The sequence below is a fragment of the Corynebacterium sp. genome, from assembly GCF_022712275.1.
GTDB lineage: Bacteria > Actinomycetota > Actinomycetes > Mycobacteriales > Mycobacteriaceae > Corynebacterium.
The window spans coordinates 1-99,406 of sequence record NZ_JALAGU010000016.1 but is presented as its reverse complement, the minus strand read 5'-3'; the positions used below and the strand labels follow the sequence as shown (position 1 = coordinate 99,406).

The following is a 99,406-nucleotide window of genomic DNA, read 5'->3' as shown; positions in this document are numbered from 1 at the left end:
TCCGTCTATCCTCCAGCACACGCTCGGCCCCCACCCAACCGCCGTAACGCCCTCTCCCAAACCCCGCCCCCCCCCCCCGGGGGGGGGGGGGGGTCGGGTGTTTCTGTGTGGCCTTTCCGACGTTTCTGTCGTGCCCGATCGTGTCATGACTGATAGACTGACGCGGTTCTGTTCCACAAGAAAGAGGAGTGTGACCTTCATGGTCAAGCCGCAGATCGATGCCCAGCAGGGACCTGCACCCGTCGAGCTTGTCATCGAGGACATCACCGTCGGTGACGGTGCAGAGGCTGTTCCCGGCGGCATGGTCGAGGTCCACTACGTGGGCGTCGACTACGAGACCGGTCAGGAGTTCGACTCCTCCTGGGACCGCGGCACCACCATCGAGTTCCCCCTCGCCGGTCTGATCCAGGGCTGGCAGGACGGCATCCCCGGCATGAAGGTCGGCGGACGCCGCAAGCTCACCATCCCGCCGGAGCTTGCCTACGGCCCCGTCGGCAGCGGTAACCCCCTCGCGGGCCGCACCCTGGTCTTCATCATCGACCTCATTGACGCCAAGTAGCGTCAGCGCCGCCATAGTGCGGCACATCCGCCCGGACCGACGCCCCGGGTGACGGCACAGGGCCCCGGGGTGACTCCCGGGGCTCTGCCGTGTTCAGCGTCGGGGGTCTCAGCCCCGCACCACGCTGCGCAGCCGCAGGGTGTTGATCCTCCCCAGTTCACGGACCGTGGTCTCCCATTCGGTGACCGTGGGGTTGTCGAGCCGGCGGCGCAGCAGCCGCAGCACCTCGTGACCTCCGATGCCCTGGGCGCAGACGAGGAACAGGTGGTGGAACCGCTCCTCGTAGCGTCGGCAGAGGTCGGCGACCTCGGTGAGTACCTCAGGTGGGGATTCTAGGATAAACGACTGCTCCTCGCGCGAGTAGATGTCCGTGGTCTGCTCGCCGAGCACGGGGTGGGCCTGGATACTGGCCAGTACCTCGACCCGCGGCATGCGCAGCAGCTCCCGGTGGGCGACGTCCAGCAGGTGCTCCAGGTTGCGGAAGGGGGCGGCGGACGCCACCTCCTCGCCGAGCGTCGGGTTGTACAGCAGGTCACCGATCAGGGCGGAGATCTGCGCCGGGGTCATCCGGTTCAGCTCGGCCAGTGTGGTGTGGAAAGGGGTCGCCGTACGGGTCGGGGCGATGAGGTCGGAGTCGGTGGAGGTCTCGGTGATCGTCTGTGATTCACTCATGATCACAGGTAACTCCCCCATCATTTCGGAGCTGTTACGGCGCAGTGACCCCAGGAGTTAACCTGCCGTCAGCAGGATTAACTGTCAGTGTCCGACTTCCACCGGGGTGACGCGGTCACGCCTGCTTGAGTGCCCGCATCCAGGTGAGACGACGCCCGTTGTTGAGGATCGAGCCGCGGTAGATCCTCGCCACGACCATGAGCACCAGCAGTGTCGCCACCGCCAGGATCAGGAAGGACGCCACCAGGCCGAGGAAGGACAGGTTGCCTGCCGCGTACTGCATCGGAGCCACGCCCATCGAGATCGGCGGCACCCAGGCCAGCACCTCCATCACCGTGGAGTCCATGGCCGACCAGCCGAAGATCGGCGGGTACATCACGGCGAAGAAGAGCAGCATCACCGGCATCTGGGTGCTGCCCAGTTCCTCGGCGCGGCTCACCAGGGAGCCCGCGGCCGCGTACAGCGCACTGAAGAACAGCATGCCCAGGATGTACGAGACCAGGAGAATCCCCAGTGTCGCCGGATCCAGGTCGACATCAGCGAGCATCCCCGTCACCGCCATCGATGCCAGCGCCGTCCCGAGGATCACCGCGGTGCCGACGAAACCGACGATGAGCATCGCGACGACCTTGCCGATGAGCAGGTCCAGCGGACGGATCGTGGCCAGGATGATCTCCACCACCCGCGACGACTTTTCCTCGGTCACCCGGCCACCGACATTGCCGGAGAAGGTCATGATGAACGTGAGGATCACCATCGTGCCCAGCATTGTCGTCACCACCGCCGGCAGCGTGTCATCGGTGGCCTCGTCGGAGACGTCGACCGTCTCCACCGCGGCATCCGGCAGGGAGTCAGCGAATTCGTCAGGGTCCACGCCCACGGCGTCCAGGGCCTCGTTCTGGGCGATGGCGGACGCCGCGACCTGGGACGCGGCTACCAGGGCGTCATCCGGGGTGCCGTCGGCGATGAGGGTGAAACCGTCATCGTCGCGAACCAGGGCAGCGTCCTTCCCGTCGTCTTTGACCGCGCCCACCGCCTCGTCGCGCGACTCGACCGAGGTCACGTCGATGCCGTCGCCGACAACGGCCGTGACAGTGGTCTCCTCGACTCCGGCGACGACGAGCGAGGGGTTGTCCTCGTCACGGCCGTCCAGCCAGCTGAGCAGGAACACACCGCCGACGACCACGACGAGCACGATCGCCGCGGTGATGATCAGCCCCTTACTGCGCATCGCGACCTGGATCTCGCGTCCGGTGACGGTCCGGATCGCGTCGGCACGGGAATACTTCGGTGTCGTACTCATGAGGTCACGACCTCCTTGAAGAGTTCGTTGAGATCGGGGACGCGGCGGGTGAAGCCGTGTACCGGGCCGGCGGACATCGCTGCGACGAGAATGGTCTGGTCGTCGATGTCACCGGCGTCGAGGATCACTGCGTCCTCGGTGGTGTCGGTGACGGTGGTGCCGGCGGGGTACCAGTCGCGGGCGGCGGTGCGGATCTCGTACTGGACCGGGCCGCGGGTGCGGAGTTCGTCGACGGTGCCTTGGGCGCGCATCTCGCCGTGGGTGATGATGCCGACGCGGTGGCAGAGCCGCTGCACGAGATCGAGCTGGTGGGAGGAGAAGAGGACGGGGACACCTTCGGACGCTTTCTGCAGCAGCATCTCGCTCATGACGTTGACGGCGACGGGGTCGAGGCCGCTGAACGGCTCATCGAGGATGAGGATCGCCGGGTCATGGACAAGAGAGGCGGCGAGCTGGACGCGTTGCTGGTTACCCAGCGAGAGCTCCTCGAGTTTGGAGTCGGCGCGGTCGGCCAGACCGAGCTGGTCGAGCAGATCCGTGGTGGTCTGCTGGGCTTTGTGCTTGGTGAGGCCGTGGAGCTTGCCGAAGAAGACGAGCTGGTCGGCGATGCGTTCCTTGTCGTAGAGCCCGCGTTCCTCGGGCATGTAGCCGATGGTGCGGCGGATGTCGTCGTTGATTCTCTCGCCGTCGACGCGTGCCTCGCCGGAGTCCGCGGAGAGGACGCCGAGGGTGATGCGCATCGCGGTGGATTTCCCCGCGCCGTTGGAGCCGACGAAGCCGTAGACCTCGCCGGGGTTGACGGTGAGGGACAGGTCGGTCAGGGCGCGGACGGTGGAGTCGCCGGTGCCGAAGATCTTGGTGAGACGGTCAAGTTCCAGGGTGGACATGGTCGCTCCTCAGGGTCGGTGATTCCGATTATTGCTGTTTGTCGCGGGAACTTCCGGGGGTGCCGGGCCGAAGGTCGTGGCGTAGGCGATGGTCGGCAAGGCGCTGGCGGTGAGCAGGCCGATGAGCGTGAACAGGCCTCCGGTGTAGATCCAGTGGGTGAGGTCTCCGGATCCGACCGAGCCCAGGACGATCATGTAGAACGCGGTTGCCACGGACAGAACCACGAGCCAGCCGTAGGCGATGGCCTGCCAGTTCCGGATGATCTCCTGTTCGTACTCGTCGAGCTCCTCCTCGGGTGCGACGTCCCGGGTGTTTATCACGGTGCGCAGCATCGTCCATGCGACGAGCATGATGACGGTGAAGAGGATCCAGGCGAACAGGGCGGGTCGCCAGAAGATCTGGACGACACCTATGAGTAGGCCGAAAGCCAGCGACCCGAGGTAGATCCTGATGAGCAGCCGGGTGCGCGCCTCGGTGCGCCAGCCGGGCAGGGACGCTGCGACAGCTGCACTGCGCTGACGCCAGCGGTTGGCGCGGCGGGCCAGGTGGCGTTCGGCGCCGTCGTTGAGGCGGGTGAGCGGATTCACGGTGTTCATGACTGGTCCTCTCCGGTGGTGGATGGGGTGTCTGTCGTGGCTGTGGCGGCTGTGGAAGTAATCACGGCTGTCGCGTCCATGGCATCGGTGTCCCGGATGCTCGTTGCGTCCGCGATGCCCTCTGTGCCCTCTGAGCCCTCTGAGCCTTCTGAGATGAGGAGGTCACGGTTCATGCCGCCGGCGATGTCGCTGAGGATCATGAAAGGGCCGAGCAGGATTGCCACGGTGGTCATGACGTAACATGCGTGGAGGGTGGCGATGAGCGTGTCGAAGCTGTCCGGGCGAGTGGTTGTTCGGTCGGTTGGTGGTCCCGGTGGGAGAGGTCACGGGGACTCCTTTCCTGCGGTGGGAGGGGTGTATGTGGTGTCGGTGGTCGGGGTGTCGGAGGTCCGGTAGATCTCGGTGGACAGCGGACCGAACGGGGTGTGGCTGAACACGGCCTCGACCGGGAGGGAGAAGACTTCGCAGATGCGGAAGGCGAGGTCGAGGCTGGGGGAGTGGTCCCCGCGTTCCAGCGCACCGACGGTCTGGGGATTGACGCCGATCAGCTCGGCGAGTTGCGCACGGGACATGTCCCGTTCCGCGCGCAGCACCCGGACCCGGTTGTGGATCACGGCCTTCTTCTTTGGGGACATAACTCAGAGTGTTGTATAAACCCAACTCTTTGTCAACGATTCACATCATCTTGGCGTCCTTCCGGTCTTCCTCGCGGAGTTTGCGCCGACAAACCCGGGATATGCTGCCGATCAAGTGTCGGTATGTCGGCGCAAACTCGGATGGCATGAGCAGGATCCTCGATGGGAGGAGGTCGGAACCAGCGCATGGTCAGGACCTGCGCAGGATCAGAACCGGCCCATCTCCCAGAACTCACCCATGGCGGGGTGCCAGGTCCAGACCTGGGCGTCGGTGGACATGCGTTCCCCGGCTGTGCGCTTCCGGCGCGTCCGCGGATGCCTGAGGTTGTAGGTCACAGTGTCGAGAACCTGCTCCACCATCTCCGTTGTGGCGTATTCCACGCAGCGGCCGGTGTAGCAGAGCAGGGTGTAACCGGACCTGGTCACTGCGTTCCGTTTCCAACAGTCCCTGATCTGGTCATCCTGTGTCGTCGACGCCCCGCCGTGGAAGGCGAAACCGTCGATCTCGATGAGTACGTCGGCGTCCTCGATGACCAGGTCGAAACGGTATCCCTCCACCATGGCGTTGATCTTCACTTCCACTTCGACACCGTCGAGGGCCGCGGTGATGGCGGTCGCCGCCTTCAGCTCGTAGCTGCTGGCGGTTCCGGTGACGAGGTCCTCCAACAGCACACCGGCTCGTCGACGCTTGCGTGGTGGCAGTGCGGCGAGGTCATCCGCCAGAGCGTCATTTCCTTTCACTCCCAGGTACTGCTCGGTCAGGAACGTCCGGAGTACATCGTCGGGGAGGTTCAGCATGACGGTGGTCTCCAGCGGTGATGTGACGGGGATTCCCCGAAGCGTCCGGGTACGGCGGGTCTGCCCCTCGGAGAGACGGAACCGTTCTCCACCGTTGTGGCTGCTCCGACGTGGCACCCGGGCAGGCGCCGGCCAGGTGAACGGAACGATGCCGTAGAGGAAGCCTGCGGCCTGGCCGGTGTAGACCAGTCCGTCGCGGAGGGAGGCGAAGATGCCGAGGAGCTCTTCGTCCGTCGGTTGCCGTGGCGTGTAGATGCCGTGGAAGGGTCGGAACAGTGTCCCTTCCTTTACCGCGCGGGCGATGCTGTCAGCATTCATGCCCTGCTTGAGTAGTGTGCTGGTCCGCCAGAACCATGCGTCCCCCATGATGATCCCCGTTTCGTCTGTACCGCAGGTCCCCGCCTGTGGCGTCGACGCCGAGCATAGCGTCATGGTCGTGATTGGCGGGGAGCATCGGGCGGTCCGGAGTCTGCGCCGACAGATTGGCGGTTCGCTGCCGCAGATTGGCGGATTTGTCGGCGCAAACTCGGCACGGGATGGCGCTGTGGCGCAGCACCGAGGATGCAGGACGCAGCGAGGACGCGCGGAACCGGGGCGCAGCAGACTCTTCGCCGTGAGTCGATCGCTGCATGCACCCGACGAGGACGCGTACAACGGGGGACATGACTGAATCGACAGCACAGAACACCCCGACCGGCAGCACCCCCACCGACACGGTCACCCTCAACGACGGGCACACCATCCCACAGCTCGGCCTCGGCGTCTGGGAACTCACCCCCGAGGAGGCCTACACCTCCACCCGCGCCGCCATCGCCGCCGGCATCCGCCACATCGACACCGCCGCCGGCTACGGCAACGAGGCCAACGTCGGCCGCGCCATCGCCGACGCGATCGAGGCCGGTGAGGTCACCCGCGACGACCTCTTCATCACCACCAAACTGTGGAACGCCGACCAGGGCTTCGACGAGGCGAAGGACGCACTCGACGTCTCCCTGTCCAACCTCGGGCTCGACCGCGTCGACCTGTACCTCATCCACTGGCCCGTCCAGCCCTGGGGTCGCTACGTCGACACCTGGAAGGCCCTCGTCGCCGAGCGCAAGGCAGGCAAGGCCACGTCCATCGGCGTCTCCAACTTCTACCCGGAGGTCCTCGACGAGATCATCGCGGCCACCGGCGTCGTCCCGGCAGTGAACCAGATCGAGATCCACCCCGGCTTCTCCCAGCAGGAGCAGCGCGAGGACAACGCCAAGCGCGGCATAAAGACTGAGGCTTGGTCGCCACTGGGCCGTGGCGTCCTCGATCATCCGGTCATCACCGGCATCGCGGAGGCGTACGGCGTCACCCCGGCCCAGGTGATCATCCGTTGGCACCTCGATCAGGGGCTCATAGTGTTCCCCCGGTCGAAGCGTCCGGAGCGGGTCGCGGAGAATGCCGCGGTCGGCGGCTTCACGCTCACCGACGAGGAGGTCGCCGCGATCACCGCGATCGACGGGGACGCCGACTACGCCGGTCGTGTCGGCGGCGATCCGCACACCGCGGTCTTCGGCACTCCGCTGGCCTGACCCCGGCCTGACCCGGGCCTGACCCGGGCCAGGTTCCGCCCTGCCCGGACGCCGACCACCGAAATGGGGGACAATGGTCGGCATGACAGAGAACGTGGTGTCGCTGGAGATCGACGGGCGGGTGGCGGTGGTCACCCTGACCCGACCGGACCGCAGGAATGCGCTGGATGCGGAGGTGTGCACGCAGCTCACCGCGGCACTGGAGGACGCCACCTCCCGCAGCGGCATCCGGGCCGTCCTGCTGCGGGGTGAGGGCCCGGCCTTCTGCGCCGGGGCGAACCTCAAAGGCGGGGTCTACGCCGACAGCTTCTTCGCCGCACTCGAGCGGATGCTGATCACGGTCACCGACGTCCCGGTGCCGGTCATCGCGGACATCCAGGGCCCCGCGGTCGGCGCGGGCTGCCAGCTTGCCCTTGCCTGTGACCTGCGCATCATGGGGGAGGACGCCGTCACCTGGGTCCCCGCTGTCCAGCACGGTTTCGCCCTGGACCCGTGGACCGTGAACCGTGCAGTGGAACTGCTCGGCGGCGCTCATGCCCGCAACATGCTCGTCGCCGGCGCGAAGGTCGACCGGGACGCCGCGGTGACCTGTGGCTTCGCAATCCAGGCCGGCACCTCCGAGGACGCCCTGGCCTTCGCTCACCGCGTCAGCGAACAGGCCCCGCTGTCGACGGCCTGGTTCAAGAAGGCGCTCAACCATCCCGAAGCCCCGGAACTCGCCGAGGAGGCCCTGGCCTGCTGGGCCAGCCGGGATGTCCGGGAGGCGCGCACCGCCCGGGCGGACCACCGGGCCCCGGTCTTCGAGGGGCGGTAGGGATGGCAGAGTACACCGGCCCGGCCGAATCCACTGAGCCCACTGAGCCCACTGAGCCCACTGGGCCCACCGGGCCTACCGAACTCACCGGGCTCACCCGCGCCGAGGTCGGGCAGCGCGTCGCTGACGGGCGCGCCAATGTCGTCGGCCGAAGCACGGGGCGCAGCGTCCTCCAGATCATCCGGGCGAACGTCTTCACCAGGGTCAACGCGATCCTCGGCGTCCTCGCGGTGATCGTGATCTCGACCGGGTCGTTCATCAATGCGGCCTTCGGGCTGCTGATCATCGCGAACTCGGCGATCGGCATCATCCAGGAGCTGCGGGCGAAGCGGACCCTCGACAACCTGAAGATCGTGGGGGAGACGAAGCCGACCGTCATCCGCGACGGGGAGAAGCTGACCGTCCACCAGAGTGAGGTGGTGGTCGACGACCTCATCGTGCTGCGCTCCGGTGACGAGATCGTCGTCGACGGCCCGGTGGTCGACGGGGCGTTCTCGGTCGACGAGTCCCAGCTCACCGGCGAGGCGGATCCGGTGCACAAGGAGGACGGTGAGGAACTGCGGTCCGGTTCCTTCGTCACCAACGGCCACGGCATCTACCGTGCGGAGAAGGTCGGCGACGAGGCCTATGCCGCCCAGCTGGCCAAGCAGGCCAGTGAATTCTCGCTGACCGATTCGGTGCTGATGAGCGGCATCAACTCCATCCTCAAGGTCATCACCTGGCTGCTGATCCCGACCGGCATCCTCACCATCTGGACGCAGCTGGTCCGCTCCGGCACCGACGTCAGGGAGTCGATCCTCTCGATGGCCGCGGCGATCGTGCCGATGGTCCCGGAGGGGCTGGTGCTGATGACATCCATCGCGTTCGCCGCCGGTGTGATCCGCCTGGGGCAGTACAAGGCGTTGGTCAACGAGCTCGTCGCGATCGAGGGGCTGGCCCGGGTCAACACGGTGTGCACCGACAAGACCGGCACGCTGACCACCAATGAGATGGAGCTCGACGGTGTCCACGCCGCGGACGGGTCGGATGCCCCGGACGAGCTGCGTGAGGCGCTGGGCAGGCTTGTGGCCACCCAGGAGGACCGCAATGACACCTCCGAGGCCATCGGCACGGCGATTCCCGCTGACCCGCTGACCGGCACGGAGATCCCCTTCAACTCCCGGTACAAGTTCTCCGGCGTCCAGACCGGGGACGCCGCCTGGATCCTCGGTGCCCCGGATGTCCTCCTGGCGCCGGACGGAGAGGCGGCGGCGACCGCAAAGGAGCTGGGGGACGCCGGCCTGCGCGTCCTCGCATTCGGGAAGGTGCCCGGCCAGCTCACCGTCCCGGGGGAGGACGCCACCATGGCGGACGCCCCCACCCTCGATGAACCTGCACTGGTGACGCTGCGCCAGCAGCTGCGTCCGGACGCCCGGGAGACCCTCGACTTCTTCGCCGAGCAGGACGTGGACCTGAAGATCATCTCCGGCGACAACCCGGACTCGGTGAAGGCCGTGGCTGCCGGGGCGACTGACCGCGAGCTCGTCGCCGTGGATGCCCGGGAACTCGACGACCTGTCCGAGGCGGACTTCGATGCGGAGATCGCCCGGGCGAATGTCTTCGGCCGGGTCTCCCCGGAGCAGAAGCAGCAGATGGTGGAGTCCCTGCACCGGGCGGACCGGACCGTCGCGATGACCGGTGACGGCGTCAATGATGTGCTCGCACTGAAGAAGGCGGACATCGGTGTCGCCATGGGTTCCGGTTCGGCGGCGACCCGGTCGGTCGCACAGCTGGTGCTGCTGACCAACAGGTTTTCCGCGATGCCGAAGGTCGTCGCCGAGGGCCGTCGGGTCATCGGCAATATCGAGCGGGTGGCGAACCTCTTCCTGACGAAGACCGTCTACTCGGTGGTGCTGGCGCTGGTCGTCGGCATCCTCGGGATCTCCTTCCCCTTCCAGCCGATTCACGTGACCATCACGGGGTGGTTCACCATCGGTATTCCGGCGTTCATCCTGTCACTGGCGCCGAACACGGAGCGTCCCCGTGACGGTTTCGTCAAAAGGGTGCTGTCACTGGCGCTGCCCTCGGGGGTGCTGATCGGCGGTATCGCGGTGGGCATGTGGATCGCGGTCTATCCGGGCGGGGACGCCCCACAGCTCGAGCGTGACCAGGCCGGCACCGCGGTGCTGCTGGCGCTGATCATCATGGGCCTGTGGGTGCTGGGGATCGTGGCGCGTCCGCTGAACTGGTGGAAGGTACTGCTGTTGTGCGGCTGCGTGGTCGGCTACCTGGTGATCTTCACGGTGCCCTTCCTGCGGGAACTGGTGCTGCTGGAGCCTGGGGATGCGTCCCTCATGGTCACCGGTGCAGTGGTCGGCGTGTGTGGTGCGGCGGTCATCGAGGTGGTGCACCGGGTGCTGTCGCGGATGCGGAAGGCGAAAGTGGGCGAAGGGATGGCGTCCACAAAGTAGTTGACATATCAACTAAATAGGAGCATGATCGGAGCCATGGAATTCGGAATCTTCACCATCGGCGACGTCACCACTGACCCCACCACCGGTCGCACCCCGACCGAGCATGAGCGGATCCGCTCCACTGTCCGCTATGCGAGAAAGGCCGAGGAAGTCGGCCTCGACATCTTCGCCACCGGCGAGCACCACAACCCTCCGTTCGCGGCCCCGGCCAACCCGCCGATCCTGCTCTCGCACCTCGCCGCGCAGACCGAACGGCTGCGCTTCTCGACCGCCACCACCCTGATCACCACCAATGACCCGGTGCGCCTGGCCGAGGACTACGCCTACGCCCAGCATCTCACCGAAGGACGCCTCGACCTCATGCTCGGCCGCGGCAACACCGGACCCGTCTACCCGTGGTTCGGTGCAGACATCCGCCAGGGCATTCCGCTGGCCGTGGAGAAGTACCATCTGCTGCGCCGGCTGTGGCGGGAGGAGAACGTCAGCTGGTCCGGTGAGTTCCGCACTTCGCTGCAGAACTTCACGTCCACGCCGCGTCCTCTCGACGGCACCCCGCCGTTCGTCTGGCACGGGTCGATCCGCTCGCCTGAGATCGCCGAGCAGGCCGCGTACTACGGCGACGGCTTCTTCCATAACCACATCTTCTGGAACATCGAGCACACACGGAAGATGGTCCGGCTCTACCGGCAGCGCTACGAGCACTACGGGCACGGTGCGCGTGAGGAGGCGATCGTCGGCCTCGGCGGTCAGGTGTTCATCGGCGAGACCGAGGCTGCGGCGAAGAAGACCTTCCGCCCCTACTTCGACAATGCCCCGGTCTACGGCCACGGCCCGTCGATGGAGGACTTCACGCAGATGACGCCGCTGACCGTCGGCACCGTCGACCAGGTCATCGAGCGTTACCTCGGGTACGCCGACGAGGTCGGTGACTACCAGCGGCAGCTCTTCCTCGTCGACCATGCCGGACTGCCGGAGTCGGCGGTCCTCGAGCAGATCGAGATCCTCGGTACCGAGGTGGTCCCGGTGCTGCGCCGGGAGTTCGAGGCGCGGCGTCCTGCGAATGTACCCTCGGACCCGCCGCGCGGTGGGCTGGCCGCCGTCGAGCCCGCCACGAAGCACAACCACGCTGCAACGGACAAGTAGCGGAGAAGCAGAGGACAAGTGGAGGAGAAGTGATGAAGACTCTCGTCATCGTCAACGCCGGCCTGGGTGATCCTTCGACCACCCGCCAGGTCGCCGAGCAGATCGCGGATGCCACGGTCCGTCAGGTCACCGCCGCCGGAGAAGGGCTGGACGTCCGGGTTGTCGACGTGCGCACCCTGGCCGCAGACCTTGCGACATACATGACCACGTTCATCGCCACGCCGGCCCTGGAGGACGCCCGACGCACCGTCACCGATGCTGATGCTCTCATTGCCGCCACGCCGGTGTTCCAGGGCAGCTACTCCGGGCTGTTCAAGATGTTCTTCGATGCGCTGGACATGAAGTCACTGGCCGGGATCCCGGTGACCATGGTCGCCACCGCCGGGACGGCGCGCCACTCCATGGTCCTGGACTTCGCGGTGCGTCCGCTGCTGTCGTTCCTCCATGCCGTGGTGCTGCCTACGGGTGTCTTCGTGGACACCGCCGAGTTCGGTGCAGATTCTGCCCTGCCCCGACGTGTGGCGACGGCGGCAGGGGAGTTGGCTGAGCAGCTGACCTCTGTTGTGTCCGGGGTCGCGGGATTCACGGGATCCAGAGGGTTCACTGGATCCGCTGAGTCCGCTGGATCCGCTGAGTCCGCTGAGTCCGCTGAGTCCGCTGAGTCCGCCGAAGTGGACGCCGCCCTTGACGCTGGTGTCGATGACTCCACATCGGAGGAAACGGACTTCCGCGTTCCCGCCGGTGGCTTCGCCGCAATGCTGGCCGGTCACTCGGGGGAGTAGCCGGCGGCTCGGGGGTCTCCTTGCGTGGAGCTCGGGAGCGACCCGACTGGTTGGTCCCGGTCCGCTGAACCAACCGGTCGAGTCGTTGTGGGGGACTGCCGTGGCCACGAAATGCCCTCTGACCTGTACCCCGATATTCGATTGAATCAATACTTGTGCCCCAGGGCAGATTCGAACTGCCGACACCCGCTTTAGGAGAGCGGTGCTCTATCCCCTGAGCTACTGGGGCGCACCGCGTCAGTGTACCGCACGCTTCGTCGGTCCCACGGCATCGGCCACCATGGGGAAGACTGCGACAGTCAGGGCTCCGGCAGCGACAAGGAGGGACGCCTCCTCGTCCGCGAGGAGCCCTGAAGAGGTCGCCACCTCGGTGACGGCGACGATGATCGGCAGGCCAGTCGCGGCATAGAGTGAGAGCTGCAGTTTCTCACGCCATCCCTGCAGCGAAGAGCCGGTATGACCACCCAGTTCCCGCACCAGGACCGGCAGTCCGCGGGCCAGGAGGATCACCGGGACCAGTCCGAGGAGGAACCACGGGCGGTCGCCGATGACGCCGGTGTCGATCTCCATGCCCGAGGTGACGAAGAATGCCGGGATGAACAACCCGTAACCGAGCACCTCCAGCTTCTCGGTGAGGTCGGGGAGTGCGCTGCCCGGGACGATCTGCCGCACGATGATGCCGGCGGCGAAGGCCCCGAGGACGACGTCGAGCTCGAAGATCGAGGCCACCGCCATGAGGACGGCCAGCATGACCACGATGGCGCGAACGACGGTCTGGTTGGTGGAGCCGACACCGTCGCGGATGGCCCAGCCGACCCAGGGCACAATTTTCCGGACCGTCCGGGGGAGCAGGGCGATGACCAGCGCTACGGCGAAGAAGATCACGAGAATGACAGCGGTCGCCCACGTGGTACGCGCCGAGAGCAGCAGGGCCATCGCCAGCACCGGGGCGAGTTCGCCGACCGCACCGTGGATCATGACGCTGTTGCCGACGGGTGTTCCGGCCAGCCCCTGCTGCCGGATGACGGGCAGCAGCGTCCCCAGCGCGGTGGAGGTCAGTGCGATGGCGAGGACGGTGGCGGTGCCGGTCTCCCCGCCGGTCAGTGCCATGGTCGCACCGAAGGCGAGGAGTGCGCAGATGATCCAGGTGAGGATGGCGTTGCGCCCCTCCTTCCCCCTGAGGTCGGAGGGTGCGAGCTCCATACCGGCGAGCAGGAAGAGCATACCCAGGCCGAGCTCGCGGACCAGGTCGATGGCTTCGCTGTCGGTGGTGAGTTCCAGCCCGTAGGGCCCGATGAGGACGCCGAGGATGATGAGGAACACCACCGCCGGAACCTTCTTGGAGGTGGCGAAAGACAGGACGGGGGCCAGCAGTCCCGCGGCCGCGATCCACGCGAAGGTGATGAGCGTGTCGGTCATGGTGACCAGCGTAAACGAACGGACCCCCGCACCGGTGAGGTGCGGGGGTCCAGGGGTGGTGCGGTGGTCGGCGGTGGTGTGTCGGAGGAGTCGGATCCTAGTGGTCGACCGGAGCCTCGACGCCCACACCGGTGAGGGAGCGGACCTCCATCTCGGCGGCCAGGGCTTCCTTGTGGTCCGGCTTGCCCAGGTAGGTGCCGAGGATGGCGAAGGCGAAACCGATCGGGATGGAGATGATCGCCGGGTTGGTCAGCGGGATGAAGGACCAGTCGGAGTTCTCGAACATCGCTCCCGTGGCACCGGAGACGGCGTCGGAGAAGATCAGGACGATCAGCGCGGAGATCAGACCACCGTAGGTGGACCATACGGCGCCGGTGGTGTTGAACTTGTTCCAGTAGAGGGAGAAGAGGATGGTCGGCAGGTTCGCGGACGCGGCGACACAGAAGGCCAGGGAGACCAGGAAGGCCACGTTCTGGTCCATCGCCAGGATGCCGAGGACCACGGAGATGACGCCCAGGACGACCACGGTGATCTTGGAGACCCGGACCTGCTCTTCCTCGGTGGACTGACCCTTGCGGATCACCGAGTGGTAGAGGTCGTGGGCCACGGAGGCGGAGGCGGTGATCGCCAGGCCGGCGACCACGGCAAGCACCGTGGCGAAGGCGACCGCGGAGATCAACGCCATGAAGATCGAGCCACCGAGTTCCAGGGCGAGCAGCGGGGCTGCCGAGTTCGCGCCACCGGCGGAGTTACCGATGCGCTCCGGGCCGACCTTCCATGCGGCGGCGTAACCGACGACCAGGGTCATCAGGTAGAAGGCGCCGATGAGGATGATGGCCCAGACCACGGACTTACGGGCTTCCTTGGCCGTCGGGACGGTGTAGAAGCGCATGAGGACGTGGGGCAGACCGGAGACACCGAGGCAGAGTGCCAGGCCCAGGGAGATGAAGTCGATCTTGTGGGCGGTGTCCACGCCGTACTTCATGCCCGGGTCGAGGATGGCAGATGCGTTCTCGGCTCCGTCTGCGGCGTGCTTGTCGACCGCGTTCTGCAGCAGCTCGGAGAAGTTGCCCTTCACCGCGATGGCGACGAGGACGACCATGACGAAGACGCCGGCGATGAGCAGGACAGCCTTGATCATCTGGACGTAGGTGGTGCCCTTCATGCCGCCGATGAGGACGTAGGCGATCATCACGGCGCCGACGATGGCGATGATGAGGGCCTGGACCCCCTTCTCGTGGATGTCCAGCAGGGTGGAGACCAGTGCGCCGGCACCTGCCATCTGCGCGATGAGGTAGAACAGCGTCACGCCGAGCGTCGCGAAGGACGCCGCGAGGCGGACCGGACGCTGCTTGAGGCGGAAGGACAGCACGTCGGCCATCGTGAACTTGCCGGTGTTACGCAGCGGTTCGGCGACGAGCAGCAGTGCGACGACCCAGGCCACGAAGAAGCCGATGGAGTAGAGGAATCCGTCGTAACCGGTCAGGGCGACGGAACCGACGATTCCGAGGAAGGACGCCGCCGACAGGTAGTCACCGGCGATGGCGAGACCGTTCTGGGTGCCGCTGAAGCTGGCACCACCGGTGTAGAAGTCACCGGCCTGGGTGGTCTTCTTGCCGACCCTCGTCACGATGGTCATCGTGATCACGATGAAGGCGACGAAGATGATGATGTTGAGTACGGGGTTACCGGCGTCCGAATCGGAGGCCGCGAGGAAATTGATGTTCATGGCGCTCCCTTACGCAGTCTTCGTGTCGGAGTAGGGGCCGGTGCGCTCAAGGCGGTTCCGGATGTCTTCGGCGCGCGGCTCGAGCTCGCGGTCGGCGTACTTCACGTAGGCGTAGGTGATGACGAACGTCGTGACGAACTGCAGCAGACCCAGGATCAGGCCCAGGTTGATGTTCCCCCACACCTTGTTCGCGTAGAGATCCGGAGCGAACATCGCCAGGATGACGTACGCGACGAACCACACGAGTGCGGCGATCGTGATGGGGAAGGTGAAGGCACGGCGCTTACGGCGGAGTTCCCGGAACTCGGCGCTCTGCTGCGTCGCGATGAACTCCTCGGCTGTCGGTGTATGCCGGGGGTCGGGTGTCGACATGGGCTCCCTTTCGTGTTCGGTGATCCCTCTTGAAAAACGGATATCGAGCATGTCGCGCCCACGGCCGGGCAGACTCATTGAGTGACAGCTGTCACAGCCGTGTTGCGGATGGGGGATAAGTTACAGACTTGTGTGAAGCCATTTCAATGCGGAACGGAAAAGTGCCCCCCTCTCGACGGGTTCCACCCCCGCGAAATTGTGTGACATGCAGTGACGCAAAGCACACAGGGGGTGCCCCCGCTAGCCCCTTCAGTGGTCTGACCTTTATGTTGTGCTCAGACTTACTGTCGAAAATATGCACAAATCCCACCGCAGCAGATGCGGTGGGATGGTGGAGCGACGCCGGGCGAAGCGACGTGGACTATGTTAACCCGGCTACTCCGCCTCGCCGGTCAGCTCGGCGACCCGACGCCTGACCTGGCCTGCCGGCGGGTTGGTGGCGTAGGAGCCGTCGGCGTACATCACGGTCGGGACGACCCGGTTGCCGTTGTTGACGGACTCGACCCAGGCCGCGGCGTCCGCATCCTCCTCGACGTCGATACGGGCGTAGGCGGTGCCGGAACGGTCGAGGTTCTCCACCAGCGAGGAGCAGAACGGGCACCAGGTGGTGGTGTAGAGGGTGACGGCAGGGGAGTCGACGGAGTCGGAGGGGGCGGTCATGATGGTTCCTTTCAGGAGTTGTCGCGGGTGAACTCGCAGATCCGGTAGCGGAGCGGATCCTCCCCGGTCAGTGCGGTACCGCGCCCGGAAGTCAGCCACGGACCGTCGTGGGTGGTGAAGCCCGGCTCCGCCCGCATGTCCGGGGCGTAGACCTGGAAACGGTCGGGGGCACCACAGGCGATCTCGGTGACGACGACCCGGTCGGTCACCGGCACGCACTGACGGTAGACGTGGCCACCACCGAGGATCCACACGGTGGAAGCTCCGGTGCCCACGGCGGAACGCCCGGCGGCGAGGACGGCGTCCGGCAGGGAAGTGTGGACGGTTCCTCCCGGGGCGTCATAGGTGGCGTCCCGTGTGATGACGTGGTTGTCGCGTCCCGGCAGGGGGCGGAATCTCGGGTCGAGGGCCTCCCAGGACACTCTGCCCATCACGACGGGTGTGCCGAGGGTGGACTGCTGGAAGTGCTTGAGGTCCTCGGGCAGGTACCAGGGCATGTCGGCGCCGTCGCCGATGACACCGTCGGTGGTCTGCGCCCAGATCATCCCGATCTCGATGTCGGCGGGGAAACCGGGCAGATCGGCGCGGGTGATCTGCGGCTGCTCGGTGAATACCGCGTCGGTTGCCGTGGTGCCCATCAGACTGCCACCGGAGCCTTGATACCCGGGTGCGGGTCGTAGCCGATGACCTCGATGTCGTCGAAACCGTAGGAGAACAGGTCGGCGGCCCTGTGCAGGTTCAGCGTCGGGTAGGGACGTGCCTCGCGGGAGAGTTGCAGGCTCACCTGGTCGACGTGGTTGTCGTAGATGTGGCAGTCGCCGCCGGTCCACACGAACTCGCCGACCTCCAGGCCCGCCTGCTGGGCGAACATGTGGGTGAGGATGGCGTAGGACGCGATGTTGAACGGCACACCGAGGAACATGTCCGCACTGCGCTGGTAGAGCTGGCAGGAGAGCTTCCCGTCGGCGACGTAGAGTTGGAACAGGAGGTGGCACGGCGGCAGAGCCATGTTCTCCAGTTCGGAGACGTTCCAGGCGGAGACGATGTTGCGGCGCGAATCCGGGTTGTTCTTCAGCGTCTCCAGGGCAGCGGTGATCTGGTCGATATGGCGTCCGTCGGGGGTCGGCCAGCTGCGCCACTGGACGCCGTACACCGGGCCGAGGTCTCCGGACGCGTCAGCCCACTCGTCCCAGATGCTCACCTTGTTCTCGTGGAGCCAGGCGACGTTCGAGTCGCCGCGGAGGAACCACAGCAGTTCGCCGACGATGGAGTGCAGGTGCACCTTCTTCGTGGTGATCAGCGGGAATCCCTCGGCCAGGTCGAAACGCATCTGGCGGGCGAACAGGCTGCGGGTGCCGGTGCCGGTGCGGTCGTCCTTGTGGATGCCGTGTTCCAGGATCTCGCGGAGGAGGTTCTCGTAGGGTGTGTGGACGGGGGAGACCGGTGGTGCGACACTCATGGGTCCCAGAATAGGCGAGTGTCGGTGGGCAGGTCATTGCAGGCGGCCCGGAGTAGCGGTCAGCTGCCGGATCCCGCGCCGACGTTGCGGGAAGGGACAGCGCCCCGGGCCGGGCACCCGGGGCCGGCGACGGCGTATGAACCGGATATATCGTCCCACTGGGAAAGCTGTTGCCGGGGACCACCGGCGCCACTACAGTTTTTCCTGAACTCACAGTCGAACTGTTCCGTCGCACAGAGGAGTGGGGACCATGTTCGAGATCGCCGACGGATCTGCTGTCGTGCAGCATGCTCTCACCGGACCGCTGCCTTCCGAGGGGACAGTCACCCGGCTCGTCGACGCGGCCTACAACCGCTACCGGGACCGCTGTGGTGGTCAGGTAGCCGACTACATTCCCCCGCTCGGCCGCGTAGATCCTGACCTGTTCGGTGTCGCTCTCACGGATGCGGCCGGTGTGACCGATTCCGCGGGGGACACCGACGCCGTCTTCACGATCCAGTCGATCTCCAAGGCCTTCGTCTTCGCTCTCGTCTGCGAGGAGTCGGGGCATGACCAGGTCCACGAGACGGTGGGAGTGAACAACACCGGCCGTTCCTTCAACTCGGTGATGGCGGTGGAACTCTCCGCCGGGTCCCCCGGCAATCCGATGGTCAATGCCGGTGCGATGGCGACGACCGCCCTCGTCCCGGGGGAGACCCCGGATGCGCAGTGGGAGTTCATCCGTGCCGGACTGTCCCGCTTCGCGGGTCGGGAACTGACCGTGGACGAGGAGGTCTTCGCCGAGGAGATGGCAACCAACCAGCGCAACCGGGCGATCGCCCGGTTGCTGGAGAGTTACGGGCGGATCACCCGGGAACCGGGGCCCGTCGTCGAGGTCTACACCCGCCAGTGCTCTCTGTCGGTGACGGTCACGGATCTCTCGGTGATGGGTGCGACTCTAGCGAACGGCGGAGTGAACCCGGTGACCGGTGAGTACGTGGTCTCCCCGGAAGTCTGCCGGGACACGATCGCCGTCCTGGCGTCCTGCGGGATGTACGAGTGTTCCGGGGAGTGGATGTTCGAGATCGGGATGCCGGCGAAGTCAGGTGTCTCCGGCGGCATCGTCGCTGTCGCACCGGGGAAGTGTGCCGTCGCGGCGTACGCGCCGCCGTTGGACCCGGCGGGCACGAGTGTGCGCGGTCAACGGGTGTGCTCGTACCTGTCCCGGTCGTTGGGACTGAACCTGTTCGCCTCGGCGGCCGGCCAGCTCGGCCATCTTCCGGAGCTACCTGACGCGACCTGACATATGCGGGCAGGTGTATCGACCCACAAACTGACACAGAGGAGAAACAACCGATGAGTACGACAACCGGGAAGCAGCAGGAGGAACGGCGGTCCTGGCTACCGATGGTGGGCCTGTTCCTCGCCCAGGTCCTCATGTCCTTCAATGTCGCCGCACTACCGATCTCCCTCGGCGGCATGGTCGAGGACTTCAACGTCTCCCCGACCACGGCCTCCACCACGATCGTGATATACGGCCTCGCTGTCGCCGCCCTGGTGATGACCGGTGCCAAGGTGGGGCAGCGGTTGGGATGGCTCGGAGTGTTCCGTACGGTGGTTGCGGTATTCGCGGTCTCCTCCCTGATGATGATCTTCTCGCCGTCGGTGGGCTGGGCGATCGGTGGACAGTTCCTCGCGGGCGCTTCCGCTGCCCTCATCGTGCCGGCACTGGTCGCCCTGATCGCCCAGAACTACCATGGTGACCAGCAGGCGACCGCGGTTGGTTCACTCGGGTCGGCCCGGGCGTTCTCCGGTATGGCGGCCTTCCTCGTCGGCGGGACGATCGGCACCCTCGTCGGCTGGCGTCCCGTGTTCATCATCACCCTCGGGCTGGCGGTCGCGGTGTTCTTCCTTACCTGGACCCTCGAGAAGGTCCCGGGCGACACGACCGTGAAGATTGATGTCACGGCGTCCGTCATCATCGGAGCTGCGGTGGTGCTGCTGACCCTGGGCTTCAACAACCTCAATGGCTGGGGCATCCTCCGGGCAGAGGAGGACGCACCGTTCGCCATCGGCGAGTTGTCCCCGGCCCTGCTGTTCATTGTGGGCGGTATCATCCTCGGGTCTCTCTTCTTCTGGTGGACCGCACGACGTGGGGACGCCGGCAAGGTCCAGCTCGTCGACCTCTCCGTCCTGCGCAGTCCGAAAGAACGGGCCGCTGTCTACGCGATGTTCATCATCGTGGCAATGGAGGCGGCGGTGAACTTCACCATCCCGACCTACATCCAGGTCGTACAGGGACGCACCGCGTTCTCGACCTCGATGGCGATGCTCCCGTTCAACCTCACTGTTTTCCTCACCGCCTCCGCCGTGGTGTTCCTCTACAGGAAGTTCGCACCCCGGACCATCGCCCTGTTCTCTTTCGTGCTGACCACCGTTGCCCTGGTGTGGCTGGCGTTCGTCGTCACGAACAACTGGGAGACCTTTCCGACGATCCTCGGTCTGATCGTCTTCGGTATCGGTCAGGGTGCCCTGGTCACGCTCGTGTTCAACGTCCTGGTCACGGCATCGCCGAAGGAACTCGCCGGTGATGTGGGGTCGGTGCGGGGGACGACCCAGAACCTCGCTTCCGCGGTCGGCACGGCACTGATGGGCGCGGTGGTCGTCACCCTGCTCAGCAGCGGCATCATCAACGCGATGGACGACCACCCTGAACTGCCGGAGGAGCTGATCGCCCAGGCGGAGTTCGACGAGTCGACGTTCATAAGCAACGACGACCTGCGTGAGGCCTTCGCCGCCACGGGTGCCTCCGACGTGCAGATCGATGCCGCTGTCGAGGTCAACGAAGACGCCCGCCTCGACTCCATGCGTCTCGGTCTGCTGCTGCTCGCCGGCATCAGTGCGGTGGCGGCCATCCCGGCGTCCCGCCTGCCGAACTACCGGCCGCACGAGATCCCGGCGGGCGTCAGTCACGGCGGTGAGTGACCCGCCCCCGCGTCCACCATCTTAATCCTCCTGCCCCCGCCGTCCGGTCTGGCCGACGACCTGGCGGAGGGGAAGACCTGCTCCGCGCAGGTGTGGCCACTCCCGCCGGGTTAGAGGTGCTCAGGGTGGGGTTTTCGCGGGTTGGGAGGGTCAGGCCTGGACGGAGTGCTCCGGCCAGTTGCCGTCCAGGGTGCCCAACTGGTCGAGGAAGAAGTCGATGCACTGCCGCCAGTGACGGTACGAAGCCTCGTACAGCTCGTCGAGGTCGGTGATCTCCACTCCCTCGGCACTGAACGTACGGGGCGGGGCGACAGTACCAGACGGCCGGGTCAGTTCCGCCGTCCGACGCCGAAGGCGGGCCGTGGCGGCGGTGGTGAGGCTTCCGATGTGGACTGCGACGAAGGTGGCCTGGGGCAGGGAGTAGCCCAACGGCCGCAGCCGTTGGTGGAGGTACTCGTTGCCGGGCCACACTTCCCGCAGAAGACCCGGGTATGAGTGGAGGACCAGGTCGAGCCCGGGGTACCGGGTGAGCAGCTGCCAGGTGTGTTCCGCGGTCTCGCTGAGAATCTCGCGCCACGCTGCCTTCTCGGATGCCGGGGGAGTGAGCGGCATCTCCGCGAGAATGTGCCGGAAGCAGGCGTCGACGAGGTCGGCCCGTCCAGGGAAGAGCCGGTAGAGCGCCGGGGTGGTGACGCCGAGGGTCCGCGCGACCTCACCCATCGTGAAGTCTGCGATGCCGACCCGGAGGGCGGCCCGGACGGCATCCTCGGCGGTGAACTTCGGGGGCCTTCCTGTGGCGCGGCGTGGGGACCCCGGATCCGGGGCACCGGTCTGTGAGGAGATCATCGGTGGGTGGGCCCTTCGTGGACCGGGACAGCGAGAGGCCCCTTCATCGCCGGGAAGTGGGGGGGCACTGGCGGCGAGTCCGTCGAGGAGGACATGGACGTGGGTGCGGTACAGGCGGTGCAAGTTCACGGTGAGTGCGTCGGCGTCCGGGCCTGTGCCGACGCGGGTGATCTGACGGTGGAGTTGGGCGGTGGCAGTGGTCGCCAGGTCCGTGAGGTACTGGGTGGCGAAGAGGGTCTGTGGGTAGGTGAAACCCTGCCTGGTCAGATTCCAGACCATCCGGCGGGTGGGTTGCAGTGCGTTGCCGAGGGACCGGGGGAAGGTCGACACCACCTCGCTCAGCCCGGGGTAGTGCAGCAGGGTGGACCACAGCTGGTCTGCGAACACGGAGAGAGACTGGCGCCAGGGAAGGTTGCCCGGTGATTCCGGCTGATCGCGGCCGATCGTTGCGAGGCAGGCTGCGGTGAGATCATCACGTGTCGGGAAAAGCCGGTAGAGGGCGGGGGTCGTCACGCCGAGAGCGCGGGCGACGCGGGACATGGTGAACTCCGAGATACCGAGATCCAGAGCGGCGCGTACAGCATCGTCTTCGGTGAAACGCGGGAGACGGCTACCGCGGGGAGTTTGTGCCACGAGGGTGTCTGCACCACCTTCAGGGTCGGGAAGTCCGGACGTTCCGGACGGGTAAAGAGCGGTGAGGGATCACCCGGGGACGGGTGGGCGCAGACGACTGTAATTCCGGCATACGAGTAGCGATTAGTAACGGGGTGAAATATGAGGGTGGAACAATGACGTTTATTCACGCGTGTGCGATGATCACTTTTCATGGGAACACGCGGCAGGACGACTCGGTTGTCTGTCGTCGGCGAAATTCTGCTGACAGTCGGAGTGGTCGTCGGACTGTTTGTGGTCTACCAGGCGTGGTGGACGAATATCGAGTCCGGGAAACTCCAGTCCCAGGTGTCCGGGGACCTGGACCGCTTATGGGCAGATGAGAATCCACGTCCTCTGAGCCGAAATGCTGAAGGTACCGCCTTTGCCCGGATGTTCATCCCCTCCTTCGGACCGGACTTCAGTTACGCCGTGGTGGAGGGCACGTCGGACGCGGCGCTGAACACGGGACCGGGGCATTACTCGTCCACGCAGCTGCCGGGGCAGCCGGGGAACTTCGCGGTGGCCGGCCACCGGGTGGGGCGCGGGGCGCCGTTCAATGACCTGGGGCATCTGACCACCTGTGATGCGGTGGTCGTGGAAACCGCCTCGTCCTGGTTCGTCTATCGGTTGCTGCCGGTGGAGGACGCGCCGGGCGCGGATCCGGTGACACGTCAGACGGCAGCCGCGCAGTGTCTCGACGAACAGACGGCTGCGGAGGTGGCGACGGGGCGGTACGCCGGCTTGTCCGGTCGGCATATCACCCTGCCCGGTGACGTCGGCGTGCTGGACCCGGTGCCGGGCTCGGGGGTCATGGATGTGCTCGACGGGGATCTGCCGTTGCTGACATTGACGACCTGTAATCCGCAGTTCTCCAACCGGGAGCGGATGATCGTTCACGCCGTGCTGCAGCGTGCGGAACCGCGGGTGGACGGGCAGTTGCCGGCTGAACTGGTGGAGGGGGTGTGAGATGTACGCGTGGATCTGGCGGCACCTGCCGGGGCCGGTGACTGTTCGCCTGGTGATCGTCGCGGCTGTGCTGGCAGGGGTGTTCTTCCTGCTGATGGACGTGGTCTTTCCGTGGGTGGAGACGCTGATGCCCTACGGGGACGTGGCGGTGTGAGAGTTGTGGGGAACTGGGAGCAGTCACGCCAGTCACGGTGATGCCTGACCGACGTGGACGGAGTCCACCGAACGACGCGGTGACCGGCGCACCTTGACAGTAACGTCCGGCACGTCGAACTACTGGCTGCGGCATTCGCCCGGGTACCGTCTTCTTACCTTGACCTGGTCTGCACACGCGAGTGCAACGCGCTGTCCTGGATTTCCTGTCTTCGTCCCAACGAATCATCCTGCCCGCGTCTCTGGTGTGAACGCTGGACGGTGATGTCGCACATCGTCCGTAGTGCAAGGTGCAGTTCGGTGCCGCCTGGTCCAAGAACAGGCGATGTCTACCGCCCAGTGAAAAACCCGGGAGATTTCAAGCGAGCATGTGTGGGGGTAGTACAAATGAAAAGCAGGGGGTATTACTTGGCGGACTGAAGAATTGGATATATTGTCGCGATCGGTAAAAGTGGCCGGACTAATGGTGTTGTTAATCAGAATTGAAGCCTGGCAGATGATGGCGGAGCTTACTTTTACCTGGTATTTCCACCTGCATTGAGGAGAATCGAAGTGAATCAATCATCAAGGATGAGTGCAATTCTCGGATGGAGGCGTGCGATATCGACGATCGGTGTCTCCGCCCTCGTCGTCGGCATGACCGTGTCCGTGGGGACGGCGGGTGCCGCTGACGACGTGACCACGTTCAATCCCTTCGAGGTGAACAACGGATTCACGATCGTGGGGCGCGGTGACGTCACCCTCGGTAACGGCGAACTCGAGGGATCTGTCGCAGCTTTCGGATCGCTGTCGTCGACAAACCAAAACTTCCCGGTGATCCACCAGGCGGCAGGGATGTCGGACTACACCGTTCCCACGGTGGACGACACGCCTGTTCGCATCCTGGCAGGCAGTTTCTCCGGGGAAGGCAATTTTCAAATCACGAACAGGGACGACAGCCGTTCGTTGGAGGAAAACTCGCCCGAGGCGACCGCTGTAGCCAAACTTGTTAGCGTTGACGGGCTGACAGCGGTGGAACGGAGCAGTGCCATGCGAATCCACCGTGAAGATGCAGGGGACGGTGAGAAGGGAAACATCGATCTGGCGACTGCTCCCTACGGAAGCGGTGATCTGGCGCCCTACAAGACCACCAAGGACAGTGTGGCGTCTTACTTCGAAGGCATGGAGGCCAAGGTCGAGCAGGCTGACAAGTGCCTGAAATCGCTCTACAAGCCGGATGCCAGTTACGCGAACAGAGTCAAGGTCGAAGACCAAGGCAACTTGGCTATGCCGTCCGACTTCGCGACCGACAAACCAAATGTCGTCGAATACACAGAGTTGGCGGGCAAGGACATCAAGATGGGGCAGGCGAATGGCTACAAGCCCACTGCTGAAGCCCCCCTTATCGTCCACGTTCCTGCCGGGACAACGACACTGGACCAGCTTAAGTTCGAAGGCTGGTCCGAGCATGCCAGTGCTGACCAGAGGCTGGCCCGCTATATCATGTTTGATCTGTCCGATGTCACGGGTGTGGTCATGATTCAACACGCACTCGGGGCGGTGTGGGCGCCGAATGCTTCGCTGAAGTACGACACGGGCGTGACCACGAACGGCCAGTGGTTCGCCGGTGAATCTGTCACAACCGCAGGTGGCGGAGAAGTGCATCACCATGACTTCTCCGCCCAACTGCCCTGCGGCACCTCGGGTGAGGAGATGGTGCCCACCATCGCTACCTCGGCCGAGGTCACCGAGGGCAGTGTCGAGGATGCAGAAAAGACCGTCTCCTATGACGGTGGTGTCATCACCGACACGGTGACCTTCGCAGGTCTCAAGCCGGAGACCGAGTACACCATGTCCGGTGAACTGCAAACGGCCGAGGGTGAGTCCACCGGTATCAAGACTGCCGTCACTTTCACCACTCCCAAGGCTGAAGATGGCGAGACCACAGTCAACGGTTCTGTGAAGCTCACCTACGAGATCAGCGCAGAGCAGGCTGAGCAGTACGCCGGTCAGTCCCTGGTCGTCACTGAGCTTCTCGCTCTTGACGGCGAGACAGTGGCCAGCCACACCGAGTTGAACGACAAGGCCCAGACCTTTGTGATCGAGGATGAGCCGACTGAGCCGACCGAGCCGACGGAGCCGACCGAGCCGACCGAGCCGACCGAGCCGACCGAGCCGACGGAGCCGACGGAGCCGACGGAGCCGACGGAGCCGACGGAGCCGACGGAGCCGACCGAGCCGACGGAGCCGACGGAGCCGACGGAGCCGACGGAGCCGACGGAGCCGACGGAGCCGACTGAGCCGACCGAGCCCGAGGATCCTGAATCCGGGATTGTGATCGAGAAGACCGTTACCGGTGACAACGCCGATGCTGTCAACGCCGACAAGGACGCGACCTTCGAGGTCCTCATGTCCTGGGAAGACGAGGACGGTGTCGAGCAGTTCAAGAAGGTCACCGTGACCCCCGGTGAACCGGTCGATGTCTCCGACCTTCCGGCCAACACCGAGATCACCCTGACCGAGTCGAACGCTTCCTCCTCCGCCAACGGCGTCAAGTGGGCCGACATCATCTGGTCCGGCGAGGGTGTCACCGATGAGTCCGGTACGTCCCGTCAGGGCACGGTCGTCCTCAAGGAGGGCGAAGTCACTGAAGTCTCCCTGGAGAACGTCACTGACAAGGACGACAAGAACTGCCTGATCATCATTCCGATCATCCCCATCATCCCGATCGTTCCGATCGTTCCGGTGACCCCGATCGACCCGACCACTCCGGAAGGCTCTCAGGTCACCTACCCCTCCGAGAGCCCCTCCCAGGGCGGTTCGACCGGTAACAACGGTTCCAACGGCGACTCTGAGCAGAACACCGCCGCAGGCGCCAACGGCCAGAACAATTCCACCGGTGGTGGACTGGCGAACACCGGCGCCTCCGTCATCGGTCTCACTGGCCTGGCCGCGGCACTGATCGCAGGTGGCGCGTGGCTACTGCTGCGCAACCGTCGCGAGGGTGAAGCCTAGTCTCTCCCCGGACGACCCCCGGGCTGACTCTTCTGTGAGCCGGACCAGGGGGGGGAGAGGCTCCGGCTTACGCCGGGGCCTCATCTCCATCTCCATCCGTTTGAGTCTTGATCTACCTGCCACACCACATCACCTGAAAGGTCCATCACTTTGAAGAACATGCGTAAGGCACTGCTCGCAGCGGCGACCGCTACCGCTGTCACCTTCTCGGGAACCGCTGTAGCGACCGCCAACGAGAGCACCGACCAGTCGGTCGGCGTTGACATCCGGGAGCCCGGTACCGACGAGGGCGACGGTGAGGCCGGAGACGGTCCCGCCCTCCCCGGTGACGAAGACGATAAGGAGATCACCGGTTCGACGGACTTCGGTGACGTCTTCGGCTCCCGCGACGACAACGGGAACTTCTCCTTCGACAAGGCCCTGTCGTCCCTGAAGAACGTCGCGGCCTTCGGTGCAGCGGTTGCCGGTATCCTCGGCGTGATCGTCACCCTGTCGACCAAGATCCCCGAGGTCCTCGAGATCTTCGGCATCGACACCCCGTCGAGGAAGTAGTCTGAGGCTTCCGGACGCAGAAGAGGCCCCGCGGGCAGATTCACAGAGAGTCTGCCCGCGGGGCCTCTCGCTGTCCGCGTGACTTTTGGCGCGTGATCTTCACCGCGTGGCCGTCACAGTCCCAGATTCGTGATCGTCTGTTCGGCGATCTTCTGGGCCTTCACCGACTGATCCTGGGCCGTCGTGACGGTGACAGCTTTGTTGTCCTTGAAGACCGAATAGACAGCCCCGCCGCCGGGGACGCCGTACTCACTGTCGGAGGTGCCGCCGCGTCCTCCCGACCAGCCTTCCGGCTGCAGGGCCTTCGTGGTGGTGTCCACCGGTGCCGCCCAGTTCACCACGGCCACGGCGTCCTGATGCGTGGTCATCCACCGGACCTGCACCACTGCCTGCGGGACCTCCTCATAGGACCAGTACACACAGGTGGGTGTTTCGAACCGGGTGTCCAGGCTCGTTCCCGTCCACCGCTCACCGGTGAGCTCTTCGACCACGCCACCGTCCAGGTACGGGCAGGTCGCGTCCCGTGGTCCCGCAAGATCGGGGGAGGTGTCCGCAGGTAGTTCTGACCCGTTGACCGCCGGCCAGTTCTGTTCGGAAGTGATCCCGGCGTCTGAGGTGACCGCAGGGGAATCGTCGGAGTCTGTACAGGCGGACAAGACCAGGGCCGTCAGTACCGCGCAGGCTGTTGCGGCTGCGGACGAGACCGCAGCGGAGAACGGATGCTTCATTGAGCGGCCGACCTGTCGCCGTCGATCTCCCACCCGTCGGTGTCTTTGTCAATGCCGGAGACGATGATCTCTACCGCCCGTGTCCGCAGGAAGTTCCTGGATGGGCATCGTGTTTCATCGTCAGGCATACGGAAGATCTGGTCGAGGGTGCTGATCAGCAGGGATGCCACGAAGTGGGTCTGCTGAAGCGAGAAACCGAACTCGATGAGTCGCCGACCGTAGGTCCGGAACGGGACGGCGACGAACCTCGTCACCTGGTTCTCGTAGCCGGAGACCACCTGTGGAAGCTCCGGGTATCTCAGACACAGTGCCCACCATTCGTCGGCGGCCCGGCGCAGCGAGTCCTGCCAGCTGACCGCCTCGGTCAGCGGAGCAACTTCCGAGAGGATGCGGTTGAGGCATTCCTCGAGCAGGGCCCGGTGGGAGGGGAAGCGACGGTAGACCGCGGCTGTGGTGACGCCCAGTTCCCGGGCGACGGCGGCGACGCTGAATGAGCGCAGACCGAGCTCCATGGCGGTCCTCACGACGTCATCGGCAGAGAACCGGGGGCGGCGACCTGCCTGGCGGCGGTGGGCGGCAGTGGCGGCGGTGTGGGTGGGGGTGATGCGAGGTGTGGGGGTGGCGTGTGCGGTGAACGTCATGGGTCAAACGCTAGGCTGCCAGGGGATTCTGCGCGCTTTTTGGTGCCGTGGAGAAACTTACAGCCTTTCACCGGGGGTATTGAATGCCCTTCATAAAGGGTGTCGGGGCCTCCGGCTGGACAAAGCCGCCACGGAGTGAAACTAAAACATGTTGTACTCTTATACCGTTCTGCGGTGAATGAGATGAACCTTCAGGTTCGCACTATGGCTGCGGAGCCGGGTCGGTGTACCGACCGCGTCCTCGGCCGTGAGCTTCGCCCGGCGCCCGGCCATCAGTCCTCCGGCTGGTAGCTGCCGTGCTCGCCGAAGAAGGCTGCGGCCTGCGCCAGGATCCCGTCGGCCAGCTCGGGACGGCAGATCAGCACGTCCGGCAGGTAGGTGTTCTCGTTGTTGTAGACCAGCGGGGACCCGTCCAGTCGACTGCAGTGCAGGCCGGCGGCCGCGCACACCCCCACCGGCGCGGCATTGTCCCACTCGTACTGGCCACCGGCGTGAAGATAGGCGTCATTGTCGCCCAGCAGTACGCTGATCGCCTTCGCGCCGCAGGATCCCATCGTCACCAGTTCCATGCCGGTCTGCTCCGCGACATGCACCGCGACCTGGGGAGTGGAGTTCCGTGAGATCACCAGACGGTTCGTGGGATGTCCCGTCACCGCCCGGGACTCCCCGGTGGTGAACACCTGGCCCAGATCGGGCATCCCCACCGCCGCAGTGGTGACGGCACCGTTGACCGCGAGGGCGATATGCACCGCCCAGTCCTGGCGGACGCCCGCGTACTCGCGGGTGCCGTCGAGCGGGTCGATGATCCACACCCGCTCCTTCTTGAGACGGATCAGGTCGTCAGCGGCTTCCTCGGAGAGGACCGAGTCTTCCGGACGGTGAATGGCCAGTGCACGGGCGATCCACTCCTGGGCGATGGAGTCCCCGGCATCCCCGAGTTCACCGTCACGCAGCAGTCCGACATTGCGGACACCCTTGAGGATCTCGCCGGTTCCCTGGGCGAGGCGGCGGGCGAGGGTCTCGTCGTCAATCGTAGACGTCATGGGGACAGTGTAGCGGTGGTGCGGAACGACAGCCGGGTCGTGGTGTGGTGGGGCGCATATTTTTCCGCCCCTTGTGCTGTCGGTGACCCCGGCTCCACCTACGCAGGTATTGACGACAACGGAACGACGGCGGCTGAGGTCGGCGAAGCCCGGCATCCGGCGTGCCCGGTGCTCTCGTGCGTGCCCTCCCCGGGAGTGCTGCTGGAGCCGGTTGCCGACACATGTGCCGACCTCGGAACGAACCGGATGTATGTGCCAGCATCTGCTGCCGCACTTTACGGGTGGATCGCGACAACCATTCCTCTGTCGAGTGTCACGACCCGGTCAGCGGCCGTCGCCTGGTCGCGGTCGTGGGTCGCGATGATGACGGTGACCCCGGCGTCCTTCTCCTCGGCGATGGCCCGGCTGATGAGGTCCGCGGTGGCGGCATCCACTGCCGACAGAGGTTCATCGAGCAGGAGCAGGGGTGCTTCCTGTGCCAGCCCCTGGGCGATGAGCGTGCGCTGACGCTGACCGCCGGAGAGGTCGGCGAGGGTGCGGTCGGCGAGGTCCGTGATCCCGGTACGCTCCATCGCCAGGTGTACTGCGGTGTGGTCGGAGCGGTTGAGACGGCGCACATACGGCAGATACTGCAGGATGCTGTGCCTGCTGCGTCCACCAGCCCAGTGCCACCGTCCCATGGCGACGGTGTCATGGACGGTGACCGGGAAGAGCTCGGGGATCTGGCTGTGCTGGGGGACGATGCAGATGTTGTCCGGTCGGCCGGTGATCCGACCGTGTGAGGGGGGCAGTGTGCCGGCGAGCAGGCCGAGCAATGTTGACTTTCCGCAGCCGTTGGGTCCGGTCAGTGCGGTGACGGATCCGACCGGGAAGGCCACGGTGACGTGGTCGAGCGAGAGGCTGTGCCCGTGGCCGGAACCGGGGTTCCGGCCGTAACTGTGACAGACGTCGTGGAGGGAGACAGTCTCGCGCATATCTTGATGGTAATGATAATCATTACTACATGGAAATCCTGACCGACCCTTTCGAGGTCTCCTTCGTGTTCCGGGCCCTGCTGGCCGGCAGTTTCACCGCGGTGCTCTGCGCCTGCGTCGGCACCTGGGTGGTGCTGCGCGGCCTGGCCTTCTTCGGTGACGCCATGAGTCACGGCATGCTGCCGGGGGTTGCGGTGGCGTCCCTGCTCGGGGCGAATCTCATGCTCGGCGCCGCTGTCAGCGCGGTGGTCATGTCTTTCGGGGTGGTGGTCGTGAGTCGTGCGACGCGACTGTCGAGGGACGTCAGTATCGGTCTCCAGTTCATCGTCATGCTGTCGCTGGGTGTGGTGATCGTGTCGCACTCCGGGTCGTTCGCGGTCGATCTCACGGCGTTCCTCTTCGGTGACGTGCTGGGGGTCGGATCCACTGATGTGCTGACTATCGGCATTGCGGCGCTGGTCGGACTCGTCGTCTGCGTGGTGATGCACCGGCCGTTCACGGCGTTGACCTTCGATCCACGCAAGTCGCAGACCCTCGGACTGCGCCCCGGATTCGCCCATGTCGCAATGCTCATCCTCGTGGCGTTGGCGACGGTCGCGTCCTTCCAGGTCGTCGGGACGCTGCTGGTCTTCGGTCTGCTCATCGGCCCGCCGGCGACGGCGGTGCTGCTGGTCCGGGGGATCGGGCGGGTGATGGTGCTCGGCGCAGTGCTGGGGGTGACCCAGGTGTATGTCGGGCTGCTGGTCAGCTGGTACGCGGAGACGGCGGCGGGGGCGACGATCACGCTGCTCGGAGGTTTGACCTTCCTCGTGGTGTTGGCGGTCCGGGAGGTGGTGTGTAGAGTTCATTCCGCTAACGCACATGACAATCATTTTCATGAAGAGGAGATATGAGACGACCGGACACCACCACGCGGCTCGTTGCCGTCACAACCGCCACACTTGTTCTCGGACTCGCTACCGGCCTCACCGCCTGTGGATCCGGGGACGACGGCACCGGGCAGGACGCAGGCCAGGACACTGCTGAGGCATCCCCGCACGGCTATGTCGAGGGCGCTGAGGAAGCCACCGAACCGCAGCTGCGGCTCGCCGTCTCGGATGCGGACTCCGGCACACTCACCCTGGTGGACCTGCTCACCGGTGACACGGTCCAGACCGAGGACGCCGCAGAACTGCACGGATCCGACAACCGCTACCTGTTCACCACAGGGGAGGACACCACCACGGTGACCGACTCCGGCGTCTGGACCGTCGACCACGGCGACCACTTCCACTACTACCGCTCGGAGCCCGGCACGGTGGGCGAGGTGCCCGCCGAAGAGCCCGGCCACGTCATGTCCGCGGACACCCGCGTCGCCTTCTTCGATGACGCCACCGGCGACGTGAAGGTCTACCCGCGCGCCGACATGGACGATGACGTTCTTGCGCCGGTCACCGAGTTCAGCGCCGGAGCGCACCACGGTGTCGCCGTGCCATTCGCGGATCAGGTGGTCAGCACCATCGCCCCGGAGAAGGACAGCGCTGAACTCCCGGACACCCTGGCGGTCTTCGATGAGGCGGGGGAGAAGTCCGACCTGGCCGGAGACGCCGCCTGCACCGACATCCACGGCGCGGCCACTGTCCGCGACGCCGTCCTGTTCGCCTGCGCCGACGGTGTCCTCACGGTCACGGAGAAGGACGACCCGGATACTCTCACTTCGACCCTGGTTCCTTATCCGGAGGACGCCGACGGCCGTGCCTGGTCCCTGGCCGCCGGTCGCGACCTGGTCGGCGTGCCCTTCGAGGGCGGTGGACTGGGACTGCTCGACCCGGAGACCGGAACCTGGACCGTCGCCCCCACTGATGCGCCCGTGACGTCCGCCGCCGTATCCCCGGACGACGGCTCGGTGCTCGCCCTCGACGAGGACGGCACCGGATACACGGTCGACCCGCAGTCCGGGAGGATCCTCGCCGACTCCTCACTCGTCGAGGTCGGCCGGAGCGGGGCCGAGGGTGCCTCTGTGGTGCTCGGTACCGAACGCGGCTACGTCTCGGACCCGGCGTCCGGCACCGTCACCGAACTCGACGTGGCCGACGGACTGCGTGAGACCCGCGAGTTCGATCTCGGCGGAGCGCCCGGTGCCCTGGCCGTCACGGGAGGTAAATGATGCGCCGACCATTCAGCCTCCGCGTACCCGGCGCCGTCCTGGCCCTGGTGCTCGGTGCCTCCGGCGCGGTCGCCTGCACCGGCGATGACGGGAAACCGGACATCGTCGTCACCACCAACATCCTCGGTGACGTGGTCACCCGGCTGGTCGGCGACACCGCCGAGGTCCGGGTGCTCATGAAACCGAACGCCGACCCCCACTCTTTCGGCATCTCCGCCAGGGAGGCCGGGGAGGTGGAGAACGCCGACCTGGTCGTCGCCAACGGACTCGGTCTGGAGGAGGGGCTCGGCTCCATCCTCGACAGTGCCCGCGGTGAGGGCGTCGAGGTCCTCGAGGTCGGCGAGCTGGTCGACCCGCTCGACTACACCGCCGGTGCCGACAACAGTGCCGACAACGGTGCCGACAGCGCCGAGGCAGCGAAGGACCCGCATTTCTGGACTGATCCGGCGCGGATGGTGGAGGCCACCGGGATCATCGAGGAGAAGCTCACCGACGAACTCGACGGTGATGAGGCGGACCGGGTGCGGGAGGCTGCGGCGTCCTACCGCAGTGAGCTGGAACAGCTCGACGCCGAGGTCGCCGAACTGCTCGGGTCGGTGCCGGAGGACAACCGGAAACTCGTGACCAACCACCACGTCTTCGGCTACCTCGCCGACCGGTTCAACTACCGGGTCATCGGCGCGGTCATCCCCGGCGGCACCACCCTGGCCTCCCCGTCCGCCGCCGACCTGCGGGACCTGTCCACGACCATCCGGGACAACCACGTCCCGGCGATCTTCGCCGACTCCTCCCAGCCGCAACGCCTCGCCGAGGTCCTGGCTCAGGAGGCCGGCGTGGATGTCGAGGTCGTGGCGCTGTTCTCGGAGTCCCTCACCGAGCCCGACGGTGAGGCCGGGAACTACATCGACATGCAACGCACCAACGCCGAGCGCATCGCCGACGCGCTCATGCCGCGGTAGACATCCCCACTTCATCCACTGACTTTTTCAAGGAGATACCCCCATGAACCGTTCCACCCGTACCCGTCGTCGCTCTGTCGCGGCCGTGCCTGCGGCGCTCGCCGCCACCGCCCTTCTCCTCGCCAGCTGCGGTGACAGCGACAGTGACAGCGGCGACAGCACCGCCGCCGGCACCTCCGCCGCAGCCTCCGCCACCGGAGAACACGACCACGCCGCCGAGCCCGAGGTCGTCGAGGCCGCGCAGCCCCGCATCCTCACCACCTACGACGGTGGCATCCTGACGCTGGATGCCAACACCCTGGACGTCATCGCCGACGAGAAGATCGAGGGGTTCAACCGACTCAACCCGGTCGGCGACGGACGCCACGCCCTGGTCTCCACCTCCAAGGGGTTCCAGCTCTTCGACGCCGGTGTGTGGACCGAGCCCCACGGCGACCACTCCCACAGTTACGCCACCGACCCAGAGTTCACCGATGTCGTCTACAGCGTGGACAAGCCCGGTCACGTCGTCCGCCACGACGGGAAGACCATCCTGTTCAGCGACGGTGACGGCAAGATCCAGGTCTTCGACAGCGCGGCCTTCCTCGAGACGACCGGTGAGGGTGACGCCCCCGAACCGACCGTCACCGAGACCGAGCCGCATCACGGTGTCGCCATCGAGATGTCCGACGGCACCCTGGTGCACACCGAGGGGACCGAGGAGTACCGCGACACCGTCGTTGCCGTCGACGCGGACGGTCAGGAGACCGCCAGGAGCACCGGGTGCCCCGGCGTCCACGGGGAAGCCGCAGCGCAGGGTGAGGCCGCGGCCTTCGGCTGCGAGGACGGACTGCTGGTCTACAAGAACGGCGAGTTCACCAAGATCCAGGCGACCGAGAAGTACGCCCGCACCGGAAACCAGGCGGGGTCAGAGGAGTCCACCGTTGTCCTCGGCGACTACAAGACCGATGAGGACGCCGAACTCGAGCGTCCCACGAAGATCACCCTGACTGACACGGCGGCGGGCAGCACGAAGGTCGTCGACCTGGGTACCTCCTACAGCTTCCGTTCCCTGGGACGCGGCCCGGCCGGTGAGGCTCTGGTGCTCGGCACCGACGGTAAGCTGCACGTCCTCGACCCGGAGTCCGGCGAGGAGACCGCGGCCTGGGACGTCATCGACGAGTGGGAGGAGCCGATCGAGTGGCAGGACGCCCGCCCGACGCTGTTCGTCCTGGGCGACCGCGCCTACGTCAGTGAGCCTGACACGAAGGAACTGCACGTCGTGGACCTGTCCAACGGTGAGGTCCTGGCCTCGGCGGAGCTGCCCGAGGCTCCGAACGAGCTCACCGGCGTCACCGGGTAGCGGTCCCCGGCCGTTAAGGCGCACGAAGCTGTCCGGTCCGCGTGGTTGACTGGTGGGCATGACTGCTGACCCCCTCGACCGCTTCTTCGCGCCCGTGGCGTCCTGGTTCCGCGAGGTCTTCGTGGAGCCGACGGTCGTGCAGTCGCAGGCGTGGGACGCGGTGAGTCGTGGTGAGCACGCCCTCGTCGTCGCCCCGACCGGTTCCGGTAAGACGCTCGCCGCTTTCCTCTGGGCACTGGCGCGGCTGACCTCCGCCGGGCTCATGCAGGACGGGGCGGGGGAGACTGCACGCGAGGGGACCCGCGTCCTCTACATCTCCCCGCTCAAGGCCCTCGGTGTGGATGTGGAGCGCAACCTGCGCGTCCCGCTGGCCGGGATCGCCCGTACCGCCGCGGCCACCGGCACCGACATCTCCCCGGTCACCGTCGGGGTGCGCAGCGGAGACACCCCGCAGTCCGAGCGGGCGAAACTGCTGCGTACCCCACCGGACGTGCTCATCACCACGCCCGAGTCGCTGTATCTCATGCTCACCTCGAAGGCTGCCGGCACGCTCGTGGACGTGGACACCGTCATCGTCGACGAGGTCCACGCTGTCGCCGGTACGAAACGGGGCGCGCACCTGGCGTTGAGTCTGGAACGTCTGGATGCGTTGGTCGCAGACCACGGGGGATCCGTGCAGCGTATCGGCCTGTCGGCGACGGTGAATCCGGTGGACACCGTGGCGTCCTTCCTCGGCGGTGACCGGCCGGTGACGGTGGTCAACCCGCCGGCACACAAGCTGTGGGACGTGAAGGTCCGCTCGGTGGTGCCGGACTTCCGCGAACCACCGGAGGTTGAGCCGCTGGTTCCCGAGGACGCCGCGGACGCAGCGGGCACGTCTGACCCCGACATCCCCGTTGACGACGCCCTCGTCGGCCCCGGCCTCATCGGGGAGGGAGTCGGTGGGATCACCGACGCCGGATCAGGACGCCGCGTCGCGTCCGGCGTGGACCGTGAATCTGCCCTGCCACAGCAGAAGTCCGTGTGGCCGCACGTGCAGCGGGCGATCTACGAGCAGGTCATGGCCAACCGCTCCACCCTCGTCTTCGTCAATGCCCGACGCACCGCCGAACGACTTACCGGCGCACTCAACGAACTCTGGGCCGAGGAGCATGATCCGGAGTCCCTGGCCGCGCCCACCCGCCGTGACCCCGCCCAGCTCATGGCACAGTCCGGGTCGGTCGCCGCTGCTCCGCAGGTCATCGCCCGGGCCCACCACGGGTCGGTGTCCAAGGACGAGCGCGCGGACATCGAGCAGGCGCTCAAGGAGGGGTCGCTGCGGTGCGTGGTGGCGACCTCCTCCCTGGAACTCGGCATCGACATGGGTCTGGTCGACCATGTCGTGCAGGTCGGGGCGCCACCGAGCGTGTCTTCGGCGGTGCAGCGGGCAGGACGCGCCGGGCACTCCGTCGGCGCGGTCTCCCGGGCCACCGTCTACCCCCTGCACCGTCAGGACGCCGAGGCCGCGACCGTCATCGTCGACCGCATGCTCGCCGGTGACCTGGAGCCGCTGCATGTGGTCACCAACGCCCTCGACGTGCTCGCCCAGCAGACCGTCGCCCGGGCGGCACAGGCCGAGTCGACCGGTGGCGACCCGGTGGACGTGGAGGAGTGGTTCCGCACCGTGCGCCGCGCCCACCCTTACGCTGCCCTGCCGCGGGAGGCCTTCGACGGTGTCATCGAGCTGGTCAGTGGCCGGTACCCCTCGACCGACTTCGCGGAGCTGCGTCCCCGCGTGGTCTACGACGCCACCGCGGGCACGCTTGTCGCCCGCCCCGGGACCAGGCGTGTCGCCGTGACCAGTGGCGGGACGATCCCGGACCGGGGACTGTTCGGCGTGTACCTGCCCGCCGACGGGGAGAACGCCGGAGGACGCCGCGTCGGTGAACTCGACGAGGAGATGGTCTACGAGTCCCGGGTCGGGGACGTGTTCACGCTCGGCGCGTCTTCCTGGCGGATCAGTGAGATCACCCGTGACCAGGTCATCGTCACCCCGGCGGCCGGGCACACCGGACGCCTGCCGTTCTGGGTGGGGGACGCCGAAGGCCGGCCGGCGGAACTCGCGCCGGTGATCGGGGCATCGCGTCGGTCGTGGGGGACCGGTGGCGACGGTGACCTGCGGGCGGCGTCCTTCCTCGACGAGAACACCCGGGCCAACCTCGACATGTTCTACTCCGGGCAGCGGGAGGCGACACAGGTCATACCGGATGAGAAGACACTGCTCATCGAACGTTTCCATGACGAGGTCGGGGACTGGCGCGTCGTCATCCACACTCCCTGGGGCCGGTCGGTGAATGCGCCGTGGGCGCTGGCGATCGGTGCCGCACTCGCGCGACGGTCCGGCATCGACGCCATGGCGGTGGCAGGGGACGACGGTATCGTGCTGCGCCTGCCGTACACCGAGGAGCCGCCCGGGATGGAGCTGTTGACCGGCGGTGCTGACGATGCCTCTCCTGTGGTCGCAGAGGTAACGGACGCGGTGGGCTCCTCGGCCCTGTTCGCCGGGCGGTTCCGTGAGTGTGCCGCCCGTGCCCTGCTGCTGCCGCGGCGCAACCCCGGCAAACGTCAGCCGTTGTGGCAGCAGCGCCAGCGGGCCTCCCAGCTGCTGGATGTGGCCCGGCCGCACCCGGAGTTCCCGGTGATGGTCGAGACGATGCGCGAGTGCCTGCGCGATGTCTACGACCTGCCGGCACTCGAGAAGATCGTCGGCGCGGTCGGGTCGCGGCGGGTGCGCGTCGCCGAGATCACCACGGACACGCCGTCCGCGTTCGCCGAATCCCTGCTGTTCAGCTACACCGGTGCCTTCCTCTACGAGGGGGACTCCGCCGAACGCGCTGCCGCCCTGTCAGTCGACCCGGCGTTGCTCGCCGCGGTACTGGGTGCCCGTGGCGAGGGCCTGGAACTTGATGAGGCAGTGGTCGCCGAGATTGTCGCGGGGCTGCAGTGGCTCGCGTCCGGGCGGCAGGCCCGCTCGGCCGAGCAGGTCGTGGACATGCTGCGTGCCCTCGGGCCCCTGGCCGTCGACGAGGTCGCCCGGCGGGTCGATCCTGCGGTGCCTGGCGGGGTGGACGCGGTGTGCGACGAGGTCCGGGCGATGATCCCGCGCCGGATCTGCGGGGTGAAGGTCGGTGGCGTGCTGCGCTGGGCCGTCGTCGAGGACGCCCCGCTGCTCCGCGACGGGCTCGGTATCCCGGTGCCCCCGGGAGTGGGGGCACCGCTGGAGACGGTCCCCGATGCCGTCGACCAGCTCCTGCTGCGGTGGGCGAGAACGCACGGGCCATTCACCGCAGCCGAGGTCGCCACCGAGTTCGGACTCGGTGAGGCGACCGCGGACGCTCTGGCGAAGCGCTGGGTGAGTGGCCGACGGCTGGATACCGTGTCCGTCAGCGGGACAGACGGGGAACGGTACGTCGACACCGGCGTCCTGCGCAGGCTGCGCGCCGCGACCCTGGCGAAGGCCCGTGGTGCACTCGAACCGGTGAGCCGGCAGACCTATGCGTCCTTCCTGCAGTCCTGGCACGGGTTGGGCGAGGGGGAACGCGAGGACCTGGCTAGCGTCATCGAGCAGTTGGCGGGTGTCGCGCTGCCGGCGAGTGCCTGGGAGACCGTGGTGCTGCCTGCGAGGATTCCCGGGTATGCGCCTGCGGACCTCGACGATCTCATGACCTCAGGTGAGGTCGTGGTCGTCGGTGCCGGGGCGGCGTCGCCGACGGATCCGCTGGTCATGCTGCTGCCCGCGGACCTGGCGCCGCTGCTGGTCGCTGCGACCGAGGGATCCGATGTGCCGCTCGGGCCGGTCGCGCAGCTGATCCGTGACCGGGTCGCAGGGGGAGGGGCCTTCCTCGCCGCGGAGATCGGGCGTGCGCTCGGGGAGGCCGAGGACTCTCCCGGCAGTCCGTCGCATGATGCGGTGGACGCCGCGATCCGTGAGCTCTTCGACGCGGGCGTCCTCATGCCCGATTCCTTCGCTGCGGTCCGGGCCCGGCTGGCCGGTACCGGGATCACTGACGTGGCTGGTCACCGGGGTGGGGCAGTATCGAAGGGCGCGCACAAGGCGCCGCGGCGCGGACGCGGTCGGGGTTCCACCGCGCGGCTGCGCATGGGTCGCACCACCTTCGCCCAGACCGTGAGGTCGGAGGAGGTCCGTTCGCGCCGGGCGGCGATGAACGCCCATGCCGGGGTACCGGGACGTTGGTCCCTGGTGCCCGCGCCCGGTGGTGCAGCGGCCGACCGCGCGATCGCCCGTGGCGAAGCCTGGCTCGACCGGTACGCGGTGGTGACCAGGGGCTCCGTGATGGCGGAGCACACCGAGGGAGGCTTTGCTGCGGCGTACCGGATGCTCACCGCCTGGGAGGACAACGGCACGGTACTGCGCGGGTATGTCGTCGACGGTCTCGGTGGTGCGCAGTTCGCATCACGGGAGGTCATCGACCGGCTCCGCGAGATCGAGGAGGACGCGGTCACTGACCCGGGCGTTCCGGTTGTGCTGGCCGCCTCGGACCCGGCGAACCCCTTCGGCGCGGCGGTGCCGTGGCCGGAGGTCTACGGGGCAGGTGGTGACTCTCCCGGTGGTGCCGGGCGACCGACCCGTGGCGCCGGAGCGTTGGTCGTGGTACAGGACGGCCGCCTGCTCGCCCATCTCACCCGGGGAGGACGCAGTGTGCTGCTGTTCTCCCGACCGACACCTGGTGAGGGTGATGGTGCCGGTGGTGGAGGTGCCGGCAGTGCTGCCGTCGCCGCTGATCCGGCGGATGTGCAGGCCGTGGTGACGGGGTTGACGGCTCTCATCTCGGCCGGACGCCTGTCCCCGGTGACCGTGGAGAAGATCAACGGCACCGAGGTCATGGCGCTGGGTACGGCGACCCGGGCGTGGACCGAGGCGGGTGCCCGGTTCACCCCGAAGGGGCTGGTCGTGCGCTGACTCCCGCGCTGACCCACTCCGCACTCTGACGGTCGGATCCTCGAGTGGAGAAGGCGTCCGTCTCAGTCCCGGGACGGGTGCTTCCGGTGCGTGTCCTCGTTGAACAGTGCGGTCATCGCATCGAGGAACCCGATGACCGCCTCGCGCGCCTCGGCGGGGACGCCGCGCGCCACCTCGAACATGGCTTCGTGCATCGGGCCGGCCCACGCGGCAAGTTCCCGGTGGGAGCGCTCAGTCGCGCCCAGGAGGACGGCCCTGCGGTCCTCGGGATGGCTGTTGCGGGCCATATGGCCGGACCCGGTGAGCCGGGTGATGAGCTTCGCTGTGGCAGCGGTGCTGATCCTGAGCTGATCAGCGAGCTCCCTCGCGGTCAGGGGGTGACCGGACCTCTCGGCGGCGATCACACGGCGCAGGGCCTCCAGGTCGGTGCCGTTCATCCGCATGTCCGCGCCCAGCCGACGCCGCATCTCCTGGTCCGCGGTGCGGAACCGGCGTACTGCGGCAAGCAGTGCGACCGGCGGTGCCTCTTCGTCGTACCAGTATTCCCGGGGCATTCACGGGTCCTTCCGCGCCAGATGTGTCACAGGTTTCCCAATATACAAGGCCCAGGATAAGCCCACGGGGGAGGTGGGGAGCGTATTGAGGTATGCGCTTCGCCATTATGCTAACTTGGTTAGCGCTATCGAGAGACGATGTTGACCGGAAGGAGACACCCTATGAACGCCGGGCCTGCCACCACGCTCGTCTGGTTCCGCGACGATCTCCGCCTCGCCGACAACGCTGCACTTCAGTGGGCTGCGCAACGGGGTCAGGTCATTGCGGTCGTCATCGACGAGGATGCCGCTGCCACCGGAGCCCGCCCGCGCGGTGCCGCGGCATCCTGGTGGCGCGACCGGAGTCTCTCACAGCTCTCCGCGCGTCTGCTCGACCACGGTGTCCGGCTGCTCCACCTGGCGGGGGACCCGGTGGAGATCATGACGACCCTTCCCGGCATCCTCGACGTGGACGCGGTCGTGTGGAACCGGCGGTACGAGGAACCGCTTCGGGCCGTCGACCGTCGCGTCAAGGACATTCTGCAGGGCGGTGGCAACGAAGTCCACAGCTTCCCCGGCCACCTGCTCACGGAACCCTGGCAGATCACCACCGGGGAGGGCCGACCCTACCGGGTCTTCACCCCGTACTCCCGTGCCGCGGCGCCGGTCGCCCAGGACGCGGTGGAGCGGTTCGTGGAAGCCACGGCGCAGGCGCCCGATGCACTGCACGGTCCCGAGGGGGATCTTCCCGAGGTCCCGTTCCCCTCGGTCCGGTCGTCGGCCGCTGCGTCGTGGACCGCGACTTTGGCGGCCCACTGGACACCGGGTGAGGAAGCGGGGCAGGCGACCCTCGCTGCGTTCGTGACAGGTGACCGGAGGACGACGGCGACCGGTAGCCCCGGTTACGCCGACGGGCGTGACATCCCGGATTCCGACGCGACCACCAGGCTCTCCCCGCACCTGCGTTTCGGTGAGGTCAGCCCGCACCGGGTGTGGTTCGCGGTGGCCCGTGCCGTGGCCGCCGGTGACCTGCCTGTCGCAGACGGCACGTCACTGCACAGCGAGCTGTTGTGGCGGGACTTCGCGTGGCAGCGCCTCTACCATCGGCCCGATCTCGCGTCCCGGTGTGTCCGTGGACAGTTCACGCAGTTCCCGTGGCGGTGGGACGACTCCTTGCCCGGCGACGCGATGCGCCTCGGTGGCCGAACGGCTCTGGCGGAGGAACTGTCGGCGTGGCGGTCCGGGACTACCGGTATTCCACTGGTGGACGCAGGGATGCGGGAACTCTGGGCCACAGGCTGGATGCACAACCGGGTGCGGATGGTGGTGGGCAGCTTCCTCACGAAGAATCTGCTCATCGACTGGCGGCACGGTGAGCAGTGGTTCTGGGACACCCTCGTCGACGCAGACCCTGCGTCCAACCCGTTCAACTGGCAGTGGATCGCCGGATGCGGCGATGACGCCTCCCCGTACTTCAGGATCTTCAACCCGGAGACCCAACGCAGGAAGTTCGACCCGGATCTCAGGTACGTCAACCGCTGGATCCCGGACCTCGCAGCTCGGACGGAGGGCCGTACGGAGCTGTATCCGCCGCCGCTGGTCGACCTCGGAGAGTCGAGGCGACGCGCACTGGACGCCTACGAACAGGTCACCGCTGAGTGAACTGGACCCGTCAACACCAAGGAGATCATGTGAGCACCCTCGTCAACGAACAACCGGTCGACGCGTTGTTGTTCCTGTCCTTCGGCGGACCTGAGCGGGCGACGGACGTCGTCCCTTTCCTGGAGAACGTCACCCGTGGACGAGGAATACCCCGCGAACGTCTGGAGGTCGTCGGTGAGCATTACTTCGCGCTCGGCGGCCGCAGCCCCCTCAACGACCTGAACCGGGAGATGATCGGCAACATCGGGGATGAACTCGCCTCACGTCACCGTGACCTGCCGGTCTACTTCGGCAACCGGAACTGGCATCCGATGGTCGAGGACACCGTGGAACGGATGGCCGACGACGGTATCCGTAACGCGCTCGTCTTCGCGACCTCGGCCTGGGGTGGATACTCCGGGTGCCGCCAGTATCACGAGGACATAGCCAGAGCCCGCCGGGCGGTCCTGGAGCTCGGCAAGACTCCGCCCCGGCTTCAACGGCTGCGGCAGTTCCATGACCATCCGCTGTTGATCAACACTTTCGCCTCCGCTGTCGATGACGCCCGGCGCTCCCTCGGTGACCCGGGTGACCTCAGCGACAGGGCCGTGGACGCCGATCTTGTCTTCACCGCCCATTCCGTGCCGGTTCGTGCAGACCGGGAATCAGGTCCGGCCCAGGGTGATGGCCACCTCTACTCAGGTCAGGTCCGGGAGTCCGCACGGTTGATCCGGGCGGCGTCCTCGTTCCGAGTTGCCACGGACGCTGACGTGGATGTGGTGTGGCAGTCGCGTTCCGGTCCGCCGACAGTGCCTTGGCTGGACCCGGACATCTGCGACCATCTGCGGGACCGGGTGAGCCACGGCAACCGCCGCCCGGTGGTGCTGTGCCCCGTGGGATTCGTTTCGGACCATGTCGAAGTGCTGTGGGATCTGGACACCGAGGCGAAGGAGGTTGCCGATGAGCTGGGGATCGGCTTCCGACGGGCCGCTACTCCCGGACCGACGCGGTCCTTCGCACAACTCGTCTGCGATCTCATCGATGAGGTTGTGGTGTCTGACGGCGTATCGAACACCGCAGGTGCAGGCGACCGTTGCGGAACAGTGCCCAATTTCGGCGGTGCCGTCAACGGCTCACCGTGTGCGGTCGGGTGCTGCGGGGCCTGAACAGCGGCGGCCCACTCCTGTACGTCGGTCGCGGCGTCCTACAACTCCGTCAGGTCCAGTGAACGGTCCGCGACCGCGACGACGTCGGGATCATGCGTGGCCACCACGGTCACGCACCCCGATGCCGCAGTGACCCGGTGCAGCAGATCGGCGAGCAGCTTCGAGGACACGACGATCTCGCCGGGCCCGGTGGCAGGAGTGCCGTCGGTGATGTCCGGGGTCAGGGAACCGGAGGGGTCCATACCGAAGGTGGCATGTCCACGGTGGTGCTGTCGCTGCCGGTGACCTCGCTGCGGACCATGGAGACCCCGAGGGGTTCGGCGGCCACGTCGTCACGGGAGGTCCAGACCTCCACATCGTGTCCGGACACGGTGCTCCGGTTGAAGTCCGAGGTTCCGGTGGCGAAGGCCACGGAGTGCACGTCGAACGGTCTCAGGGCCGAGACCGTGTCGTTGCCGAGGCCGATGGTGAAGCCGGAGACCATTCCCACCAGTGCTGCGACGAGGGCGACGACGACCCCGATCATGGTGAACCGGCCCCAGGCGGAGCGCAGTTCCCGTAGGGCGATGAACACTGACATCTCACTCCTGCGACATTCTGTCGCTATGTGTGGCGCAGCCGCCCCGGACCGGAGGACGCCATTCTCAGACGGGGTCGACCGGGGCGTCGGGGGCAGCTCTGAGTCGGGCAGGGCCTGCTGGAGCTCATGCTGACCGGAGAACGCCTGCGTCAGGTTGCAGTGCACATAGGCGATGACCGCGGACCGATCCTCCACGTCAAGCCTATGACCCGCAGTCGTCGCCGGTTGCGGGGGAGTAGTCTCCCCGATGACACGGTCACCGCAGGAACCGACGGATGACTGAACCGACGGAGGTCAGAGAGGAGCCACCCATGCCCGAAGGCGATTCCGTCCTGCAGCTGTCCAACCGCATGCAGTGGATGGGTGGCCGCATACTCACCCGCTCCGACATCCGCGTCCCCCGTTTCGCCACGGAGAACCTCGCCGGACGCACCGTCACCGAGGTGTGGCCCTACGGGAAACACCTGTTCATGGACATCGGCGGGCGCGTCCTGCACACCCACCTGAAGATGGAGGGCGTCTGGTCGATCCACACCGCCGGTACCCGGTGGAGACGCCCCGGCTACACCGCCCGCGTCGTCCTCGGCTTCGCACCGCAGCATGCCGGCGGCCCGGAGATCGAGGTCGTCGGGCATTCACTGGGTTTCGTGCGTCTCTTCGACCGAGACCGGTACGGGGAAGTCGTCGCCCATCTCGGTCCTGACATCCTCGACCCGGACTGGGCGTCCACCCCGTCGGATGGCATCTCGGGACGCGACGAGGCACTGCGACGCATTCTCGACCGACCCGAACGGTCCATCGGCGCTGCGCTGCTTGACCAGCGCAATGTCGCCGGCATCGGCAACGAGTACCGGGCAGAGGTCTGCTTCCTCGGCGGCGTCGACCCACGGCGTCCCGTCGGAACGGGGGAGGTCGCCACGACCACCGCCGCGCATCTTCTCGACCTTTCACGCCGGGTGATGTGGGAGAACCGCCTGGAACCGCGGCGCCTGTTCACCGGCGACCGACGCCCCGGCATGGGCAACTACGTCTTCGGACGCGCGGAGAAGGCCTGCCGACGCTGTGGATCCCCGATCATGAAGAGCTTCCTCGGCGGGGTGGACGCCGACGGTGACGAGGGCGAGCTCGAACGCGTCATCTGGTGGTGCCCGGTCTGCCAGGCGGAGTGATCTTCCCGACCATCAGCCCCTCGCCGCGTGAGCGACCCGACAGGGTTGTTGCCCGCCGCGGACCAACCAGTCGGGTCGGTCACGCAGCAGCTCCGGAGTCGTTTCTGCGGCGCATCGCCCGGTCTACCGCGTTCTCCACGAGTTTCAGCATCGCCTGCGGATCGCGGAGATGGCTCCTGTTGAACCGGAGCACCTCCCAGCCCAGATCACGAAGCGCGTGGAACTGGTCGAAGTCGACCTCGGTCTGAGCCCCCTCGGTGTGGTGGCCCCCGTCGTAGTACAGGGCGATCTTCAACTCTTCACACCCCAGATCAGGAAGGGTCCGGGGTGTCCACCCGGCTCCGGCGTCCGGGGGAAAGTCGACCCGGATCTGTGACTTCCACCGGTATGGCGCCGGCAATGCATCCCGGACGATCAACCGCATCACCGTCTCCATCGGGGACTGTGCCCCGCCATCCGAGAGATCCAGCAACCTGGTCACCACCTTCTGCGGAATGACGCCCTTCACTGTCGTCCGGATCTCTTCGCGGGTGATCCAGGTGCACTGGGCGAAAGCGTCGAGAAACTGCACCGCCATGACATCGACCCGGGTCAGTCCGGGAACATCATGGACCCACCAGGAGTGTCGCCCGGTGATGACCGTCCACAGGCACTGCACCGCCGCGACCTGCGGTGCCACCACCTTCATTGACGGGAAACGAAGACAGGGCGTCCGGGTCTCTGTGCCCGGTGGAAGTCGCAGGAACACCGGACGCAGCGGGTGCAGTGCAGCCTTGGCCGAGGCCAGCGTCCCTTTCGGACGCCTTTCCGCGAGAAGGACAACGGGGGCGCAGTCAGCCCGGTCCCACTTGAGTCCGTACACGGCGACCGCTGCCCACCCACCGACCACAGCCTCGGGATGCACCAGGTGATTTCCCCAGGTTCTGGTGACGATGTCGAGGCCGAAGCCGTCAAACTGAGACGGGTCCCAGTCTTCCGGGGTCGGTATGACGACACCACGTGCGACAGCGGTGTAGCTGTGTCGAAGTGACCAGTCGGTGACATCGTCCCTGGCGGCGACAGTGGTGCGACTGACCGGGACGACCGTCGGCATCACCCGCCATGTGTGTGAAGGCCCCCGGCCCCGAGATCGTTCTCGCTTTCCCATGCTCCCCTGTCCCTGATTGCGCGATGATCGGCCACCCCGGTCCTGCCGGGTGCGGGGAAGTACAGCAGAGGAGGGGCGGACTGTCGAGAAAACCGTGGGTCCCTGTGGACAACTCTGTTCCGGTTTCGGTCGGTACCTGTGGAAAACCGGGGCAGCCGGACGCCAGGTTCGGGAGAGTCGAACGCCGAAGACGACTCGACAGGGTGGTCTACGTCGGGCAGACCACCCTGTCGAGTCGTTCTCGCAAGTGACGAGAGGAGCGGGGCCTGAAGCGACCTACCGCACCTACCACACCTACCGCACCCGGCGGGACCGGATGAACTCCACCAGGTCGTCGGTGGAGGCGTCGCCGGTGTCCACCGGCAGGGAACTGCCCTCGGTGAGCAGAGGGAGCAGGTCGGAGGCACGCTTCTTACCGAGCTCCACGCCCCACTGGTCGAAGCTGTTCACGCCCCACACCAGCCCCTGGACGAAGGTGATGTGCTCGTACAGGGCGATCAGTGCGCCCAGCACCCGCGGGGTGAGCTTGTCGGCGAGGATCGTCGTCGACGGCCGGTTGCCCGGCATGACCTTGTGGGGGATCAGGGACTCCTCGACCCCGGCCTCGCGCAGTTCCTCCGCGGACCGGCCGAAGGCCAGGACCTTGGTCTGTGCCAGGAAATTGGCCAGCAGCATGTCATGCATGCTCGTCGAGCCGTCGGCGGCGACCATGTCGTCCTGCGGGTTGACGAAGCCGATGAAGTCGGCGGGGATCAGGTGGGTGCCCTGGTGCAGCAACTGGAAGAAAGCGTGCTGTCCGTTGGTGCCCGGCTCGCCCCAGTAGATCTCACCGGTCTCCGTGGTCACCGCCGAACCGTCGAGGCAGACCGACTTACCGTTGGACTCCATCGTCAGCTGCTGCAGGTAGGCGGGGAAACGCCCCAGGTCCTGGGAGTAGGGGAGCACCGCGTGCGACTGCGCGCCGAGCACGCTGGTGTACCAGACCCCGAGCATGCCCATGAGCACAGGCACGTTCATCTCGAGCGGCTCGGAGGAGAAGTGGTCGTCGACCTCGCGGAACCCGGCGAGGAACTCCATGAAGTCACGCGGCCCGATCGCGGCCATGAGGGACAGCCCGATGGCGGAGTCCACCGAGTAGCGTCCACCCACCCAGTCCCAGAAACCGAACATGTGCCTGGTGTCGATGCCGAACTTCGAGACCTCTTCAGCGTTCGTCGACACGGCCACGAAGTGCTTGGCCACCACGGCACGCACGGCGTCCTCGTCGGAGGTGTCGGTGCCGAGCTTGCCCAGCAGCCAACGACGTGCAGCATGGGCGTTCGCCAGAGTCTCCGAGGTGGTGAAGGTCTTCGAGGAGATGACGAAGAGGGTGGATTCGGGGTCCAGTCCGTCGAGCTTCTCCACCAGGTCCGTAGGGTCCACATTGGACACGAAGTGCGGGGTGATGCCCGCCGTCTGGTAGGGGCGCAGCGCCTTCGCCGCCATCATCGGGCCCAGGTCGGACCCGCCGATGCCGATGTTGACGACTTCCTTGACGGTGTGGTTCGTCGAGCCGCGCCAGGCGCCCGAGCGCAGGGCCTTGGCGAAGTCACGCATCCGGCCGAGGACGTCGTGGACGTCGGCGGCGACATCCTGGCCGTCGACCGACAGGTCCTGGTCCACCGGGATGCGCAGCGCGGTGTGCAGCACCGCCCGGTCCTCGGTGACGTTGATGTGCTCGCCGGCGAACATCGCCGCGCGGTGCTTTTCCACCCCCGAGGCCTGGGCCAGGCCGGTGAGCTTCCGCAGCAGCGGGAAATCCACCAGGTTCTTCGACAGGTCGACATGCAGGGGTCCGCAGTCGAACGACAGGTCCCCGGACCGGCCGGGGTCGTCGCGGAACATGTCCCGCAGCGTGGTGTTGCGGATCCGCGCAGTCTCGTCGACCAGAGCGTTCCATTCAGGGAGGGACGTGAGTGGCGTCATGTTTTCCACGGTAACCTACTTTGCCTCGGTCTCGCCGTGGGAGACGCCGCCGCCGAGTGCGGCGAGGACGTCATCGTGCAGCAGACCGTTGGATCCGACTGCCGAACCCTGGTCAGGGCCGGGGACTCCGGACAGGGAGGTGAATGTACCCCCGGCCTCCCTCACGATGACGTCGAGTGCGGCGAGATCCCACAGGTTGACCTCGGGTTCCGCGGCGACATCCACGGTGCCCTCGGCGACCATGCAGTAGGACCAGAAGTCGCCGTAGCCGCGAAGCCGCCAGGCCGAGTCAGTGAGGGTGATCAACTCGTCACGCAGGCCGGCGTCCCGCCACCCGGTCAGGGAGGACAGGGAGACCGAGGCGTCCGCCACGTCGGCGACCTTGGAGACGTGCATCCGGCGTGCGGTGTCGGTGCCGTCGGCGCTGAAGGTGCGCCAGGCACCCATACCCTCGGCCGCCCACCAGCGCCGTGCCAGCGCGGGGGCGGAGACCACACCCACGGCGGGGACGCCGTCGACGAGCAGGGAGATCAGTGTGGCCCACACCGGAACGCCGCGGACGTAGTTCTTGGTGCCGTCGATGGGGTCCACGACCCACTGGCGTCCGGCCTTTCCGGCATCGCCGCCGAACTCCTCGCCCAGGACGGCGTCCTCGGGACGGTGGGTGGAGATGAGGTCGCGCACCTTCTGCTCGGTGGCGGTGTCCGCGTCGGAGACCGGGGTGAGGTCCGGCTTGGCATGGACCTCCAGATCGCCGGCGCCGAACCGGTCCATGGTGATGGCGTCGGCGGCGTTGGCGATGTTCAGTGCCAGATTGAGGTCGTCGGCGTACGTGTGGTTCGGGCTCGCGGCCGGGGGCTGACTCATGGCCTCCAGAATAGGCGGGGGCCGAAATGCCTGCAGTGTGAGCCCGGCGGAATCCGGGGTCCGTGCGGCGTCCCCGGTCTTCCGTCGCCGTGGCCCCCTGCGCCGGGATGGGCACCGGTGGGATCCACGGTGAGCCGGACGTGGTGCGGGAGCATCCGGTCCGTCCGGGTGATGGCGTGGAGTCGGCCCGGGCACGTCGTCGGTGACGCTCACCCGGCCGAGAACACCACCACGGACTGTCCGAGGACGGGGTAGGGGCCGGTGCCGTCCCAGGTTCCTTCTCTGGTGCTGTCCCCGGTACGACCCGAGGGGGTGGTCTCAGCATCCTGAACCACCCTGTCGGGTCGCTTCCGTGACTCGTTGAGGACGCCGGGACGCGCAGAGTCGAGTTCGAGCGTCCAGGTCCGACTGTTGTCGTCACCATCGACCGGGCCGCCGACACCCTCCTCAACACTGCCGCCCGCGCCTCCACTTCCACCTGAGGGCAGGGACACCTCGGCACCACAGCCGGTGTTCACCACCAGAGCCACGGCACCGCAGTTCGCCTCGCCGTCGGTGTCCCCCGCCGTGCCCCGCAGGATCACCCCGACCGGGCGGCCGTCGGTCGCGTGCCAGTCGGTGTCGGTCATCGGGGTGCCGTCGACGCGGAACCACTCCACGTCCCGGTGCCCGTCGGCGCGGGGCCGCCCGTGGCGGTACGCCGACTGACGTAGCACCGGCAGCCGTCGACGAAGAGCAATGAGTTCACGGGTGAAGGCCAGCAGGTCACCGTGGACCCCCGACCAGTCGACCCAGCCGGTGGGGTTGTCCTGGACGTAGGCGTTGTTGTTCCCACCCTGGCTGTTGCCCAGTTCATCACCGGCCAGCAGCATCGGCGTCCCCTGGGAAAGCAGCAGCGTGGCCAGCATCCCGCGGACACGTCGTGCCCGGGCCTCGACCACACCCGGGTCATCACTGGGCCCCTCGGCCCCGAGGTTGTCGGAGAAGTTTTCGCCGTGGCCGTCGTTGCCGTGCTCGCCGTTGGCCTCGTTGTGCCGGTCGTTGTAGGAGACCACGTCGGTGAGAGTGAAGCCGTCGTGGGCGGTGAGGAAGTTCACGGAGGTTGTCGCCGGGGCGACCGGCCAGCGCGTCGGACCGTCGAACAGACCCGCCGATCCGAGCAGCAGGGAACCCAGGTCGGTCGCGCCGGGACTGTCCCCACGCCACAGCCGGCGGATCCCGTCGCGGAACCGGTCGTTCCATTCGGCCCACGGCCAGGGGAACTGGCCGAGCCGGTAGCCGTCCGGCCCGATGTCCCAGGGCTCGGCGATGAACCGGACCTGCGAGAGCACCGGGTCCTGGGCGACGGCGCGGAAGAAGGCGGCATCCGGGGTGAATCCGGCGGAGGATCCCACCCCGACACGACCGAGGGTGGCGCCGAGATCGAAGCGGAAACCGTCGACGCCGATGTCCGTCACCCAGTACCGCAGACTGTCGGTGACCAGGCGGAGCATCGGCGGACGGTCGACGGCGAGAGTGTTGCCGGTGCCGGTGTCGTCGACGAACTCGGGTCCGTCCATGAGGTGGTAGCCGTTGTTGTCCAGGCCGCGCAGCGACAAGGTGGGGCCCAGTTCGTCACCTTCACCGGAATGGTTGTAGACGACGTCGAGGATGACCTCGATCCCTGCGGTGTGGAGGGTGTCGACGAGTTCCCGCAGTTCCCGGTCCGCGGTGACGCCGCTCCGGTCCGTGGCGTAGCGGGGTTCGGGAGCGAACCAGTTCACCGGCTGGTAGCCCCAGTAGTTCGTCAGCCCGCGGTTGACGAGGAATCGGTCGTCGATGAAGGTCTGCAGCGGCAGCAGTTCCACCGCGGTGACGCCCAGGCCGGTGAGATGGTCGATGACCGCCGGATGAGCCATGCCTGCATAGGTGCCACGCAGGTCCTCGGGCACCTCCGGGTGCGCGGCAGAAAGACCTCTGAGGTGGGACTCGTAGATGATGAGGTCGGCAGCGTCATGCCGGGGGTGTTCCGGCCGGGATGACAGGGATGACAGGGAGGACACCCCGGGGATCACACATTTCGGCACGACCGGCGCACTGTCCCGTGGGTCGGCGTCCCCGTCATCGGTGAAGCCGGACATCAGCGGATGCCAGGTCAGCGGGGATTCGATGATCCGCGCGTACGGGTCGATGAGCAGCTTGGCGTGGTTGGCGTAGCGGCCGGTGTCCGGGTCCCACACACCGTCGACCCGCAGGCCGTAGCGGTCGCCGGGCCCGGGGCCGGTGATGCGGGCGTAGCGGATTCCGCCGGAACGCCAGGGCAGGGGGACGCGCAGCTCGGTGTCTGTCCCGTCGTCCCGCGCCGTGAACAGGCAGAACTCCACGGTGGTCGCCTCCGGAGCCCACACCGCGACATTCACGGCGTCCCCGTCGACGGTCACCCCGAGCGGTGCAGGTGTGCCCCGTGAGACGGTCAGTCTGCTCACCCGACCAGCTCCCCGAAGAGGTCGGCGTAGCGGGACGCCGAGGTGCCCCAGTCCACCGGGGTGGTCATCGCGGTACGTCGCAGTCGGTCCCAGGCGTCCGCATCGCGGTACAGGTCGGCGGCCCGACCGAGGGCGAAGCCGAGACCACCGGCGTCGACCGTCCCGCCGAGGCGCACGTCACCGAAGCTGAACCCGGTGGCGGTCCCGGCATCGAGATTCTCCGGGGTGGCGTCGGTGACGGTGTCGCGCAGCCCGCCGGTCGCGGCGACGAGCGGCAGGGCACCGTAGCGCTGCCCGTAGAGCTGGGTCAGCCCGCACGGTTCGAACCGTGAAGGCACGAGCACCAGGTCCCCGCCCGCGTACATGCGGTGGCTCAGGGCCTCGTCGTAGCCGATCCACACACCCATCGCCCCGGGGTAGCGGGCGGCCAGCTCACCGAGGGCGAACTCATAGCCGGGATCGCCCGAACCGAGCACGGCGACGGTCCCGCCGGCATCGAGGAAACCGGGCAGTGCGTCACACAGCAGGTCGACACCCTTCTGGTGGGTCAGCCTGGTGACGACGACCGCCAGCGGCCCGGGGCGGTCACCGGCAGGGTCCAGCCCGAACTCGGCGAGCAGTGCCCCGCGGTTGGCGTCCTTCCCTGCGAGGTCGGACGCCGAGTAGGGCGTCACCGCGGGATCGGTGGCGGGGTCCCAGGCTGCGGTGTCGATGCCGTTGAGGATGCCGGTCATCTCACCCCGGTCCAGGCGCATCGCCGCGACCCCCTCCAGCCCGAAGCCGAACTCCGGGGTGGCGAGTTCCGTGGCGTAGCTGGGGGAGACGGTGGTGACCCGCGAGGAGTGCACCATCCCGGCCTTCAGCGTGGAGACCAGGCCGTGGTACTCCAGGGATTCCGGGTGGAAGTCCCAGGTCGGCAGCTTCAGCCGGTCGAGTTGGTCGGGGCCGAAGATGCCCTGGAAGGCGATGTTGTGCACGGTCACGACCGTGGGGACGTCACAGTCGGCGTACTTCAGGTAGGAGGGCACCAGCCCGGCCTGCCAGTCATGGGCGTGCACCAGGTCCGGACGCCACCGGTCGGTCGTGCCCTCCACCGCCAGGCGTGACCCGACCCACGACAGCGCGGCGAAGCGCACATGGTTGTCCACGTGGTCGTGGCCGTCGACGGAGTAGGGGCCGCCGGGCCGGTCGAACAGGTGCGGGGCGTCCAGCAGCATGAGGTCGAGTTCGGTGCCGCCGGCAGCGCGGTACACACCACGCCGTACCGTCGCCGGCCCACCGAAAAGGTCCTCGGTGGCCCACACCCGGCGCAGCGTCGTGCCGGCCTCGGCCAGCTTCGCGAGGACGGCCGGATAGGCGGGCAGCAGGACGCGGGTGTGCCACCCCAGGGGTTCGAGTGCGGCAGGCAGGGCGCCGACGACGTCGGCGAGACCACCGGTCTTGATCAGCGGTGCGCACTCCGAGGCGACGGAGAGGACGCGCCGGGTGCGGTGACGGGGAGACATGCCGGTCACTTCTCCAGTTCGCGGCGTCGGTCGAGCATCGGCCGGGTCACCAGGGTGATGCCGGACTCGGTCCGGCGGAACCATCTGGCGTCCTCCTCCGGATCCTCGCCGATGACCAGCCCCTCGGGGACGACCACACCGCTGTCGACGACGCAGTTCGTCAGCCGGGCGCTGCGTTCGACCTGCGCGCCGGGCAGCAGCACCACATGGTCGAGTTCCGAGTAGGACCGCAGGCGCGTGTTGGTGAACAGCATGGAGTTCTTCACCTCGGCGCCGGAGATGATGCAGCCGCCGGAGACCGTCGACTGGACCGCGGAGCCGCGGCGTCCGTCCTCGTCGTGGACGAACTTCGCCGGCGGCACCAGTTCGGAGTAGGTCCAGATCGGCCAGGAGTTGTCGTAGAGGTCCAGGTCGGGGACAAATGCGGTGAGGTCGATGTTGGCCTGCCAGAAGGCGTCGACGGTACCGACGTCCCGCCAGTAGGGGCGGGTCTCATGACCGGTCATCACGCAGGACTCGCTGAACCGGTGGGCGTAGGCGGAGCCGTCCTTGACGATCTTCGGGATGATGTTGTGGCCGAAATCGTGGGCTGAGGTCTGGTCGGCGGCGTCCTCCCGGAGAATCTCACGTAGGAAGGACCACTCGAAGACGTAGATGCCCATGGACGCCAGGGACATGTCCGGGTGCCCCGGCATCGCCGGCGGGTCAGCCGGCTTCTCGAGGAAGTCGACGATGCGGCCGGTGACGTCGGTGTGCATGACGCCGAAACCGGACGCCTCCTCCCGTGGCACGGTGAGGCAGCCGACGGTGACCTTCGCACCGGTGTCGACGTGCTGACGCAGCATCAGCTCGTAGTCCATCTTGTAGATGTGGTCACCGGCCAGGACGATGACGTACTTCACGCCGTAGTCGTCGACGATGTCGATGTTCTGGGTGACGGCGTCCGCCGTGCCCGCATACCACTTCTCACCGGCGACGCGCTGGGACGCCGGCAGGATATCGAGGAACTCGTTGCGCTCGGCGCGGAAGAAGCTCCAGCCGCGCTGCATGTGGCGGATCAGTGAGTGTGCCTTGTACTGGGTGGCGACCGCGATCTTGCGGATACCGGAGTTCAGCGCATTCGACAGGGCGAAGTCGATGATCCGTGACTTTCCGCCGAAGTACACGGCCGGTTTCGCGCGCCGGTCGGTGAGTTCCTGGAGCCGGGAGCCGCGGCCACCGGCGAGGACGAAGGCCATGGTCTGGGCTGTCAGCCGTGGCTGGGCGCCGACGGGCATACCACCGGATTCGGGACGGGGAAGAGCTGCTGTGGTCATGGTGTTTCCTCCGTGATGTCAGGTGTGGAGTCTGGTGTGGAGTCAGGTTTCTCGACGAAGAAGATGGCGGACAGGGGTGGCAGGGTGACCAGGGCGGAGTGTTTCTCGCCGCCACAGGGCACAGCCTCGGTGGTGACGGTGCCACGGTTGCCGACGTCACCGCCGCCGTAGAAGGCCGAGTCGGTGTTGAGCGCCTCGGTCCAGGTCCCGGCGGCGGGGAAGGGCAGCCGGTAGCCGGAGCGCTCCACCGGGGTCAGGTTGAGCACCACGACCACCCGCGGGTCACCCGGGCCGCCGTGGCGTACCCAGGCGAAGACCTCGTCGGCGGCTTCCGGGGTATCCGGGGAACCGGACCCGTCGGCGTCGACGATGAGCCAGTGGAAGCCGCCCGGATCGCCGTCGCGGCGGTACAGGGCAGGTGTGGTCCGGTAGAGCCGGTTGAGATCCCGGACCAGGGACTGCACCCCGGTGTGACCGGCATCGTCCAGGCAGTTCCACTCCAGTTCACCGGCGAAGTCCCATTCGGCGACCTGGCCGAACTCGGTGCCCATGAACAGCAGCTTCTTGCCCGGATGCGCCCACATGTAGCCGTAGAAGGCCCGCATGTTCGCCAGCCTCGCCCCGTGGTCGGGGCCACCGGGCATCCGGCCGTACATCGACCCCTTGCCGTGCACCACCTCGTCATGGCTGACCGGCAGGATGAACGCCTCGGTGAAGGCGTACGTCAGCCCGAAGGTCAGCTGGTTGTGGTGGAACCTGCGGTACAGCGGGTCGCGGCCGAAGTAGGTCAGCGAGTCATTCATCCAGCCGAGATTCCACTTGTAGTCGAACCCCAGTCCGGCGGGGCGTCCGTCGGCGTCCGGTGGCTCGGTGACACCGGGGAAGGTGGTGGATTCCTCGGCGACCATCGTGGTGCCGGGGAACCCGGTGGCGGTTTCACCGGTGGTGTCCCGCAGCATGTCGATGCCCTCGTAGTTCTCGCGTCCGCCCTCGTCATTGGGCACCCACTCGCCGACGCGGCGGGAGTAGTCGCGCCACACGACCGAGGAGACGGCGTCCACCCGCAGGCCGTCGAGGTGGTACTCGTCGAGCCAGTAGAGGGCATTGGCGGTGAGGTAGTTCGCCACCTCCGGGCGCCCGTAGTTGAAGATCCAGGTCGTCCAGTCCGGGTGGAAGCCGCGGCGTGGATCGAGATGCTCGTAGAGGGCGGAGCCGTCGAACCGGCCCAGGCCGTGGGCGTCGGTGGGGAAGTGGCCGGGCACCCAGTCGGCGAGCACCGCCAGACCCTTCGTATGGGCGGCGTCCACGAAGGCAGCGAAGTCCTCCGGCGTGCCGTAGCGGTTCGTCGGCGCGTACAACCCGATCGGCTGGTAGCCCCAGGAGCCGGGGAAGGGGTACTCCGAGACCGGGAGTACCTCGATATGGGTGAAGCCCAGGTCAGCGACATAGTCGAGGAGATCCACGGCCAGTTCCCGGTAGGTCAGCGGGGTGCCGTCGGCGTGCCGGCGCCAGGACCCCAGATGGACCTCGAAGATGCTCACCGGCCGGTCCCGGTCACCGACACCGGGTGTGGTCGGGTCGCTACGACGGTTGATCCATGTGGCGTCCTTCCAGTCGTGGCGCCCGAGCCGACGCACCACCGACCCGGTCGCAGGTGCCGGCTCGGCACCGAAGCCCACCGGGTCGGCCTTCTGCGGCAGCTGCTCCCCGTGCGCGTCCAGCAGGTCGTACTTGTAGACCGCCCCCTCGCCCAGGCCGGGCAGGAACAGTTCCCACACCCCGGTCGACCCGCGCAACCGCATCGGATGGGCGGAGGCGTTCCAGGCGTCGTGGTCCCCGACCACGCTCACCCGGGAGGCCTCCGGGGCCCACACCGCGAAGTGGACGCCGTCGATCCCCTCGTGCGTGGTCACATGCGCCCCGAGCACCTCCCACAGCCTGCGGTGCGTGCCCTTACGGAGCAGCTCCTCGTCGGCCGGGCCGATGACCGGGCCGAAGCGGTAGGGGTCTTCACGGATCTCGGTGGACCCTTCGCCGTAGCCGATCCCCGGCCAGGTCACCCGCAGCCGGTAGTAGGGCAGGATCTGACCGGTGAACACGCCGGGGGCGTCCGGGAACGGGGTCAGGTCCACCTCGTCGGTGTCATTGACCACCGCGACGGAGGACGCGCCGGGGATGTACACCACGACATGGTGCCCGTCGGAGGTCGGACCGAGCACGGCGAAGGGGTCACTGAGGGTGCCGGCGACGATGTGGGCGGCGTCCTCGTCGGTGAGGACAGGGGGTGGTTGTTCCTCACGGGGAGTCACAGCGCACTCCTGACGTCCCAGATCTTCTCCATGTACTCCCGGATCGACCGGTCCGAGGAAAAGAAACCCATCCGCGCCACATTGATCAGGGCCTTTCGCTGCCACTGCGCGGGATCGCGGTAGACCTCGTCGACCCGGTCCTGGGCGGCGTCATAGGAGCCGAAGTCGGAGGCGACGAGGAACCAGTCGCTGTTCCACATGTTGTCGACCAGCCCGCCGTAGCGGTACATCTCGCCGGGGCTGAACGTACCCTCGGCGACAGCCTGCAGCACATCGCGCAGTGCCTGGCTCTGGTCGATCGCGGCACGGGAGTGGTCCGGCATCTGCCGCCGCCCGGCGACCTCGTCGGTGGTGAGGCCGAAGAGGAAGAAGTTGTCGGCGCCGACCTGCTCACGGATCTCGACGTTCGCACCGTCCAGTGTGCCGATCGTCAGCGCGCCGTTGAGGGCGAACTTCATGTTGCCGGTGCCGGACGCCTCCATGCCGGCGGTCGAGATCTGCTCGGAGAGGTCGGCGGCGGGGATGAGCTTCTCCGCCATGGAGACGTCGTAGTTCGGCGGGTAGATCACGCGCAGGTGATCGCGGGTGTCCGGGTCGTTGTTGACGACCTCGGCGACATCGTTGATCAACCGGATGATGTCCTTGGCGGCCTCGTAACTGCCCGCTGCCTTGCCACCGAAGATCTTCACGCGCGGCACCCAGCCCCTGCCGCCGTTGGTCGGATCGCGCTTGATGCGCTGCCACCGGGCGATGGTCCACAGGATATTGAGCAGCTGCCGCTTGTACTCGTGCTGACGCTTGATCTGGATGTCGTAGAGGGCGTTCACCGGCACCTCGATGTCGTGGTGCTCCTTCAGCCAGGCGACGAGGCGCTCCTTGGCCAGCCGCTTGGTCTCACCGAAGGCGTCGAGCAGGCCCGGGTCGTCGAGGTGGTCCTCGATGCCGGTGAGCCGGTCGAGGCGGGTCTCCCAGCCCTCGCCGATGGTGTCGGTGACCAGCTGCGCCAGCGGCGGGTTCGCCAGCTTCAACCAGCGACGCGGCGTCACACCGTTGGTGACGTTGAGGATCCGGCCCGGGTGCCGCTGGTCCATCACGGGGAACAGGTCCCGCTTGACCAGGTCGGAGTGCAGGGCGGAGACGCCGTTGACCTTGTGGCTCGTGACGAACGCCAGCTCGCCCATCTTCACGTGACCGTCGCCGATCAGCCCGACCCCGTAGGGGCGCGGCCCGCACAGTTCGATTTCCCGGTGGTCGAGACGCTCGATGATCTCCAGGTGACGGGGCAGGGTCTTCGCCATCAGCCCCAGCGACCAGCGCTCCAGCGCCTCCGGCAGCAGGGTGTGGTTGGTGTACCCGAGGACCTGCGTGGTGATGTCGGCGGCGGAGTCGAAGGCGAAGCCGTGCTCGTCGACGAGCAGGCGGATCAGCTCCGGACCGGCGATCGCCGGGTGGGTGTCATTCATCTGGATCGCCACGTACTCCGGCAGGCGTGACAGATCGGAGTGCGAGGTCAGGTAGCGGCGCAGGATGTCCTGCACCGAGGCCGAGGTGAGGAAGAATTCCTGGGACAGACGTAGTTCCTTGCCGCCCTCGGTCGAGTCGTTGGGGTACAGCACCTTCGACAGGGCACGCGCCATGGCCTCATGGTTGGACGCCGCGACGAACTCTCCGGCGTTGAAGCGGTCCAGGTCGAACAGGTCGGCGGTGGGCAGTGCGGCCCACAGTCGCAGCGTGTTCGCCCAGTTGCCGCCGTAGCCGATGACGGGCGTGTCATGGGCGGCGGCCCGGACCCGGGCGCGGGGGTGCCAGATGCGGCGACCGTCCCCGGCATCCTCGACATGTCCGCCGAAGCCGACGTCGTAGGCGGATTCCGGACGGACGAAGTCCCACGGGTTCTCCGTGGCCAGCCAGTCCTCCGGGGTCTCGATCTGGCGGCCGTGGTCGAAGCTCTGCTTGAACAGGCCGTGCTCGTAGCGCAGACCGTAGCCGAAACCGGGGCAGCCCAGGGTGGCCATGGACTCCATGTAGCAGGCCGCCAGCCGACCCAGACCGCCGTTGCCGAGGGCGGCGTCCGGCTCATCGTCGGTGAGCTCGGCGAAGTTCAGGCCCAGCTGATCGAGGGCTTCCCCGACGACGTCACGCAGTCCGAGGTTGATGGTGGCGTCCTCCAGAAGACGCCCGATGAGGAACTCCATGGACAGGTAGTGGACGCGCTTGCGGTCCTCGGCCCAGGTCCTGCGGGTCGACTCGAACCAGGGGGCCACCGCCCGGTCACGGATCGTGTGGGTCAGGGCTAGACGCCAGTCTGTCTTCGAGGCGTGTTCCGGGTCCTTGCCGACGGTGAACTGGAGGTGGTGCAGCAGCCACCAGCGGAAGGTGTCGGCGGTCGGCTCGGGCAGCGTGAGATCGTCGCGTTCAACGCCACGGACGGGAATTCTCTCGGACATGGGGCTCCAGGTTGTCCTCAGGGGGACACCGGCGTCACGTTCGGTGGGGCCCGGTGTCCCGACCGGATGGTTTCGTCACTCCACCTGCGATCCTAGGCGAGCCAGCCAGACGGTGCAGTCCACCGGGACCGAGGTGGTGACCCCCGGTCGGCTTGCTGCGATGACCTGCCTGTTCGCCGGAACCGGCCAGTTGTCGGCGCCCAGGTTGGCGACGATGAGAACACCCCCGTCGCCGTGGTCTGCCGTCGTGACTTCCACGGCGACGATGTCTGCGTCGGCATCGGTGCCGGTGTCGGGAACCCGCGCGGTGCCGTCGGCGAGCCCGAGCTCTCTCCGCAGTCGCAGCAGTGAACGGTAGAGCTCCAGGGTGGACGTCGCGTCCCCGGTCTGCCGGTCTACCGCCAGGTCGGCGAAGACCGCGGGCTGCGGCAGCCAGGGAGGCGTCCTCCCGTCCCCGGCCGTGGCCACCTCGTCGGCGGACCAGGGGATCGGGACGCGGCAGCCGTCGCGTCCCAGCTCGGGCTTGTCGGTGCCGTGAGTGCGGAAGAAGGTCGGGTCCTGGCGCTTGTCGTCGGGGATGTCGAGGACCTCGGGAAGGCCCAGTTCCTCGCCCTGGTACAGGTACGCCGAGCCCGGCAGACCGAGCATCAGCGTGGTGGCGGCTCGTGCCCGGCCCAGGCCGACTGTGCGGTCAGGCTCGGTCACCGGACCGGCGAGCTGGGTGGTCGCCTCCTCCGGGGCCAGTGCCAGGCGGGTGGCATGCCGGATGACGTCGTGGTTGGAGAGCACCCAGGTCGTCGGCGCGTTGACGGCGTCATTGACCCGGTAGGATTCACTGATGACCTCACGCAACGCGGCGGCGTCCCACCGGGTGTCGAGGAAGGAGAAGTTGAAGGCCTGGTGGTGCTCGTCGGGGCGGACGTACCGGGCGATCCGGTCGATCGGCTGCACCCACGCCTCGGCGACCATGATCCGTGTGTCTGCGTCTGTGCTGTAGCTGTCCAGGATCCTCCGCCAGCGACGGTAGATCTCGTGGACGCCGTCCCGGTCCCAGTAGGGCATTGAGGTGGACGCCATGGCGGTGTCGTCGGTGCAGACCTCGACATCCGGCAGTCCGGGCGCCTTGATCATCCCGTGGGCCACATCGACCCGGAAACCGTCCACACCCCGGTCCAGCCAGAACCGCAGGATGCCGTCGAACATGTCCCGTACCTCGGGGTTCTCCCAGTTCAGGTCGGGTTGGGAGGAGTCGAAGAGGTGCAGGTACCACTGGTCGCCGCCGGTCGCCCCCTCGGTCTTCGACCAGGCCGTGCCGCCGAAGTTGGACTCCCAGTTGTTCGGCGGGATGTCCCGGGCGGCCGGGTCACTGTCATCGATGTCGCGGAAGATGTAACGGTCGCGCTCCGGGCTTCCGGGCGGGGACGCCAGGGCCGCCTGGAACCATTCGTGCCGGTCACTGGTGTGGTTCGGTACGAGGTCGACGATGATGCGTAGACCCAGTTCATGGGCGGTGGCGATGAGGGTGTCGGCGTCGGCGAGGGTGCCGAAGAGGGGGTCGACATCGCAGTAGTCTGCGACGTCGTAGCCGGCGTCCTTCTGCGGGGAGGGGTAGAACGGCGAGATCCACACGGCGTCCACCCCGAGGTCGCGCAGGTAGGGCAGGTGCGCGGTGATGCCGGGCAGATCACCGAGGCCGTCGCCGTCGGAGTCCGCGAAGGACCGGGGATAGACCTGGTAGATGACGGCGTGACGCCACCAGTCGGTGGGTGTGTGGCTCATGGCGCCACCCTACGTGGCCAGGAACGACCCGGCAGGGTGGTGGTGCTGCCGGAAACCGACCGGTCGAGTCGTTCCCGGCTGAGGAGTTGGCGTGAAGGTGGGGCTCAGCCCTGGGCGTTGAGGATCTCGACGACCTTGGCGACAGAGGCCGGCGCACCGGCGACGGACCAGAGCTTCCCGGCTGCCTCGACCTGCTCGACGCGTCCTCCCGCGCCCTCGACCAGCGCGCGACCCGGCAGCAGGTCCCACGGCAGGACGCTGTGCTGCATCCAGCAGCCGTTGTTGCCCTGCGCCACATTGCCCAGGTCGACGGAGGCGGAACCGTTCCAGCGCACCGTCGCGAACTCCTTGACGACCGCGGTGTAGGCCGCGCCGACCGCCGGATCGGCGATGTCGGTGGGGTGCAGGTAGCCGCCGAGGCAGGTGGCTGACGGGGTGACGTTGAGCGGGGCGTCGTCGAGGCGTCCGACCGGGCGACCGTCGACGGTGGTGGGGAAGTCCGCGCCGCCGAACCAGGTGTAGCCCATCGCCGGACGGTGCACCGCGCCGAAGTGGAGCAGGTCGGGGTCCTCGGGATCGCCCTCGACCAGGGCGAGTGCCGAGCACCAGTAGTCCGAGCCGGTGGTGAAGTTGTAGGTGCCGTCGACCGGGTCGATGACCCAGGTGCGTCCGGACTGGGAGGGGGCGGAGGTGCCCTCCTCACCGAGCAGACCGTCCTCGGGACGCAGGGTGCGCAGCGTGGTGGCGATGAACTCCTCGGCCGCCTGGTCGGCGACGGTGACGACATCGGAGACCGAGGTCTTGTACTCGGTGGTCAGACCGGCTTCGCGCATCCGCCACGCGAGACGACCGGCGTTGTAGACGAGGGCCTGCGCGAGGGCGGCGTCATCGTCCCGGTCGTGGGCGATGATGAAGGTCTTGGTGATGGCCTGGAGTGCTTCGGCAGGGATCGGTGAGGACTGCGAACTCATGGGGCCATTGTATGGTGCGCCCTGCGACGGGGCCGGTCGGGGGCCGGTCGGGGTCTGCGCGATGGGGTCGGGTGCGGGGCGGTAGAGTAGGCGACCATGCAGCCGGATGTCACCCAAGCGCTCGACCACCTCGACAGCACCCTCACCACCATTGAGAAGGTGCTGGACCTCGACGAACTCGATGACCGTGTCCGTGAGCTCGAGGCGCAGGCCGCCGACCCGTCGCTGTGGGACGATCCGGACCACGCCCAGCAGGTCACCTCGCAGCTGAGCCATGTGCAGTCGCGGCTGAAGAAGGTCCGTGGCCTGCGCTCGCGGCTCGATGACCTGCCGGTGATGTACGAGATGGCCGACGAAGCCGCCACAGAGGACGCCGCCGAGGGTGCCGAGGCCAAGGGACTGGCGGACGCGGAGCTCGCCGAGTTGAAGACGGACATCGAGTCCCTCGAGGTCACGACCATGCTCTCCGGCGAGTACGACGCCCGCGAGGCCGTGGTGAACATCCGCTCCGCCGCCGGTGGTGTGGACGCCGCGGACTGGGCCGAGATGCTCATGCGCATGTACACCCGCTGGGCGGAGAAGAACGGCCACAAGGTCGAGGTCTACGACATCTCCTACGCCGAGGAGGCGGGCATCAAGTCCGCGACCTTCGTCGTCCACGGTGACTACATGTACGGCACCCTCTCGGTCGAGCAGGGGACGCACCGTCTGGTGCGCATCAGTCCCTTCGACAACCAGGGACGCCGCCAGACCTCCTTCGCCGAGGTGGAGGTGCTGCCGGTGGTGGAGACCTCCGACCATGTCGACATCGACGAGAATGACGTCCGCGTGGACGTCTACCGGTCTTCCGGCCCCGGTGGTCAGTCGGTGAACACGACCGACTCCGCCGTGCGTCTGACCCACATCCCGACCGGCATCGTCGTGACCTGTCAGAACGAGAAGTCGCAGATCCAGAACAAGGCCTCGGCCATGCGCGTCCTCGCGGCGAAGCTGCTGGAGCGTAAGCGCCAGGAGGAGGCCGCGGAGATGGACGCGTTGCGTGGCGACGGCTCCAATTCCTGGGGCAACCAGATGCGGTCCTATGTGCTGCACCCGTATCAGATGGTCAAGGACCTGCGGACGAACTTCGAGGTCAACGACCCGTCCAAGGTGCTCGACGGTGGCATCGACGGGCTGCTCGAGGCAGGCATCCGCTGGCGGATGGCCCAGCAGCAGGGCGAGGGGGAGTAGGGGTTCGCGTTCTCCCGTCAGTCGGGACGCGGTGCACGTGGGCGGGTGCCTTCGTGTTGGGAAACCCGGCCATGCGCGTGCTGCGTTCCATGTGGTCGGTGAGGCTGTCGCCGTGCTCGCGCTGAGCGAGGCGTCCTTCTGCGGTCTCGTCGGACGCCTGCAGGAGAACCGCAGTGACCTCAGGAGCGTCGCCCATGGTGGCGGCGGAGCGTCCGCCGATGAGGAGGAGTCGGGACGTCATGTCGGCGAGGGTACAGCACGGCCCCACGTCAGGAACTGACCCGGACCGGCGGAATCTGCCCGACGGATCGTGCAGATCCGGGTCAGCTCATGACAGTCGTCGTCGGGGTCCTGGGTAGGCTGGCGTTCCTCTGCTAATGTCTGACCAGTCAGTCAAAGAAACTGTCTGGAGGACGCCGGGAGGCGCCGAGGAGAACATGGCCAGGAAGATCGACCCGGAGAAGGTCGCGCAGAAGAAGGCGGAGATCGCCGAGGCCGCCGCCCGACTCTTCGCGACCAACGGCTTCGAGTCCACCTCCGTCGCTGAAGTCGCCCGCGACGTCGGCACCAGCCCGGCCAGCATCTTCTACTACTTCGACGACAAGGCAGCGTTGTTCCGGGCCCCGTTCGAGGCCGACCTGCCGGCGGCGGAGAGGTTGATTGAGGTGCACAGAGAGTCAGCCGACCCCCTGGCGTCCATTCTCGACATCCTCAGCGAACTCTCGAAAGACGCCGCGTACCCCTACGCCCAGGGGATGCTCATCGAGTCGCTGCGCAGGATGGGGCATGACCCTGACCTCGTCACCGCGTCTGAGAAGGTCACCGCAGTCCAGCGCAAGGGTCTCACTGATCTCATCCGACGATCCATCAACGCAGGTCAGGTCGATGCAACCCTCGATCCGGACCACACCGCAGGCTGGCTGATGACCATTGTCGACGCCTGTTACCTCAACGCCGAACCCGGCCACGATCCGTCACCCGAGGTGCGACGCACCGCGCAGGGCTACCTGCGACCGGGCTACCTGAAAGATTCCGACCATGTCTGAACGGCCTGAAACGTTCGAGCCCACCACCGTCACCATCCCCGCCTGGTACCGGCCGGTCTTCACCGTCATCGGTGCCGTTCTCGGACTCGTCCTGGCATTCCTCGTCGGACCGCTGGTCAGCTGGCTCGTCGACATGTTCGACAGTGCTCCGTTGCTGCTGCGCGCGCTCGATCAGCTGTCGCTTGCCTGGGTGCTGCCGATTCTCGTCGCCGTCGGTGGAATCGCCGGCTTCGTCATCTGCACCTCGTGGATGGATGATTCGGGTGCGATCGAGGTCGCTGACTGGGGCATCACCCTGCACCACAAAGGCGACGACCGGTTCCTCTCCAAGGACAGGATGACGCTGCTGGTGGCGTCCGAGAAGGAACTGGTGGTTCTTGACGGGGACGCTGAGCTCTACCGCGGCGGCATCGAGGACGAGATGGTGCCGGGGCTGCGTTCCGCACTGGCGGACCACGACTACCCGCCGCTGGTGGACGCCGACCCCTTCGCCGCCGATTTCACCGACTGGGTCGACGGGGACGGACGCAAGGACACCGCGGTCGATGATCTGCTCCGCGCCCGCCGACGTGCCCTGTCGGACAAGAAGGACGGGGAAGCGGAGGCTGCACTGGAGAAGCTCCGCGCCGCCGGTGTCGCCGTGCGTGACCGCAAGGGACGCCAGCAGTACCGGCTGGTGTGACCGCTACCCCGTCAGCTTCTGCTGTACATCGGGGGCAAGGCGGGCGACGACCTCATCCAGTGGTTCCTCGGCGATCAGGGGGATGTGCAGCACGTAGCGGCATACGGCCACGCCGAGGATCTGGGGAGCGAAGGTCGGGAACCTGCCGATGAACTCTGAGGTCAGGGCTCTCCCTGACCGGCCCTGGAGGCTGGCGACCATGGAGTCGACGAACAGGGGCGCAAGATCCTCGGAGGCGACGGCGGAACGGAACAGTGTCTGCAGGACCGGCCCGGTCCCGGGGGACTCCCAGAGGTTGAGGTAGGCGCGGACGATCCGTTCTCCGACGGAGTCGGTCGGGCCGTCGAGGGCGTCCAGTATCCGATCGCCGAGCTCGCTGCGGTCCACCACAGCCGCGGTGAACAACTGCTTCTTGCTTCCGAAATAGTGCCTGATCAGGCCGGGATCCACCTCTGCCTGTTTGGCGACGGCCCGGACGGAGGTTGCGTCATACCCCCGGTCGGCGAAGGACTCAAGTGCTGCCGCGAGGATCGCCTCCTTGGTTCCGGAGTCGCCGGTGCGGCGTCCGGGCCTGCGGATTCCGGTAGTCTGACCTGCCATGATTCAGTAATTCCTCACGTGGGGAAATGCGTGTACGCTACCGGACAGGCTATATCGGCCCACCCTGGGGCCGCGAATACCGGACACCGCACCCGACAGAGAAGGCACACCATGTCGTCATCAGACCCGGCCACTGAGAACCCCGTCATCGAGGTCCGGGGCCTCGACAAGTTCTTCGGGAAGTTCCAGGTACTCGACGATCTTGACCTCACCGTCGACCGCGGGGAGGTCCACGGCTTCCTCGGCCCCAACGGGGCCGGCAAGTCCACCACGATCCGCGTCCTCCTCGGACTGCTCAAGAGCAACGGGGGCACCGTCCGCCTGCTCGGCGGCGATCCGTGGACGGACACCACCGAACTGCACCGACGTCTCGCCTATGTCCCCGGCGACGTCACCCTCTGGCCCGGCATGAGCGGTGGCGAGGCCATCGACCTGCTCGGGAACCTGCGCGGTGGCCTCGACGAGACGCGGCGTAAACACCTGCTGGACCGGTTCGAGCTGGATCCCACCAAGAAGGGACGCCAGTACTCCAAGGGCAACCGTCAGAAGGTCGCGCTCGTCGCTGCGCTGGCCTCCGATGCCGAACTTCTCATCCTCGACGAACCGACCAGCGGCCTCGACCCGCTGATGGAGAACGTCTTCCAGGAGGAGGTCGCCGCCGCTGTCGACCGGGGTGTCACCGTGCTGCTGTCCAGCCACATCCTCGCCGAGGTTGAGAACCTCGCCGACCGGCTGAGCATCATCCGCGACGGTCACATGGTGCGCACCGGCACCCTCGACGAACTCCGGGGGGACGCCCGGACCACCGTCCGCGCGACCCTGGACTCCGTCCCGGACACCGGTATCCCCGGGCTCCACGACATCGACATCGACGGCCACCACCTCACCGGCACCGTCGACCCCTCCGACCTCGGGGACGCGATGACCGCGCTGTCCTCCCACGGGATCACCGCGCTGAGTGTGGAGCCGCCGTCACTGGAGACCCTGTTCCTCGGGCTCTACGGCGAGGATGATGCTGCATGACCGGCACCGGCAATCTGTTCAAGGCCCTGCTCAGGTACGACGGGCGGCTTTTGGTGCCCTGGATCGTCATCGTCACCTTTATCGCGGCGTCCACCCCGGTGATCTTCGGCTGGCTCTTCTCGAGCCAGGAAGACAAGATGCTGCTCGCCTCGTCGATCGGCTCGAATCCGGCGCTCACCCTGATCTTCGGCACCGCCGGTGACCTCACCACCACCGACGGCTTCACGGTCTGGCGTGGTCTGACCCTCGGTGGCTTCCTCACCGCACTCGGTATCGTCCTCGCCGTCACCCGCGCGACCCGCGCACAGGAGGTTTCAGGGCAGGCCGAGCTGCTGGCGTCCGGCGTCCTCGGCCGCGGTGCCCGGCTCATGGCCCCTGTGGTGCTGGCCGTGCTCGCGGGCCTCGCGATCGGCGTCGTCGCCGGTGCGGCGATCGGTCTGTGCGGCGCGAGCTGGGGGACCGCCCTGCTCATGGGTGCGACGTTCACCGCCGCCGGCTGGATGTTCGGTGCCTGGGCGGCGGTCTCCGCGCAGCTCGCCTCGGACTCGCACGCGGCCAACAACATCGGCATCGGTGCCCTGGCCGTGCTGTTCCTGCTCCGCGGTGCCCTCGATGCCCTGGACGCGCCGGCCTGGACATCCTGGATCAATCCGCTCGGCTGGCTGTCGGAAACCCATGCCGGTGAGGAGGACGCCCGGTGGTGGCCGCTGCTGTTCGCCGTCGCCCTCGCCACCGTGCTCTGTGTCGTGGCATTCCGGCTGCACGGCAGCCGTGACTTCGGACAGGGCGTCATCGCGACGAAGCCCGGTCCGGACCACGGCACGATCCGTGGCCCGTGGGCGCTGACCTGGCGGCTGCACCGGGGCGTCATCTCGGTGTGGGTGGTCATGTTCCTCGTCCTCGGCATCGTCTTCGGGTACATGTCCGACTCGGTGGAGGACCTGCTCAGCGGCGGCGGTGGTTTCGCCGACGTCTTCACCGGTGGCGCCACCGATCCGTCGCTGATGACCCGGTCGTTCCTGACGATGATGCTCAACCTCGCCGGGATCATCGCCTCCGTTCCGGGCGTGCAGATCATGAACCGGCTGCGGACCGAGGAAGAGGAGTTCCGGATCGAACCGTTGCTGGCCACCCCGCTGACCCGGGCGCGGATGTTCCTCGCCCCGGTTTTCATGGCGCTGCTGGTGACGGGAGTGCTGAACCTGCTCGCCGGTACGGTGGTCGGCCTGTTCGTGGCGAACGGCGACAGTGGTGTTACCTTAGGTGAGACTCTCCTGCAGGCCCTGGTGACGGTGCCGGCGATCTGGGCTGTCGTCGGCGTGGCCGTCCTGGTCATCGGCGTCCGGCCGCAGGTCAGCATCGCCGCCTGGGTCGGCGTGGTGGCGTCCTTCGGGCTGACACTGCTCGGCCCGACCTTCAAGCTGCCGAACTGGGTCCTGGGCATCAGCCCCTTCCACCACGTGCCGACGATCGGTGCGGACGGGGCGACCTGGACGGGCCTGATCGTGGTGGGCATCGTGGCCCTGGTGCTGACGGGGGTCGGGCTGGTCGGCTACCGGCGCCGCGACATCGTCTGATGGCTCAGAGCGGGATGACCTCGAGTTCGCCGAGTTCGGCCAGCGGATCGAAGTCACGGTCCTGTGTGTAGACCGGAAGACCGTTCGCTGCGGCGATGGAGGCGATCCACAGATCATTGACGTTGATGCGGCGTCCGGCCTCCAGTTCCGCGAGGGTGATGACCGATACATAGCCCTCATCGGGAAGCCGGGCCGTATCGAGGGGGTGTCCGGATTCCCTGGTGATGAAGACACTCGTGTCCAGCAGACCGCGGGAGCCTGTTCCGCTCATCGGACGGGTCCGAGGTCATCGGTTGTGTCTCCGGCGAGAACTGCAAGTTCGTCCCGCAGGCGGGAATCTGCCTGGTGAGGTCCAAGCTCTGCCGCGAGTTCAGCGCGGGTGAAGAAGACCGGTCGGCCGGGGGGACAGCGGTGCGATCTCCGCGACCGGCCGACCATGTTGGGTGACGGTGATGCGTTCGCCGTCTGCGACGCGGCGAAGCACATCACCGGTGTGATTGCGCAGATCGCGCGAGGCAATGTGTGTCATGTGCGCAGCTGTAGCCACCTGCGCACACATCGGGTACCCCCTACACCGGGTACTCCATCGGCGCGCCCGGCCCCAGCGGGATCCCCAACGACCACCAGAGCACGAAGAACAGGAACCAGCCGATGAGGATGGCCAGGCAGTAGGGGATCATCATCGACATGACTGTGCCCAGCCCGGCCTTCCTGTAGTAGCGCAGCACGAAGGCGAAGGCCATGGCGAAGTAGGGGTTCATCGGGGTGACGACCGCGGTGGCGGAATCACCGATGCGGTAGAGCATCTGGGTGACTTCGGGGGAGATGCCCAGGTACATCATCATCGGCACCACGATCGGAGCCATCAGTGCCCACTGCGCCGAACCGGAGGTGATGAGCATGTTGATCAGGGCGACCATGACCACGAAGCCGCCGAGCAGGACCACCGTCGGCATGTTCCAGCTCTGCAGCAGGTCGGCACCCTTGATCGAGACCCACACACCGATATTGGACGCGGTGAACCAGGCGACGAACTGCGAGACGACGAAGAAGAGCACGAGGATGGGCAGCATGGACTCCAGGCCGCGCTCCATGAAGACCGGGATATCGGTGGTCTTCGTGATGGTCTTGCGCGACAGGCCGTAGACCACGCCGAGGATGAAGAAGATCACGGCGATCGGCACGGCGATGCTGGTGATCAGGGGGCTGTCCATGACCTCTCCACCATCACCCTGCAGCGGAGAGCCGGAGATGAACAGCAGCGCGAAGTAGGCGGCGAGGCAGAGGGCGAAGACGATGCCGGTGAGCTTCAGGGCACGCTGCTCGCCGGGGTGGAGGGTGAGGTCCTTGATCTCGTTGCCGTCGTCGTCGGTGAAGGCGACGGTGGAGTAGTCGACCTCGTCGTGGTTGACGATCTGGTGGATCTTCCTGTCCATGAAGAACTCGGTGACCGCGGTGATGATGCCGGCGAGGACTATCGAGGAACCGATGACGAAGTAGTAGTTCGACAGCGGGTTGACCTCGTAGTCGGCGTCCACGATCTGTGCGGCGGAGGTGGAGATACCGGACAGCAGCACATCGGTGATGTTGAGCAGCAGGGAGGCGTCGAACCCGGCGGCGGAGCCGGCGAAGGCGACCACAGCACCGACGACGGGGGAGCGGCTGAGGGCGTTGAAGGCCATCGCGCCGAGCGGGATCATGATGATGAAGATGGCGTCGGACGCGACGGAGCCGGTGACGGCGGTCAGGGCGACGACGAAAGTCAGGGTCCTGGGGCCGGTCCTCGCGACGACGGAGCGGACCGCCGCGGAGATGAGCCCGGAGTGCTCGGCCACGGAGACACCCAGCATGACGGTGATGATGACGCCGAGGGGCGGGAAGCCGGTGAAGTTGTCGACCGCGCCGCTGACGATCTCCTTGAGTCCGTCGCCGCTGAGCAGGTTGGTGACCTCGACCTTGTCGCCGGTCTGAGGGTCGGTGGCCTCCATCCCGATGAGGGAGCCGAGCCAGCTGAGGACGAGGACGAGGCCGCCGAGGCAGACGAAGAGCCAGAAGGGGTTGGGCAGCAGGTTGCCCATCCGCTCGACGACGCCGAGGAGACCCGGTGTCCGCGTCTCTCCGGAGGAGGTCTTCTCCGGTGGTGACGGGGCCTCCGGAGGCGGAGGCCCGGCGTCGTGGCTGAGGTTCTCTACGGAATCCTGCTGGATTTCTGAGGGTGTAGGCGCATCACTGTCAGACATTTCTGCAGAGTATCAACGGGGGTGCCCTGTCGCACGGGAAAGCAGTCCAATCCGGACGCCACATCAGTCACATCTGTTTCATCAGTCCCATGCGACCAGGTAGGGTAACCGACGTGATCACTTTCGAGAAGGTCAGCAAGACGTACCGCGGGTCAGGTCGGCCCGCGCTGAAGGATGTCTCGGTCAGCATCGACAAGGGAGAGTTCGTCTTCCTCATCGGTCCGTCCGGCTCCGGAAAATCGACGTTCCTGGAACTCATGATCCGCGAGGAGATCGCCGACAGCGGCACGATCAGCGTCGCGGACTACCAGGTCAACACGCTCAAGGCCCGGGACGTGCCGAAACTGCGTCAGCGCATCGGCTACGTCTTCCAGGACTTCCGGCTGCTGCCGAAGAAGAACGTCTTCGACAATGTCGCCTTCGCCATGCAGGTCATCGGCAAGAAGAAGGAGGAGACCGCCACCGCCGTGGCGCGTGCCCTCGACCTCGTCGGGCTGTCCGGCAAGGAGAACCGCCTGCCCAACGAACTCTCCGGCGGTGAGCAGCAGCGCGTCGCCATCGCCCGTGCCGTGGTCAACCGCCCGCTGATCCTGCTCGCCGATGAGCCGACCGGCAACCTCGACCCGGACACCTCCACCGAGCTCATGGGGCTGCTCAGCCGCATCAACCGGGACGGCACCACCGTGGTCATGTCCACGCACGACAACACGGCGGTGGACTCGATGCGTCGTCGCGTCCTCGAACTGTCCAAGGGAAAGCTCGTCCGCGACGACGCCCACGGCGTCTACGGCGTGGGACGCTAGGGGAGGAGAGAACCATGAAACTCGGATTCATTCTCAAGGAGGCCTTCGACGGCTTCCGGCGTAACGTCACCATCACCGTCGCCATGGTCATCACCACGGCGATCTCCCTGGCCCTGGTCGCGACCGGCGTCCTGCTGACCAACATGACCTCCGACACCAAGGAGATCTACCTCGACCGCATCGAGGTCATGGTCCAGCTCGACGACCACACCTCCGGTACCGACACCGACTGCTCCGGCACCGAGTGTGCCGCGGTGAAGGAGAAACTCGACTCCAATGACGAGGTCGAGGCCGTCACCTTCCGCAACAAGGACCAGAGCTTCGATCGCTTCGTGGAGCTGTTCAAGGACTCTGACCCGCAGCTCGTCGCCCAGACCAGCCCGGACGCCTTCCCTGCGGCCCTGCACGTGCGGCTCGCGGACCCGCTGGACACCTCCGCCATCGACGAGATCCGTGACATGCCCGGTGTGGCGACCATCGTCGACCAGGGCGATGACCTGCGCGGCGCAACCCGCAACCTCGACTCGATCCGGAACGCCAGCTTCATCCTCGCCGTGGTCCAGGGCATCGCCGCGATCCTGCTGATCATGAACATGGTGCAGATGGCCGCCTTCCAGCGACGGACCGAAGTCTCCATCATGCGGATGGTCGGCGCGACCCGCTGGTACACCCAGGCACCGTTCGTCATCGAGGCGGTTCTCGCCGCCCTGCTGGGTTCGGTCCTGGCCGTGGTCGGCATGTTCGCCGGCAAGCAGCTCGTCCTCGACAAGGCACTGAAGTCGCTCTACGACTCCCACCTCATCGCACGCATCGACTCCTCGGACATCTGGACCATCGCGCCGGTGGTCATCATCGTCGGCGTCGTCATCGCAGCGGTGACCGCACAGGTGACGCTGCGCTGGTACGTGAAGAAATAGTGGTGACCGGGTAGTATTGCCCGGGTTATGGCGAAGAAGAGTACGCCGGTGGACTCCGGCAAGGGCGCGGGCAGGAAGGCTGCCAAGGCGAAGGGGACGCCGGGCGGCAAGGGCGGCGGCCCACTGGTCGTCGCGACCAACCGTAAGGCGCGGCACAACTTCAAGATCCTCGAGACCTACGAGGCCGGCCTGGCCCTGGTGGGTACCGAGGTGAAGTCGCTGCGTGAGGGCAAGGCGTCCCTGGTGGACGCCTTCGCCACTGTCGACGCCGGCGAGATCTGGCTGCGCGGTCTGCACATCCCCGAGTACACCCACGGGACCTGGACCAACCACGCGCCGCGGCGTACCCGCAAGCTGCTCATGCACCGCGGCGAGATCGACTCGATCATGGGTAAGGTCCGCGACGGCAAGAACACCCTCGTCCCGCTGCAGATCTACTTCTCGGGAGGACGCGCCAAGGTCGAGCTCGCGCTGGCCACCGGAAAGCAGGACTACGACAAGCGCCAGGACATCAAGCGTCGCACCGAGGAACGTGAGGTCACCCGCGAGCTGGGACGCCGCGTCAAGGGCATCAACGCCTGACGGTCGGCGCCGCCCGGCGGGTGGACCTGCTCAGGAGTCCCAGATCGGCCCGAACGCTGGCACGCCCCGGCTCTCGAGCCCGCGCACGACACGGTCGGTGACACCGGCATTCGCCACACAGATCACCGCGTCCGCCCCGGTGGAGACGAGTGCGTCCCCGTAGGTGTCTCGGGGTTGCTTCGCCACCCACACCAGCCGGGTGCCCTGGGTGTCTGTGAACAGGTGTCCGGGGACCGGCCCGACACCACTGCCCGTCGCCACGTGCAGCACCCGGGTGAACAGCTTCTTCGCTGTCGCCACACCCTTCACCCAGCCATGCGTCGGCGGATTGTCGATGAAGTCTGCGGTCCAGTTCCCGGCCCGGGAGACGACCATCCGGTACCCGGGCTCACCGGGGACGGTGGGGACACAGGCGAAGGGGTGCCAGCCGAGCAACGGACGCCGGCTGATCGCCCGGGTCGTGTCCACCGCAGGGACATACCGGTGCCCCGGCCGGACCACGGCAGCATGGTCGGAGGGGCGATCCACGGACACGGGGACGCGGCGCAGCAGCAGCCAGGGCCAGACAGCGAGGCAGGTCGAGACGGCCAACATCCAGAAGTGCGGTGAGGCCAGCAGTGTTACGGCGGCATCCTGGGGACCGCCTTCCCGGTGGGCGAGCAGGACGGCGTTGATCCAGCCGGGGAGGAGGACGGCCCAGGCGCCGAACCGGTGGGAGGCCTCGAAGATGTCGTGGTGCCGCTTCCGGAACTCCGGGGTGGCGAGAGCGCTCACCGTGACGAGGGTGAGCAGCGCGAGTCCGGTGAGGAAGAAGATCAGGTTGGCGGTGAGGTGAGCCGTGTCGTGCAGTAGCCGGCGATGCCGATACCGAGGGCGACGGTGACGGCGTCGTCGGCGTGGAATGCAGGGGGCGCCCGATGCGGCACGGAGCCGCAGATGGGGTCCTGACCGTCAGTGTATCCGTGGCGGAGCCGGGACGATGGTGACGGAGGGAGTCTGAGGGAGGCTGAGGGAGTCTGAGGGAGGCCGAGGGAGGCCGAGGGAGGCGGATGGAGGCGGATGGAGGCGGATGTGGTGCCGCCGGGAATTGAACCCGGGCGCGGTGGGTTATAGTCTGTAGATCCTGCCGTTGATCGAGCTTTCCGGCGGCAGGGGATGCAGACTTCCGGTGTAACCCGGGGGTTCATGAGGGGTCGATCAGGTTTCGACTTCGTGCATTGAGCCAGGGGAAGCGTGCCGGTGCAGGCTAGAGACCACCGCAAGCGTCGCAGCAACCAATTAAGCGCCGAGAACACTCAGCGCGACTACGCTCTCGCTGCCTAATCCAGCGAAGCGTGTCTGTCGGCCCGGGGTCTGTTCCCCCTCCGGTCACCGGCATCGTTCCGGGAACTCACCTGACGGCCCCGTCATCCGGACCGTCAGGGACATTTCAGGGTGACTGGGCTCATCGTCCGGGCAGGTCTGCGTGACCCGGAGAGCCGAGCAGGGATAGAGCGGACTGCGCACGGAGAAGCCCTGGCGAGGTCGCGAAGGACCCGGGTTCAATTCCCGGCGGCTCCACGACTAGACCCCCTGACCAATTGCAGGTCAGGGGGTCTTTCTCTGCGCTGTCGGCTGTGGGGCGACGGGGTAAGGGTCAGCCCGACCGGTGCCGCAGACATGAAGCCCTGTGGTTTCGGCTCGCTGAAAGGAGTCAGGCGAAGCCGGGGGTCATGCCGCGACCGAAGCCGCGGAACCCTCCGAAGCCTTCGTGTCCCCGGCCGTCGCGGTGTCCACGGCGTCCACGGTGTCCATGTCCGCTCCGGTACTCGCGGGTCTCGCGGTACTCCCGGAACTCCGCCTCATCGCGACGGTGGGGACGCTCGCCGTCGGGCCGGCTGTGTCCACGTCGACCGCGCCCGGGGCCGTCCTCAGGCTCACAGTTCGGCCCACCGTGGGGTCCGCCGTGGGGTCTACTGTGTGGACCAGGTCCGACCCCGGGACCGAACCCGGGACCGCGACCGAACTCCCGGCCCGCCTCGCGGAAGTGCCTGGCCCGCTCGCCGATCTCCGGATACTTCTCCTCCAGTGCATCAGTCACCTTGGTGGTGAGGGTGCACCACGTCTCCCGCTCTTCATCGGTGAGTACGTCGAACGGATCCTCTCCGGTGCACGCGTCGATCTCGGACGCAGCCTCGCGACCGGTCTCGGTGAGCTCGATGAGGAAGGACCGGCGGTCGTTCTCATCGCGCTCCCGGGTGACCAGTCCCGCGGTCTCCAGCTTGGCGATCAGTTCGCTGAGGGACTGGGGGCGGACACCGAGCATGTAGGCGAGGTTCTTCTGGGGGAGCGGGGACTGCAGGGCGAGGATGCCGAGCACCCGGCCCTGGCCGGAGCGGATCTCCCCACGGAAGCCGCCGCGCCCGCCGCGTCCGCGGCCGCCACCGTGCCCCCTGTGTCCTTCGTGTTCCTCCACGGTGCCGTCATCGCGGCGTCGCTCCCGGTCGGCGGCGCGCATGAGCACGAACAGCCGGGCGGCGAGTTCGGCGGTGTTCCCGGTGGTGTTGTTGATGCCAGTCATGATCTCTCCTTGAGGTGTGTAGGTACCTGACTATCAACATGATACGCAGGTACCTGACAAAGTCAACAGGCACCTGACTAATTATCGGTATGCGCAGGTCACTGCAGATATGTCGACGCCCGCGTCCTCTCCGGAAGTGGAAGATGACGCGGGCGTCGGACGATGCAGTGTGAACTGCGGGGGACGAGCCCCGTAGGTCAAGCCCTACATGTGCGGCTTGACCAGGTCAGCGATGAGCTGGCTTCCCTTGTCGGAGGGGTGGAAGAGGAAGTTGTAGTTCGGGGTGGTGGTGTCCACCACGCCCGCCACGTACCGCTCGGCGTCCGGGGTGGAACAGGTGTCGTGCCCGGCCGAGGCGGCACGGACGTCGACGAAGGTCGCTCCGATCTCACGGGCGGCGTCACGCTGGGTGGCCTGCAGCCACCGCTCCACATCGCCCAGCACCGGCACGGGCAGACCCAGCGGGAACTCGGGGATGACGTTGAGCGGGCAGACCATGCTGTTGCCGCTGATCTGCAGCATGCCCGGCATCACGATGTTCGCGTTGGGGGCGTAGTTGCGGATCTTGTTCGCGATGGTGTGCATGTCCCGGATGTAGGTGGAGCGAACCACGCCCGGATCGAGGAAATTGTTGCCGTCGTGGAAGTAGCCCCACGGGCCGTAGTTGTTCATGCCCACGGCGACGGCCACGGTGCCGGTCCCGCCGTTGAGGGCGCCGGCATTCCTGGCGGCCTCGATGCGGTTGATCACGTCACCGGTGGTGTGGCCGTTGCAGGACCAGTCGTTGAGTACGCGACCGGTCTGGGCCGCCAGCTTCCGCGGCCAGTTGTTCGGGGACTGCACGCAGCCGCCGGTACGGGGGTAGTTGTCGTCCGGAGCCAGGCCGTAGGTCACCCAGAAGTCCGGGTTGGAGGCGTAGGAGTCGCCGAAGACGGTCAGGGCGCCCGGAGCGGCCTCCGCGGTCGGGGTGTCGTTGCCGGACACGGCCAGACCGCCGGCGATGAGGGCTGCCGCGGAGACGGTGGCCGCCACCGTCCCGGCGATCCGCCGCCGGATGCGGGAAGCAGGCTTGTCGGTCTTGTGGCGCGCGTGCATGAGTGCCTTTCTCGAAGCGTCAGTACAATTGTCATACCATCGCACATTCGCCCGGGAAAGTTACCTCCGTTGATGAAAACCCTGGCCAGCGACTATGTGGCGGGGGAGGGAAAGTGTCGCCGAAATCACCCCTGCAGACAACCGGTTCCAGTTGTGGAGGGTCCCCTCACCCCATAGATTCATCACCTATGCGCCTTTTCCCGAACCGTCGTCGTGCGACCGTGGTCGCCGCGACCGCTACCGTCCTCGCAGCCGGTGTCAGCCTGCTGACCGCCCCCGCCGCCGGGGCATCCAGTGTCTCCCTCGGACCGGTCGCCACCCCGGTCCTCCCGCGGTGCGAGCCGAGCATCGTCATCATCGTCCCCGGCGGCGGTAACTCCGTGGAGGGCATTCCGGAGAACCTCCCGGTCGGTGGCTACACCGCGGACATGGGGGCGCGGGTCGACCAGATCGGCCGCTCCACCAGCCGCACGGTCTCCTACAACTCCGGCGCCTTTGTCGCCCGTGACTACCTCGACGCCGCCGCGGACGCCACCAGCCAGACCCGGGACCTGGTCCGACGCACCGCCGCAGAGTGTCCCGGTGCGAAGATCAGCCTCTACGGCTACTCCCTCGGGGCGGACGCTGCGGCCCATGTCGCCGCCGAGATCGGTCAGGGCAACGGCCCGGTCTCCCCGGAGCGTTTCGGCTCCGGGGTCTTCCAGGCCAACCCCTACCGGGGCAGGACGACCGCCCAGGGTGGCACGGCAACCCCCGGCACCGGCATCCTCGGCGACCTCTCCGGCGCCTACGGCTCGGTGAGTGACCGGATCATGGACGTCTGTGACCGCGGTGACTTCACCTGTGACTCCGACACCTGGACCGGTGACGTCCGCGCGAACCGGGAGGCCTTCCTCGGTGTTTCGGCCCGCGGAGGCTACCAGGGGCTGACCGCCATCCCGGGTGACCAGCGTCAGTCCCTCGCCTTCGAGACGCTCATCGGCGTCCTGCCCGGAACCTGGCTGCACACCAACAGCTACTCCGCGACCGGCAGCTTCTCCCGCGGTGAGGGCTTCCTCCGCGGCCACATGGCCTGACCGTCACGGCTGTCGCGGCGCAGCAGCCACAGCGACACCACCCCGGCGATGAGGACGACCAGCGCTCCCTGCCACGTGTACCAGGTCGCGCCCCAGGCGCCCTTCTCCTGCATGACCCAGTAGGTGAGGTTGAAGTAGAAGGTCGTGCTGACGTACGGCAGCATGACCAGCGCCACGACCGCCGCTCCGACAAGGACGCCGGCCTGGGGCACCCACCATCCCCCGATACCGGCACGCGCGGCGGTCTTCTCTGCGGTCCGGACCGCTAGGTCGACCAGGCAGAGCGCCAGCGGCACCAGCCAGACCCAGTGGTGGTGCCAGGAGAACGGGGAGATGAGGCAGGCGGTGATCCCGCCCAGTGCCATGACCAGTGCGTCGTTGCCGCGTCGGGAGGCGGCGATGACCGCCAGCGCCGCCGCAGCGAGGATGACCACCACCAGCACCAGCCACAGCAGGGTCGCTCCGGTGCCCTCGTGGCCGATCCAGCGCACCGCCGTCGACTTCAGCGACTGGGCGCCGGGGTTGTCGAGGGCGCCGATGCGGGAGTCGTCGAACAGGGCGGAGGTCCAGAACTTCGTGGCGTCCGGCACCATGACCAGGCCGATGACCACGGTGGCGAGGAAGGTTCCGGTGGCGACCGCGGCATCCCGGAAGCGACGTTGCAGCAGCATCACCCCGATGAAGATCGCGGGTGTGAGTTTCAGCCCTGCGGCGAGGCCGACCCCGATGCCGCTGAAGCGGTCCCGGCGTCGCAGGAAGTCCAGTGAGACCAGCAGCATGAGGACCAGGTTGATCTGCCCGTAGAAGAAGCTCTCCCGGACCGGCGCCAGCGACATCGCCCCGCACGCTGCGAGGACGCCGAGGGCGGCGGTGCCCGCATCCGGTCGCCAGCCACGCTGCACGAGGACGCCGATGGTGACTGCGACGAGGCACCCGGCACAGGCCATCGCCCAGAGGATCGCCGCGTTCATCGGTGGGAACAGCGGCAGGATCCGGAAGACCGCGGCGGCGAACGGCGGGTAGGTGAACGGCAGGAATCCCCACAGTCCGCCGTCGTACACCCCCTGTCCGTTGTTCAGGTGCTCACCGGCGGTGTAGTAGACCATGAAGTCCGGCGAGAGGCGGAAGAGATTGAGTCCCCGCTCCCCGAAGATGAAGGGGTTGGTGTCCCGCTTGAGGACGACCAGCGCGAGGACGAGCAGAACCACCCAGAGCGCCGCACGGGGACGACGGGAGGACCGTGGAGAGGTCCGGGGGCAGCCTCAGTGGTGCCGCCGGGAGTTTCGGTCAGGGACATATCTCCCACAATTACCAGTGCGCTGCAGAGTCTCCGGTGAGGCGGCACCGGCGGGGGTGAACACTCACAGGTTCGGTTCACCCCGCCGACACAGGATGGGGCCGGTCAGTTCACGCGCTGTCCGTGTTCGTCCTCGTGCTCGGCCCAGGCGTCGTCGCGCAGTGCGTTCTTGCGTACTTTGCCGGTGGAGGTGCGGGGGAGTTCGTCGAGGACGCGGTAGTCGCGGGGCACCTTGTAGCCGGCGATCTGGCCCCGGCAGTGGTCGATGACGGACTGCTCCACCTGTGCCGCGGCGTCCCCGGTGGCGTCGGTACCCGGGGTGAGGACGACATAGGCGCGCAGTCGCTCACCCCACTTCTCGTCGGGGACGCCGATCACCGCGACATCGTCGACGGCGGGGTGGCTGATCACGGCCTGCTCGACCTCGATGGTGGAGATGTTCTCACCACCGGAGATGACGACGTCCTTGGCCCGGTCGAGGATCTGGATGTAACCGTCCGGGTGTTTCACGGCGAGGTCACCGGAGTGGAACCAGCCACCGACGAAGGCCTCGGCGGTGGCGTCCGGATTGTGGAAGTACTCCTTCATCACGCCGTTGCCGCCGAGCACGATCTCGCCCATCGTCACTCCGTCAGCGGGGACGTCGACGAGGACGGTGTCCGGCGGGGCGCCGGTGGGGACCATCTCGACGACGCGGGCGTCCGCGTTGGTGATCATCGGGACGCCCTGGCGGGCCTTGAGTTTCGCCCGACCGGCGACGGGCAGGTCGGCCCAGTCCGGCTGGGGCTCACAGACGGTGTAGGGGCCGTAGCTCTCGGTGAGTCCGTAGACGTGGGTGACGACAATGCCGAGGTTCTCGCAGGCCTCGATGATCGTCGGGCTCGGCGGGGCACCTGCGGTGACGACGGACAGGCCCTCGGCCGGGTGTGCTTCATCTGCGCCGACGAGTGTGGAGAGTACCGCCGGGGCGCCACACATGGCGGTTACGCCCTCGGTGTCGATGAGGTCCCATATCTCGGGTCCCCGCACAGCACGCAGCGCGACCTGGGTGGCGGAGACCGCCATGGCCGCCCAGCCCGTGCACCAGCCGGAGCAGTGGAACATCGGCAGGGTCCACAGGTAGACCGTGTCGCGGGTGAGGTCCTGGGTGGTGACCTCGCCGAGGGCGTTGAGGTAGGCGCCGCGGTGGGTGTAGACCACGCCCTTGGGTCGCCCCGTGGTGCCGGAGGTGTAGTTGATGGCGATGGCGGCGTCCTCGTCATCGACGGTGAAGGGGAAGGTCGTGTCGTCGTCCGCGTCCTCCTCATGATGGACACCCTCATCGAGGAACTCGTCCCAGGTGGTCACGGTGCCGGCGTCCGGGTGCTTCGGCTGTGGCTGGGATCCGTCGGCGTTGTGGATGAGCACGAAGGTGTCGACCAGTCCGGCGGATCCGAGGGTGCGACGCGAGGCGAGGATGAGGTCCTGCTCACCGAAGAGGATGCGGATGTCGGAGTGGTCGCAGATGTAGCGGACCTCGGCGGGGGCCAGACGCGTGTTGATCGCCACGAGGACGCCGCCGGCCAGCGGGACGGCGAACTGGGCGAGCAGGGCCTCGTAACTGTTGGATGCCAGCATTCCGACCCGTTCGCCGGGGCGCAGCCCGCGGCGTCGCAGGGCCCGGGCCAGTTTCACGGCGTCCGCCCTCATCGCGGCGAAGGTGATGCGGCGGGGGCCGTCGATGCAGGCGGTCTTACCGGGGTGCACCTGGGCAGAGCGGTCGAGGAAGCGCAACGGGGTGAGTGAGGACTGTGCGGATCGTGACACCGGGATGGTCTCCTTGTCGGGACGAAAGTTGTGGTGCGTGCCACTGTAGCGGTGCGGGGGTTGTGGGGAGCGGGGTTGTGTGGGTGGCGTGGTCAGTTGTCGGGCGACCGGGCTGCATTCAGGGCCGCCGACCCCTGTGCCACGGCGAGCGGGCGCTGCAGGAACTGCGAGTATCCGAACACGCCCCGGGCGACGAAGTGCGCGAGGCGGTCACGGGTGAGATTGTGCGGCGGTGGCAGTTCCATCTCGAACTGTGCGACCTGGTCCGCGGCGCGGGCGTAGACAAGTGCGGTCTCCATGTCCGGGGCGAGACCCCACCCGGCCATGCGGTCCAGTTCAATGTCGAGTGCGGCCGTCGCATCCTCCGCGCCCGGATTCCATTCCATGGTGGTGACGATGTCGGACGCGGTGACGGGGGATCCATGGGTTCCGGTCGGGGTTGCGGGTGATGTCGTGGATGTCGCCGGGCCCGCCGCAGTCGGCAGGCCGAGCACCGTCGACTGCACGACGCCCATGAGCTGTGCCGGGGGCATCTCGGGATCACGTACGGCGTCCACCACAGACACCACAGACACCACAGACACCACAGACACTGTCCTCGCCACCGTGGCCGCTGTTCTCGCGGCCTGTCTGATCGTCATCCGCTTCAGTCTCTTCCTCCACCTCCACCTCGTGCGCCGCGATCTCACCCTGGTGCTGCCGGCGGGCCTGCAGGAGGCGATGCGGTGGGCGGTGCGCGTCAGTTTCTACGTCTTTTTCGCCGCCCGGATCCTTCCGAAGCTCCGTCGCCGCTGGCCCGGTCTCGCCGAGCGGGTCTTCCTCGTGGTCACGCCGCTGTGGTTCCTCGTGGTCGCGGTAGCGCTGGGCGTCGCCTGATCCGCAGTGGCGGACTCAAATGTAGGACATTTGGCACTATCACGTAGGATGGCGGCCATGCCCAGGATCGAACCAGTACAGACCAGGTCGGAACAGGTCGCTGACCAGCTCCGTGACCGGATCGCCGCCGGGGAGTTCCCCGTCGGGTCGCTCATCCCGACCGAGAAGGACCTCGCCGAAGAGACCGGCGTGAGCCGCAACAGTGTCCGTGAGGCTGTCCGCGCACTAGTCCACGCCGGGATGCTCGCCTCCCGCGCCGGCTACGGCACCTATGTCACGGACACCAGCGATCTCGCCCCCACGCTCGCCCGGCACATCGACCGCGACCGGGAGCAGGACGTCGCCGAAGTCCGTGCGATCCTGGAACGTGAGGGTGCCCGGCTCGCGGCACTGCGTGCGACCCCGGAGCAGGTCGACGCGCTGCGATCTGCTCTGGCCGTCCGCTCTGACGCTCTCGCCGACGGGGACGAGGACGCCTTCACCGCCGCGGACATCGGCTTCCACCGCATGCTCATGGCTGCCTCGGGCAATGCCCTGCTCGCCGAGCTCTACCGGGGTGTCGGTGGCAATGAGCTCGCCCTGCACAATGTCGGGATGGCCCGGGAGACCGCCGAGATGACCGCAGCCCACGAGGCGGTCGTCACCGAGGTCGCCGCCCACGACCCGGGTGCCGCCGCCGCTGCCGCCGACCACCTCATCGCACTGGTGGAGGCTCTCTCATGACGGCCGACACAACGGTTCCGACCCTCCGACGCCATGCGCCCACCATCCTGATCATCGCCGGCATCCTGCTCGTCGCCGGGAACCTCCGCGCCGCCCTCACCACTGTCGGTCCGGTCCTCAGCAACATCCGTGACGACCTGGGACTCTCGTCCTCCGCTGCGTCCTTCCTGGTCAGCCTGCCGCTGTTGGCGTTCGCCGTGGTCTCCCCGTTCGTGCCACGGGTCGCACTCCGACTGGGCCTGGAGCGCACCATCGCCGTGGCACTGGGAGTCCTCGCCGTCGGACTCGTTGTCCGCTCCACCCCGCCCACTGTGCTGCTGTGGGTCGGCACGCTGCTCATCGGTGTGGCGATCGCGGTGCTCAACGTGGTGCTGCCCTCCTGGGTGAAGCGCGATTTCCCCACGAAGATCGGACAGGTCACCGGCGCCTACTCCGCAGTTCAGTCCGGGTTTGCCGCCGTGGCCTCCGGTGTCGCCGTCCCGATCGCCGGACTCACCGGACTGGGCTGGCGGCTGCCGGCCGCCATGTGGGCGGGGCTGGCGTTGATCGCGGTCGGCGTCCTGCTGCCGCTGATGTGGCGGGAGGCTGGAGAGACGACGGAGGAGGCCACGGACGCTCCTGGCCTCGTGCCGACGGACACCGGCCACACTGTCCATCCCGGTCCTCCGCTGTGGCGCTCCCTGCTGGCCTGGCAGGTCGCCGCGTTCATGGGCCTGCAGTCCACCAACTACTACGTGCTCATCACCTGGCTTCCCTCGATCGAACAGGACGCCGGCATCAGCGACACCACTGCCGGTCTGCACCTCGTGCTGTTCAGCATCTTCGGCATCGGCGGCAGTCTCGGTTGCTCGGCACTGCTGGCCCGGCTGCGCAACCAGCAGGTGCTTGGTGCATGCATCGCGCTGGTCCTGGTGGTAGCGAACCTGGGGATCATGCTCGCGCCGGGTGCCACGGTGGTGTGGGCGTGTGTCGCCGGTATCGGCGGCGGATCTTCGATAGTCTTCGCCCTGTCGCTGTTCGGGATGCGCGCCCGGTCACACCGGACCGCGGCATCCCTGTCCGGTATGGCACAGAGCCTCGGCTACATCCTCGCGGCGGTGGGGCCGGTCGCCGTCGGTGCCCTGCACGATGCGACCGGATCGTGGACGCCGCCGATGGCCGTCCTGCTCGTGCTGTCCGGATGCCTGGTGGTGGCGGGTCTTCTCGCCGGACGTGACCGGACAGTCGACTGAGCTGCCTGCGGAGGTCGGTTCGTCTCATCGGGGGACGCCGCCTGGCCTGTCCCGCCACGGGTTCACACACGGGTCGCTTCAGTACGGACCACCCCGTCCATCCCGGCGGCACAGTCGTCTCCACCGTGACCACGGTCCCGTCGGCGTCCCCTGTCGGACTCGGTAAGGCGCTGCTGCGGGCGCGGCGGCTCGTCGGCCCGGTCCGGCGTGCTGGCGGCGGTGGAAGCGTTCAGCAGGGTCGCCTCAGGCGTGCATTACGTCCACGACGCGCTGTCCGGGCTGGCACTGGGACTCGTGGTCACCACCGCGACGGTGCTCGCGCTCGTGCCGCGGCTGACCCCGGTGGTCGCCCGGCGGATGCCGGGACTGCTCACTCCGCCCGGCCGTCAGTTGTAGTCGTAGAAGCCCTTGCCGGACTTGCGGCCCAGCTCCCCGACGGCGACCTTGTCGCGCAGGATCTGCGGCGGGGTGAAGCGGTCACCCAGCTCCTCCGAGAGGTATTCGGCGATACCGAGGCGGACATCCAGCCCGACGATGTCTGTGAGCGCGAGCGGGCCCACCGGGTGCTTGTAGCCCAGCGTCATCGCGTTGTCGATGTCCTCGGCGGAGGCGACACCCTCCTCGACCATGCGCATCGCCTCGAGTCCGAGGGCGAGTCCCAGGCGGGAGGACGCGAACCCGGGCCGGTTCTTCACCACGACCGGGGTCTTGCCCAGTGCGGTGACCCACTGCGGGGCCAGCTCACGCAGTTCCCCGGCGGAGGCGTCCGCGATGATGACCTCGATGAGTTTCGATGCGGGCACCGGGTTGAAGAAGTGCAGACCGCAGATCCGCTCCGGGTGACCGGTGACCTCACCGACAGCCTGGGCGAGCTCGTCGACGGAGAGGGAAGACGTGTTCGTCCCCAGCCAGGCGTCCGTGCCGACGACCTCGGCGACGCTCTCCAGTGCGGCGGTCTTGATGCCCATGTCCTCGGGCACGGCCTCGATGACCAGGCTGCATCCGGCGAAGTCCGCGACATCGGAGGTGACGGTCAGGCGGGAGGCGGCGTCCTCGACCGAATCGGCGAGCTTGCCGCGGTCGGCGGAGGCCTGCACCTGGTCGAGGACGCGGTCCCGGGCGGCGTCGGCGGCGTCGGGGTTCGCCTCGACGACCGTCACCTCGGACCCGGAGACGAGGAAAGCGTGGGCGATCCCGGCACCCATGCGTCCGCCACCGAGGACGCCGACGTGTGCGGGGAGACCGGTGGGGAGGGTCGTGTCAGTCATGTTCTACTTCTTCTTTCGGTCGATGAAAGCCTGCATACGGTCGAACTTCGCCTCGGACTCGAAAAGGATGGCCTGGGCGAGGTCGTCGACGGCGGCGATGACCGGCATGGCGAGCGTGGCGATGCGGTCGAAGATCCGGGAGCTGATGCCGGCCAGTGCGTCCGCCCGGCGCCGATCGCGCAGCTGGGTGATGTCCGCGCCGGAAGCGAAGATTCCCTTGGGACTGTTGCGTCCCTCGACCTCACAACCGGTGATGACGAGGACGCGGGGATCGTCTTCCAGCTCGTCACAGACGGCGTGCAGGCCATCGACCATGGCCTGGTCGACGGCGTTGCGGACCTCGGGGCGGTTGAGGCGGACGAGCGTGTGGGTGTCGGTGGTCTCGACAGTCAGGGTGGAGAAGGTCATCCCTGAAGTATGGTTCAGTTCCATTCCTTTTCACACCCTTTCGAAGGGAATGGCGCGGGCGAGGTCTCCCCGAGGGTGGGTTGCCGCTGACGGTTTCCTGTCAACTGTGCTCACAGGACCCGCATGTCTGGTGGTTGACGTGTCCCGGGGGATAGGGTGGACGCTGGTACAGCAGTGCTGACCGGGCACATGCACACGAAGAAAGAGCAGGATTCAGGTGAGCCAGAAGATCAAGGCCCCGAACGAGAAGAGCAACGGCTTCCTCTGGGGACTCGTGGCGATCGTCGTGATCGCCGTCGTCGTCATCGCCGTGGTGGTCATCCAGGGCCGCGACAGCAAGTCCAGCAATGAGGGGCTCGCCCCGGCTGAGAACGTCAACTTCTCCGTCGGTGTCGAAGACGGCAACATCGTGCTCGCCTCCGACGCTGTCGCAGATGATGCACCGGTCGCAGACCTCTACGAGGACTACAGCTGCCACTTCTGTTCTGACCTGGTCACTGCTGACCACGAGTCCCTGAAGGCCGCCCTCAACGACGGCAAGATCACCATGCGCTACAACACGGTGAACTTCCTGGACGGCGGCGAGGGCGGACATTCGACCGTCGCGGGCGCAGTGGCCATGGCCATCGCGGACTCCGGCAACGCCGAAGCGTTCTGGGCGTTCCACGACTGGGCCTTCATGAACCGCACGGACATCTCCGGCTACAGCTTCGATGATTTCGCAGACGCTGCGGAGAACCTCGGTGTGGATGCCGACACTGTCTCCGCAATCCGTGATGAGTCGGTCCGGGACACCTACCAGTCGGTGCTGGAATCCAACATGGAACGGCTGCAGGACAAGGAAGGCGAGGATTCGGGCACTCCATCCCTGTACGTCAACGATGAGAAATTCCAGCTCCAGAAGGACCCGGAGATGGACACCCAGACCCAGATGGCTGACTGGGTCCCGGACGTCGTCGGCTGACCGACGACGCCTCAGGCTCGCAGTTCGACGGCCCCTTTCCCGCTTCGGGGAAAGGGGCCGTCGGTCTCCGCCTGCAGCTGCGACGACCCGTCTCTGCTCGCGGACCGGGTACCTGACGCGGTGGGGTAGCGGTCGGGGGTGGCGTCTTCAGGTGGCGTTCAGCAGGGCGTCCGTAGCATGACGGACAACAGCATTCACCCCCCCCCAGACCACCGGAGGTAGTCCGATGAACAGCCGATACACCCGCACCACCCTCGCAGCGTTTACCGCATCCCTCCTCGGCATCGGTGTCCTCGCCGCCTGCGGTGACGATTCCGACGACGCTGACTCGACCGTCACCGTGACCCGGGAAGCCCCCGCCGACACCTCGGGGACGGAATCCACCGCTGCCACGACCACCTCACGATCCGACGGCAGTGGCAGTTCAGACCACACCGATGCCCGGACCTCCGCGGTGGACGCGGCCGGCGCTCTCGAGGCCGCGCTGGACGCGAAGCCGGGCTCCTATGCCGTGGAGGTCGATGAGGAGGACAGCCGCGCCTGGGAGATCACCCTCGTCGTCGACGGTCAGGGCGTGGAGATGACGGTGGACGCAGCCACCGGTGAGATCGCCGGCGAGCGGTCGACAGATCTGGACGCCGAGCAGCGCGAAGCCCCGTCAGTCACCGCCGCCGAGGCGGTCGACGCCGCTCTCGCCGAGAAGCCCGGCACCCTCCACTCCCTTGACCTTGACCGGGACGGCGGGACCGTCGTCTGGGAGGCGACCGTCATCGACGGCACCCAGGAATGGGACATCGTCATCGACGCGTCCTCCGGTGACGTCCTGCGCGCCGACCTGGACGACTGATCTGACGTCACCGGGCACCCGGATATCGGCCGGACGGGTCAGCCGGACTCGTCAGCCGAGCTGGTCAGCAGGACGCAGGAGCACCTCGTTGATGGCCAGGTGCCGGGGTCGGGAGAGGATGAAGGCGATGACCTCGGCGATCTCCCCGGGGGTTACCCGGGCGACGTCGTACATCTCCTGCACCGTCTCCCGCGTGGCATTGTCGGTGATGTGGCTGGGCAACTCGGTGTCCACGACGCCGGGTTCGATGAGGGTGACGCGCACATCCGGCAGGAGCTCCTGGCGCAGCGACTCCGACCAGCCGTTGATGCCCCACTTGGTGGCGGCGTAGACGCCATTCGTGGGGCGGGCGGTGCGCCCGGCGACCGAGGAAATGTTCACCAGATCGCCGCCGCCGTCCCTGAGCTGGTCGAGGAAGACCTCGGTCGTGGTGATCGCACCGAGCAGATTCGCCTCGACCATCGTCCGGTAGTCCTCACGACGTTCCGGGGAGAAGGGGCCGAGGAGCATGACCCCGGCATTGTTGACGAGCACGTCGGTGCCACCGAGTTCGTCCTTCACCCGCTGCGCCGCGGCAACGAGAGAGTCCCGGTCGGTGACGTCCGCTATGATCGCGGTCGCGCCGTCGCCGAGCTCGTCAGCGAGAGAGTCGATACGATCGGCGCGGCGGGCGAGCAGCGCGACCCGGTACCCGGCGCCATGCAGGGCGCGCGCGGTCGCCGCGCCGATGCCGGAAGATGCGCCGGTGATCACTGCGGTGCGGCGGGCGTGGTCAGAGATGGTGCTCATGGGACGGGGTTCCTTACTGTCGAGGCTGTCGAGGTTTCTGCCGGATGACTGTTGTTCTTCAGTCGCGTGCAGTTCTGTACGTCGTAGCGCCGGCGACCCGCGCGACGCGCACCGTGGACCCGCTCAGGCCTCGGGAATGTCGCGCCAGAACGCCTCGCGGGTGACGTCCTCCGGCTCCGGACCGCCGCGCACCCCGGTGTCCAGGGCGTCGATGCGGGCCAGCTCCTCGCCCGTCAGCTCGAATCCGAAGACATCGGCGTTCGCGGCGATCCGCGCCGGGTTCACGGACTTCGGAATCGCCGACCGCCCCTGCTGCAGGTGCCAGCGCAGCATCACCTGGGCGGGTGTCCTGCCGTGCGCGGTCGCGATCTCGCCGATCGTCGTGTCCTCGAAGGTGCTCGTACCGCTGCCGCGGTTGGCGGTGATACCGCCCATCGGCGACCACGCCTGCGTCACCGTGCCCTGGGCGCGGTTGGCCTCCTGCACCGCCTGCTGCGTGAAGTACGGGTGCACCTCGATCTGGTTCACCGCCGGCACGATCTCGGTGTGTTCCCGCAGCGCGTCGAGGTGCTCGGCCATGAAGTTCGAGACGCCGATCGCGCGGACCCGGCCATCGGCCAGGAGAGTCTCCAGGGCCCGGTAGGCATGGATCGTGCGGTCGAAGTCGGTGGGCACCGCCTGGTGCAGCAGGAGTAGATCGATCGTCTCGACACCTAGCTTGCCCGCGGATTTCTCGAAGGCGTGCAGTGTCTCGTCGTAGCCGTAGTCGCTGATCCAGATCTTCGTTTCAACGAACACCTCACTGCGGTCCAGACCGGAGCGGCGGATGCCCTCACCGACCTCGCGCTCGTTGGAGTAGGCGGCGGCGGTGTCGATGAGCCGGTAGCCCACCCGCAGCGCCTCGACGACGGAGTCAACGGTCTGCTCGGGCGGGGTCTGGAAGACGCCGAATCCGAGGGCCGGCATCTCCACACTGTTGTTCAGGGTGATGTTCATGATCTTCTCTTTCTTGTCGTGGGCAGCATCGCGCTGCCGTCAGGTACCGTGCCGTCCGGGTGACGCGGCGGGTCTGCGGGAGGTGCGCTCTGCTCGGTCGCCGGGGGCGCCGCGGTGGCGCTGAGGCTGCCCAGGAGCGTGAGACGCTCCTCGGTCGGGCTGCCGGGCCCGGCGGTGTAGCCGAACATGAACCACTCGGGATTCGCGGGCAGGTGCATCGCCTCGTAGACCAGTTCGAGATCACCGACGTCGGGATGGTTGATGCGTTTGATGCCGGTGCGATGGTGCCGCACATCGTGCGTGCTCCATCGCTGCCGGAAGGCATCGGATCGGGTGACCAGTTCACCGATGACATTGGTGAGCGCCGTGTCGCGGGGGTTCTGCCCGGCGTAGGTGCGCATCGTGGCGACGATGTCGTCGGCGCCCTGCTCCCAGTCGGGGAAGAAGCTCCGTGCCGCAGGGCTCAGGAACATGAACCGTGCGGTGTTCCCGCGACCGTCGGCGTCCTCCAGGAGAGGGCGGTACAGTGCCCGGCCGAGCTGGTTGGTCGCGATAACGTTCATGCGCCGGTCGCGCACCCAGACCGGCGCGCCGGTGACGGCGTCGAGGAAACGCTGCAGGCTCGGTCGTACCGGTCCCTCGGAGCTGGCTTTGCGTGGTCTGGGCGGGTGGGGGTCGGCGGCGCGGGCCAGGTCGTGCAGATGATCGGTCTCGGCATCGTCCAGCTGCAGCGCCATGGCCACCTGGTCCAGGATGACCGGGGCCACGCCGCGCAGGTCGCCGCGTTCCATCTTCGCGTAGTATTCCACGCTGATGTGGGCCAGGATCGCGACCTCTTCCCGGCGCAGCCCGGGCACCCGGCGGCGACCGCCGCCGATGAGGCCCACCTGCTCGGGCGCTATCCTGTCACGTCGGCTGCGGAGGAACTTTCCCACATCGGTGTGCTGGTCCATGGTGTCAACGGTAAGCGCGTTCTCCTGCTGTCGGGGTGTACCGCCAGTACATGGACGGAACGGAACTTCCCCGTCCCCGGGCCGACGGCGTCAAGTGGTGGCATGGCTTCCTCTCTTTCCCCCGTCGAACCCCTGACGACACGTGGGGTACGCACCGGCATGATCCTGGCGATCGTGCTGGTCTCCTACTTCATGGTCGTGCTGGACAACTCGATCATCTTCACCGGACTGCCGCAGATCCGGGCTGGCCTCGGACTGTCACCGACCGGGCTGGCGTGGGCGCAGAACGCCTACACGCTCGTGTTCGGCGGGCTTCTTCTTCTCGGTGCGCGACTGGGCGATCTCCTCGGTCGACGCCGGGTCTTCATCGTCGGTCTCGCACTCTTCGGTCTGGCGTCGTTTCTCGTCGGCGTGGCGCAGAACGCCGCCTGGATCGTCACTGCCCGGGCCTTCCAGGGCATCGGTGCGGCAATCGTCGCTCCGTCCTCGCTGGCTCTCATCACCGCCCTGTTCCCTGCCGGCCACGAGCGCACCCGTGCCACGGCGGCCTACGGAACCACCGCCGGTCTCGGCGCCAGTCTCGGCCTCGTCGTCGGCGGAGCGCTCGCCTCATGGGTCTCCTGGCGGGCAGGGTTCTTCATCAACGTGCCCGTCGCCGTCGTCATGGTCATCCTCGCGCTGCGTTTCCTGCCGTCCTTCGAGACCGAACGGGGCCGCTTCGACCTCATTGGTGCCGCCACCTCCGTACTCGGCATGGGTGCACTGGTCTACGGCATCATCAATGCCGGGGAAAGCGGGTGGGGAGACCCGTTCGCGATCTGGCCGATGACCATCGGGGCGTCGGTCCTGGCACTGTTCATGCTCAACGAGTGGCGAGCGAGGCAGCCGATCCTGCCGCTGCGGCTGTTCGCCAGTGCCGGGCGTTCCGGAGCGGCGATCGCCCGTCTGCTGTTCGCGGGCACGATGATTGCGTTCTACTTCTTCACCACCCAGTACTTCCAGGGTGTCTACGGTTGGACACCCCTTCAGGCCGGCCTCGGGTTCCTGCCCATGAGCCTCGTCCAGTTCTGCTCGTCCCTGCTGGTCCCACGGCTCACGCGCAGGTGGGGCAATTCTGTTCTTCTCCTCGGCGGACTCATCCTCGTCCTCGTCGGGATGGCCTGGATCAGCCGGATCACCCCCGACACGTCGTTCGTGGCCGGTGCTGTCGGTCCCCTTGTCCTCCTCGGCCTCGGCCAGGGCCTCGGTTTCGGGCCGATCACCTCCGCCGGAGTCGCGGGAGCCCGTCCCGGGGACGCCGGCGCAGCATCCGGCCTCGTGAACACAGCCCACCAACTCGGCTCCACGCTCGGCGTCGCGGTCCTGACCTCCGTCGCAGCCGGCGCATCGACGCTGTCCGGGCGCGTCGTCGATGCCTATGCCGGTGGTGTTGTCATGATCGCCGTCGCTGTCATCGCGTCGCTGGCGCTGATCGTTCCGTCCGAGGTGCGCAGCCGGAGGATGACGACACCGGCGTGACTGTACTCCGCCGCAGAGTTCCGAGGGAGCAGCCTGGCCGTCAACGCACTGACCCCCGACACGCTGGTGCATGTCGGGGGTCCGGGTACGTCGTCAATGGTGGAGCTAAGGGGACTCGAACCCCTGACCCCCACACTGCCAGTGTGGTGCGCTACCAGCTGCGCCATAGCCCCGCACGCGTGGTGGTCCGTGAAGACCGCGATGCGAACGAGGGATAACGTACAACACTCCGACACCTTCCGACAAATAGCCAGGTCCAGCCACATCGATGTGGGTAGGGATGGGTGTTGCGGGTCGGTTCAGCGGGACTTCAGCTGGACTTCAGCTGGACCGTGGGAGAATAACCTCCATGCGGATACTGGTGGTGGATGATGAGGTGCGGCTCGCCGCCGGTGTCCGGCGTGGTCTGGAGGCGGAGGGCATGGTCGTCGATGTCGCCAACGACGGGGTCACCGGTCTGGACATGGCGTCTGACGCCGACTACGACGCCATCGTCCTCGACATCATGATGCCCGGCATGAACGGCTACCGCGTCTGCGAGGCGTTGCGTGAGGACGGCAACTGGACCCCGGTGCTTTTCCTCACCGCTAAGGACGGGGAGTGGGACGAGGTCGAGGGGCTCGACACCGGTGGCGACGACTGGTTGACCAAACCCTTCTCCTACCCGGTCCTCGTCGCCCGACTGCGGGCGATGGTCCGTCGCGGCTCCCGGGGACGCCCTGAGATCCTCTCTGCCGGTGATCTTCGGCTCGATCCGGCGGCCCGGCAGGCCTACCGTGGCGATGACGAGATCCCGTTGACCGCCCGGGAACTCGCCGTGCTCGACTTTCTGCTGCGCCACTCCGGCGAGGTCGTCACCAAACAGGAGGTGCTCGCCAATGTCTGGGGCGGGTCCTTCGACGGGGACGCCAACATCGTCGAGGTCTACATCGGCCACCTGCGGGCCAAGGTCGACCGGCCCTTCGGTCGTGCGGCGATCGGGACCGTTCGCGGCGCGGGCTACCGGCTCGACCGGAACGGGGGCTGACATGGGCAGGCTTTTCCGGGGTCTGCGCCCGGTCCGCTCGATCCGGGCCCGCGTCACCGCCGGGGCGACGCTCTTCGTCGCCGTCATCCTCATCGTGGCCGCGGTGATCGCGGTGCCGGTGCTCGGCCGGGTACTCACCGACTCGGTCGCCGAATCCGTGTACCAGGACCTGGACTCCCTGGAGTCGCAGCTGGAGGCGTCCCCGGACCGGGCAGCGGCGGTGGTGTCCGGGATCGACGATGACCTGCTTGTCCGGTTGCAGACCAGGGGCGGCACGGAGGTCGTCAACGATGAGGACGCGGCAGAACTCGCCGGCACCGACGGGGAGGACGCCACGACGGTCACCGTCGACGACGAGTCCTGGCTTGCCGCGACGGAGGACACGGACGCCGGGACGCTGGCCGTCGCACGCCCGATGGAGCATGTCGATGACACCGTCTCGGCGACGACGACGCTGCTGGTCGTGACGGTGCCGCTGATGGTGCTGCTCGTAGGCCTCGTGGTGTGGGTCGTCACCGGGCGCGCCCTGCGTCCGGTGGAGCGGCTGCGCCGGCAGGTCGACAGTATCGAGGCCTCGGATCTGTCCCGGCGGGTGGATGCCGGTGATGATGAACTCGGTGCCCTGGCCGCGACGATGAACCGGATGCTCGGCCGACTCGAACAGTCCCAGGCGGTGCAGCGCCGCTTCGTCAGTGACGCCTCCCATGAGCTCCGCTCGCCCCTGGCGACGATGCGTCAGTACGCCGAGCTTGCCGTCGCCCACCCCGAGACGGTGCCCACCGGGGAACTCGGGGAGGTCGTGATCGCGGAAGGGGAGCGGATGCAGGACCTCGTCGAGGGGCTGCTGCTGCTCGCCCGGCTCGACGAGGGGCAGCGTCCTCCCACGGCGCCCGTGGACCTGGACGATCTGGTCCTGCGGGAGGCTGACCGGCTGCGTCGTACGGGCGGACGTCCAGGTGAGAGGTCGACCGCCGTGGAGGTCGACACCTCCGGCGTCGGGCCGGGCCGGGTCGAGGGCAATGACCGGCTGCTGGCCCGGGTGGTCCGCAACCTCGTCGACAATGCCTCCCGGCATGCGGAAGGACGCGTCGAGCTCCGGGTGCGCGGTGAGTCGACGGAGCTGGGGGAGAGGGTGCTGTTGACTGTCGCCGATGACGGCGCAGGTGTGCCACCGGAGGACCGGGAGCGGATCTTCGACCGCTTCACCCGCCTGGACGAGGGGCGTGCCCGGGACGTCGGCGGCAGCGGACTGGGCCTGGCCATCGTCTGCGACGTGGTGGAGGCGCACGGCGGCACGGTGTCGGTCACCGCCGGTGACGGTAGAGGGGAGGGCGCAGGCGCAGCGTTCACCGTCGACCTCCCGGCCGATACTCGCGAATAGCCTGAAACCGTGTTCAGTCACTGCTACTTTCGGTGAGGTAACTGTCAGCGTGGAGAGAAGGCACTGTGAGCGGGTCCGTGAACAACGGGAATCTGACCGTCCCGACCGCCGAAGGGCCGGTCACCGGTGTGTGCCAGGGGGCGACCGCCGCCTGGAACGGCGTCCCCTATGCGACGCCGCCCGTCGGCGAACTGCGGTTCCGGCGCCCGCAGCCGGCCGCATGCCGGGATGAGCCGCTGGAGACCACCACCTGGGGTCCGTCTCCGATGCAGCCGGCGCAGCCTGAGACGAATGGTGGGGTGGGCGACAACGGCGTCACCGACGAGGACTGTCTGACCCTCAATATCGTCCGACCGGCCGGGGGCGCGACTGACCTGCCGGTGATGGTGTGGATCTACGGCGGCGCGTTCACTGTCGGTGCGTCCCGCAACTATGACGGACGCTACCTCGCCGCCCGTGGTGACGTCATCGTCGTCACCGTGAACTACCGGGTCGGGTCGTGGGGCTTCCTCGACCTGTCGTCGTTGACCACCCCGGAGCATGTATTCGAGTCCAATATCGGTCTTCATGACCAGATAGCCGGACTGCGGTGGGTCCGCGACAATATCGCGGCCTTCGGCGGCGACGCGGACAATGTCACCCTTTTCGGTGAGTCCGCCGGCGGTTCCTCGGTCCTGTCACTGATGTGTATGCCGGAGGCCCGGGGGCTGTTCCACCGCGTCATCGCCGAATCCCCGGCCGTGGCCGGTACCCCGGCGAAGGTCCATGCGCAGGACGCCCGCCGCCTCGCCGGCATCGTCGCCGGGGAGGACGCCACGCCCGCCGAGGCGGCCGCCGCGCTGGTCGACTGTTCCGCCGACGAGCTGCTCGCGGCGTCCCTGCGGCTGACGGCGGAGACCGCGAAGACGGACCCTGGCCGGCTGATCTACGGCCCGACGGTGGACGATGAGTCCCTGCCTGTGGCGCTGCTGCCCGGTTTCCTGTCCGGACGTCAGGCGAGGGTGCCCCTGGTCATCGGGACGAATGCCTCGGAGGGGGCGCTCTTCCTCGTCGGCGCGCAACAGAGTGGTGCGGAGCTCCTTCCTGTCCTGCCGGACACGGTGCGTCGGACGATGGGGGTCTCCGCCGCAGCAGACGGCGTAGTCGCGGCCTATCCCGGATTCGACGACCCCCAGGTCTCCGCGCAGGTCGGCGGCGACATGGTCTTCTGGTACCCGTCCACCGTGTTCGCCGATGCCCATGCCGCGGTCGCGCCGACCCGGATGTACCGCTTCGACCATGTCTCCGCCGATCCACGCTTCGGCGGTCCGGGTGCCGCCCACGGCGCGGAGATCCCCTTCGTCTTCGGTCGGGTGGCGGCGGTGCTGCAGGCAGAGGGAGCGTCCGCGGACGACCGGGACGTGGTCTTCGCCGGTCGGATCATGGACCGCTGGCTGGCCTTCGCCCGGGACGGGGAGCCGGGGGAAGGGTGGCCGCACTACTCGGCGGCGCAGCGCGAGGTCCTGGTGCTCGACGGCCGTTCAGACGGTGGTACCCGGGTGGAGGCTGATCCCCAGTCGGAGCGTCGGGAAGCGTGGGCTGCGCTGTTCAGCTGAGGTGCTGGTGTCTGCGCACGACGGAACCCCCGGTCGGAATTTCTTCCGACCGGGGGTTCTGCGTGTTCTGTGGAGCTAAGGGGACTCGAACCCCTGACCCCCACACTGCCAGTGTGGTGCGCTACCAGCTGCGCCATAGCCCCGCACGCATGTCAGTCTGTAATGACATCGTTGCGAACGGATTGAAATCTACAGGACCCCGGCAGGAATCGGCAAACCTGCAGGTGGTCTGGCCTGCACTGTGGTGGATCACATGCAGTGTGCCCGGAAGTGGCGTCTTCAAAAGTAGTTGACGTGTCGCCTATCTCGGTCGGTGGTGGTAGAACGGCATGCGTTCACTTCTCTTCACATAAAGGACTTTCCCATGAGCAAGAATCGTTCCATCCGCCGCTCGGCGCGCACCCTCTCCCTTGCGGGCTACGGCTTCATCGCCGCCGGTGTCGCCGGCTACGCCGCCGTGCGCCAGCAGCTCCTCGCCGAGAACATCACCGTGCACCCTGACGTGAAGTCACTCGCCGGTAAGAAGGTCGGTGACCCGGTGACCGCCTACGCCCAGGCAGACATCGTCAACAGGCACGCCCTGGCCATGAGCGGCGGCAAGCCCTTCGCCGAGCTGCCGATGGACGCCCCGGAGCGCGAGACCGCCCTGATGGCCGCCAACGTCCGCTCCTCCCTACTGACCTCCGTCCTCTCCTTCGGGGTCTCCGGTCTCGCCGCCGGTACCGGCGTCCTCGCTGTGACCGCAGGGTGCGGACTCCGTGCGCTGGCCAAGGATGCGCAGTAGGTGAAAGCAGTCTCAACCGGGGGTGACGCGGCGGTTGTAACCCCGCTCCGTTGCCTCCCGGGCGGGAGATTCTGCAAGGATCGGACAGTATGAGTCACGAGACGACAGACGGACCGGCGGCACAGGCGCCGGTGACGGAGGGTGCGGACACCGGATTCTGGGGCGCTTCCCGCCTCTACGGACTGGTGGTGACGCTCTTCGGGGCGATCGGCCTGTACATGTCAGGTCTGATCATGTACGACAAGATCGAGATCATGAAGAACCCGGACTTCGTTCCGGCCTGCACGATCAACGACGTCATCTCCTGTACCGACGTGATGCAGTCGGACCAGGCGTCCGCCTTCGGGATCCCGAACCCTTTCATCGGGCTCTTCGGGTTCGGTGTCGTGCTGACCATCGGTGTCGCGCTGCTGGCGGGGGCGAAGTTCCGGGCGTGGTTCTGGTACGGCTTCCTCGCCGGTCTCGTCTTCGCCGTCGGCTTCGTCCACTGGCTCGCCTATGAGGCGGTCTACGAGATTGACGCGCTGTGTCCCTACTGCATGGTGGTGTGGGCCGTGGTACTGCCGCTGTTCCTCATCACGCTGGTGCACATCGTCTGGGAGAGGCAGCGGGACGCCGCGGGGATCCACGGTGCCGACCGGTACTCCTTCTCCGGCGGCTGGATCATGCCGACGGTGGTGCAGGTCGTCTGGTACGCCGCGTTCGTCGTGCTGATCCTGGTCCAGTTCGCCTGAGCGTGGCCGGTCGAGTTTGGTTACTCGGCCGCATCGGGCTAAAGTGTTCCGATGTGCCATGACCCGGTTTCTTTCCGGGTCTGTCTGTTTTACATCAAGCCGCGGTCGTCATCAGGCGTCGGGGCCCATGACGAGGAAAGGAGCGCCCGATGAAGGTCCGCAAGTCCCTTCGGTCGCTGAAGAACAAGCCGGGCGCCCAGGTCGTTCGCCGCCACGGCAAGGTCTACGTGATCAACAAGAAGGACCCGCGCTTCAAGGCCCGCCAGGGCTGATCGCCGGTTCTTCGAGCCGAACAGCACCCCCTGTCAGTCACCTCACGGTGACGGGCAGGGGGTGCTGTCGTCTGTGTGGGGTGGTGCCCGGCGCTCAACTCACGGTGATGGAATTACATGAGTGTTCTTGAGCCCCAACATGTAGTGCCGACCCCCTCTGGCCACCTGCGCCTTTGCCGATCAGTACCACTATATATGGTATTTAAGGCGTGTAATTACCCCAACATCTCGTGGCCAGGGAGGTTGTGCCCTGTCTCTGAGCTGTGTAGGGTCGACGTCATCGCAAGGCCGGGCGGGGACCTGTTCAGGGAACTTCCCGGACGGTCTCCGACCATCACATCGGCTGCCCTCTCCGAACGGCACCGTGCAGTCAGCAGAAGTCTCAACCTCGCAGTCTCAACCTTCTAGGAGTTGTCACGATGATCACCGTCTACACGAAGCCCTCCTGCGTCCAGTGCACCGCCACCAAGCGCGCCCTCGACAAGGCAGGTCTGGACTACGAGCTCATCGACATCAGCATCGATGACGAGGCCCGTGACTACGTGATGGCTCTCGGGCACCTCCAGGCCCCGGTGGTCGTCACCGCCGGCGAGCACTGGTCAGGCTTCCGCCCGGAGCGGATCAAGGAGATGGCCGCCCAGGCCGCCTGACCCTCCGGTCACACCCGAGACACAGGGAGCATGCGCCGGTCGGCGTCTGCTCCTTTCGTCATGGTGCGGCTTTCCGCAACTGTCGGACACAGTCGGACACCGACGACATCCGATCCACCCCGTGACTTCAGTGAGAGGCCCTATCCTTGCCGGCATCCGGACTGCTCCGCTCCCTGCTCGCTGACACGACCCCGCTCGAGCATCCTCACTTCCGCCGCCTGTGGACGGCCAACATCATCACCGTCATCGGTGCGCAGCTCAACATCATCGTCGTCCCGCTGCAGATCTACGACATCACCGACAGTTCCGCCTACGTCGGTCTGGCCGGGGCCTTCGGCCTGGTCCCGTTGGTCATCTTCGGCCTCTACGGTGGTGCTCTCTCCGACCGCATGGACCGCACGAAGCTGCTGCGCATCACCACCGTCGGCATGATCGTCACCGCCGTGGCCTTCTGGGCACAGGCGGCGTCCGGCCTGGACAATGTGTGGCTGCTGCTCTGCGTTTTCGCCGTCCAGCAGGCTTTCTTCGCGGTCAACCAGCCGACCCGCACCGCGGTCATCGCCCGCATCGTCCCGCTGGGCAAGATCGGCGCGGCGACCTCGCTGAACATGACAGTGACCCAGGCAGGCGCGATCCTCGGCCCGATCCTCGGCGGACTGCTCGTCCCGGTCACCGGGTTCGCCTGGCTGTACCTCATCGACGCCGTCTGTCTCCTCTCCACCCTCTGGGCGGTGCTGAAGCTGCCGGCGATGCCGCCGACGGACGCGGCGTCCTCCGGTAAGGATTCCGGGAAGGACGCCGCGGGCGACCGTGGCGGTTTCCGGTCCGTCCTCGACGGCTTCGTCTATCTCTGGGCCATGCCGCTGCTGCTCATGAGCTTCCTCGTGGACATCATCGCCATGACCTTCGGTATGCCACGCGCCCTCATCCCCGAGATCTCCACCGTCGACTTCGGTGAGTCCGGCGACGGTGGACTCTTCTATGCCCTGCTCATGGCCGCTATGCCGGCCGGCGCGGTCCTCGGCGGCGTGTTCTCCGGAGCGGTGACCCGGGCCCGGCGTCAGGGCCTCGGCATCGTCGTCTCGGTGATCTGCTGGGGTGCGGCGATCATCGTCATGGGCCTGGCGGTGACCTTCGCTGACGGGCAGGCCGGACTGTGGGCCTGGGTGGCTGTGATCTCCTTCCTTGTGGGTGGCACCGCGGACATGTTCTCCTCGGTACAGCGCAACGCCATGCTCCAGGAGGCCGCTGACGACCGGATGCGTGGGCGCCTCCAGGGGGTCTTCCTCATCGTGGTGGCGGGCGGGCCGCGGTTGGCGGACATGCTCCATGGCTGGATCGGCTCGTGGATCGGCGCCGGACCGGCGACGGCGGTCGGTGGCGTCCTCGTCATCGTCGGCGTCCTCATCGCCGTGGCCTTCGTACCGGCGTTCCTGCGTTATGTCCCGGCCCGCTTCGGTGTCGTGGACTCCAGCGCCGACCTCTCCGACACAGAAAGGAACTGACATGCTCATCGTCTACTTCTCGTCGACCACACGGAACACGGAGCGCTTCGTGGCGAAGCTCGGCCTGCCGGCTGAACGCATCCCGCTGCGTCGTGGCGATGAACCGCTGCGCGTCGACGAACCCTATGTGCTGATCTGCCCGACGTACGGGGGAGGGGCGTCGATCACCGGCGACCTCTCGCGTCCGGTGCCCAAACAGGTCATCCAGTTCCTCAATGACGAGTGCAACCGGAGTCTGATCCGTGGCGTCATCGCCGGCGGGAACCTGAACTTCGGCGCGGACTTCTGCAAGGCAGGGGACGTCATCGCGGCGAAGTGCCACGTCCCGTACCTCTACCGGTTCGAGTTGATGGGCAACGAGGAGGACGTCGTCCGGGTCCGCGAGGGCCTGGCGGAGTTCGAGGCGGCGTGCCGGGCGGACGCCACGTGGGAGCAGACCGTGACCTGAGCCAGACAGTTGACCAGTAATACATGCGGCAGCGGCCGATAACCGGTAGACATGAGCAGACAGAACTATGAACGGGGAATGATGACCACGGATCTCGGAAAGAGCGTCGCAGAGCCGGTGGCCCAGACGGAACAGCTGGACTACCACTCGCTCAACGCGATGTTGAACCTCTACGACAGCAACGGCAACATCCAGTTCGACAAGGACCGGGAAGCCGCCAACCAGTACTTCCTCCAGCACGTCAACCAGAACACGGTCTACTTCCATGACCTGGAG

92 protein-coding genes, 3 tRNA genes, 1 other RNA gene and 1 pseudogene are annotated in these 99,406 nt (G+C 67.1%); 48 read left to right on the top strand and 49 right to left on the bottom strand.

What is annotated here, in order from left to right; translation table 11 throughout:
• Positions 1–199 precede the first annotated feature (199 nt).
• Positions 200–559: an FKBP-type peptidyl-prolyl cis-trans isomerase gene (locus tag Q0A27_RS03230; RefSeq protein WP_291473636.1), complete on the top strand. Its 360-nt coding sequence runs from the start codon at positions 200–202 to the stop codon at positions 557–559.
• Between the two features lie 108 nt (positions 560–667).
• On the opposite strand, the gene Q0A27_RS03225 is transcribed toward Q0A27_RS03230, so the two are convergent.
• From Q0A27_RS03225 to Q0A27_RS03195, 7 genes are all read right to left on the bottom strand, one after another.
• On the bottom strand, positions 668–1,231 hold the full coding sequence (locus Q0A27_RS03225; protein WP_291473635.1) for a 2-oxo-4-hydroxy-4-carboxy-5-ureidoimidazoline decarboxylase: 564 nt from the start codon (positions 1,229–1,231) through the stop codon (positions 668–670).
• A 115-nt stretch (positions 1,232–1,346) separates the two neighbouring features.
• Positions 1,347–2,534: an ABC transporter permease gene (locus tag Q0A27_RS03220; RefSeq protein WP_291473634.1), complete on the bottom strand. Its 1,188-nt coding sequence runs from the start codon at positions 2,532–2,534 to the stop codon at positions 1,347–1,349.
• A complete protein-coding gene (locus Q0A27_RS03215; protein ID WP_291473633.1) occupies positions 2,531–3,421 on the bottom strand; it encodes an ABC transporter ATP-binding protein in 891 nt (296 codons plus the stop codon). The genes Q0A27_RS03220 and Q0A27_RS03215 overlap by 4 nt, the downstream gene beginning before the upstream one ends.
• Before the next feature lie 9 nt (positions 3,422–3,430).
• The gene (locus Q0A27_RS03210) at positions 3,431–4,018 is read right to left on the bottom strand and encodes a hypothetical protein (RefSeq protein ID WP_291473632.1); all 588 of its coding nucleotides are present in this window, start codon (positions 4,016–4,018) and stop codon (positions 3,431–3,433) included.
• Positions 4,015–4,251 (bottom strand): hypothetical protein, encoded by a 237-nt coding sequence (locus Q0A27_RS03205; protein WP_291473631.1) that lies wholly within the window; start codon positions 4,249–4,251, stop codon positions 4,015–4,017. The genes Q0A27_RS03210 and Q0A27_RS03205 overlap by 4 nt, the downstream gene beginning before the upstream one ends.
• 90 nt (positions 4,252–4,341) lie before the next feature.
• Positions 4,342–4,653: a helix-turn-helix transcriptional regulator gene (locus tag Q0A27_RS03200; protein ID WP_291473630.1), complete on the bottom strand. Its 312-nt coding sequence runs from the start codon at positions 4,651–4,653 to the stop codon at positions 4,342–4,344.
• 207 nt (positions 4,654–4,860) lie between these two features.
• Complete coding sequence (locus Q0A27_RS03195) at positions 4,861–5,769, bottom strand: hypothetical protein (protein WP_291473629.1); 909 nt, start codon at positions 5,767–5,769, stop codon at positions 4,861–4,863.
• A gap of 344 nt (positions 5,770–6,113) precedes the next feature.
• On the opposite strand from Q0A27_RS03195, the gene Q0A27_RS03190 reads away from it, so the two are divergent.
• The 5 genes from Q0A27_RS03190 to Q0A27_RS03170 all read left to right on the top strand — a co-directional run bounded on the left by Q0A27_RS03190 (position 6,114) and on the right by Q0A27_RS03170 (position 12,205).
• A complete protein-coding gene (locus tag Q0A27_RS03190; RefSeq protein WP_291473628.1) occupies positions 6,114–7,013 on the top strand; it encodes an aldo/keto reductase in 900 nt (299 codons plus the stop codon).
• 82 nt (positions 7,014–7,095) lie between these two features.
• On the top strand, positions 7,096–7,827 hold the full coding sequence (locus tag Q0A27_RS03185) for an enoyl-CoA hydratase (RefSeq protein ID WP_291473627.1): 732 nt from the start codon (positions 7,096–7,098) through the stop codon (positions 7,825–7,827).
• Between the two features lie 2 nt (positions 7,828–7,829).
• Positions 7,830–10,277 (top strand): HAD-IC family P-type ATPase, encoded by a 2,448-nt coding sequence (locus tag Q0A27_RS03180; RefSeq protein WP_291473626.1) that lies wholly within the window; start codon positions 7,830–7,832, stop codon positions 10,275–10,277.
• 36 nt (positions 10,278–10,313) lie between these two features.
• On the top strand, positions 10,314–11,423 hold the full coding sequence (locus Q0A27_RS03175; protein ID WP_291473625.1) for a CE1758 family FMN-dependent luciferase-like monooxygenase: 1,110 nt from the start codon (positions 10,314–10,316) through the stop codon (positions 11,421–11,423).
• Positions 11,424–11,455: 32 nt separating this feature from the next.
• Positions 11,456–12,205: a CE1759 family FMN reductase gene (locus tag Q0A27_RS03170; protein WP_291473624.1), complete on the top strand. Its 750-nt coding sequence runs from the start codon at positions 11,456–11,458 to the stop codon at positions 12,203–12,205.
• 156 nt (positions 12,206–12,361) lie between these two features.
• Here Q0A27_RS03170 and Q0A27_RS03165 read toward each other — a convergent pair.
• From Q0A27_RS03165 to Q0A27_RS03135, 7 genes are all read right to left on the bottom strand, one after another.
• Positions 12,362–12,434: transfer RNA gene (locus tag Q0A27_RS03165), tRNA-Arg, on the bottom strand.
• 8 nt (positions 12,435–12,442) lie between these two features.
• Positions 12,443–13,624, bottom strand: a complete 1,182-nt coding sequence (locus Q0A27_RS03160) for a cation:proton antiporter (RefSeq protein WP_291473623.1) — start codon at positions 13,622–13,624, stop codon at positions 12,443–12,445.
• 97 nt (positions 13,625–13,721) lie between these two features.
• Positions 13,722–15,353, bottom strand: a complete 1,632-nt coding sequence (locus Q0A27_RS03155) for a cation acetate symporter (RefSeq protein ID WP_291473622.1) — start codon at positions 15,351–15,353, stop codon at positions 13,722–13,724.
• Between the two features lie 9 nt (positions 15,354–15,362).
• Positions 15,363–15,725, bottom strand: coding sequence for a DUF485 domain-containing protein (locus tag Q0A27_RS03150; protein WP_291473621.1), 363 nt, complete (start codon positions 15,723–15,725; stop codon positions 15,363–15,365).
• 375 nt (positions 15,726–16,100) lie between these two features.
• Entirely contained in the window at positions 16,101–16,385 is a 285-nt protein-coding gene (locus tag Q0A27_RS03145; protein WP_291473620.1) for a mycoredoxin, read from the bottom strand.
• Between the two features lie 11 nt (positions 16,386–16,396).
• The gene (locus Q0A27_RS03140) at positions 16,397–17,023 is read right to left on the bottom strand and encodes a dihydrofolate reductase (RefSeq protein WP_291473619.1); all 627 of its coding nucleotides are present in this window, start codon (positions 17,021–17,023) and stop codon (positions 16,397–16,399) included.
• Positions 17,023–17,844, bottom strand: a complete 822-nt coding sequence (locus tag Q0A27_RS03135; protein WP_291473618.1) for a thymidylate synthase — start codon at positions 17,842–17,844, stop codon at positions 17,023–17,025. The genes Q0A27_RS03140 and Q0A27_RS03135 overlap by 1 nt, the downstream gene beginning before the upstream one ends.
• Positions 17,845–18,094: 250 nt before the next feature.
• Between Q0A27_RS03135 and glsA the strand changes: the two genes are divergently transcribed.
• Positions 18,095–19,126: a glutaminase A gene (gene glsA / locus Q0A27_RS03130; RefSeq protein ID WP_291473617.1), complete on the top strand. Its 1,032-nt coding sequence runs from the start codon at positions 18,095–18,097 to the stop codon at positions 19,124–19,126.
• Between the two features lie 53 nt (positions 19,127–19,179).
• The gene (locus Q0A27_RS03125; protein ID WP_291473616.1) at positions 19,180–20,808 is read left to right on the top strand and encodes an MFS transporter; all 1,629 of its coding nucleotides are present in this window, start codon (positions 19,180–19,182) and stop codon (positions 20,806–20,808) included.
• 150 nt (positions 20,809–20,958) lie between these two features.
• Here Q0A27_RS03125 and Q0A27_RS03120 read toward each other — a convergent pair whose 3' ends face one another.
• A complete protein-coding gene (locus Q0A27_RS03120) occupies positions 20,959–22,287 on the bottom strand; it encodes a TetR/AcrR family transcriptional regulator (protein ID WP_291473615.1) in 1,329 nt (442 codons plus the stop codon).
• Between the two features lie 192 nt (positions 22,288–22,479).
• Between Q0A27_RS03120 and Q0A27_RS03115 the strand changes: the two genes are divergently transcribed.
• The 4 genes from Q0A27_RS03115 to Q0A27_RS03100 all read left to right on the top strand — a co-directional run bounded on the left by Q0A27_RS03115 (position 22,480) and on the right by Q0A27_RS03100 (position 26,973).
• Positions 22,480–23,274, top strand: a complete 795-nt coding sequence (locus Q0A27_RS03115) for a class E sortase (RefSeq protein ID WP_291473614.1) — start codon at positions 22,480–22,482, stop codon at positions 23,272–23,274.
• Position 23,275: 1 nt separating this feature from the next.
• Entirely contained in the window at positions 23,276–23,428 is a 153-nt protein-coding gene (locus tag Q0A27_RS03110) for a hypothetical protein (RefSeq protein WP_291473613.1), read from the top strand.
• Positions 23,429–23,997: 569 nt separating this feature from the next.
• Positions 23,998–26,421, top strand: a complete 2,424-nt coding sequence (locus tag Q0A27_RS03105; protein WP_291473612.1) for a collagen-binding domain-containing protein — start codon at positions 23,998–24,000, stop codon at positions 26,419–26,421.
• A 150-nt stretch (positions 26,422–26,571) separates the two neighbouring features.
• Positions 26,572–26,973 carry a hypothetical protein gene (locus Q0A27_RS03100; protein ID WP_291473611.1) on the top strand — a complete coding sequence of 134 codons (402 nt, stop codon included), beginning with the start codon at positions 26,572–26,574 and terminating at the stop codon, positions 26,971–26,973.
• A 113-nt stretch (positions 26,974–27,086) separates the two neighbouring features.
• Here the strand turns inward: Q0A27_RS03100 and Q0A27_RS03095 are convergent, their stop codons facing one another.
• The 4 genes from Q0A27_RS03095 to Q0A27_RS03080 all read right to left on the bottom strand — a co-directional run bounded on the left by Q0A27_RS03095 (position 27,087) and on the right by Q0A27_RS03080 (position 30,359).
• Positions 27,087–27,701, bottom strand: coding sequence for a DUF2020 domain-containing protein (locus Q0A27_RS03095; RefSeq protein ID WP_291473610.1), 615 nt, complete (start codon positions 27,699–27,701; stop codon positions 27,087–27,089).
• Complete coding sequence (locus tag Q0A27_RS03090) at positions 27,698–28,342, bottom strand: TetR/AcrR family transcriptional regulator (protein WP_291473609.1); 645 nt, start codon at positions 28,340–28,342, stop codon at positions 27,698–27,700. Before Q0A27_RS03090 ends, Q0A27_RS03095 begins: the two co-directional genes overlap by 4 nt.
• A 272-nt stretch (positions 28,343–28,614) precedes the next feature.
• On the bottom strand, positions 28,615–29,385 hold the full coding sequence (locus Q0A27_RS03085) for a 3'(2'),5'-bisphosphate nucleotidase CysQ (RefSeq protein ID WP_291473608.1): 771 nt from the start codon (positions 29,383–29,385) through the stop codon (positions 28,615–28,617).
• 275 nt (positions 29,386–29,660) lie between these two features.
• Complete coding sequence (locus Q0A27_RS03080; protein WP_291473607.1) at positions 29,661–30,359, bottom strand: metal ABC transporter ATP-binding protein; 699 nt, start codon at positions 30,357–30,359, stop codon at positions 29,661–29,663.
• A gap of 29 nt (positions 30,360–30,388) precedes the next feature.
• On the opposite strand from Q0A27_RS03080, the gene aztB reads away from it, so the two are divergent.
• Genes aztB through Q0A27_RS03055 form a run of 5 tightly spaced genes read left to right on the top strand, consistent with a single transcriptional unit; the run spans position 30,389 to position 39,766 of the window.
• Positions 30,389–31,252, top strand: coding sequence for a zinc ABC transporter permease AztB (gene aztB / locus Q0A27_RS03075; protein WP_291473606.1), 864 nt, complete (start codon positions 30,389–30,391; stop codon positions 31,250–31,252).
• Entirely contained in the window at positions 31,249–32,505 is a 1,257-nt protein-coding gene (locus tag Q0A27_RS03070; protein WP_291473605.1) for a hypothetical protein, read from the top strand. The genes aztB and Q0A27_RS03070 overlap by 4 nt, the downstream gene beginning before the upstream one ends.
• Positions 32,505–33,464, top strand: a complete 960-nt coding sequence (gene aztC, locus Q0A27_RS03065) for a zinc ABC transporter substrate-binding protein AztC (protein WP_291473604.1) — start codon at positions 32,505–32,507, stop codon at positions 33,462–33,464. Before Q0A27_RS03070 ends, aztC begins: the two co-directional genes overlap by 1 nt.
• Before the next feature lie 43 nt (positions 33,465–33,507).
• Positions 33,508–34,806 carry a zinc metallochaperone AztD gene (gene aztD, locus Q0A27_RS03060; RefSeq protein ID WP_291473603.1) on the top strand — a complete coding sequence of 433 codons (1,299 nt, stop codon included), beginning with the start codon at positions 33,508–33,510 and terminating at the stop codon, positions 34,804–34,806.
• A gap of 58 nt (positions 34,807–34,864) precedes the next feature.
• Positions 34,865–39,766, top strand: a complete 4,902-nt coding sequence (locus tag Q0A27_RS03055; RefSeq protein ID WP_291473602.1) for a DEAD/DEAH box helicase — start codon at positions 34,865–34,867, stop codon at positions 39,764–39,766.
• Between the two features lie 62 nt (positions 39,767–39,828).
• Here the strand turns inward: Q0A27_RS03055 and Q0A27_RS03050 are convergent, their stop codons facing one another.
• Positions 39,829–40,320 carry a MarR family transcriptional regulator gene (locus Q0A27_RS03050; RefSeq protein WP_291473601.1) on the bottom strand — a complete coding sequence of 164 codons (492 nt, stop codon included), beginning with the start codon at positions 40,318–40,320 and terminating at the stop codon, positions 39,829–39,831.
• Positions 40,321–40,482: 162 nt separating this feature from the next.
• Between Q0A27_RS03050 and Q0A27_RS03045 the strand changes: the two genes are divergently transcribed.
• Together Q0A27_RS03045 and Q0A27_RS03040 are read left to right on the top strand one after the other, a co-directional pair.
• Positions 40,483–41,961: a deoxyribodipyrimidine photo-lyase gene (locus Q0A27_RS03045; protein ID WP_291473600.1), complete on the top strand. Its 1,479-nt coding sequence runs from the start codon at positions 40,483–40,485 to the stop codon at positions 41,959–41,961.
• A gap of 29 nt (positions 41,962–41,990) precedes the next feature.
• Positions 41,991–43,106, top strand: coding sequence for a ferrochelatase (locus Q0A27_RS03040; protein ID WP_291473599.1), 1,116 nt, complete (start codon positions 41,991–41,993; stop codon positions 43,104–43,106).
• A 38-nt stretch (positions 43,107–43,144) separates the two neighbouring features.
• Here Q0A27_RS03040 and Q0A27_RS03035 read toward each other — a convergent pair whose 3' ends face one another.
• Both Q0A27_RS03035 and Q0A27_RS03030 read right to left on the bottom strand, forming a co-directional pair.
• Positions 43,145–43,348, bottom strand: a complete 204-nt coding sequence (locus Q0A27_RS03035; RefSeq protein WP_291473598.1) for a hypothetical protein — start codon at positions 43,346–43,348, stop codon at positions 43,145–43,147.
• The gene (locus Q0A27_RS03030; RefSeq protein ID WP_291473597.1) at positions 43,327–43,686 is read right to left on the bottom strand and encodes a hypothetical protein; all 360 of its coding nucleotides are present in this window, start codon (positions 43,684–43,686) and stop codon (positions 43,327–43,329) included. Before Q0A27_RS03030 ends, Q0A27_RS03035 begins: the two co-directional genes overlap by 22 nt.
• A 311-nt stretch (positions 43,687–43,997) precedes the next feature.
• Between Q0A27_RS03030 and Q0A27_RS03025 the strand changes: the two genes are divergently transcribed.
• Positions 43,998–44,855 (top strand): DNA-formamidopyrimidine glycosylase family protein, encoded by an 858-nt coding sequence (locus Q0A27_RS03025; RefSeq protein ID WP_291473596.1) that lies wholly within the window; start codon positions 43,998–44,000, stop codon positions 44,853–44,855.
• A 79-nt stretch (positions 44,856–44,934) separates the two neighbouring features.
• Here Q0A27_RS03025 and Q0A27_RS03020 read toward each other — a convergent pair whose 3' ends face one another.
• The 10 genes from Q0A27_RS03020 to Q0A27_RS02975 all read right to left on the bottom strand — a co-directional run bounded on the left by Q0A27_RS03020 (position 44,935) and on the right by Q0A27_RS02975 (position 61,626).
• Entirely contained in the window at positions 44,935–45,948 is a 1,014-nt protein-coding gene (locus Q0A27_RS03020; protein ID WP_291473595.1) for a DUF559 domain-containing protein, read from the bottom strand.
• Between the two features lie 348 nt (positions 45,949–46,296).
• On the bottom strand, positions 46,297–47,967 hold the full coding sequence (pgi, locus tag Q0A27_RS03015; protein ID WP_291473594.1) for a glucose-6-phosphate isomerase: 1,671 nt from the start codon (positions 47,965–47,967) through the stop codon (positions 46,297–46,299).
• A 15-nt stretch (positions 47,968–47,982) separates the two neighbouring features.
• Positions 47,983–48,834, bottom strand: a complete 852-nt coding sequence (gene hisN / locus Q0A27_RS03010; protein WP_291473593.1) for a histidinol-phosphatase — start codon at positions 48,832–48,834, stop codon at positions 47,983–47,985.
• Between the two features lie 209 nt (positions 48,835–49,043).
• Positions 49,044–51,299, bottom strand: coding sequence for a glycogen debranching protein GlgX (gene glgX, locus Q0A27_RS03005; RefSeq protein WP_291473592.1), 2,256 nt, complete (start codon positions 51,297–51,299; stop codon positions 49,044–49,046).
• A complete protein-coding gene (gene glgA / locus Q0A27_RS03000; protein ID WP_291473591.1) occupies positions 51,296–52,804 on the bottom strand; it encodes a glycogen synthase GlgA in 1,509 nt (502 codons plus the stop codon). Before glgA ends, glgX begins: the two co-directional genes overlap by 4 nt.
• A 5-nt stretch (positions 52,805–52,809) precedes the next feature.
• On the bottom strand, positions 52,810–54,120 hold the full coding sequence (gene glgC / locus Q0A27_RS02995) for a glucose-1-phosphate adenylyltransferase (RefSeq protein WP_291473590.1): 1,311 nt from the start codon (positions 54,118–54,120) through the stop codon (positions 52,810–52,812).
• A complete protein-coding gene (glgB, locus tag Q0A27_RS02990; protein ID WP_291473589.1) occupies positions 54,117–56,429 on the bottom strand; it encodes a 1,4-alpha-glucan branching protein GlgB in 2,313 nt (770 codons plus the stop codon). Before glgB ends, glgC begins: the two co-directional genes overlap by 4 nt.
• Entirely contained in the window at positions 56,426–58,876 is a 2,451-nt protein-coding gene (locus tag Q0A27_RS02985) for a glycogen/starch/alpha-glucan phosphorylase (protein ID WP_291473588.1), read from the bottom strand. The genes glgB and Q0A27_RS02985 overlap by 4 nt, the downstream gene beginning before the upstream one ends.
• A 75-nt stretch (positions 58,877–58,951) precedes the next feature.
• Positions 58,952–60,655, bottom strand: coding sequence for a glycoside hydrolase family 13 protein (locus Q0A27_RS02980; protein ID WP_291473587.1), 1,704 nt, complete (start codon positions 60,653–60,655; stop codon positions 58,952–58,954).
• Positions 60,656–60,759: 104 nt separating this feature from the next.
• The gene (locus tag Q0A27_RS02975; protein WP_291473586.1) at positions 60,760–61,626 is read right to left on the bottom strand and encodes an inositol monophosphatase family protein; all 867 of its coding nucleotides are present in this window, start codon (positions 61,624–61,626) and stop codon (positions 60,760–60,762) included.
• A gap of 96 nt (positions 61,627–61,722) precedes the next feature.
• Here Q0A27_RS02975 and prfB point away from each other — a divergent pair, with 96 nt between their 5' ends.
• The 4 genes from prfB to Q0A27_RS02955 all read left to right on the top strand — a co-directional run bounded on the left by prfB (position 61,723) and on the right by Q0A27_RS02955 (position 64,584).
• Positions 61,723–62,856: a peptide chain release factor 2 gene (prfB, locus tag Q0A27_RS02970; RefSeq protein ID WP_291473585.1), complete on the top strand. Its 1,134-nt coding sequence runs from the start codon at positions 61,723–61,725 to the stop codon at positions 62,854–62,856.
• Positions 62,857–62,968: 112 nt separating this feature from the next.
• On the top strand, positions 62,969–63,136 hold the full coding sequence (locus tag Q0A27_RS02965; protein WP_291473584.1) for a hypothetical protein: 168 nt from the start codon (positions 62,969–62,971) through the stop codon (positions 63,134–63,136).
• Between the two features lie 157 nt (positions 63,137–63,293).
• Positions 63,294–63,902: a TetR/AcrR family transcriptional regulator gene (locus tag Q0A27_RS02960; RefSeq protein WP_291473583.1), complete on the top strand. Its 609-nt coding sequence runs from the start codon at positions 63,294–63,296 to the stop codon at positions 63,900–63,902.
• Complete coding sequence (locus tag Q0A27_RS02955) at positions 63,895–64,584, top strand: hypothetical protein (protein WP_291473582.1); 690 nt, start codon at positions 63,895–63,897, stop codon at positions 64,582–64,584. The genes Q0A27_RS02960 and Q0A27_RS02955 overlap by 8 nt, the downstream gene beginning before the upstream one ends.
• A gap of 3 nt (positions 64,585–64,587) precedes the next feature.
• On the opposite strand, the gene Q0A27_RS02950 is transcribed toward Q0A27_RS02955, so the two are convergent.
• On the bottom strand, positions 64,588–65,184 hold the full coding sequence (locus tag Q0A27_RS02950) for a TetR/AcrR family transcriptional regulator (protein WP_291473581.1): 597 nt from the start codon (positions 65,182–65,184) through the stop codon (positions 64,588–64,590).
• Between the two features lie 111 nt (positions 65,185–65,295).
• On the opposite strand from Q0A27_RS02950, the gene Q0A27_RS02945 reads away from it, so the two are divergent.
• Together Q0A27_RS02945 and Q0A27_RS02940 are read left to right on the top strand one after the other, a co-directional pair.
• Positions 65,296–66,207: an ABC transporter ATP-binding protein gene (locus Q0A27_RS02945; RefSeq protein WP_291473580.1), complete on the top strand. Its 912-nt coding sequence runs from the start codon at positions 65,296–65,298 to the stop codon at positions 66,205–66,207.
• On the top strand, positions 66,204–67,784 hold the full coding sequence (locus Q0A27_RS02940) for a multidrug ABC transporter permease (protein WP_291473579.1): 1,581 nt from the start codon (positions 66,204–66,206) through the stop codon (positions 67,782–67,784). The genes Q0A27_RS02945 and Q0A27_RS02940 overlap by 4 nt, the downstream gene beginning before the upstream one ends.
• Positions 67,785–67,788: 4 nt before the next feature.
• Here Q0A27_RS02940 and Q0A27_RS02935 read toward each other — a convergent pair whose 3' ends face one another.
• From Q0A27_RS02935 to Q0A27_RS02925, 3 genes and pseudogenes are all read right to left on the bottom strand, one after another.
• Positions 67,789–68,055: a hypothetical protein gene (locus Q0A27_RS02935; protein ID WP_291473578.1), complete on the bottom strand. Its 267-nt coding sequence runs from the start codon at positions 68,053–68,055 to the stop codon at positions 67,789–67,791.
• Positions 68,052–68,313, bottom strand: a pseudogene (locus Q0A27_RS02930) (type II toxin-antitoxin system Phd/YefM family antitoxin). The gene Q0A27_RS02935 and the pseudogene Q0A27_RS02930 overlap by 4 nt, the downstream one beginning before the upstream one ends.
• Before the next feature lie 40 nt (positions 68,314–68,353).
• A complete protein-coding gene (locus Q0A27_RS02925; RefSeq protein WP_291473577.1) occupies positions 68,354–70,024 on the bottom strand; it encodes an AbgT family transporter in 1,671 nt (556 codons plus the stop codon).
• Positions 70,025–70,137: 113 nt separating this feature from the next.
• Between Q0A27_RS02925 and ftsE the strand changes: the two genes are divergently transcribed.
• From ftsE to smpB, 3 genes are read left to right on the top strand one after another with little or no spacing between them, the layout of a single operon-like run.
• Positions 70,138–70,827: a cell division ATP-binding protein FtsE gene (ftsE, locus tag Q0A27_RS02920; RefSeq protein WP_291473576.1), complete on the top strand. Its 690-nt coding sequence runs from the start codon at positions 70,138–70,140 to the stop codon at positions 70,825–70,827.
• Between the two features lie 14 nt (positions 70,828–70,841).
• Positions 70,842–71,744 carry a permease-like cell division protein FtsX gene (ftsX, locus tag Q0A27_RS02915; protein ID WP_291473575.1) on the top strand — a complete coding sequence of 301 codons (903 nt, stop codon included), beginning with the start codon at positions 70,842–70,844 and terminating at the stop codon, positions 71,742–71,744.
• 27 nt (positions 71,745–71,771) lie between these two features.
• Positions 71,772–72,326: an SsrA-binding protein SmpB gene (gene smpB / locus Q0A27_RS02910; protein ID WP_291473574.1), complete on the top strand. Its 555-nt coding sequence runs from the start codon at positions 71,772–71,774 to the stop codon at positions 72,324–72,326.
• A gap of 30 nt (positions 72,327–72,356) precedes the next feature.
• Here smpB and Q0A27_RS02905 read toward each other — a convergent pair whose 3' ends face one another.
• On the bottom strand, positions 72,357–73,100 hold the full coding sequence (locus Q0A27_RS02905; protein WP_291473573.1) for a hypothetical protein: 744 nt from the start codon (positions 73,098–73,100) through the stop codon (positions 72,357–72,359).
• A gap of 415 nt (positions 73,101–73,515) precedes the next feature.
• Here Q0A27_RS02905 and ssrA point away from each other — a divergent pair.
• Positions 73,516–73,889: a transfer-messenger RNA gene (gene ssrA / locus Q0A27_RS02900) on the top strand.
• Positions 73,890–74,019: 130 nt separating this feature from the next.
• Here the strand turns inward: ssrA and Q0A27_RS02895 are convergent.
• Together Q0A27_RS02895 and Q0A27_RS02890 are read right to left on the bottom strand one after the other, a co-directional pair.
• On the bottom strand, positions 74,020–74,886 hold the full coding sequence (locus tag Q0A27_RS02895) for a MarR family transcriptional regulator (protein ID WP_291473572.1): 867 nt from the start codon (positions 74,884–74,886) through the stop codon (positions 74,020–74,022).
• A gap of 204 nt (positions 74,887–75,090) precedes the next feature.
• Positions 75,091–75,981 (bottom strand): GDSL-type esterase/lipase family protein, encoded by an 891-nt coding sequence (locus Q0A27_RS02890; protein ID WP_291473571.1) that lies wholly within the window; start codon positions 75,979–75,981, stop codon positions 75,091–75,093.
• A gap of 188 nt (positions 75,982–76,169) precedes the next feature.
• Between Q0A27_RS02890 and Q0A27_RS02885 the strand changes: the two genes are divergently transcribed.
• A complete protein-coding gene (locus Q0A27_RS02885) occupies positions 76,170–77,057 on the top strand; it encodes a cutinase family protein (protein WP_291473570.1) in 888 nt (295 codons plus the stop codon).
• Here Q0A27_RS02885 and Q0A27_RS02880 read toward each other — a convergent pair.
• The 3 genes from Q0A27_RS02880 to Q0A27_RS02870 form a co-directional block, all read right to left on the bottom strand.
• Positions 76,997–78,265, bottom strand: coding sequence for a glycosyltransferase 87 family protein (locus tag Q0A27_RS02880; protein ID WP_291473569.1), 1,269 nt, complete (start codon positions 78,263–78,265; stop codon positions 76,997–76,999). The genes Q0A27_RS02885 and Q0A27_RS02880 overlap by 61 nt on opposite strands.
• 194 nt (positions 78,266–78,459) lie before the next feature.
• Positions 78,460–80,160, bottom strand: a complete 1,701-nt coding sequence (locus tag Q0A27_RS02875; RefSeq protein WP_291473568.1) for an AMP-binding protein — start codon at positions 80,158–80,160, stop codon at positions 78,460–78,462.
• Positions 80,161–80,252: 92 nt separating this feature from the next.
• Positions 80,253–80,744: a hypothetical protein gene (locus Q0A27_RS02870; RefSeq protein ID WP_291473567.1), complete on the bottom strand. Its 492-nt coding sequence runs from the start codon at positions 80,742–80,744 to the stop codon at positions 80,253–80,255.
• A 22-nt stretch (positions 80,745–80,766) separates the two neighbouring features.
• Here Q0A27_RS02870 and Q0A27_RS02865 point away from each other — a divergent pair, with 22 nt between their 5' ends.
• From Q0A27_RS02865 to Q0A27_RS02850, 4 genes are all read left to right on the top strand, one after another.
• Entirely contained in the window at positions 80,767–81,036 is a 270-nt protein-coding gene (locus tag Q0A27_RS02865; protein ID WP_291473566.1) for a hypothetical protein, read from the top strand.
• Between the two features lie 57 nt (positions 81,037–81,093).
• The gene (locus tag Q0A27_RS02860) at positions 81,094–81,759 is read left to right on the top strand and encodes a FadR/GntR family transcriptional regulator (RefSeq protein ID WP_291473565.1); all 666 of its coding nucleotides are present in this window, start codon (positions 81,094–81,096) and stop codon (positions 81,757–81,759) included.
• Positions 81,756–82,991, top strand: a complete 1,236-nt coding sequence (locus Q0A27_RS02855) for an MFS transporter (RefSeq protein ID WP_291473564.1) — start codon at positions 81,756–81,758, stop codon at positions 82,989–82,991. Before Q0A27_RS02860 ends, Q0A27_RS02855 begins: the two co-directional genes overlap by 4 nt.
• A gap of 249 nt (positions 82,992–83,240) precedes the next feature.
• On the top strand, positions 83,241–83,387 hold the full coding sequence (locus Q0A27_RS02850; RefSeq protein ID WP_291473563.1) for a hypothetical protein: 147 nt from the start codon (positions 83,241–83,243) through the stop codon (positions 83,385–83,387).
• Here Q0A27_RS02850 and Q0A27_RS02845 read toward each other — a convergent pair.
• A complete protein-coding gene (locus Q0A27_RS02845) occupies positions 83,378–84,259 on the bottom strand; it encodes a 3-hydroxyacyl-CoA dehydrogenase family protein (RefSeq protein ID WP_291473562.1) in 882 nt (293 codons plus the stop codon). The genes Q0A27_RS02850 and Q0A27_RS02845 overlap by 10 nt on opposite strands.
• Before the next feature lie 3 nt (positions 84,260–84,262).
• A complete protein-coding gene (locus tag Q0A27_RS02840; protein ID WP_291473561.1) occupies positions 84,263–84,667 on the bottom strand; it encodes an enoyl-CoA hydratase/isomerase family protein in 405 nt (134 codons plus the stop codon).
• 217 nt (positions 84,668–84,884) lie between these two features.
• Between Q0A27_RS02840 and Q0A27_RS02835 the strand changes: the two genes are divergently transcribed.
• Positions 84,885–85,631: a thioredoxin domain-containing protein gene (locus Q0A27_RS02835; protein ID WP_291473560.1), complete on the top strand. Its 747-nt coding sequence runs from the start codon at positions 84,885–84,887 to the stop codon at positions 85,629–85,631.
• Positions 85,632–85,857: 226 nt separating this feature from the next.
• Complete coding sequence (locus Q0A27_RS02830; RefSeq protein ID WP_291473559.1) at positions 85,858–86,478, top strand: PepSY domain-containing protein; 621 nt, start codon at positions 85,858–85,860, stop codon at positions 86,476–86,478.
• Between the two features lie 51 nt (positions 86,479–86,529).
• Here Q0A27_RS02830 and Q0A27_RS02825 read toward each other — a convergent pair whose 3' ends face one another.
• From Q0A27_RS02825 to Q0A27_RS02815, 3 genes are all read right to left on the bottom strand, one after another.
• Positions 86,530–87,267 carry an SDR family oxidoreductase gene (locus Q0A27_RS02825; RefSeq protein ID WP_291473558.1) on the bottom strand — a complete coding sequence of 246 codons (738 nt, stop codon included), beginning with the start codon at positions 87,265–87,267 and terminating at the stop codon, positions 86,530–86,532.
• Positions 87,268–87,390: 123 nt separating this feature from the next.
• Positions 87,391–88,263, bottom strand: a complete 873-nt coding sequence (locus Q0A27_RS02820) for an aldo/keto reductase (RefSeq protein ID WP_291473557.1) — start codon at positions 88,261–88,263, stop codon at positions 87,391–87,393.
• Positions 88,260–89,216, bottom strand: coding sequence for a helix-turn-helix transcriptional regulator (locus tag Q0A27_RS02815; RefSeq protein ID WP_291473556.1), 957 nt, complete (start codon positions 89,214–89,216; stop codon positions 88,260–88,262). The genes Q0A27_RS02820 and Q0A27_RS02815 overlap by 4 nt, the downstream gene beginning before the upstream one ends.
• Positions 89,217–89,318: 102 nt before the next feature.
• Here Q0A27_RS02815 and Q0A27_RS02810 point away from each other — a divergent pair, with 102 nt between their 5' ends.
• Positions 89,319–90,734 carry an MFS transporter gene (locus Q0A27_RS02810; protein ID WP_291473555.1) on the top strand — a complete coding sequence of 472 codons (1,416 nt, stop codon included), beginning with the start codon at positions 89,319–89,321 and terminating at the stop codon, positions 90,732–90,734.
• Positions 90,735–90,831: 97 nt separating this feature from the next.
• On the opposite strand, the gene Q0A27_RS02805 is transcribed toward Q0A27_RS02810, so the two are convergent.
• Positions 90,832–90,907: transfer RNA gene (locus tag Q0A27_RS02805), tRNA-Ala, on the bottom strand.
• A gap of 176 nt (positions 90,908–91,083) precedes the next feature.
• On the opposite strand from Q0A27_RS02805, the gene Q0A27_RS02800 reads away from it, so the two are divergent.
• The 3 genes from Q0A27_RS02800 to Q0A27_RS02790 all read left to right on the top strand — a co-directional run bounded on the left by Q0A27_RS02800 (position 91,084) and on the right by Q0A27_RS02790 (position 94,737).
• On the top strand, positions 91,084–91,761 hold the full coding sequence (locus tag Q0A27_RS02800) for a response regulator transcription factor (protein ID WP_291473554.1): 678 nt from the start codon (positions 91,084–91,086) through the stop codon (positions 91,759–91,761).
• 1 nt (position 91,762) lies between these two features.
• Entirely contained in the window at positions 91,763–93,142 is a 1,380-nt protein-coding gene (locus Q0A27_RS02795) for a HAMP domain-containing sensor histidine kinase (protein ID WP_291473553.1), read from the top strand.
• A 65-nt stretch (positions 93,143–93,207) separates the two neighbouring features.
• Entirely contained in the window at positions 93,208–94,737 is a 1,530-nt protein-coding gene (locus Q0A27_RS02790) for a carboxylesterase/lipase family protein (protein WP_291473552.1), read from the top strand.
• Positions 94,738–94,807: 70 nt separating this feature from the next.
• Here the strand turns inward: Q0A27_RS02790 and Q0A27_RS02785 are convergent.
• Positions 94,808–94,880 (bottom strand) — tRNA-Ala (locus Q0A27_RS02785).
• Positions 94,881–95,101: 221 nt separating this feature from the next.
• On the opposite strand from Q0A27_RS02785, the gene Q0A27_RS02780 reads away from it, so the two are divergent.
• The 7 genes from Q0A27_RS02780 to Q0A27_RS02750 form a co-directional block, all read left to right on the top strand.
• Positions 95,102–95,521, top strand: a complete 420-nt coding sequence (locus tag Q0A27_RS02780; protein WP_291473551.1) for a hypothetical protein — start codon at positions 95,102–95,104, stop codon at positions 95,519–95,521.
• A gap of 89 nt (positions 95,522–95,610) precedes the next feature.
• The gene (locus Q0A27_RS02775; RefSeq protein ID WP_291473550.1) at positions 95,611–96,255 is read left to right on the top strand and encodes a vitamin K epoxide reductase family protein; all 645 of its coding nucleotides are present in this window, start codon (positions 95,611–95,613) and stop codon (positions 96,253–96,255) included.
• A 149-nt stretch (positions 96,256–96,404) separates the two neighbouring features.
• On the top strand, positions 96,405–96,527 hold the full coding sequence (gene ykgO, locus Q0A27_RS02770; RefSeq protein WP_005288826.1) for a type B 50S ribosomal protein L36: 123 nt from the start codon (positions 96,405–96,407) through the stop codon (positions 96,525–96,527).
• A 419-nt stretch (positions 96,528–96,946) separates the two neighbouring features.
• A complete protein-coding gene (gene nrdH, locus Q0A27_RS02765) occupies positions 96,947–97,177 on the top strand; it encodes a glutaredoxin-like protein NrdH (protein ID WP_014009257.1) in 231 nt (76 codons plus the stop codon).
• 146 nt (positions 97,178–97,323) lie between these two features.
• Entirely contained in the window at positions 97,324–98,682 is a 1,359-nt protein-coding gene (locus tag Q0A27_RS02760; RefSeq protein WP_291473549.1) for an MFS transporter, read from the top strand.
• 1 nt (position 98,683) lies between these two features.
• A complete protein-coding gene (nrdI, locus tag Q0A27_RS02755; protein ID WP_291473548.1) occupies positions 98,684–99,130 on the top strand; it encodes a class Ib ribonucleoside-diphosphate reductase assembly flavoprotein NrdI in 447 nt (148 codons plus the stop codon).
• A gap of 81 nt (positions 99,131–99,211) precedes the next feature.
• Positions 99,212–99,406, top strand: a 195-nt coding sequence (locus Q0A27_RS02750) for a hypothetical protein (RefSeq protein WP_291473637.1), incomplete at its 3' end; no start/stop codon positions are given.

Coding starts and splice junctions, on each gene's coding strand:
- Q0A27_RS03220 (WP_291473634.1), bottom strand. CDS start 2,534: ATGAGTACGACACCGAAGTATTCCCGTGCCGACGCGATCCGGACCGTC.
- Q0A27_RS02840 (WP_291473561.1), bottom strand. CDS start 84,667: ATGACCTTCTCCACCCTGACTGTCGAGACCACCGACACCCACACGCTC.
- Q0A27_RS03095 (WP_291473610.1), bottom strand. CDS start 27,701: ATGAAGCATCCGTTCTCCGCTGCGGTCTCGTCCGCAGCCGCAACAGCC.
- Q0A27_RS03180 (WP_291473626.1), top strand. CDS start 7,830: ATGGCAGAGTACACCGGCCCGGCCGAATCCACTGAGCCCACTGAGCCC.
- Q0A27_RS03155 (WP_291473622.1), bottom strand. CDS start 15,353: ATGAACATCAATTTCCTCGCGGCCTCCGATTCGGACGCCGGTAACCCC.
- Q0A27_RS02975 (WP_291473586.1), bottom strand. CDS start 61,626: ATGAGTTCGCAGTCCTCACCGATCCCTGCCGAAGCACTCCAGGCCATC.
- Q0A27_RS02950 (WP_291473581.1), bottom strand. CDS start 65,184: ATGGCAGGTCAGACTACCGGAATCCGCAGGCCCGGACGCCGCACCGGC.
- prfB (WP_291473585.1), top strand. CDS start 61,723: ATGCAGCCGGATGTCACCCAAGCGCTCGACCACCTCGACAGCACCCTC.
- Q0A27_RS03070 (WP_291473605.1), top strand. CDS start 31,249: ATGAGACGACCGGACACCACCACGCGGCTCGTTGCCGTCACAACCGCC.
- Q0A27_RS02890 (WP_291473571.1), bottom strand. CDS start 75,981: ATGCACGCGCGCCACAAGACCGACAAGCCTGCTTCCCGCATCCGGCGG.
- ftsX (WP_291473575.1), top strand. CDS start 70,842: ATGAAACTCGGATTCATTCTCAAGGAGGCCTTCGACGGCTTCCGGCGT.
- Q0A27_RS02775 (WP_291473550.1), top strand. CDS start 95,611: ATGAGTCACGAGACGACAGACGGACCGGCGGCACAGGCGCCGGTGACG.
- Q0A27_RS02815 (WP_291473556.1), bottom strand. CDS start 89,216: ATGGACCAGCACACCGATGTGGGAAAGTTCCTCCGCAGCCGACGTGAC.
- Q0A27_RS02925 (WP_291473577.1), bottom strand. CDS start 70,024: ATGTCTGACAGTGATGCGCCTACACCCTCAGAAATCCAGCAGGATTCC.
- Q0A27_RS03045 (WP_291473600.1), top strand. CDS start 40,483: ATGAACGCCGGGCCTGCCACCACGCTCGTCTGGTTCCGCGACGATCTC.
- Q0A27_RS02855 (WP_291473564.1), top strand. CDS start 81,756: ATGACGGCCGACACAACGGTTCCGACCCTCCGACGCCATGCGCCCACC.
- Q0A27_RS03175 (WP_291473625.1), top strand. CDS start 10,314: ATGGAATTCGGAATCTTCACCATCGGCGACGTCACCACTGACCCCACC.
- glgC (WP_291473590.1), bottom strand. CDS start 54,120: ATGACCACAGCAGCTCTTCCCCGTCCCGAATCCGGTGGTATGCCCGTC.
- ykgO (WP_005288826.1), top strand. CDS start 96,405: ATGAAGGTCCGCAAGTCCCTTCGGTCGCTGAAGAACAAGCCGGGCGCC.
- Q0A27_RS02935 (WP_291473578.1), bottom strand. CDS start 68,055: ATGAGCGGAACAGGCTCCCGCGGTCTGCTGGACACGAGTGTCTTCATC.
- Q0A27_RS03225 (WP_291473635.1), bottom strand. CDS start 1,231: ATGAGTGAATCACAGACGATCACCGAGACCTCCACCGACTCCGACCTC.
- aztD (WP_291473603.1), top strand. CDS start 33,508: ATGAACCGTTCCACCCGTACCCGTCGTCGCTCTGTCGCGGCCGTGCCT.
- Q0A27_RS02780 (WP_291473551.1), top strand. CDS start 95,102: ATGAGCAAGAATCGTTCCATCCGCCGCTCGGCGCGCACCCTCTCCCTT.
- glsA (WP_291473617.1), top strand. CDS start 18,095: ATGTTCGAGATCGCCGACGGATCTGCTGTCGTGCAGCATGCTCTCACC.
- Q0A27_RS02895 (WP_291473572.1), bottom strand. CDS start 74,886: ATGACTGGCATCAACAACACCACCGGGAACACCGCCGAACTCGCCGCC.
- Q0A27_RS03035 (WP_291473598.1), bottom strand. CDS start 43,348: ATGGACCCCTCCGGTTCCCTGACCCCGGACATCACCGACGGCACTCCT.
- Q0A27_RS03190 (WP_291473628.1), top strand. CDS start 6,114: ATGACTGAATCGACAGCACAGAACACCCCGACCGGCAGCACCCCCACC.
- Q0A27_RS03135 (WP_291473618.1), bottom strand. CDS start 17,844: ATGAGTGTCGCACCACCGGTCTCCCCCGTCCACACACCCTACGAGAAC.
- Q0A27_RS03080 (WP_291473607.1), bottom strand. CDS start 30,359: ATGCGCGAGACTGTCTCCCTCCACGACGTCTGTCACAGTTACGGCCGG.
- Q0A27_RS02985 (WP_291473588.1), bottom strand. CDS start 58,876: ATGTCCGAGAGAATTCCCGTCCGTGGCGTTGAACGCGACGATCTCACG.
- Q0A27_RS02820 (WP_291473557.1), bottom strand. CDS start 88,263: ATGAACATCACCCTGAACAACAGTGTGGAGATGCCGGCCCTCGGATTC.
- pgi (WP_291473594.1), bottom strand. CDS start 47,967: ATGACGCCACTCACGTCCCTCCCTGAATGGAACGCTCTGGTCGACGAG.
- smpB (WP_291473574.1), top strand. CDS start 71,772: ATGGCGAAGAAGAGTACGCCGGTGGACTCCGGCAAGGGCGCGGGCAGG.
- Q0A27_RS03055 (WP_291473602.1), top strand. CDS start 34,865: ATGACTGCTGACCCCCTCGACCGCTTCTTCGCGCCCGTGGCGTCCTGG.
- aztC (WP_291473604.1), top strand. CDS start 32,505: ATGCGCCGACCATTCAGCCTCCGCGTACCCGGCGCCGTCCTGGCCCTG.
- Q0A27_RS02980 (WP_291473587.1), bottom strand. CDS start 60,655: ATGAGCCACACACCCACCGACTGGTGGCGTCACGCCGTCATCTACCAG.
- Q0A27_RS03230 (WP_291473636.1), top strand. CDS start 200: ATGGTCAAGCCGCAGATCGATGCCCAGCAGGGACCTGCACCCGTCGAG.
- Q0A27_RS03090 (WP_291473609.1), bottom strand. CDS start 28,342: ATGACGTTCACCGCACACGCCACCCCCACACCTCGCATCACCCCCACC.
- Q0A27_RS03085 (WP_291473608.1), bottom strand. CDS start 29,385: ATGACGTCTACGATTGACGACGAGACCCTCGCCCGCCGCCTCGCCCAG.
- Q0A27_RS02795 (WP_291473553.1), top strand. CDS start 91,763: ATGGGCAGGCTTTTCCGGGGTCTGCGCCCGGTCCGCTCGATCCGGGCC.
- Q0A27_RS03125 (WP_291473616.1), top strand. CDS start 19,180: ATGAGTACGACAACCGGGAAGCAGCAGGAGGAACGGCGGTCCTGGCTA.
- Q0A27_RS03185 (WP_291473627.1), top strand. CDS start 7,096: ATGACAGAGAACGTGGTGTCGCTGGAGATCGACGGGCGGGTGGCGGTG.
- Q0A27_RS02885 (WP_291473570.1), top strand. CDS start 76,170: ATGCGCCTTTTCCCGAACCGTCGTCGTGCGACCGTGGTCGCCGCGACC.
- Q0A27_RS02945 (WP_291473580.1), top strand. CDS start 65,296: ATGTCGTCATCAGACCCGGCCACTGAGAACCCCGTCATCGAGGTCCGG.
- Q0A27_RS03195 (WP_291473629.1), bottom strand. CDS start 5,769: ATGAATGCTGACAGCATCGCCCGCGCGGTAAAGGAAGGGACACTGTTC.
- Q0A27_RS03020 (WP_291473595.1), bottom strand. CDS start 45,948: ATGCCGACGGTCGTCCCGGTCAGTCGCACCACTGTCGCCGCCAGGGAC.
- Q0A27_RS03030 (WP_291473597.1), bottom strand. CDS start 43,686: ATGTCAGTGTTCATCGCCCTACGGGAACTGCGCTCCGCCTGGGGCCGG.
- Q0A27_RS02960 (WP_291473583.1), top strand. CDS start 63,294: ATGGCCAGGAAGATCGACCCGGAGAAGGTCGCGCAGAAGAAGGCGGAG.
- aztB (WP_291473606.1), top strand. CDS start 30,389: ATGGAAATCCTGACCGACCCTTTCGAGGTCTCCTTCGTGTTCCGGGCC.
- nrdH (WP_014009257.1), top strand. CDS start 96,947: ATGATCACCGTCTACACGAAGCCCTCCTGCGTCCAGTGCACCGCCACC.
- Q0A27_RS03150 (WP_291473621.1), bottom strand. CDS start 15,725: ATGTCGACACCCGACCCCCGGCATACACCGACAGCCGAGGAGTTCATC.
- Q0A27_RS03105 (WP_291473612.1), top strand. CDS start 23,998: ATGAGTGCAATTCTCGGATGGAGGCGTGCGATATCGACGATCGGTGTC.
- Q0A27_RS03050 (WP_291473601.1), bottom strand. CDS start 40,320: ATGCCCCGGGAATACTGGTACGACGAAGAGGCACCGCCGGTCGCACTG.
- Q0A27_RS02845 (WP_291473562.1), bottom strand. CDS start 84,259: ATGACTGACACGACCCTCCCCACCGGTCTCCCCGCACACGTCGGCGTC.
- Q0A27_RS02860 (WP_291473565.1), top strand. CDS start 81,094: ATGCCCAGGATCGAACCAGTACAGACCAGGTCGGAACAGGTCGCTGAC.
- Q0A27_RS02825 (WP_291473558.1), bottom strand. CDS start 87,267: ATGAGCACCATCTCTGACCACGCCCGCCGCACCGCAGTGATCACCGGC.
- glgA (WP_291473591.1), bottom strand. CDS start 52,804: ATGTCTCCCCGTCACCGCACCCGGCGCGTCCTCTCCGTCGCCTCGGAG.
- Q0A27_RS03160 (WP_291473623.1), bottom strand. CDS start 13,624: ATGACCGACACGCTCATCACCTTCGCGTGGATCGCGGCCGCGGGACTG.
- nrdI (WP_291473548.1), top strand. CDS start 98,684: ATGCTCATCGTCTACTTCTCGTCGACCACACGGAACACGGAGCGCTTC.
- Q0A27_RS03200 (WP_291473630.1), bottom strand. CDS start 4,653: ATGTCCCCAAAGAAGAAGGCCGTGATCCACAACCGGGTCCGGGTGCTG.
- Q0A27_RS03215 (WP_291473633.1), bottom strand. CDS start 3,421: ATGTCCACCCTGGAACTTGACCGTCTCACCAAGATCTTCGGCACCGGC.
- hisN (WP_291473593.1), bottom strand. CDS start 48,834: ATGAGTCAGCCCCCGGCCGCGAGCCCGAACCACACGTACGCCGACGAC.
- Q0A27_RS02810 (WP_291473555.1), top strand. CDS start 89,319: ATGGCTTCCTCTCTTTCCCCCGTCGAACCCCTGACGACACGTGGGGTA.
- Q0A27_RS02955 (WP_291473582.1), top strand. CDS start 63,895: ATGTCTGAACGGCCTGAAACGTTCGAGCCCACCACCGTCACCATCCCC.
- Q0A27_RS02830 (WP_291473559.1), top strand. CDS start 85,858: ATGAACAGCCGATACACCCGCACCACCCTCGCAGCGTTTACCGCATCC.
- Q0A27_RS03140 (WP_291473619.1), bottom strand. CDS start 17,023: ATGGGCACCACGGCAACCGACGCGGTATTCACCGAGCAGCCGCAGATC.
- Q0A27_RS03205 (WP_291473631.1), bottom strand. CDS start 4,251: ATGACCACCGTGGCAATCCTGCTCGGCCCTTTCATGATCCTCAGCGAC.
- Q0A27_RS02800 (WP_291473554.1), top strand. CDS start 91,084: ATGCGGATACTGGTGGTGGATGATGAGGTGCGGCTCGCCGCCGGTGTC.
- Q0A27_RS03115 (WP_291473614.1), top strand. CDS start 22,480: ATGGGAACACGCGGCAGGACGACTCGGTTGTCTGTCGTCGGCGAAATT.
- Q0A27_RS02940 (WP_291473579.1), top strand. CDS start 66,204: ATGACCGGCACCGGCAATCTGTTCAAGGCCCTGCTCAGGTACGACGGG.
- Q0A27_RS03210 (WP_291473632.1), bottom strand. CDS start 4,018: ATGAACACCGTGAATCCGCTCACCCGCCTCAACGACGGCGCCGAACGC.
- Q0A27_RS03025 (WP_291473596.1), top strand. CDS start 43,998: ATGCCCGAAGGCGATTCCGTCCTGCAGCTGTCCAACCGCATGCAGTGG.
- Q0A27_RS03170 (WP_291473624.1), top strand. CDS start 11,456: ATGAAGACTCTCGTCATCGTCAACGCCGGCCTGGGTGATCCTTCGACC.
- Q0A27_RS03145 (WP_291473620.1), bottom strand. CDS start 16,385: ATGACCGCCCCCTCCGACTCCGTCGACTCCCCTGCCGTCACCCTCTAC.
- Q0A27_RS03110 (WP_291473613.1), top strand. CDS start 23,276: ATGTACGCGTGGATCTGGCGGCACCTGCCGGGGCCGGTGACTGTTCGC.